We start from the raw sequence: 110,945 nt of genomic DNA, 5'->3' as shown, positions 1-110,945 counted from the left end.
CGCGGACGGCAGCAGGGCTGGGACCCAATGGGTGAGCTGCACTCGCTGCGGTCCGAGCTGAGCCGGCTGGTCGGCGGCGGCCGGTCCGGCCCGCCCGAGGTGGAGCTGGCGGAGACCGCCGAGGGTTGGGAGGCGATCGTACGGCTGCCCGGCGTCGCCCCGGAGGAGGTGGCCGTCGAGCTGGAGGAGCGTGAGCTGTGCGTCCGGGCCCGCTCGGAGGCGGAGGTCAACGCGGACCAGGGCATCCCCGGCGGCTTCACCACCCGCGGCTTCGAGTACCGGATCGACCTGCCGTCGCGGGTGGACCCCGAGCGCGTCGACGCGGTGATGGACCACGGACTGCTCCGCGTCTGGCTGCCCCGGGCGGCCCGCCCCGCGCCCCGCACCATCACCATCGGCCGCGCCGGCCACCGGACGGCGGCCGGCACCACCAGCCCCGCCGATCCCGCCGCCGACCGGGAACTGCACCGCCCGGACACGGCCGCCGGCGAGATCGACCGGCCGTAGCGCGTGGCCGTCGCGTCCCCGCTCGGCCCGGTCGGCGAACGCGTGCCCGAGGTCGCGCGCATCGCCGTGCTGCGCGCCAACGCGCTCGGCGACTTCATCTTCGTCCTGCCCGCGCTGGACGCGCTGCGCGCCGCGTACCCGGGGGCGGAGATCGTGCTGCTCGGCGCGCCGTGGCACGCGAAGCTCTGGCGCGACCGGCCCGGCCCGGTGGACCGCGTGCTGGTGGTGCCGCCGGCGCCCGGCATCCGGGGGCCCGACCCGGGGGAGCCGGAGCGACCGATGGTGGCGTTCCTGTCGGCCGCCCGCGAGGAACGCTTCGACGTGGCGCTGCAACTGCACGGCGGCGGCGGCAACTCCAACCCCCTCGTGGCGCGCCTGGGCGCCCGCGTCACCGCCGGGCTGCGGGCCGAGGACGCGCCACCGCTGGACCGCTGGACCCGGTACGTCTACTACCAGCACGAGGTGCTGCGCTACCTGGAGGTGGCCGGCCTGATCGGGGCGCCCGCCACCACGATCGTCCCCACGCTGGCGGTCACCGACGCCGACCGGGCCGAGGCGGCGCGGGTGCTCGGCGAGCCGGCGCGGCCCCGGGTGGCGCTGCACCCCGGGGCCACCGACACCCGGCGGCGCTGGCCGGCCGAGCGCTTCGCCGAGGTCGCCCGCGCCCTGGTCGGCGACGGGTACGAGGTGCTGGTCACCGGCACCCCGGCCGAGCGGGAGGTGGTGGACCGGGTGGTCGCGGCGGCCGGGGTGCCGGTCCGGCCGCAGGTCGGCACGCTCAGCCTCGGCGGGCTGGCCGCCTGCTACGCGGGCTGCGCGCTGGTGGTCTCCAACGACACCGGCCCGCTGCACCTGGCCGCCGCCGTCGGCGCGGCCACCGTGGGGATCTTCTGGGTCGGCAACATGATCAACACGGGGCACCCGCTGCGCGGCCGGCACCGCCCGATCGCCTCCTGGACGGTGCACTGCCCGGTCTGCGGGGTCGACTGCACCCCGGGGATCTATCCGCACCGCCCCGGCGACGGCGAGTGCCCGCACCGCGACTCGTTCGTCGGGGACGTGCCGGTGGTCGAGGTGGTCGAGGCGGCCCGCGAGCTGCTGGCCTGACGCGCGGCCACGGCGCGTCCGACCGGGCTCACGCCGGCTGCGGCGCGTCCGAGCCGGACAGCACGACCTCCCACGCCTCCACGCCGCGGTCGGTGACCGTGGTCGGCGACTCCAGGTGGTACGCCCCGCTGGGCAGGACCCCCGCGCCGCCGTGGCGCTCCAACACGGCGAGCTGGGCGGCCACGTCCTCGCCCTGGTGGTCCACCTGCACCCGCCGCCAGAAGCCGAAGCCGCCCGAGTCGACCAGGGCCGCGCGGTCGTAGAGCACGCACCCGCCCACCCAGGAGACCTTGTACGCCCGCCACGCCCCGGGCGGCAGGCGCAGCTTCTCGGTGACGTGCAGCAGGTTCGCCGCCGGATGGATGGCCGACCGGTGCCACTCCCGGGTGCCGGGGCGGACCCGCTCCGGCACGGGCCGGCCCACCCACTCCTCGTAGTGCCGGTGCGTCTCCGGCCGGACGTCGTCGACGTACGACAGGCCGTGCACCGCGTTGCCGACGAAGCCGCAGCCCAGCTCGCCGATCGCGGTGACCAGCCGGCGCAGCGTGCCCGGCTCCAGCCAGACGTCGTCGTCGAGGCAGAGCACGTACCGGGCCGCCGACAGGTCGAGCAGGTACGCCCGGTGCTCCGCCAGCCCGCGCCGGGGCAGCCGCCGGGTGAGCAGGACCGGGTGGCCCCGGTGGCGCAGCGCGCGCACCATCGTCGCCGCCGCCGGATGGGCGTACGCGGGCAGGTCGTCGGACTGGTCGCTGACCGCGACCCCGAACCCGGGTACGCCCTCCTGGGCGGCCAGCCCGGAGAGCGTGACCGCCAGTTCGGCCGGGCGGTTGCGGGTCGGGATCAGCACGTCGAGCTGCCGTTCCCGGCGGAACCGCGCAACGGTGCCGAGGTCCAGCGGCCGGTTCACGCCGGCCTGCCCGGCACCGGCGTCGTGGCGCCCCGGCCGCCGGAGCCCCGCCCGGCGTCGCGCGGCCCGCCGTTCCGGCCCGCGGCGGCGCCCCGCCCGTCGACCGGGTCGCGGCCGGCGCCCCGGTTCCGGCCCCGGGCCGGGTCCCCGGCGTCGAGCCGGTTGCGCGCGTCGGCCCGGTTCCGACCGTACGGCCTGTCCCGGCCGGTGGCGCGGATCCGCTCGATGATCGCCGAGGTGGAGCGGTCCGGCACGTACCCGAGGGTGCGGACCTGACCGCCGAGGCGGCGCACCAACGGCGCCTCCGGGACCATGTCCGGCGGGTAGTCGCCGCCCTTGACGTACACGTCGGGGCGGACGACCTCGATCAGCCCCGCCGGCGAGTCCTCCTCGAAGACCACCACGTGGTCGACGCACGCCAGCGCGGCGAGCAGGGTGACCCGGTCCTCCGCCGGGTTGACCGGGCGGTCCGGCCCCTTCAGCCGGCGGACGCTGCCGTCGGAGTTCACCGCGACCACCAGCAGGTCGCCGAGCGCCCGCGCCTGCTCCAGGTAGCGCACGTGTCCCGGGTGCAGCACGTCGAAGCAGCCGTTGGTGAAGACCACCGAGCGGCCCTCGCCCCGGTGGGCGGCCACGACGGCGGCCAGCTCGTCGGGGTACACCAGCACCCGGTTCCCGACGGACGCGCCGCCGACGCCGAGGGCCTCCAGCAGGTCCTCGCGCCGGCACACGCAGGTGCCCGTGTCCGACACGGTGATGGTGGCCGCGAGCTGGGCGAGCTGGGCGGCGGTCGGCAGCGGCGCGTCGGCGGCCAGGGCCAGCGTCATCGCCGCCAGGTACGCGTCCCCCGCCCCCACCGCGTGGCTGGCCGGTACGGGGGTGCTGTGGCTGCGCCGCGGCTCGCCGTCCGTGCCGCCGACCACCGCCCCGTCGGTGTCCAGGGTCACCGCGACGACGTCCGCGCCGGTGTGCGCCCGCAGTTCGGCGAGGCGCGCCTCGGCCAGCAGGGCCCGGTCCACCCGGTCGCCGGCCGTCGGGTCCACGGCGATCCCGGTCACACTGAGCCCGTCACCGGTCAGCGTCACCCGCTCCTCGCCGGGCGTCGGCTCGCCGGTCAGGCCCGTCGGACGTCCCAGGCCGCCCGGCGCGGTGCCCACGCTCAGCTCCGACGGCCCGTCCGCCGGGTCGGTCTCCGGGTGGTCGAGGTGCAGGTGGGAGTCGGTACGGGAGGCGGCCCGCGCCAGCAGCCGGGTCGCCTCGGCGAAGCTCGGGGTGACCACGGTCGGCGCGAGGCCCCGCCAGTCCGCGAGGTCGTGCGCGTCCAGCGCGACGGTGGCGTACCGGTCGCGGGCGGCGACCAGCCAGGCGCGTACCGGGGCGGGGAGCGCGCCGAGCCCGTAGTCGCAGACCACCAGGGTGGGCGGCTCGCCGCCGGCGGCGGCCCGCAGCTCCTCGGTGGCGCACTCCAGCGCCGTCAGCAGCCGGGCCACGCCGTCGTCGTCCAGCACGTCGTCCGGGTCGCCGGAGTCCTCGCGCAGCAGGATCTGGTTGCCGGCCAGCATCCGCCGCTTCACCGGCGTCGGCCGGCCGGGATGGTTGACCGTACGATCCCAGACGCCGGCCCGGTCCAGGCAGTCGTGCAGTTCGTCCCCGGCGGCGTCGGCGCCGACCGGGGCGACCAGCACCGCCCGCCCGCCGAGGGCGGCGACGTTGACCGCGGTGTTCGCCGCGCCGCCGGCCGCCGAGATCCGGCGGCGCAGGGTGAGCACGGGCGCCGGCGCCTCCCGGCAGAGCCGGTCCGACTCGGCGAACCGCCACTCGTCGAGCATGGCGTCGCCGATCACCAGCACGGGACGTCCCAGCCAGCTCTCCACGACGGTGGCGAGCCGGCGCTCCTCCGCTGCTGCTCCTGCCATGCCCGTCGGGGTCCCCCCGGCGTCCCGGGTCAAACCTGGGACGCCGGTGCCGCGGCGGCGACCCAGGCGACGTCCTCGGCCTGCTTGCGGGCCAGGCCGTCGCGGCCGTCGTAGCGGAGGAACGCCGGCAGCGCGGCGGCCAACGCCACCGTGCCGAGCACGCACAGCACGCCGCCGGAGACGATCGACCCGCCGACGCCCAGCGGCGTACGGGCCACCAGGCCGGAGCGGAGCTGGCCGAGCAGCGGCCCGGTCGAGTACGACAGCATCTCGATGCCGGCGAGCCGGCCGCGCAGGTGGTCGGGGATGGTCTGGTTCCAGATGATCATGCGGAACAGGCCGGAGACCATGTCCGCCGCGCCGGCCAGGGCCAGGAAAGCCAGGGCCACCCACAGCGAGCCGACCAGGCCGAAGCCGACGATCGCCAGGCCCCAGGCCCCGGCCGCGAGCACCACCATCAGGCCGTGCCGGTGCACCCGGGACGTCCAGCCGGATTGACCAGCAGGGCCGCGCAGAGCAGCGTGAACCCGATCTCGCCGCCGAGCACCAGCAGCCGCCGGTCCAGGTAGTCGGCGAGGGCGCCGCCGACGAAGGCCATCACGAGCAGGGGTACGAGCTCGCAGACCCCGAGCAGGCCGACGAGCAGCGGATCCGGGGTCAGCTCGTACACCTGGTACGGCACCGTCACGTACGTGAAGAACGACCCGAAGCCGGACACTCCCGCCGCCGAGAAGACCAGCCGGAAGTCCCGGGAGGTGCGCAGCGGCGTGACGTCCAGCGCCAGGCGGCGCAGCGGTTTCACCAGCGGATGGTGGCGGGCTGGCAGGGCCCTGTCGGTTTCCCGCTCGCTGCCGTCGCCCGGCACGACGGCCCGGGCATGTTCCGCGCCAGACGGGAAAGAACGCCGGGTGACCGCCGGAACCCAGAGCCGACCCGTGCTGACCGCCCGCCAGCTCCGCCTGCTCATGTTCGGCCTGATGACCGGCATGCTGCTGGCCGCGCTGGACCAGACCATCGTCGGTACGGCGCTGCCCACCATCGTCGGTCAGCTGGGCGGGATCAACCACTACTCCTGGGTGGTGACGGCGTACCTGCTCGCCTCCACGGCCTCGACGCCGCTGTACGGCAAGATGGCCGACCTGTACGGCCGCCGCCCGGTCTTCCTCTTCTCGATCGGGACGTTCCTGCTCGGCTCGCTGCTGGCCGGGCTGTCACAGAACATGACCCAGCTCATCGTCACCCGGGGCGTGCAGGGGCTCGGCGCCGGCGGCCTGATGACGCTCGCGTTCACGATCATCTCGGACGTCGTGTCGCCCCGGGAGCGCGGCCGGTACCAGGGGTTGTTCGGGGCGGTGTTCGGCCTCTCCTCGGTGGCCGGCCCGCTCGTCGGCGGCTACTTCGCCGAGACGAACTGGCGGTGGATCTTCTACATCAACGTGCCGCTGGCCATCCTCGCCATCGTCGTCTGCTACCACGTCATGCGGCTGATCCCGTTCCAGCGGCGGGAGCACGCGATCGACTGGATCGGGGCGGCGGTGCTGGTCACCGGGGTGAGCTGCCTGCTGCTCGCGCTGAGCTGGGGCGGCACCACGTACGCCTGGCGCTCCGGCGTCATCATCGGGCTGTTCGCGGCCGGGGCGGTGCTGGCCGCGCTCTTCCTGCTCCAGGAGGCCCGGGTCGCCGAGCCGATCCTGCCGCTGCGGCTGTTCCGCAGCGCCACGTTCGCGCTGGCCAACGCCGCCGGCTTCGTGCTCGGCCTGGTGATGTTCGGGTCGATCATCTTCATCCCGCTGTACCTGCAGATCGTCAAGGGCGCCTCGCCGACCCGCAGCGGCCTGCTGATGCTGCCGATGATGGCCGGCATCATCGTCACCTCGATCCTCACCGGCCGGGCGATGAGTCGGATGGGCCGGTACAAGTGGTTCCCGGTGGCCGGCACGGTCGTGCTGCTCGCCGGCATGCTGCTGTTCACCCGCCTGGCGGTGGACACCTCCCTCTGGGTGGCGTTCGGCTACATGGTGGTGATCGGCGTCGGCCTGGGCCTGTGCATGCAGTCGCTGATCCTCGCGGTGCAGAACGCGGTGGACCCCCGGGACCTGGGTGCGGGCACCTCCTCGGCCACGTTCTTCCGGTCGCTCGGCGGGTCGTTCGGCGTGGCGATCCTCGGGGCGGTGCTCTCGTCGCAGCTCACCCACCAGCTCGCCGACCGGCTGCCGGGCGCGATCGCCCAGCTTCCGCCGGACCAGCGGGCGGCGGTGGCGGCCCGGGGCGGGACGAACATCTCGATCAACGAGCCCTCGACCATCCTGGCCCTGCCCGGCCCGGTCCGCGCCGCCGTCCAGGCCGCCTTCGTCGACTCGCTGCACCTGGTCTTCCTCACCACCGGCCTGATCGCCGTCGTGGCGGTGCTGGTCACCCTGGCGCTGCCGAACGAGAGGCTGCGCGGCGCCGGGCCGCAGGGCGCCACGGGCGGGGCCGATCCGCTGGGCGGGAAGGCCCCCGCCCCGGGCGGCAAGCCGCTGACGAAGGAGTCGAAGGACGAGGCCGCCGCCGACATGCAGGCCAAGAGCCAAACCATGCTGTGACGGAGCGCGTTGATCACGTAACAGAATCACGGGTGTCGACGCCCAGTACAGGTGGAGCCGTCGTCGAGCGGCTGCCCGCCGGATGCCTTTCAACGGGGGAGGCCACCCGGCGGTGCCGGTCCGTCCCGCGTCCGTGGGGCGGACCGGCCTACTTGAGGATCAGCGCGGTGCCCTTGGCCGGGGCCTACTTGAGGATCAGCCCGGTGCCCTTGGCCGGGGCCTACTTGAGGATCAGCCCGGTGCCCTCGGCCGGGCCTACTTGAGGATCAGCCGGTTCGTCTGCTCGAAGACGTCCAAATCGGCGAGGGTCTCGGTGACCGAGGTCGACAGCGGGGCGGGGAGCCTGTCGCGGGGGAAGAAGCCGGCGTCCGTGGTCTCGTCGGTGACCCGGGCCAGGTCCCCGTCCCAGTCCTCGACCCGGAAGGCGACGGTGAAGACCTGGTACGTGTGGCCGTACATGTTGGTGTGGGTCCGGTCCGGGCCGGTGTAGAGGGCGAACGCCCCGACCCGCAGGGCCCGCAGCCCGGTCTCCTCGCGTACCTCGCGCACCGCGCAGTCGGCGATCGACTCGCCCAGCTCCATCGCGCCCGCCGGCATCGCCCACTGGCCGTTGTCCGAGCGCCGGATCAGCAGCAGGCGGCCGGCGTTGTCGCGCACCACGGCGCGGGCGCCGACGAACATCAGGGTGCGGTCACCGGCCAGGGCGCGCAGTTGACCGACGTACGAGTCGGCCCAGGAGATGCTCACCCGAACAATTTACGGGGGGTTCCCAACGTGTGACCCACGACACTAGCTTGTTACCCATGCGTAGCACGATGATGGACGCCCCCCTCCAGGTCGCCCGGATCCTCGAACACGGCGCCACCGTGCACCACGCCGCCGAGGTGGTCACGTGGACCGGCGGCGAGCCCCACCGCATGTCGTACGCCGAGGTGGGACGCACGGCGGCCCGGCTCGCCCACGCGCTGCGCGACGAGTGCGGGGTGACGGGCGACGAGCGGGTCGCCACGTTCATGTGGAACAACGCCGAGCACCTGGTGGCGTACTTCGCCGTGCCGAGCATGGGCGCGGTGCTGCACACGCTGAACATCAGGCTCTTCCCCGACCAGGTCGCCTACATCGCCAACCACGCCGAGGACCGGGTGGTGCTGGTCGACACGACGCTCGTCCCGCTGCTGGCGAAGTCGATCGGCCAGATGACCACGGTGCGGCACGTGGTGGTGGTCGGCGGGGGCGACCCGGCCCCGCTGGTGGCGGCGGCCGGCGACCGGATCGCCGTACACCACTGGGACGCCCTGCTGGCCGGCCGGCCGGAGGTCTACGACTGGCCGGAGCTGGACGAGCGCGATGCGGCAGCCCTCTGCTACACGTCCGGGACCACCGGCAACCCCAAGGGCGTCGCGTACTCGCACCGGTCCATCTACCTGCACTCGCTCCAGGTCTGCCTGCCGGAGGGGTTCGGCCTCGGGCCGACCACGCGCGAGCTGATCATCGTGCCGATGTTCCACGCCATGTCGTGGGGGCTGCCGTACGCGGCGTTCATGTCCGGCGCGTCGGTGATCCTGCCGGACCGGTTCCTCCAGGCCGCCCCGATCGCCGAGATGATCGCCGCCGAGCGGCCCACGCTGGCCGGCGCGGTGCCGACCATCTGGACCGACCTGCTGGCATACCTGGACGGCCGCGACGTGGACACCTCCTCCCTCAAGGAGGTGATCGTCGGCGGCTCGGCCTGCCCGCCCGCGCTGATGCACGCCTTCCACGAGCGGCACGGCATCGAGATCGTCCACGCCTGGGGGATGACCGAGATGTCCCCGCTCGGCTCGGTCGCCCGACCGCCGGCCGGCGCGACCGGCGCGGACGCCTGGCGCTACCGGTACACCCAGGGCCGCGTCCCCGCCGGGGTCGAGGCGCGCATCGTCGGCCCGCTCGGCGAGCCGCTGCCCGCCGACGGGACGTCCGTCGGCGAGCTGGAGGTCCGCGGCCCGTGGGTCACCGCCCGGTACGTCGGGGACGACGCCCCGGACCCGGACAAGTTCCACGACGGCTGGCTGCGCACCGGCGACGTGGGCATGCTCTCGCCGGACGGGTACATCACCCTCACCGACCGGGCGAAGGACGTGATCAAGTCCGGCGGGGAGTGGATCTCCTCGGTCGACCTGGAGAACGCCCTGATGGCCCACCCGGCCGTGCTGGAGGCATGCGTGGTGGGCGTGCCGGACACGAGCTGGGACGAGCGGCCGTTGGCGACCGTGGTGCTCCGCGAGGGCGCCGAGGCGACCGCCGAGGACCTGCGCGACTTCCTCGCGAGGTCGGTGGCGCGCTGGCAGTTGCCCGAGCGGTGGGCGTTCGTCGACGCGGTCCCGAAGACCAGCGTCGGCAAGTTCGACAAGAAGGTGGTCCGCTCCCGGTACGCCGAAGGCGGCCTGGCGGTCCTGGAGTTGACGGCGCCGTAACGCCATCAGGCGGTTCGTCGCCTGATAGGGCAGGGGGACACTCCTGAGCCTCCCTCCCCAAGGGGCGGCCCCGGCGTTCGCACCGCGCCGGGGCCGCCCGTCTCGTGCGGGATCGTCCCGCTGGACCATTGTCGCGAAACTTGTTCGCCTCTGTCCCGCAGTCGGGGAAAACACCCGGTGAACGCGGCTCATTCGGTGGTGCTGACCAGCACCTTCCCGACCACCGAGCGCTCCACCTCCTGGTGCGCGGTCGCCGTCGCGGCCAGCGGCCAGTGGTGCAGCGGCAGGCCCGCGTCCTGGCCGGCCCGGATTCCGTTCTGGGCCGCTGCCGCCGCGACGTCCAGCACCCCCTGCGCCTTGGCCGCCGCCGGAGCGGTGTAGATCAGCACGAACTGCCAGCGGGCGTTCGGCACCATCAGCGCACGGACCGGCAGGGTCACCTCGCCCCCACCGTCGTCGGCGTACGCGCACACGGCCCCGCCCCGGCGCAGCACCTGCACGTCGACCGCCGCGTTGCGCGCCGGGGAGACCTCGACGACGGTGTGCACCCCGTCGGGAGCGATCTTGCGGACCTCCTCGACGACGTCCTGCTCCCGATAGTTGATCACGTGGGAGGCGCCGGCCGCCGCCGCGAGGTTCGCCTTCTCCGCGCTGCTCACCGTGGCGATCACGCAGGCGTCGGCCCAGCGGGCGAGCTGGATCGCCGCGTTGCCGACCGCGCCCGCCCCGCCCTGCACCAGCACGGTGTGGTCGCTCAGCGCGCCCGCGTGCAGCCTGTCCGGCATGAACTCCCCGGCCGTCAGGCACCGGTGCGCGGTCAGGAACGGGATGCCGAGGCACGCCCCCAGGTCGAAGGAGGCGTCGCCGAGCGGCACCGCGTGCCGGACCGGTACCACCGTGTACTCGGCGGCGGTGCCCCAGGGCCGCTGCCAGGCGGCCTCCCACAGCCACACCCGCTCGCCGATCAGCCCCTGGTCCACGCCCGCGCCGACCGCCTCCACGACCCCGGCGCCGTCCTGGCCGGGGGTCTGCCAGCCGGCCGGCAGGGGCCACTGCCGGCGGGCCTTCCAGTCGGTCGGGTTCACCCCGGAGACGGCCACCCGCACCAGGACCTCACCCGCCCCCGGCTCGGGCACTGGCCGGTCCACGAGCTGGAGCACCGAAGCGTCGCCGTTGGTCTCGTACACGATCGCCTTCATCGCCGCCTCCTCAGCCTCGACGCCCGGGCCGCGCGCCCGCGTCCCCGCTACCCGGACGGTACGGGATCATTCCGACCCCGGTAGGCACGGTTGCGGCGGATCAGCCGAGCCCGGCGACGACCTCCGGGGTCGGCCGGCCGCCGTCGGAGGCGCCGGGGAGGGCCCTGGCGTTGCCGGTCGTGGATGTCGGGTTCCGGCCGTGCGAGTGTCCGAAATCCGTCCCCAGCCACGGAGAGTGATGCTCTAGTGATAGATTTAACTAGATCGATTAAATCTGCGATGGGCCGAAAGGACGAAAAATGGGCAAACCCGGTCGGGTGACAAGAAGGGCGATGTTCTCCGTCGTCGCCATGGTGGTGGCCGTCGGGCTCGTGCCCGCACAATCGGCTAGCGCAGCTTCGCCATTCCAGTACGCCATCAAGGGCGGCGCACCCGAGTGGCGCGCGCTTGCCACGCACGACGCGATGGTGGACGCCGTACAGATCCCACGTGCGACCATCGCGAAGATGAGCACCGAGCAGCTCACCACGGCGGTACTGGACTATCCGCTGCTGCCCGACGCGCTGGCATTCAACGACGTCCAGCACGGTCTCGAGGTCGTGGCCTCCCGATTCACCGGGCTCCGTGAGCTGCTGCGGCGTCCGGACGCGCCCGCGGTGCTGCTCGACCGCTACCAGAAGCTGGACGTTCGCATCCCGTCGACGGACACCGAACTGCAGGCCGGTAACCGGACGCTCGACGTCTGGAAGCTGGAGAGCGTGCTCGCGCAGCCTCAGGTTCTCGACGCCATGACGGCGGGTCAACTCGAATCGCTGATGCGCGTCGGGCAGGAGAAGTTCGCCGTCAAGCAGAGCCACGCGGCGGTGTACGGCGACGCGGGGCTGGAGCCCACCGCCGTCCTGCTCGGTCGGGCGCTCGCCGTGCGGGAAGGCTGGGACTGGAAGCAGTCCCAGCTGCTGCGGGAGGGCATCCAACTCGTCCCCGGCGCCACGACCGCCACCCTGGACGCCGTCCGCCAGCACATGACCCAACCGCTCGTCCGGCACGAGGTGACCGACGGGTTCACCACGCAGGACTACTACAGCACGGTCTACACCCCGAGGGGCAGCGCGGTCACGGTCATCACGATGACCACCGAACTGACCAGTGCCCAGATCACGGCCAACAACAACTACGTGTACACCTACTACCCTTCGGCGACGCTCGAGCGGAGCTCCACCCGTAAGTACAACTGCCACTCCTACGCCTGGTACACCACGTCCACCGCGAACGACCGCTGGATGAACACCCCCGGCGACGACACGTACTGGAACGACGGCAGCTACACGAGGTGGCAGGTGCCGTACATCTGGTTCTCCAGCATGAAGTTGTCCTACGCCAGTGACGACCACTCGGGGATCTGGGTGGGCACCAGCAACTACGTCCGGTCCAAGTGGGGGCAGCTCGGCCAGGTGTACCACTACTGGAACTACGCGCCGTACAACAGCTCGACCACCTACTCCTACTTCCTGAGCTGATCGGAGCCCCGGAGGCGGTATCCGCCGCGTGCCAAGACAGCCGGATCGATGAGCAGGCCCGTGACGGGTCTGCTCATCGCCGCGTCGCTCAGCGGGCGGGTAGCGGGCTGACGTCGGCCTCCGGCCCGACGGCCGGCAGGCCGATCGGGCTCTGCGCCGGAATGATCGTGTGGCAGCGGCGGGCGATCGGCGCCAGCAACTCCCGCAGCCGGGCGGACCGGTCCGCCCCGAGCGCCAGCCACGGCCCGGCCGCGGCCCGGTCGGTGGCCTCCTCGACGGCGCGGAACTCGGCCGTGGCCCGCGCGGTCGCCTCGCCCTCGGGAGTCAGCCAGCCCCGCTCGACCAGCCGCTCCTCCGCCGCCGCCCACTCCTCGTCCGTCCAGCCCCGGGCCATCTGGTGGAACTCGCGGGACATGTCCACCCGGCAGCGCCAGGCCACCACCTCCGCCGGGTCGAGGCCGGCGGCGACCAGCGCGGCGACGTGCCCGTCGCCGCGGTGCTCGCGCAGCGTGGTGGCGGCCTGCCAGAGCCGGGCCAACGGGTACTCGCCGGCGGGCAGGGCCGCGTTCGCCGCGCCCAGCACCCGACCGGCGACCTGCACCGCGCCGGCCGCCTCCGCCAGCAGGTCGGCCGCCTCCGCGAGGTGCGCCTCGGGCAGCTCGTACGTCATCTCAGCCAGGGCCTGCACCGCTCCCGTGAGCCGGGCGCGTAGCGCCTCCTGCGGAGGGGCCAGTTTCCACACCGACGGCAGCGCCCGGGCCACCATCGACGGGGCGAAGCTGTAGAACGCGGCGACCACCGGGGCCGCCTCGACGGTGCCGAGCGGGGCGGCCCGGCCGGCGAAGTAGCCCCGCCAGTAGCCGCGCAGCCCGACCGCCTCGTAGGCGGCGCGGGCGCGCGGGTGGAAGTAGGTGACCGCGTGGACAGGCTCGAAGTGCGTCCACATCAGCCGGGCGAGCCCGGGGTCGTCCAGCGCCGCCACGTGCACCTCCGCGTCGGTCGGGTCACCGTGGAGCGGGGCCACAGCCCACGGTGACCCTGAACCTACTGGTGGTGCGCAAGGGGAGGAAGACTCCTGTGAACTAGCGCACCGCGCTACTACTGCGCCGCCAGCACGTCGACGACGAACCGCAGTGGGCCCTGGGGGCCGTCGAGGTTGGCGAAGGCCAGCTCGGCGGGGATGTCGAGCTGCACCCGGCTGCCCACGGTCACCCCGACCAGCCCCTGGTCCCAGCCCTTGATGACCTGCCCTACGCCGATCCCGAAGGTGGCCGGCTCGCCGTGCTTCCAGGAGGAGTCAAACTCCTTGCCGTCCTTGTAGTAGACCCCCACGTAGTTGGTGGTGATCTGCTGACCGGACTTCACCGCCGGGCCCTTGCCCTTGATCAGCGTGGTCACGGTGAGCTTCTTCAGCTCGCCCTTGCCCGCCTCGACCTTCGGCCTGGTGCCCAGCGCCGGATCCGCCCCCTCGGGCAGTTGCGGGGTGGGCGGCGCGGTGGGCCCAGCGGCCGAGGCGCTAGCCGACGGCGCGGAAGCCGCCTGGTCCTTGTCGTCGTCCCCGCTGTTCACGGCGACGAAGACCCCGATCAGCACGCCGACGACCGCGACGCCGGCGACCGCGCCGAGGATCGACTGCCGGCGGCGTTTCGCCTCGGCGGCCTTCTTCGCCGCCAGCTGGGCAGCCAGCCGCCGCTCCGCCTTGCCGCCCGGACCCTGGCCCGCCGGCCGGTTCTGCACACGCTCGCTCACGTCGACTCCCTGTCAAGAGATGGGGGCCCGGCGGCCGCTGCCGAGGCCAGCGCACACGGTACCCGGAGGGCCCCGCCGGGTGTCCCCCTCGGCCGGCCTCCTTTTGTGCCCCGGTGCGCCGTCTTTCCGATGCGCGGGCTCAGGTGCGAGTAGCTTTCGACCATGGCGATCCTCACCGAAGTAGACCTGGCCCTGCTGGCCGAGCCCCAACTCGCCCACATTGCCACCGTCGAGCCCGACGGAACCCCGCACGTCACGCCCGTCTGGATCGACACCGACGGGGAGCACATCGTGTTCAACACGGCCAAGGGGCGGCGCAAGTACGAGAACATCCGGCGCAACCCGGCCGTCGGGATCTCGATCGTCGACAAGGCGAACGACTTCCGCGCCCTGTGGGTGAAGGGCACCGCCGAGTTCGTCGAGGAGGGCGCCGACGAGCACATCGACAAGCTGGCGAAGAAGTACCTCGGGCAGGACACCTACCCGTTCCGCAAGCCCGGCGAGGAGCGGGTGATCGTCCGCGTCACCCCCACCCAGAAGCTCAACCAGGGCTGAGGCGAGAGGCTGGCCCCTTTTCCGTGTACGGCGGAGGAGGGGCCGGTACTCGTTCTGGACGCTGTGGAGCTGCCCCATCCGCGCTACCGCGTCCGGGCGGCCCCACCGGCGCGCCAATGGTCGTCCCGCCCGGCACGAGTCGCTGCCGGTGCGCGGGGGCCACAGGGCAGCAATAGCTCACCGGGCATGCCCCCAGTCGTGGCTGGCGCCGGTCAGGCCCGCTGTCGCTCTTCCGCCGTCGGCGCCGCTGCCGTGTTCACCGCTGGCGCGGCTGCCGGGTTTCGCCGTCGGCGCCGCCGCCGTGTTCACCGCTGGCGCGGCTGCCGGGTTTCGCCGTCGGCGCCGCTGCCGGCACTTCAGCCGCCAGCGGCGGCGTGGTCGCGGGGGTCGTCCGGCCGTCCGCGCCCGGCTGCCCCGTCGGTGCGGGCAGCTCCACAGGCGGCCGAAGAGAGTGTCGGACCGGCCGGCACGCTGTGCTCTCGCCGTCTCGTGGCCAAGCCGTCTCGCGTCCAGGCGATCCCGCGTCTAGGGGCTCGCGCCCAGGCCATTCCCGGCTCAGGCCGTCTTGCGGGCCGCCTTCTTCGGGGCCGCCTTCTTGGCGGCCTTCTTCTCCGGCGCCGCCTTCTCGGCTGCCTTCTTCGGGGCCGCCTTCTTCGCGCCCCCGCCAGCACCCGCACCGGTGGCCTTCTTGGCGGTCGCCTTCTTCTCGGCGGCCTTCTTCGCCGGCGCCTTCGCCGCCTTCTGCGCCGACCGGGCCGACGTGATCGGGGTCGGCTCGCCGCCGCCGGCCCGCTCCGGCTCCTCACCGCGCGCCGCCTTGGCCCGCTCGACGGACGCCTTCAGCGCCGCCATCAGGTCCACCGCCGCGGCCGGGGCCTCCTCGACCTCCTCCGGCTGGACGACCTCCCGGCCCTCCACCTTCGCGTCGATGACCTCCTGCAACGCCGCCCGGTAGTCGTCGGTGAACGCGTCCGGGGCGAACTCGCCGGCCATCGAGTCGATCAGCGAGCTGGCCATCGCCAGCTCCGGCGGGCGGATCTTCAGGTCCTCGTCCAGGAAGCCGAAATCCGGGGTACGCACCTCGTCCGGCCAGAGCATCGTGTTCAGCAGCAGTACGCCCTCGCGTACGCGCAGGGTGGCGAGCTGCTCCCGCTGGCGCAGCGCCACCTTGACGATCGCCACCCGCTCCGAGTCGGCCAGCGCGTCGCGCAGCAGCACGTACGGCTTGGTGGCCGCGCCCTCCGGCTCCAGGAAGTACGCCTTGTTGTAGAGGATCGGGTCGACCTGCTCGGCCGGGACGAACTCCAGCACGTCGATCGCGTGCGAGGTGGTCAGCGGCAGCTCGGCGAAGTCGGAGTCGGTGAGGATGACCATCTCGCCGCCGCCGATGTCGTACCCCTTGGCGATGTCGTCGTAGCTGACCTCCTCGCCGCAGACCTGGCAGGTGCGCTTGTAGCGGATCCGGCCGCCGTCGTCCCGGTGCACCTGGTGGAAGCGGATGTCCTTCTCCTCGGTGGCGGAGTACAGCTTCACCGCGATCGAGACCAGCCCGAACGAGACCGCCCCCTTCCAGATCGCCCGCATGGCCCCGCTCCTCTCACCGGTACAGCTCAGGATCGCAAAGGATCGAAGCGGGCGCGAGCGCTTCCGCAGGCAACTACAGTCAGGAGGTGCCCGGCGCGCCGCTGAAGCCGATGCTCGCGATGACCGGCCCGCTGCCCGCCGGCGCCGACTGGGCGTACGAGTTCAAGTGGGACGGGGTCCGCGCGCTGGCCGACATCGTCAACGGCCGCCAACATCTGTACGCGCGTTCCGGCGTGCAGATCACCGTCGCGTACCCCGAGTTGATCACCCTGGCCGAGCAGGTCGGCGACGCGCTGCTCGACGGCGAGGTGGTCTCGCTCAACGCCACCGGTCAGCCCTCGTTCACCGCGCTGGCCGCGCGGATGCACGTGCGGGACCCGGCCAAGGCGGCCCGGCTGGCGGCCAGCGCTCCGGTGACGTACATGATCTTCGACCTGCTCCGGCTCGGCGGCGAGGACCTGACCGGCCGCCCGTACCGGGAGCGGCGCGCGGCCCTGGAGGGGCTCGGCCTGGGCGGGGCGCGGTGGGCCGTACCCCCGGCTTTCTCGGACGGCCCGGCCACCTACGACGCGGCGGGCGAGAACGGCCTGGAGGGGGTGATGGCCAAGCGGCTCGGCTCCGCCTACCGGCCTGGCGTGCGCTCCCCGGACTGGGTCAAGGTCAAGCTGGAGGTGACCGGCGACTTCGTCGTCGGCGGCTGGCGGCCCGGCGCGCGCAAGATCGGCGGGCTGCTGGTCGGTGTGCCCCGCCCGGACGGGCGGCTCGCCTACCGTGGGCGGGTCGGCGGCGGCATCGGCGCGGCCATCGAGCGCGAGCTGCTGCGCGAGCTGGAGCCGCTGCGTACGGGCACCGCCCCGTTCGCCGGGGACGTGCCGCGCGAGGATGCGCGGGGCGCCATCTGGGTAGACCCTCGGGTGGTGGTGGAGGTGAAGTACGGCCAGCGCACCCCCGACGGCCGGCTGCGCTTCCCCCGGCTGCTGCGGCTGCGCCCCGACAAGCCGCCCGAGGAGGTCGACGATGCAGGCTGAACGGCTGCGGGTGACCGTCGAGGGCCGGGCGCTGGAGCTGTCCAACCTCGACAAGGTGCTCTACCCGGAGGCGGGCTTCACCAAGGGCGAGGTCATCGACTACTACACGCGGATCGCCCCGGTGCTGCTGCCGCACCTGGCCGACCGGGCGCTGACCCGCATCCGGTACCCGAACGGGGTGGCGGAGAAGTCGTTCTTCGAGAAGAACGCGCCGGCGGCCACGCCCGACTGGGTGCGTACGGAGACGCTGCCCGCGCCGGGATCGAGCAAGGGGCGGGAGACGATCGACTACGTCGTCGCCGAGGACCTGCCGACCCTGGTCTGGCTTGCCAACCTCGCCGCCCTGGAGCTGCACACGCCGCAGTGGAAGATCGGCGAACATCCGGACATGATGGTCGTCGACCTGGACCCGGGCACCCCGGCCGGGCTGCGGGAGTGCTGCCGGGTGGCCCTGCTGATGCGCGACCGGCTCGCTTCCGACGGGGTGGACTCGTACCCGAAGACGTCGGGGAAGAAGGGCATGCAGCTCTGCTGCCCGATCGCGGGCACCCAGTCCTCCGACGACGTGTCGGCGTACGCCCGGCGGATCGCCCAGGAGTTGGAGAAGATGCACCCGAAGCTGATCGTGTCGAAGATGGCGAAGAACCTGCGCCCCGGGAAGATCTTCATCGACTGGAGTCAGAACAACGCGGCGAAGACGACCGTGGCCCCGTATTCGCTGCGCGCCCAGTCCGTGCCGTCGGTCTCCACCCCGCTGACCTGGGACGAGGTCTCCGCCGGTGCCGCCGGCAAGCGCCCGGCGACGAAGCCGTACACGGCGGGGGAGGCGCTGAAACGGGTGGACAAGCACGGCGACCTGCTGGCCCCGCTCCTGAACGGCGGCCCGCCACTCCCCCTGTAAGCACCCACTCCCACCCCTGCCGCGCCTTGGCGATCTTGGACAGTTGTCGTTCGGTATGAACGCGAACTGTCCAACATTGCCGTGCGGCGGTGGGTGGGGCGCCACACGACGGTCGATAGGGTGAGGCGATCCGGAGTGAGGAGAGCCCGATGGCCGGACTGCCCACCGCCGCTGCGCCGGTGGCGCCCACCGACGCCGTCCTAGTCGCGGCGACCGACGCCGTCCCAGTCGCGGCGACCGACGCCGTCCCAGTCGCGGCGACCGAGGGCGGGTCGCCGCTGCTGACGTACCAGGATGAGGCCACGGGGGAGCGGGTCGAGCTGAGCGCGGGCCAGCTCGGCGGCTGGGCGGCGCGCACGGCGGGTCTGCTCCGGGACGGCTGCGGGCTCGGCCCCGGCAGCCGGGTGGCCGTGCTGCTGCCGCCGCACTGGCGTACCGCCGCGGTGCTGCTCGGCGCCTGGTCGGTGGGGATGGCAGTCTCGTTCCGGCCCCGGGCCACCGCTGGGCTGCCGGTCCTCGAACCGGGCGGCGACCGGCCGTACGACGCGGTGTTCGTGACTCCGCAACGCCTCGACGACTGGCTGGAGGACGTACCCGAGGGGGTGCACCGGTACCTCGTCGCCACCGGGGCGGGACCGCTGGCCGACGTACCCGTGAGCTGGCTCGACTGGTCGACCGAGGTGCTGCGGCACGCCGACACCCCGCCCGACTACGCCGCCGTCCGCCCGTCGGACGCGGCCACCCCGGACGGCACCAGCATCGGCGCGTACGGCAGCGTCGCGCGCGAACTGGCGGGGCGCCTCGACCTGCGGGCCGGCGACCGACTCCTGGTCGATGCGGCCGAGCACGACCAGCCGCTGAAGTGGCTGCTCGCCCCGCTCTCCGTCGGTGCGTCCGTGGTCATCTGCGCCAACCTCGACCCGGCCCGCCGGGACGCCCGCATCGCCGCCGAGCATCCCACCCACATTCTCTGACGCCAACTGCGTGGCCCGGAACGCACTTGACGCCCACCGGGCCGCGCCTGCCTACTTGCTCTCGCGCCGCCGCCCTGCCGGGACCCGGTGATCATGAGGTTGGCGGCACCATCGGCGATCAACTTTGCCGCCAACTCCATGATCATCGAGGCGGGGCAGGCCGGGGTGGGGCAGGCCGGGGTGGGGCAGGCCGGGGTGGGGCAGGGGTGGGGCGGGGCGACATCGGCGGGCGCGCCGTGGGAGGGAAGCAGGGGTGGAACGGGTGGGAGCCGGTGTGGGTGCGGTCAGCTGGGGCGAGGTCGGCGAGGGGGACCTCGGGGCGTTGGGTGAGCTGGCTCAGGCGTGCCTCAGCGCCGACGGCGGGCTGCCGCTGTTCGGGCGTACTCCGTTGTTGCGGGCGCGGCTGCTGCAGGGACGTACCCTCGGGGTCTGGCACGATGGCGGGCTGATCGCGGCCGTGAGCGTCGGGGCCGGCCGGGAGCCCGCGACCAGCACCGGCCTGGTGCATCCGGCCTGGCGGGGGCGGGGACTCGGCGGACGGCTCCTCGACTGGGCGGGCGAGCAGGCCGAGGACGCGGACCTGCTGCTCACCACCGAGTCGTGGAGCCCCGGCGCGGAGGCGCTGTTCGCGGCGCGCGGCTTCGAGCGGACGTTCGCCGAGTGGGTGCTGCGGCACGACCTCACCGACCTGCCGGCGGTCGCGCGCCCCGAGGGCGTGCGGATTGAGCCGGTGACGTGGGACAACGGGCCGGAGCTGTTCGAGACGTACCGTGCGTCGTTCGCCGACCGGCCCGGCTTCAGCGAGCCCACCGCCGAGGAGTGGCTGGGCGAGCTGCGGGAGGACGACGAGTACCGGCCGGAGCTGTCGATGATCGCGCGCGGCCCCGACGGCGCGGCGGTCGGCTTCCTCAACGTGATCGACAACTGGATCGACCAGGTGGGCGTCGTGCCCGGCTGGCGGGGCCGGCGCGTCGGGGCGTACCTGGTGGGGAGCGCGCTGCGGTCGTTGGCCGGGGATCAGGCGGGGGCCGCGTGGCTCTGCGTCAACGACAACAACCCGGCCGCCGCGCTGTACCGGCGGCTCGGGTTCCGCGACGCCGGCCGCCGCGCCCGCTACCTGCGCCGTCGACCGTGAAACTTTCGCCTCGGGGGGCCGTGCTCGCGGCCCTGGCCGACCTCTGGGACGAGGGATGTCCCGTGGTGGCCCCCGATCCGATCAGGAATCGAGAAGCCCCCGGGTGTCGTGGGCCTAGCCTTGCTGGAGACGGCCGGCATCGCGCCGAGCCCTGAACGTCGAAAGGCAGCCCGGAAATGCCCGCAGAGAACTCCCAGACCGAGTCCGACGGCTTCAGCGCCGAGGAGCGTGCCGCGATGAAGGAGCGCGCCGCCGAGCTGCGCGCCGAGGGCAAGAAGGGCGCCAAGAAGGCCGACGGGTTGCAGGCGGTCCTCGACAGCATCGCGAAGATGGACCCGGAGGACCGTGCGCTCGCCGAGCGCGTGCACGTGGCGGTGACCGCCACCGCTCCGGAGCTGTCGCCGAAGACCTGGTACGGGATGCCCGCCTACGCGAACGAGGACGGCAAGGTCCTGGTCGCCTTCAAGAACTCGGGCAAGTTCAACACCCGCTACTCGACCCTGGAGTTCCAGGACGCGGCCAACCTCGACGACGGAGACATGTGGCCGGTGTCGTACGCGCTCCAGAAGTGGAGTCCCGCCGTGGAGCAGAAGGTCATCGAGCTGGTGAAGACCGCGGTCTCCTGACCGTCGCCGCCTACTGCTGCCGGCCCTGCCGGGCGAGGACTCCCGCCACGTCGGGCGGCTGGAACGCGTCGCCCTTCTGCACCTTGCCGTCGCGGATCACCGGCAGCCCGTCGGCCCCGAGCTTGCTCATGTTCGCCCTGTGCACCTCGGCGATGACCGCGTCAAGGTCGACCCCGTAGCTCACCGCCGTCCCGTACGCGACGTAGACCACGTCGGCCAGTTCGCGTGCGATCTCGTCGAGCCGTCCACCCTGAGTGGCCTCCGCGAGCTCCCGGACCTCCTCGTCCAGTAGCCGCTGCCGGCGCTCGGCGAGATCGGCCGGCACCGCCGTCGGCCGGTCGGCACGAGCCAGCCCGAACACCTCATGGAACTCGCGCACAAGGCGCATCGGAGAGTCGTTCACCCGGCGACGATACTGAGCCGTCCCGCGGCCCGAGTGGCGATCCTGTCACCCCGGCGGTCCTCACCTGCGGTCCTCATCGGCGGTTGAGCAGGCGTGAGCAGGGCGCGGTGTGGTCGACCGGCAGGGCACACCGCGCGCCGCCGGGCAGCAGCCGGTCGCAGAAGACCCAATGGCGTACGTGCTGCTCGTCCTCGGCCGACACGGTCACCCCGCCCGGCTCGACGCGGGCGCTGAGCCGGGCCAGCACCCGGGCGGCCGTACGGGCGAAGATCCGCGCCCGGAGCAGGTCGGGCGCGGTGATCGGCAGGTGGATGATCCAACGGTCCGTCATCGGTACCGGTGGTTCGCCGCCTGGGCGCTCTGCCACGCGCGCAGGGCACTCTTGATCCGTACGTTCTCCTCCTGCACCGCGACCAGGGCCTTCTGCGCGACGGCGAGTTCGTCGGCCACCTCGTGCAGGAACGATCGGATCTCGACGGGGTCGAGGCCGCGCCGGCGTTCGTTGAAGTGCCGGTGGCGGATCTGCGAGGGCCGCAGGGGCAGGCGTGTCTGCGGTGGCCTGGTGTTCTGCGTCATCGGTCGTGGTGTGTCGCGCCGGTTCGTGAGCCGCCGGATCAGGTTGCGCACGGGGTGACCGCCCTTCGTCGGATCGCGTCGGTGGTGGTGGAGGGGGCGGTCTCCGCCGCTTGCCGGTCGGCGGAGACCGCCCCGGCCTGCCACCGCAGCCTCGTTCGGCGAGTACGGCAGCAGGGCCGCGCCGGGGGGCGCGGAGGAGTGAGGTCTCGTCGGCGATGCGAGACCGGTACGAGAGGCGCCAACCGACCGCAACGGCACCGCATCACCGACAGCGACGCTATTGCCACCGAGTCACCTATGTCAAGCATGTCTCCGAGTCAGCTACCCACCTATGTCAGTCGTGCTACGTACGTTGCCTGTGGCGAAGCGACTGATCGATACTGAGCGGGCCAACCGACTGCAAGGGGCCCGCTGTGCCTATTCCGCCCACCATGAACGAGCTACTCGCCGATCTAGAGAAGAAGATCAAGGATGGGACATACCCGCCTGGCTCTCAGTTGCCCTCTGGGCGGGCACTGGCGGCGTCGTACGACGTGTCGCAGTCCACGATCAGCCGGGCGGTGGCGCGGCTGCGGGACGAGGGTGTGCTGGTTGGCCGCCCGGGTCGCGGCGTCTTCGTCGCAGAGTCTCCACGGCGCTGACCAGCACCTAGCGACAGTTTGCGCCCGCCATCCTGTCGACTCCAGTTGCTTGGCCTTGGCGGCCAGGGGTTGCCGGTGGCAGGCCTGGCTAGACGCGCATCTGAACGCGCGGAGTTTTAGATCGCCCCATCCGGGGAGGATTGCACCAGCGAGCAGCGAAGGCCCCAGGTCGGCTACAATCTTCAAGTTTTGCTCAGCGAGCCTCTACCGCCGTGGTTCGATCGGAGCCATACTGACCTTGACGTACACACCCCTTCCCAGGCCTAGCTACGTAGATGATCTAGAAAACTTGGGGGCGCGCAACGGCGTTCGCCGCTGGCGAGATCGAGATGGTCGTATCTACACCTATGATGGCCAGCACTGTGAGTTGGAGGTGTTCAACTCCCGTGGCCGCCACATAGGCGTCGCGGACGTATATACTGGAGAGTTCACGAAGCCTGCGGTCAGAGGAAGGAAGATCGATGTTTAAGCTCCTTCAGCGTAAGCGACCCGATGATCGGTCAACCTTCATCGACGATGTGCTGGATGGTAAGGCAACGCTCGATGAGATTGACGACTATATCGAGCGCTGGCATGAGGCACCCGAACACTCTCGAGCTGCGTCCATGGAACTTCATGACTTCCTTGGTATGACCTGGGAAGAGTATCGTCTCTGGGGTGAGCGGCCCGAATCTCTTCGCTTTACCGTAGCGGCCCGCAGGGCGAAGCGGCCGGTTGCGGAGGTGCTTCGCGCCAATCTGATGATGGGTGCGGCCGCGCGGTCGAGTGACGCCACGGATGCGGAGCAGGTGCTCGCGTGGCTGCAGGCAAAGGGGCGCATCGCGGACAATCCAGCTCGCTAATGACTGATGCTGAACTCGGTCTTTGGTGCACTCGATGCCCTGAAGAGCCTGCAATGGCTCTCGCCGCGACAATAGTTGACCGGTACGACTTGCACCCTCCGGTCAATGTCGAGAAGTTGGTGCAGGACTGTGCGGACCTCTTCTTCGAAGACTGGCCCTTTGTTGGGTGTGACGCGTTAGTTTATGGCCTTCATCTGCAGCGACCACAGGTCTTTGTGCGGACTGGACTGCATCGGAGGCGCCAACGTCTTACGTTGGCGCACGAGTATGGCCATATCAAGATGGGTTGGCATTACGGAACGGTGGGCTGCCAGGCCATTGCGAGCGAGGTAGGCGTCAGATCAGACGAGTTGGGCCCAGGTCACGATAGTGGCGAGCAGGAGCGCGAGGCTACGCGTTTTGCAGGATGCCTACTTATCCCCGAGAGGTTCGTAAGGCCACTGATCCGCAGCGCCGACATGGAGGTCATTCTTGGCGGCCTGAATCGCGCGGAAGTTTCGGCGGATGCTGCGTTTATGCGGTTACGGTACCTTCTTCAGCCTGGGTTCGTATTTACCTTCAAGGTTGGGGCGGAGCGGCGGATGTACACCACCCCTGGCACTGTTGTCCCGACGGGCTTCAGTCAGCTCGATACGCGGACGCGGAGAAGGTTATCGGTGGACTCAGGGGTTGCCACTGTCAGCGATAGGCGAGTCGAATGGTTTCGGCTCACCGATTTTGAAGTGTTTGAGCCTGTGCCGGGCTCGCCGTCGGCGACTAATCTCTTGCGCTCGGCGATTGCGTCATACGAACTCGACCCGATGCAGCGACAGAAGGTGCTGCTCAGCATTAACGGCGTGGTTGGAGGTAGTCTTTCTGCAGAAAGAGCGCACACCCCCCAACAGGCACTAGCAATCCTGCGTCACAAGTTTGACGGCAAGCCAGAATATCGAGACGTCGTACGCCACCCCGACTTCGACCTGTACTTGCGGCGCAAAGTTGAAGAATGGGCCCAGAGGCGGAGACTGCTTTAAAGGCATCGTGACGCTGCTCGTTATGGCGACACCGCCCTGCTGGAACCATGCCGGGACAGTCAGTCGAACGACGGCAGGGACGGCCCCAGGACGTCGTCTACGTCCGATTGTTACGCGTACCCCGCTCGGCCAGGAGGTCACGTGATGCAGCCCGGCGCTCGTCCCGAGATCACCCATTACACCTACCGCGTCACCTGGTCCGCCGAGGACCAGGAGTTCGTCGCCACCTGCGCCGAGTTTCCGTCCCTCTCCTGGCTGGCGTCGTCCCAGATCGAAGCCTTGCAGGGGGTCCAGGACCTGCTGCGTGACGTGATCGCCGACATGGAGGAGCAGGGTGAACAGGTGCCGCAGCCGTTCGCGGACCGCCACTACTCGGGAAAGTTCAACCTGAGGGTCGGCGAGAGCCTGCACCGAGAGCTCGTTATTCAGGCCGCCGAAGATGGCATGAGCCTCAACCAGTACGTCCTGCGTAAGCTCCGAGCCGCCTGAGCAAGGCCGTTCAGTCGACGGCCGGACACAGTTGCTCGTCTCGTCGGACTCCAGCAGCTTTCCGTCTCACCACCGAATCCGACGATTGGTCGTACGCCGAGCCAAATGGCTTTGCTCGACTGCCCAGGCAGACATGCTTTCGTTGGTGACTACTTTTCGGGGCGGAATCCATCGGCCACGCCGTTACGCTCTTGTGCGGCTGTGATGCCATCACAGCACTCAGCCGGCGACGGGGGTATGCCGGCGGCCTCCACCATCGAATCAGGGGAACCACTTGAAGAAGAGGCTGATCGGGTTCGTCTCCGCTCTCGCTACCGCCCTCGGCGGGTCGCTGGCCGTCGCGGCCCCCGCGCAGGCCGCCACTCCGGCCGTCATGATCACCAAGGTCTACTACAACTCGCCGGGCAGCGACACCGGGTCGAACACCAGCCTGAACGCCGAGTACGTGCGGCTGACCAACAAGCGCAGCACCACCATCAACCTGAAGTACTGGACTCTGCGCGACAAGGCCAACCACGTCTACAAGTTCAGCGGCGACTTTAACCTGAAGGCCGGCTACAGCGTGGTGATCCACACCGGCAAGGGCACCAACACCAGCAGCAACCGCTACTGGGGCTCGGGCAGCTACATCTGGAACAACACCGGCGACGCCGCCTACCTGCGCAACTCCGCCGGCACGGCGATCGACAGTTGTTCCTGGGGCAGCAGCGGCAGCTACACCAACTGCTGACGACCTTCGAATGCCGGCCCACCTTTCATGAGTGGGCCGGCATTCGGCGTAGTGCATCTAGAGGCGGGCGGCCTTCTCGCCGTGTACGGCTGTGTATTCTGCCGCGAGCCAGGGCCCCAGGTCGTCGATGAGTTCGCGGAGCACAGCCGGATCTGGCGAGGGTGCGCGGCCCGTGATGGCGGCCCTGCGCATCTGCTCGGCACGGTCCGGATAGTAGAGCCCGAACACCTCGGCGGGCTCGGTGAGGTCGCTGGTCCAGCCTCCCCAACGGGGCATGACCAGGGTGAATCCGGTCCTGACGATGCGCCGGGCGACGAGCCGGCTGAGGGCTTTTCGTTGGCTGTCGGTCTTCGCTTCGGCCGCTCGGCTGCGCCAACGCGGAAGCGCAAGCGACAGGTCGCCGTTTGTCTCCCGGGCGAGCAGAGGAGTGGGCCGGTAGCGGGGGAGATGGTCGGCGAGGTCGTCGCCCAGCAGCGGAGTGCACAGGCAGGCGACGAAGAAGCCGAGATCGTGGCGTTCACGCTCGCTGAGCAGGGTCCGTGCGCTGAACAGCAGGATGCCCACGCCGTCAATCTGGGCGAAGGACCGATCGAGGTCCTGCTCGATTCTCTTGACATCCGCCCGGTCGGTCTCGGTCGGCTCGGCGTGCAGGGCGAGCAGCAGGTCGAGATCGGAGGCCCGGGGGATGGCGGTGCCGCGAGGGATGCTGCCGTAGATGTAGGCACTGTGCAGTCGGTCGCCACCGAAAGATTCGGCTATCCGGGCGCGTGCCGCGTCGACGACAGCGGCGAATGCGCCTGGCACCCGGCTCAGCGCGCCTTCACGCGCAATCGATCCCTCGGCGTCCAGCCCTCTTCCGGCCACCGGCTGGCCCTCCCTATGTCGGCGATATGGCGGTATCGGAGCGCCGTGGACACCGCCATATCGCCGACATGGCGGTTACCCGCCGACCCGGCGTGCCCCGACCGGCCTCAGTCGACGGTCGGCAGCTTCGGCCCGAGGACGTCGTCCGCGTCCACGATCGTGTACGCGTAGCCCTGCTCCGCCAGGAACCGCTGCCGGTGTGCCGCGTACTCCGTGTCGATCGTGTCCCGGGACACCACCGTGTAGAAGTGCGCCTGCCGCCTGTCCGCCTTTGGCCGGAGCACCCGCCCCAGCCGCTGCGCCTCCTCCTGCCGCGACCCGAACGTCCCCGACACCTGGATCGCCACCGCCGCCTCGGGCAGGTCGATGGAGAAATTGCCGACCTTCGAGATGACCAGCGTGCGGATCTCGCCCGACCGGAACGCGTCGAACAGGCGCTCCCGTTCCTTGTTCGTCGTCGACCCCTGCACGATCGGCGCGTCCAGGTACTCGCCGAGCTGGTGCAACTGGTCGATGTACCCGCCGATCACGAGCACCTGGTCGTCCGGGTGCCGGTCGACCAGCGCCCGGACCACGGGCAGCTTGGTGCGGGCGGTCGCCGCCATCCGGTACCGCTCTTCGGACTCCGCCGTCGCGTACGACATCCGCTCCGCGTCGGTGAGCGTCACCCGTACCTCGGTGCATTCTGCCGGGGCGATCCAGCCCTGCGCCTCGATGTCCTTCCACGGCGCGTCGTACCGCTTGGGGCCGATCAGGCTGAACACGTCGCCCTCCCGGCCGTCCTCGCGTACCAGGGTCGCCGTGAGCCCCAGCCGGCGGCGGGCCTGGAGGTCCGCGGTGAACCGGAAGATGGGAGCGGGCAGCAGGTGGACCTCGTCGTAGACGACCAGGCCCCAGTCGCGCGCCGAGAACAGGTCCAGGTGGGTGAAGGCGCCGCCGCGCCGCGAGGTGAGCACCTGGTACGTCGCGATGGTGACCGGCCGGATCTCCTTGCGCTCGCCCGAGTACTCGCCGATCTCGTCCTCGGTCAGCGACGTGCGGGCGACCAGCTCGCGCTTCCACTGCCGCCCGGCGACCGTGTTGGTGACCAGGATCAGCGTGGTCGCCTTCGCCTCGGCCATCGCCGCCGCCCCGACCAGCGTCTTGCCCGCGCCGCAGGGCAGCACGATGACGCCGGACCCGCCGGCCCAGAACGACTCGACGGCCTCCCGCTGGTACGACCGCAGGGTCCACGCCGGGCGGCCGTCCTTGCCCTGCTCGGCCAGCTCGATGGGGTGCGCCTCGCCGTCGACGTACCCGGCCAGGTCCTCCGCCGGCCAGCCCAGCTTGAGCAGCGCCTGCTTCAGCCTGCCCCGCTCGGACGGGTGCACCGCGATCGTGTCGTCGTCGATTCTCGCGCCGAGCATCCCGGCGAGCTTCTTGCTCTTGGCGACCTCGATCAGCACGACCCGGTCCAGGGCGCGCAGGACGAGGCCGTGCACCGGGTCGTTGGCGAGCTGGAGCCGGCCGTACCGGTCCATCGTCTCGGCCACGTCGACCAGCAGCGCGTGCGGCACCGGGTAGCGGGAGTACTTGATCAGGGAGTCGACCACGCCCTCGGCGTCGTGCCCGGCGGCGCGGGCGTTCCACAGGCCGAGCGGCGTGAGCCGGTACGTGTGCACGTGCTCGGGGGAGCGCTCCAGCTCGGCGAACGGCGCGATGGACATCCGGCAGGCCTGGGCGTCGGGGTGGTCGATCTCCAGCAGCAGGGTCTTGTCCGACTGCACGATCAGTGGTCCACCGCTCACGCCAGCGTCCTCTCCTGAGCCTCGTTACCGGCCCCGCTGAGTAACCCCGGGCCGACCATCCAGTCTTGCACAGAGCCGGATAGGGGCAGAAAATCCGGACACTGGGTGCAACCATTCCGGTATCTCCAGCGTCTATCAGAGGGACGATCGCCCCGGGAGGCCGCATGAAGCGCGTCAGGTTCAGGATCGGGGTCGTCGGCCTGGCTGTGGTCACGCTGGTCGGCGCCGCTGCGTGCACGCCCGATCCGCAGGCCGACCCGGGTGGCCGTGGAGGGGGGCTGGCCCAGGCCGGCTCGGTGGAGCAGGCAACGGGGGCGGGCGGCGCGTCCGGCTCCGACCAGGTGACCCGGCCCGTCAACAAGCCGACACCGGCACCCACGAAGACGACCGCGAAGCCGAAGCCCGCGCCGACCCGCACGACGGCCAAGGAGACGACGGCCCCCGCCGCCACGTCCTGCCCGCAGGGCGAGCACCAGCGCGAGGTGGAGACGTACCTGGCCAAGCTGGGCGGGTTCGGAAAGGTGATCGTGGACGGCAGGCAGTCCGCCACCGACTGCGCCGCGATCAAGAAGTTCCAGCAGCGGTACGACATCCGCCCGCCGGCCGGCCGCGCCGGCCCGCTGACGTACGACGTGGCGAAGCGGCTGGCCACGACCGACGTGCGCCGCTGCAACGCGGGGACGGGGTCGGCCACCACGTTCTGCATCGACCTCACCCGGCAGACCACCTGGGCGATGCGCAGCGGGAAGGTCGTCTGGGGGCCGACGGTGACGCGTACCGGGATGCCGGGCTACCGCACTCCCGCCGGGACGTTCAAGATCAATTATCGGAACATCAAGGAGTGGTCCAACCCGTACGAGGTGTGGCTGCCGTACTGGCAGCACTTCACCCAGGGCATGGGCTACCACCAGACCACGACCTACCTGCACAACAAGTCGATCGGCTCGCACGGCTGCATCAACCTGCTCCCGTCCGACGCCCGCCGCGCCTGGGAGCTCGGCAAGATCGGCAGCCGGGTGATCGTCTTCGGCCGCCGCCCCGGCACCTGACGCCGTCCGGCGACCGGTCCGGTCTCGACGCCGAGGCCGGCCCCGGCGCCCCGGGGATTGTTCCCTCACCCCTCCAGGAGGTGGGCGATGAGCGTCGACCACGACCTGACCACCGAGGACGAACCAGGCCGGGCCGCCGAGGTCACGGCGGCGGCCCTGCTCGGGTACGCCACCGCCGCCGTCGTCCTCGTCGCCTGGTTCCTCTACGGCTGGCTGGTCCAGCGGCAGGGCCTCGTCGCCTCGGTCGGCGAGTCCGCCGGGGCCGGGTTCGGCCTGCTGCTGGCCATCGCCGTCGTGGGCACGTTCCGCCGAGACCGCCGCTGACCTGTGCCCCGTCGACCGGGGACGCGGCGTCGACCGGGCACGCCCGTCAGGTCTCCCGGACGGCTGCCGTGATGCGGTGCAGGGCGAACGTGTGCAGCATCTCCGTGCGCTCGTCCTCCGCCCGCAGGTAGCCCGCCCCGATCGACACCGGCCGGACCAGCCGCGACGCGGTCGCCCCGTGCGCGTCGACGTACCCCACCCAGACCAGCGCCTTGTCGCGCACCGCCTGCTGGAGCACCGCCAGGGCGTCCACGTGCGTGTGCGCGGGCATCGGGCCGGTGCGCGCCGCGCCGCCGCGTACCACCGCCGGGGCCCGCCGTGCCGCCCGGGCCGCCGCGTCGCCGCGCCGGATCTGCTCCACCACCCCGAGCAGCCGGGGCAGGGCCAGCTTCGGGGACGCCAACGGGTCCAGCGTGCGGGACAGCGGCGCCCGGCCCGGCGCGCGCCGGGTCTTCGGGCGGGCCAGCACCGCCGCGCCGGAGGCGTCCTCCGGCACCGGCGCGTACCCGGCGTCGCGCAGCGCGGTCAGCATCCGGTTCATCTGGTACGGGGTGACCAGCACCGTCGGGGCCAGCCGGCGGAACGCCAGCGCCTCCAGCCGCCGGTCGGCCAGCACCTCGGCCAGCAGCGCCTCGTCGTCGCTGCGCACGTACCCGCCGGCCGAGCCCAGCCGCAGCCCGCCGTGCTTGCGCGCCACGTCGTCCACCAGATAGGTGAGCCCCTGCGGCACCGGGGTGCGGGACCGGCGGCGGAACAGGGCGTGCAGGTCGTCGGCCGAGTACCCGGCGTCCAGGGCCCGGCGCACGCTCGCCGTGGTGACCCGGTGCACGCTGGCCCCGCCCGCCGACTCGTGCTCGGCCACCACCTCCAACTCCCCGGCCAGGGCCGGGTGGGGCGGGCCGGGCACCACCACGGTCAGGTCCGCCTGCACCAGGAAGTGGTCGACCGGGGCGGGCAGCAGGGCGTCCAGCGCCCGTACGGCGGTCGGCGCGCCGTCGCCGTCGGCGTCCGCGCGCAGGCCCAGCGGGTCGTCCGCGCCCCGCTCGTCGGCCTCGGTCACGTCGGCCAGCAGCAGCCGCCCGTACGAGGTGAGCGCCCCCAGCCCGGTCACCCCGAGCTGGGCGGCCTCCGCCAGCACCTCCCGGTGCGCCTTCTCCCGGCCCCGGCTGCGCCGGGGCGCCCGCCAGTCGAGCAGTTCGAGGACCTCGTCGGGGGTGGGGGCGGCGGCCGGCTCCAGGGCGGCCAGCACCCCGAGGACGGAACGTCGGGCGGCCGGCGCCCCGGCCCGTTCCGCCTCGGCCGAGAGCACGCTGATCGGCCGGTCCCGGTCGTCCCGCTGCCCGACCAGGCCCACCTGGCGGGTCATCAGCAGCCACGCCCGGGCCAGCTGCTCCCAGCGCTGGGCCAGCGACATGGCGCGCCACACCTCGTACCCGCCCGTGGGCAGGATCTGTTGGTCGGCGCCGTACCGGGTGGTGGTGGCCCCGGGCAGCTCCAGCTCGCCGGCCAGCCCGGCCGCGTACGCGACCTCCAGCAGCAGGGCGGTCGTCGGATCGTCCAGCCCCAGCGCCTTGGCCAGCCGGCGCAGGTCGCGCACCCCGACCCCGCCCGAGCGCAGCACCGGCACCGGCTCGGCGGACAGCAGCTCCAGCAGCGCCTCGGTCTGCCGTACCACCTCCATGGTCTGCCCGGCCCCGGCCGAGTCGACGGCCTTCGCCTCGCGCGACGCGGCGGCCACCGGCGGCGGGCTGGCGCGCAGCGGGCCGAGCGGGCCGCTGTCGCGGCGCAGCAGCAGGCCGACCTCCCGGGGCAGCTCCACCGTCCCGGCGGACACCTGCACCAGCAGCCGGTTGTCGACCAGCCAGCGCACCGGCGAGCCGGTCGGCGCGCCGCCGTTGACCGGGTCCGGGGGCACGGCGTCCTCCGCCCCGAGCGGCGGGGCGGACAGTGCCCCCGGGGGCACGCTGCCCACCGGGGGCCCGGCCGCGAGCCGGTCCAGGATCGCCCGCGCCGGCGGGGGAGCCGCCAGCAGCGTGCGCCGCAGCTTCGCCGGGTCCGCGCAGAGGGCCGCCGTCCGCGGGTCCAGCTCCGCCGCCGGCCGGCCCAACCCCGCCGGGTACGGAGACACCTCGTCGACGCCGTCGGCCACGCGCAGGGCGTGCTCGGGGCCGTACAGCAGGAACAGCGCGCGCAGCCGGTTCACCGTGCCGCGGATGGTGGCCGGGGCGGGCGGGTGCGCCCCGGCGGTCGCCATGGCGAGGACCGCCTCGGTGGAGGTCACGCCGTCGGCCGGGTCCCGGGTCAGCCGGGCCGCGTCGAGGATCTGGAGGGTGAACTGGTCGAGCCCGTCCAGCGCCCGCGCCACGGAGACCCGGGACGCGGCCCGGACGGCGAGCGCGGAGACGTCGGCCGGCACCGGTACGACGAGGTCGGGCCGCAACTGGAGCAGGGCGGCCAGGGACTCGTCGGGCAGCGTCCGCAGATGGTCGGCGAGTGAGGTGGTCATCGTCGTTCCACGCTAGCCCGCCTCGGGCCGGTCGCGCCTCTCGGACGTCCGGCTCGGGTCGACGACGTGGCAGGTACGGTTCCGGCATGCCCCCACTGACGGTCGGTTTCGACCTCGACATGACCCTGGTCGACTCGCGTCCCGGCATCGCCGCGGCGTTCCGGGCGCTGACCGCGCGCACCGGCGTGCCCGTGGACGCCGACGCGGCGGTGTCCCGGCTCGGGCCGCCGCTGCGGGTGGAGATCGCCCGCTGGTTCCCGCCCGAGCAGGTCGAGTCGGCCGTCGAGGCGTACCGGGAGCTCTACCCGGCGTACGCGATCACCCCCAGCCTGCCGATGCCCGGCGCGGCGGCGGCGATCGAGGCCGTGCACGCCCACGGCGGCCGGGTAGTGGTGGTCACCGCGAAGGCCGGTCGGCTGGCCCGGCTGCACCTGGACCACCTCGGGCTGGCGGTCGACGAGCTGGCCGGCGACCTGTTCGCCGAGGAGAAGGCGACGGCGCTGCGCGCCTGGAACGCCACCCTGTACGTCGGCGACCACGTGGCCGACATGACGGCCGCCGGGGCGGCCGGAGTTCCCGGAGTCGGGGTGGCGACCGGCCCATGCTCGATCGACGAACTGGAGTCCGCGGGTGCCCGAGTGGTGCTCGACGATCTCACCGGATTCCCGGCGGCGCTCGACCGCATGATCCGGCTAGCCTTTACGCAGTAGACGTCTCAAACGAAGCAGAGGTTCTCACGTGCCTACGGGTCGAGTGAAGTGGTACGACGCGGCCAAGGGATACGGGTTCGTCACCAGCGACGAGGGTGGCGACGTGTTCCTTCCGAAGGGCGCGCTGCCGACAGGTGTCACCGACCTCAAGGGCGGTCAGCGGATCGACTTCAGCGTGGTGGACAGTCGCCGGGGCGCCCAGGCGATGGGGGTCAAGCTGCTGGAGGCCCCGCCGTCCGTGGCGGAGTTGCGCCGCCGGCCGGCCGAGGAGTTGCACGGCCTCGTCGAGGACATGATCAAGGTGCTGGAGGCGAAGGTCCAGCCGGACCTGCGGCGGGGCCGCTTCCCCGACCGTAAGACGGCGCAGAAGATCGCTCAGCTCGTCCACGCGGTGGCGCGCGAGCTGGAGGTCTGAGGAATCAGCCCGGCGTCGGCGGCCCGGCCCAGCAGCGCTTCCACGGCGGCGAACCCCGCGTCCCCCAGGTTCGCGGTGAACTCGTTGACGTAGAGCGCGATGTGCCGGTCCACGACGTCGGGCTCCATCTCCTGGGCGTGCGCGAGCACGTACTCCCGGCTGGCCTCCGGGTCGGCCCACGCCTGCCGCACCGACTCCCGGACCCACTCGGACGCCGCCACGGGGTCGACCGCACCCCTGCGGGCCAGGATCGCCCCGAGCGGGATCGGCAGCCCGGTGTCGCCCTCCCACCACTCGCCGAGGTCGACCAGGGCGGTCAGCCCGTGCCGGGGGTACGTGAACCGTGCCTCGTGGATGACCAGCCCGGCGTCGTACCGGCCGGCCGCCACGGCCGGCATGATCTCGTGGAACGGGACCACCTCGATGCGCGCCGGCGGCCGGTCCGCCGACCAGAGCCGGAACAGCAGGTACGCGGTGGTCCGGTCCCCGGGCACCGCCACCGTCGCACCGGTCAGGTCCGTGCGGTCCCCCCGGGTCAGCACCAGCGGACCGCAGCCCCGGCCGAGCGCACCCCCGCAGGGCAGCAGGTGGTAGTCGTCCAGCAGCCACGGCAGCGCCGCGTAGCTCACCTTCACCAGGTCGAACGCGCCGCGCTCCGCGGCCGTGTTGGTGACGTCCACGTCGGCGTACGTCACCTCGACCGGCGGGGCGCCGGGCACCCGGCCGTGCACGAGGGCGTGGAAGACGAACGTGTCGTTGGGGCAGGGCGAGATCGCCAGGGAGAGCGCCACGCCCCCACCGTATCCCCGCCCCTTACCGCCCCAGCGCGGGCACCGCCGGCTGTGACCGGCCTCCGCGCCCGGCGTGGCCCTCTCGCGCCCGGCGTGGCCCTCTCGCGCCCGGCGTGGCCCCCGCGTCTGTTGTGGGCGCTCGCGCCTGATGTGCTTGCCCGGGCCCGTGGTGACCCGGCAGCACCGGCTTGTGGCGCCGCCGGGACTGGGCGAGCGTGTGCTGTTCGCCGCCGGGGGCTGGGTGCCATGGTGCTGTTCGCCGCCTGTGGAGCTGCCCGCACGGATGGGGCAACCGGAACAGGGTGAGCGATCCTGCTAGGGCTGCCCGGACCGCCCGGAGCCGCCTGGGTCGCCCGGAGCCGCCTGGGTCGCCCGGAGCCGCCTGGGTCGCCCGGGTCAGCCCAGACCCTCTGGGTCGCCCGGTCGCCTGGTCCGCCCGGGTCGCCTGGATCGTCCGGAACCACCTGGGCCGCTCGGAACCGCCTGGGCCGCCGGCCGGGCCTTCTGGGCCGTTGGACCGTCTGGGTCCTCTGGGCCGTTGGACCGTCTGGGCCTTCTGGGCCGTTGGGTTGCCGGGCCACCTCTGGACTGTTGGACCGCTGGGCTGCCTGGGCCGTTGGCATTGGGCGCACCGGCGGGGCAGCTCCACAGGGGGTTGGAGGATGCCCACCCGGCGGGGCGGACCCCTTGCCTCGGGCGCGCCCCCGCATTCCGGCGCCCCCGCATTCCGGCGCCCCCGCATTCCGGCGCCCCCGCATTCCGGCGCCCCCGCATTCCGACGCGCACGCGCCGGCACCCCACCTGCGGCCACTTCCCGGCGAAGGTGCCGTGCTCACTGGGAGCACAGGTATGGCCGGACAGGACGGGACTGTGGGCGCACAGGTGGGGCAGCTCCACAGCGGCCGGAGGAGGTGCCAGCCATCGGGACGGAGCGGGTTTTCCACAGGGTTGTCCACAGGTTCGGGGCGGGTGTTGAAAGACCGTTCGGCGCCGCGGACCATCGATGCGTGACGGAGTCGACGAGTCTGTTCGAGGTCGGGGACCTGCTTCGGGCCCTGCGCAGGCGGGCGGACCTGAGCCAGCGGGAGCTGGCGGCGAGGGCCGGGGTCCCGAAGAGCACCGTGGCGCGGATCGAGGCGGGGCGGGGTGGGGATCCCCGGTTCCGGACGGTGGAGCGGCTGGTCGAGGCGGCCGGCGGTCGGCTGGTGATCGGCTCGGACGACGCCGGGTCCGGTGTGCCGGCGGCGGACGTGACGCCTGTGCCGGGGGTGCCGCACGACGGCCTGCGGGACGAGGCGGGGCGGCGGTATCCGGCCCACCTGGACGTCTGGGAGGTCGAGCAGCCGAGGGACTGGCCGGGCGCGTGGTGGGCGCAGTGGTGGAACCTGCCGCCCGAGCGGTGGCCGCGCCCGCTGCCGCCGGCGACGTACGAGCTGAACCGGTCGTATCGCGACCGGCGGCGGTGGGCGGACCGGATCCGGCGCGACGTCACGGTGCGCCGCGTCACCGAGGGGCTGGCGGCCACGTCCTGGCGGTTCCTGGCGGAGCTGCCCGACGGGCAGTTGCTCGGGGAGCTGCGGGCTCACGAGCGCAGCCCCCACCTGCTGTACGGCGACCTGGTCGACGCGCGGGAGCGGGAGGTGGTGCTGGACGGCATCCTGGTCGCCGGGGCCTGCCGCCGGCTGGGTATCGGGCGGCGGCTGGTGGCGGCCCTGGAAGTCGAGATGGCCCGGAACGGGATCCGCGCCGCGCACGCCGTCGCCGAGGACGACGGCATCCACCTGCTGCTCGCGTGCGGGTACCAGTTGCAGGCCAACCGGCCGTGTGTGCTCCGGCTGGAGCGCCCGGACGAACGCCGCCCGGCCCGCCGTCGGTGAGCGGCCGGGCCCGACGCTCCTATGCCGCGTCAGACGAGCGCCGCGGCGGCGGCCGTGAGGGCTTCGAACGCCTCGCGCATGCGCCACGCGCCGCGGTCCCGCGGGCCGATCGGGTTGGAGACGGTACGCAGCTCGGCGAACGGCAGGCCGGCCTGCGCGGCGGCGACAGCCACCCCGTACCCCTCCATGGCCTCGGCCACGGCGTCCGGGTAGCGGTCGGCGAGCGCCCGGGTGCTCCCGGCCGTGCCGGTCACCGTGCTCACCGTGAGCACCGCGCCGACCGTCGCGGCCGGCAGGGCGGCGCGCAGCGTGGCGAGCAGTCCAGGGTCGACGGGTACGGCGGTGCCGCCGCCGAGCAGCTCGGGCGGCATGCCCAGCTCGTCGACCGGGATGAAACCGTCGGGGGACTCGGCGCCCAGGTCGGCCGCGACGCTCCGGGTCGCCAGGACGGTGCCGCCGACCGCGATGCGACCGGCGAATCCGCCGGCGATCCCGGCGCTGACCACCGCCCCGTACGGCCGGCCGGCGCCTTCGGCGAGCGCCAGCAGCCGGGCGGTGGCGGCGGCCGCGACCGCGGGACCCACCCCGACCGGCGCGACGGTCACCTCGCGGGACGGCGGCGCGGAGTCGGCCAGCGCCCCGGGCCCGGCCGGCACCTGCCCGGGCAGGCCGGCCGCGCGCTGCCGGGGGACGGTCAGTCCGGCGCGGATCGCGTCGGCCTCGGCGGGTACCGCCGTGACCACGAGCAGCCCGGTCACGACAGCGGGCCCTGGGGCTCGCGGCGGCTCTCGTCGTCCGCCCCGCCCGAGCCGGCGACGGCGGATGAGGGCCGGTAGATGTGGTACCCGGGCGGGGCCAGTCCGGGGTCGTCGGCCGGGTCGGCGGTGTGCCGGGCCGGGGCGGGCGAGGTGGGGGCGACCCCCGTCGCGTCGTCGGGCTCCGGCTCCTCGGCCGGGGCCGGGTCATCGGCGAGTTCGTCGTCGCCGAGCGGCCGGCCGGCGAGCCGTTCGCCGCGCAGCTTCCCGGCGACGTACACGCCGCGGGCGGCGGCGAGCACCGCGACCCCGGCGGCGACGGCGATGCCGACCCGGCCGGCGAACGGCACCAGGCCCAGGCCGCCGCCGGCCACGAACGCGAGCATCAGCACCGTCTCGGAGTGGGCGAACGAGCTGGCTCGTAGCCGCTCCGGGATGCGCTCCTGGATGGAGGCGTCGACCGCGAGCTTCGCCACGCCGCTGACCAGCGCGGCGACCACGCAGAGCAGAGCGACCATCGGCAGCGAGAAGCGGATCGTGGCGAGCACCGCCGTACCGGCCACGATGATCATGCTGGTGGACTGGATCGCGGTGGGCCGGTGGATGCGCAGCCGGGTGCCGATCGCGGTGGCCAGGAAGGTGCCGGTCGCCAGCGCCCCGCCGACCAGCCCGAGCGCCACCTCCGCGCCGAGGTCCCGGCCGAGGAAGACGGTGGTGAGGTCGCCCTTCTTCAGCGCGAAGGCGAGGAAGAGCAGCAGGAAGCCGTACACCGCGCGGAGCATGGCGGCGCCGACGAGGGTGGCGATCACCAGCCGGCCGGCGGGGCGGCCCCGGCCCAGCGGGCGGTCCCCGGCGCGCCGGCCGAGCGCCCGCAGCGCGCGCGGGACCCGCTCCGGCGGGTCGGAATCCGCCCGGGGCGGCAGCCGCAGGGCGATCACCATGCCGACCAGGAAGATCACCGAGGCCACCCGGAGCGGCCACTGCGGGCCGAACCAGAACGCGGCCAGCCCGATCGGGGCGACGAGCCCGCCGGTTATGGTGCCGTAGACGCTGGCCCGGGCGCCGACCTGGGAGAGCCCGAGGCCCGCCGGCAGCAGCCGGGGAACGGCCGCCGACCGGGCGACGCCGTACGCCCGGGACAGCGCCAGCACGCCGAAGGCGGCCGGGTAGAGGCCGAAGCCGTGGATGTAGTCGGAGATCAGCCAGGCCAGGAACGCCCGGCCGAGCATGGTGGCCGCGAGCGCGTACCGGCGGCCGTGTCGGAAGTGGTCCAGCAGCGGGCCGACCACCGGGGCGAGCATCGCGAACGGCACCATCGTGACCAGCAGGTACAGCGCCACCTTGCTGCGCGCCTCGCCGAGCGGCACGTTGAAGAAGATCGTCCCGGCCAGCCCGATCGCGATCAGGGTGTCGCCCGCGCAGGAGACCGCGTGCAGGTCGAACAGGCGCACCATGCCGGCCTCGCCGCCGGCCCCCCGCGCCCGGGCCAGCCCGGCGCGCCGGGTCATCCAGCGCCCGCCGCGCGCGGACCCGTGCAGCAGCAGGCGGACGGCCCGGATGCCGGTGCCGACGGTCCGCCCGAGTACCATGTGCACCATCCTCGCCCATCCGGGCCATGCCCGTGTCACCACCGTCGCAGAACACGCTCCGGGGAGTGCCTGTCGGTCGTCGCCGCGCATGGGGAACAATGGTGGGGTGACCAGGCCCACCTCCGCCCGCGCCGCCCGCCTCGACCAGGTCTGCGCCGCCGCCGTCGAGGTGGCCCGCGACGCCATCACCGAGGTGGATCCCTCCGACATCGGCGATCACGTCAAGGCCGTCGCCGAGGCCGACCGCCTCGTCACGCACTACTTCGAGTGCCGGCTCGCCGGCTACCGGGGCTGGCGGTGGGCGGTCACCGTGACCCGGGTGCCGCGCAGCCGCAAGGTCACGATCTGCGACACGGTCCTGCTGCCCGGCCCCGACGCGCTGCTCGCCCCGGGCTGGCTGCCGTGGCAGGAGCGGCTCAAGCCGGGCGACCTGGGCCCGGGCGACCTGCTGCCCACCCCGCCCGACGACGAGCGACTCGCCCCCGGTTACGTCCTCTCCGACGATGCCGCGGTGGAGGAGACCTCCTGGGAGCTCGGCCTCGGCCGGGCCCGGGTGCTCTCCCGCGAGGGGCGCAGCGAGGCGGCCCAGCGCTGGTACGACGGCGACCACGGCCCGTCCGCGCCGATCTCCACCGCCGCCCCGGCCGCGGCCCGCTGCGGCACCTGCGGCTTCTACCTGCCGCTCGCCGGCGCGCTGCGGCAGTGCTTCGGCGTCTGCGGCAACTTCTACGCCCCGGACGACGGGCGGGTGGTCAGCGCCGACCACGGCTGCGGCGCGCACTCGGAGACCCTGGCCGAGTCGGGCGGCACCCCGGTCGACGAGTCGCCCACGGTCTACGACGACAGCGCCGTGGAGGCGGTGTCGGTGAGCCGGGCCCCGGGTTCGGTGGAGTCGGCGGAGCCGGCCGAGCCGTACGGCCACTCCTGACTCCGCCGGCGCCGGCCCCGGTGGCCGGCGCGGCACCGAAGCCTGAGCGGCCGGCGCGGCCTCAGGGCGTCAGCGGCCGGCGCGGCGGCGACGCCGGTTGGCGTCGTGACGCATCATCACGGCGAGACCGGGAAAGCCCCAGAGGAAACCGGCCAGGCAGGTCCAGAGCCAGTTCTGGTGCCCGTGTGCGGTGAGCCAGCCACGGAAGAAGATCAACAGCACCAGGCCGGCCACCGCCCAGGCCACCAGCCCGGCGACCGCGAACGGCACCATCGGCGGGTCGAGCGGCTCGGGCCGCGGCGGTTGCTCCTGTCGCACGGGGGCAAGCGTACGCGATCGACTCTTGCCGCGTGGCCAGTGATCTGCGACGATGCGCGCGACCGACAGAAGATCACCTGCGAGGACCCTGATGGCCATTGCGCCGCCCGGCAAAGGCACTCCCCCCGATCCCGCCCACCCCCGCAACGGCTTCGACCGCTTCTTCGAGATCACCGCCCGCGGTTCGACGACGAGCCGTGAGGTGCGGGGTGGCCTGGCCACCTTCTTCACGATGGCGTACATCGTGGTGCTCAACCCGCTCATCCTCGGTGGAGCCGTCGACGGCGACGGCAAGAAGCTGGCCATCTCGGCGATCGCCGCCGCGACCGCGCTGGTGGCCGGCGTGATGACCATCATGATGGGGGTCGTCGCCCGGTTCCCGATCGCGCTGGCCGCCGGCCTCGGCGTGAACGCGCTGGTCGCGTACGAGATCGCCCCGCAGATGAGCTGGGCGGACGCGATGGGCCTCGTGGTGATCGAGGGTGTGATCATCGCGATCCTGGTGCTCACCGGCCTGCGTACCGCGGTGTTCCGCTCGGTGCCCACCCAGCTCAAGACCGCGATCGGCGTCGGCATCGGCCTCTTCCTGACGATCATCGGCCTGGTCGACGCCGGCTTCGTCCGCCGCATCCCGGACGTGGCGGGCACGACCGTCCCGGTGGGGCTCGGCGTCAACGGGAAGATCGTCAGCTGGCCGATGCTGGTCTTCGTGGTGGGCCTGCTGTTCACCATCGTTCTGGTGGTCCGCCGGATCCGGGGCGCGATCCTGATCGGCATCCTCGCCACGACTGTGCTGGCGATCGTCGTGGAGGCGGTGGCCAAGGTCGGCCCGCCCTTCGTCAACGGCAAGCCCAACCCGAAGGGCTGGTCGCTGAACGTGCCGGAGTTGCCGAAGAAGATCGTGGACATCCCCGACCTGTCCCTGCTCGGCCAGTTCAACGTGCTGAACTCGTGGAGCCGGGTCGGCTGGCTGATCCCGCTGATGTTCGTGTTCACGCTGCTGATCACGGACTTCTTCGACACGATGGGGACGATGGTCGCCATCGGCCAGGAGGGGAACATGCTCGACGAGCGGGGCACCCCGCCGCGGGCGAAGGAGATCCTGCTGGTCGACTCGATCGCCGCGGCGGCGGGCGGCGCGTCGAGCGTCTCCAGCAACACGTCGTACATCGAGAGCGCGGCCGGGGTCGCGGAGGGCGCGCGGACGGGCGTGGCCAACCTGGTCACCGGCGTCCTGTTCCTGCTGGCCATGTTCCTCGCGCCGTTGTCGCTGGTGGTGCCGTTCGAGGCGGCCTCGACGGCGCTGGTGGTGGTCGGCTTCCTGATGATGACCGCGGTGCGGACCATCGACTGGACCGACTACGAGATCGCCATCCCGGCGTTCCTCACCATCGCCCTGATGCCGTTCACGTACTCGATCTCCAACGGCATCGGTGCGGGCGTCATCACGTACGTGGTGGTCAAGCTGGCGAAGGGCAAGGCCCGGGAGGTCCACCCCCTGCTGTACGGGGTGGCGGCGCTCTTCGTCGTGTACTTCGCGCGCAGCCCGATCGAATCCCTGGTTTACTGACGGCCCACCGGGTCGTCCTGCTGGTTTACTGACGGCCCACCGGGTCGTCCTGCCGGTCTACCGACAACCTACGGTGGTCGGGTGGGGTCGGAGCGTCCGATTCGGACGCTCCGGCCCTGCGGGGCGGGAATTCCGCAGGTGAGCATGGTCATATCGCATGTCGTTAGCCAGGCTCATTAGTTATGCTAACTATCGTGACGGAGCGGACGGTGACGGCGAAACGCGTGCCACCGGCGCAGCTGGCCCCCCAGTTGCGTGATGCGATCACTCGGCTCAACCGGCGGGTCCGCCAGGCCCGACCGGTGGGCGACCTGACGGTCACCCAGCTCTCGGCGCTCACCAGCCTGATGCTGGCGGGCGCCCTGACGCCCCGGGAACTGGCCGACGTCGAGCGGGTGCAACCGCCGACGATGACGAAGATCGTCGCGAAGTTGGAGGAGCGCGGCCTCGTGCAGCGCACCCCCCATCCGACCGACGGCCGACAGGTCATCCTCGCGGCGACCGAGGGGGGGCGGGCCGTGCTCGACCAGTTCGAGCGGGCCCGCAACGAGTGGCTGGCCCACCGGCTGGCCGAGCTGAGCGAGTCCGACCGGGAGACCCTGCAGCGGGCTGCGGAGATCCTGCAGCAGCTCGCCCGCGCCTGACCGCGCCCACAGCCGGTCCGCGCCGTCCGTCGTGGATGACGCGTACGACCGAGGAGGCGCTACCAGGGTGCAGGCGAAGCTGAACACGATGTTCCAGTCACTGCGTGTCCGTAACTACCGGCTTTTCGCATCCGGGCAGCTGATCAAACTGATCGGCGTCTGGATGATGTTCATCGCCCAGGACTGGCTCGTCCTTCAGCTCTCGGACGACTCCGCCACCGCGCTCGGCGTGGTCACCGCGCTTCAGTTCACCCCGGTGCTGCTGCTCACCCTGATCTCCGGGCGGCTCGCCGACCGGTACGACAAGCGCCTGCTGCTGTTCGTCGCCAACGCGTTCTGGACCGTGCTCGCGTTCGGGATGAGCCTGCTGGTGCTCACCGGGCTGGTCCAGCTCTGGCACGTGTTCGTCTTCGCCGCCCTGCTCGGCGTCGCCAACGCGGTGGAGACCCCGGTCCGGCAGGCGTTCGTCTCCGAGCTGGTCGGCACCGCCCTGCTGCCCAACGCGCTCTCGCTGAACGCGGCGGTGTTCAACTGCGCGCGGATCGTCGGTCCCGCCTTCGCCGGCCTGGCCATCGCCGCGGTGGACGTCGGCCCGGTCTTCCTGTTCTCGGCGGTCAGCTCGCTGGGCCCGCTGGCCAACGTGGTCCGGATGCGCGCGTCCGAGCTGCACCGCCTGGACCTGCCGCCGCTCGCCGAGCGGGGCTCGGCCCGGGTGGTCGACGGGCTGCGTTACGTCGCCCGCCGCCCCGACCTGCTGCTGCCCATGGCGGTGATGTCGGTGATCGGGATGAGCCTGTTCAACTTCCAGCTCACCCTCGCCGCGCTGGCCAAGACCGTGTTCCACACCGGCGCCGCGTCGTTCGGCCTGTTCAGCACCGCCCTGGCGGTCGGCGCGCTGGGCGGGGCGCTGGCCGGCACCGGGCGGCGCGCGCGGCCCTCGGTCTGGCTGGTGCTCGGCACCGCGGTCTGCTGCGCCGTCTTCGGCACTCTGGTCGGGCTCGCCCCGTCGTACTGGATGGTGGTGGCGCTGCTGCTGCCCGCCGGCTTCTTCATGGTGTTCTTCGCCCAGGCCGCCAACCAGCGGGTCCAGCTCGGTACGGACGCCGCCTTCCGGGGCCGGGTGATGGCGCTGTGGGTGCTCGTCTTCCTGGGCACCAACCCGGTCGGCGCGCCGCTGATCGGCTGGGTCGCCGAGACGTTCGGCGCCGGGGCGAGCATCTGGATGGGCGGGCTGGTCTCCCTGGCCACCGCGCTGCTGGCGCTCACCTGGCAGCTGCGCCGCGCCGGGGCCCGGCTCCGGGTGCGGATGCTCCCCATGCCCCGTTTCTACGTCGTCTCGCCGGACTGAATATCCGCGAACCGCTGGCGGTAAGGCACGACCAGGCTTAGCGTCGATACGTGGAGGTGGGCCGCGCGATGCTGCTAGCTCTGGCGATCGTTGCCGTGGCGAGCCTGCCCGTTCTGTTCGCGCTGGTCTTCTGCGCCGACGAGATCATCGACCGGGTCGCCTGCGGGTACGCCGAGTGGCGCGAGCGACGCCGGGAACGCCGGACCATCGCCCGACTGGACCGGGCCGTCGAAGCCGACGCGCTCACCCGGGACGTGGACCTCAGCGAGTTCGACCGGCCCGATCGCCGCTCCCTCCAGCAGATCGCCGCCGACCTGCGTCGCTTTGCCGGACACCGGGTCAACCAGGGCGGCCGGGCGGTCATCTGGCACCCGGCCGTCCTCGACGCGTACGACCGGCACCTGCGGGCGGCCTGCCGCTGCCTGGGGCTGGTCGAGCACCTGGGGGAGCTGGAGGGCGTCGACCGGGAGATCGAGCGGGTGCGGGTCGAGGGGCTGCTGGACGAGGCCGGGCTGACCCTGCCGGCCGCCCGCGCCCCGCGCCGCCAGCGGCACCGCTGAGCGGCGTACCCAGGTGCGGCTCTTCGTCGCGGTCTACCCGCCGCGCCCGGCGGTCGACGACCTGTCCGCGCGGCTGGCCGGGCTCCGGGTCGGCCTGGCGGCGGCGGCCGGGACCAACGTACGGCTCGCCGACCCGGCGAACGCGCACCTCACGCTCGCCTTCCTCGGAGAGGTCGAGGCCGACCGGCTGGTCGACGTGGAGAGCGCCCTCGGGCTCGCGGCCGAGACGTTCCGGGGCGGACGGGACGCCTCGCCGGTGCTGCGGCTCGGCGGCGGCGGGAGCTTCGGGCGGGGCCGGTTCACGGTGCTCTGGGTGGACGTGCGCGGCGACGTCGAGGCGCTGGCGGTGCTCGCCCGGCTGGTCCGGCTCCGCCTGCGGCGCGGGCGGCTGCCGTACGACGAGAAGCCGTTCCGGCCGCACCTGACCATCGCCCGCCCCGGTGACCGGATCGACCGGGCGGACGTCCTCGCCGACCGGGAGGCGCTGCACGAGTACGTCGGGCCGGAGTGGCCGGCCGCCGAGCTGGTGCTGGTGCGCAGCCACCAGGGGCCCCGGCCGACGTACGACCGGCTGGCCGCCTGGCCGATCTAGAGCGGCCCGGCCGAGGCTCGGGCCGCCATGCCGGCGACATCGCGGTGACCGAGTCCGCAGGACCCCGCCATGTCGCCGACACGGGCCCGGGCGGCACCTGGAGTGCGGTGCTGGGTCAGGAGGACTCGCGGGCCGCCGGGCCGCTGCCGAAGAGGACGTCGTCCCAGCTCGGCAGCCGCTTACGCGGCTTGCCGGAGGCGTCGGCCGACTCGCCACCGGTCGCCGCCGCCGCGGCGCCCGTGCGCCGGGGCCGCAGCACCGCCAGCGACGGCACGGCCGGGACCTCCTTCGGCGCGTCCGAGTCGTCGTCGAACGCCGAGCCCTGGCCGCCGCCGAGCAGGGCCGCCGCCCCGCCGGCCACCGAGCGCTGCCGGGGCGCCTCGGGCCCGGCCAGCGCGGCCGGCGTACGCGGCTCCAGGCCGCGCCCCGAGGTGCTGCCGAGCGGCCGGTCGAGCGAGGCCAGCAGCGCGTCCCGCCCCGCCCGGATCGGGTCCCGGCCCGGACGGGCGGACTCACCGGCCGCCGCGGGCAGGCCGTGGCCGCCCCGGCTCGGCTCGCCGCGCGACGGGCCGGGCAGCGCGTGGCCGCCGCGCTCCGGCGCCGGCTCCTGGCCGAGGATCGGCGTTGGGCGCTCGGCGCACAGGTACTGCGCCATGTCGTCGTGCGGCGTGACGTGCTGCCGGGTCTTGTCCAGATCCCAGATCGCCTGCGCGGTGGCCTTGCCCGACGGCCAGGTGGCGATGATCCGCCAGGTGCCGTCCTCGCGCCGGTACGCGTCCCAGGAGATCTTCTCCGTGTCGATCCCGTGCTGGGCCAGCCGGCCGTTGACCACCTCGGCCAGCGGGGTCGGCTTCTCCGCGCCCTTGAGCCGGGTGCGGCGGGCGTGCTGGGCCAGCATCGCCCGCTCCTGGAGGACCGGGCCGGCGTAGCGCAGCACCCGGTCGACCGGCACGCCCGCGATGCGGGCCACGTCCTCGGCGGACTCGCCGGCGCGGATCCGGGCCTGGATGTCCCGTGGGGACAGTGACGGCACCGGGTCGGCGGTCGGCGCCACGACGGCGAGCGGAGTCGTGCCCGGCTCGGCGTGCAGCGCACCGGCGACGCGCTCGTCGATCGGCAGGGCGAGCAGACGCCCGACCTCGTCCGTGAGCACCAGGGCCTGGCCGTCCTCGGAGAGGGCGACGAAGCGTACTGGGCGCATCAGCTTGCCTCCGTCCCGCTTCGCTGGCCGCACGCCACGAGTCAGCCACCCGGGCGTCTAGAGCACCACGGTACGCCCCTCCGTACCCAGGTGGGGGATCCGACACCCGCATGTTGTGGATGACCTGGGCGGACGGTCACAGTGGGTGGCCAGGGGCGCACCCGTGGCCACCCACCGTGACGGCGCCTAGAGCCGCTCCACCACGTAGTCGATCGACGCCGTCAGCGCCTCGACGTCGGCCGGCTCGACCGCCGGGTAGAGCGCGATCCGCAGCTGGTTGCGGCCCAGCTTCCGGTACGGCTCGGTGTCGACGATGCCGTTGGCGCGCAGCGCCTTCGCGATCGCCGAGGCGTCCACCCCGTCGGCGAAGTCGATGGTGGCGACCACGTTGGAACGCAGCCCCGGGTCGGTGACGAACGGCGTGGCGACCGACGAGCGCTCGGCCCAGCCGTACACGACGCCGGCGCTCTCGGCCGTGCGCTTGGCCGCCCAGGCCAGGCCGCCCTGGGCGTTCATCCAGTCCGTCTGCTCGGCGGCCAGGAAGATGGTGGCCAGCGCCGGGGTGTTGTACGTCTGCTCCAGCCGCGAGTTGTCGATCGCGGTGACCAGGTCGAGGAAGGCCGGGATGTAGCGACCCGACGCCTTGATGTCGGCGGCCCGCTCCAGCGCGGCCGGCGACATCAGGGCCAGCCAGAGCCCGCCGTCGGAGGCGAAGCACTTCTGCGGGGCGAAGTAGTAGACGTCGGTCTCGGCCACGTCGACCGCGAGGCCGCCGGCGGCCGAGGTGGCGTCGACCAGCAGCAGCGAGCCCGGGTCGGCGCCGGCCACCCGGTTGATCGGCACGGCCACGCCGGTCGAGGTCTCGTTCTGCGGGATGGCGTACGCGTCCACCCCGGCCTCGGCGACCAGCGCCGGGGCGCTGCCCGGCTCGGACTTGCGGACGGTCGGCTCGCCCAGGAACGGCGCCTCCTTGACGGCCTTGGCGAACTTCGCGCCGAACTCGCCGAAGCTGGCGAACTGGGCCCGGTCCCGGATCAGACCGAACGTGGCCACCTCCCAGAACGCGGTCGTGCCGCCGTTGCCGAGGACCACCTCGTAGCCCTCGGGGAGGGAGTAGAACTCGGCGATGCCCCGCCGCAGCCGGGCGACCTGGTCGCGCACGGTCTTCTGCCGGTGCGAGGTGCCCAGGTAGCTCGTCGCCACGTCCGCGAGGGCGGACACGGCCGCCGGACGGATCTTGGACGGCCCGCAGCCGAACCGCCCGTCGGCGGGCTTGATGTCGTCGGGAATCCGGATGGTCGGTGCGTCAGCCACGGTTGTCGAGATCCTTCCGCGTGGGCGAGGGCGGGCCCGGTCGGCGAGCGGGCGGGGACCCAGGGCGGACGCGTGCGCGGGGCGCACGGCGCGGCCGGGATCTCCAGCCCGGTCCGGCGACACTGCCGAACCACCATCCTTGCACCCGGCTCACCCCGACCGCGTGCCGGTCCCGTACCTGGCCGTGAGGCGTGGAACACATTCGCCGCCGACACGGGCGCGGGGCCCCACCGACGGTGGAGCCCCGCGCTTTCGTGCAGGTGAGAACGCCTCAGACGCCGTGGGGGATGGCGTCCCAGCCCTCGACCTCCTGCGGCTTGCGGGGGGCGTGGCCGACGTACCGGGCCGACGGGCGGACCAGCCGCTGGAGCTCCTTCTGCTCCAGGATGTGCGCGCTCCAGCCGCCCATCCGGGCGCAGGTGAACATCGAGGTGAACATGTGCGCCGGCACCTCGGCGAAGTCCAGCACGACGGCCGACCAGAACTCGACGTTGGTGGCGAGCACCCGGTCGGGGCGGCGGGCCTGGAGCTCGGCCAGGGCGGCCTTCTCCAGCGCCTCGGCGACCTCGAAGCGCGGCGCGCCCAGCTCCTTCGCGGTGCGCCGCAGCACCCGGGCGCGCGGGTCCTCGGCCCGGTAGACCCGGTGGCCGAAGCCCATCAGCCGCTCGCCCCGGTCGAGGACGCCCTTGACGTAGCCCTCGGCGTCGCCGCTGCGCTCGACGGCCTCGAGCATGGTGAGCACCCGGGAGGGGGCGCCGCCGTGCAGCGGGCCCGAGAGCGCGCCGATGCCGGAGGAAATGCAGGCCGCCGCGTCCGCGCCGGTCGAGGCGACGATCCGGGCGGTGAAGGTGGAGGCGTTCAGGCCGTGCTCGGCCGCCGAGATGAAGTACGCGTCCACAGCCTTGACGTGCCGGGGGTCGGGCTCGCCGCGCCAGCGCTTCATGAAGCGCTCGACGATCGTCTCCGCCTTGTCGATCTCCTTCTGCGGCACCGCCGGCAGGCCCAGGCCGCGCGCGGACTGGGCGACGAAGGACAGCGCGGTCACGGAGACCCGGGCAAGATCCTCGCGGGCCTGCTCGTCGGAGATGTCCAGCAGCTGGTCGAGCCCCCAGTACGGGGCGAGCATGGCGACCGCGGACTGCACGTCGACGCGGATGTCGCCGGAGTGCACCGGCACCGGGAAGGGCTCGGCCGGCGGCAGGCCCGGGCCGAACCGACCGTCGACCAGCAGGGCCCAGACGTTGCCGAACGAGACCTGGCCGATCAGATCCTCGATGTCGACGCCGCGATAACGCAGCGCGCCACCCTCCTTGTCCGGTTCGGCGATCTCGGTCTCGAAGGCTACGACGCCCTCCAGTCCGGGTTTGAAGTCGGCCATCGCTCTCTCCTGGCTCAGCTCGGTGCGCCCGCCTGGGACTTCGGCCCCGTCGGCCGAGCGCCTTAGGCGATCCTCAGGGACGTGTTCGTGACATCTTGCCTGGCGAGTAACCAACCGCGCGACCCACTGCGACTGTGCTGCACGCGACACCCCCGCCGGTGGACATTTGGCCGCACTCGGTGAGACTGGGGCATACGGGCTGGCCAGCGCCGGAGGCGCGTCGCAGCCCGGCGAGGGGGAGAGCTAACTGTGACGGGTGACACACCGCAGTGGGCCGGCATGCGTAACGAGTACGCGGCCGAGCTGGGCCTCTCCGAGGCGGATCTGGCCGCCGACTGGCTCACCCAGTTCGCCCGCTGGTTCGCCGACGCGGCCGCGTCCGGCCTGCCCGAGCCGAACGCGATGGTGGTCGGCACCGCCGACGCCGCGGGCCGGCCCAGCGGCCGGACGGTCCTGCTGAAGGCGTACGACCGGGAGGGCTTCGTCTTCTTCACCAACCACGGCTCCCGCAAGGGCGTCGAGGCGCTGGCCAACCCGTACGCCAGCCTGGTGTTCCCCTGGTTCCCCCTGCAGCGGCAGGTGGTGGTCGCCGGCCGGATCGAACCGATCGACCGGGCCGAGACGGAGGCGTACTTCGCGAGCCGGCCGCGCGGGTCGCAGCTCGGCGCCTGGGCCAGCACCCAGTCGCGCGTGATCCCCGACCGGGCGGCCCTGGAGGCGAGCTACCGGGCGGCCGCCGAGCGGTTCGGCGAGACCGCGCCGATCCCCACCCCGCCGCACTGGGGCGGGCTGCGGGTGCGACCGGAGACCGTGGAGTTCTGGCAGGGCCGGGCCAACCGGCTGCACGACCGGCTGCGGTTCCGCCGCACGGCGGACCCGGGTGGCACGGCCGACGACGGCCACTGGACCGTGGAGCGGCTGGCCCCGTGACCGCCGTCAAGGAGACCCGGCCGCGCGGGGCGCGCCGCTGGGCGATCGACCTGCGCCCGCTCGGCGTGCCCGCGTACCGGCGGGTGTGGCTCGGCAACGGCGTGGCCATGTTCGGCTTCCAGTTCACCGCCGTCGCCGTGCCCGTGGAGATGTACGCGCTGACCGGCGGCTCGTTCTGGGTCGGGCTGCTCGGCGTCGCCGGCTTCCTGCCCCTGCTGGTCTTCGGGCTGTGGGGCGGGGCCGTCGCCGACGTCCGGGACCGCCGGCGGGTGCTGCTCGCCGCCGGGACGCTCCTCTGGGCGTCGACCCTGGCGCTGCTGGTGCAGGCGCTGCTCCGGGTGGGCAGCCCGGCGCTGCTGCTGGTCCTGGTGGCGGTGCAGTCCACGGCCTTCGCGATCACCTCGCCCGCCCGCAACGCGATCCTGCCCCGGCTGGTCCCCACCGAGCTGCTGCCGGCGGCGAGCACGCTGAACTTCACCACCTTCACCGCGACCTCGGTGTTCGGGCCGCTGGCCGCCGGCCTGATCTTCACCTTCTGGCGTCCCGACGTGGGGCTGCCCGTGGCGTACGCGGTGGACGCGCTGCTGTTCACCGTCTCGCTCTGGGCCACCTTCCGGCTACCCGCGATGCCTCCGGAACCCGACGCGGACGGCACCGCCACGCCCCGCCGGGCGGGGCTGGCCAGCATCGTCGACGGCCTCCGCTACCTGGCCACCACGCCGGTGCTGCTGCTCTCCTTCGCCATCGACCTCATCGCGATGGTGCTGGCGATGCCCCGGGCGCTCTTCCCGGAGACGGCCGAGCAGCGGTTCGGCGGCGGTGCCGCCGTCGGCTGGCTGTACGCCGCGATCTCGATCGGCGCGATGCTCGGCGGGCTCACCTCCGGCTGGATCGGCCGCATCCGCCGGCAGGGGCTGGTGCTGATCCTCGCCGTGGTGGCTTGGGGCGTGGCCGTGGCGGCGGCCGGGCTGGCCCACCAGCTCTGGCTGGTGGTCGGGCTCCTCGCCGTGGCCGGCGCGGCCGACCTGGTCAGCGCGGTCGTCCGGCAGACGATGCTGCTGGTGTACGCGCCGGACCGGATGCGCGGCCGGCTCCAGGGTGTCAACACCGTGGTCATCGCCGGCGGGCCCCGCCTCGGGGACCTGCGCGCCGGCGCGGTGGCCGCCGGGTTCGGCGCGGGGGCCGCCTGGGTCGGCGGCGGGCTCGCCGCCGCGGTGCTGGCGGTGCTGCTGGCGGCCGTCTTCCCTGCCCTGGCCCGCTACCGGCCGGCGACCGCGTCGGGCGGGGAGCGCGGGTGAGCCGATAGGGTCCCCGGCATGGAGAACGCCGCGCCCCACCCGCCGTCAGGCGCACAGTGGACCATCGCCGCCGCCGGCCACGAGGCCGTGATCGTCGAGGTGGGCGGCGGCCTGCGGGCGTACCGGCACGACGGCGTCGACTACCTCGACGGGTACGGCGCCGACGAGCTCTGCCCCGGCGGGGCCGGGCAGGTGCTGGCCCCCTGGCCGAACCGCATCCGGGACGGGGCGTACGAGTTCGGGGGGCGCTCGTTGCAGCTCACCCTGACCGAGCCGACCCGGCACAACGCCATCCACGGCCTGGTCAACTGGGTGCGGTGGCACCTCGTCGAGCGGTCCGAGGACTTTGTCACCGTCGGGTACGACCTGCCGCCGCACCCCGGCTACCCGTGGCCGCTGCGGCTGCGCACCCGGTGGAGCGTCGGGCCGGACGGCCTGCGCGTCGAGCCGGAGGCTACCAACGTCGGCGCCGAGCCCTGCCCGTTCGGCTGGTCCGTCCACCCGTACCTGCGGCTGCCCGGGGTGGCGGTGGACGATCTCGCCCTGCGCGTGCCGGGGCGCACCCGGGTGGTGGTCGACAACCGGCTGCTGCCGATCGGGGTCGCCCCGGTCGCCGGCACCGGGTACGACTTCACCACGCCCCGGCGCATCGGCCCGGCTGTGCTCGACACGGCGTTCGGCGACGTGTTCCGTGACGACGACGGCGGCTCGTCGGTCACCCTGACCGCCCCGGACGGCTCGGCGGCCGTGCGGCTCTGGGCCGACCGGGGGTTCGGCTGGTGGCAGGTCTTCACCGGCGACACCCTCGGCGGTGAGCGGCACCGCCGATCGGTGGCCGTCGAGCCGATGACCTGCCCGCCGGACGCGTTCCGCTCCGGCCGGGACGTGATCACGCTGGAGCCCGGGCAGACCTGGCGGGGTGCCTGGGGCATCCGGCCCGGCGCCTGAGCCGGAACGGGGGAAGCGGCATGGAGTTCGCCGAGGTGGTCCGGCGCCGCCGGATGGTGCGCAACTACGACCCGGACCGCCCGGTCCCGCCGGAGGTGGTGCGGCGACTGCTCGACCACGCCGTCCGGGCCCCGTCGGCCGGGTTCGCCCAGGGCTGGGGGTTCCTGGTGCTGGAGGAGCCGGACGACCGGGAGCGGTTCTGGGCGGCGGCCACGCCGGACGGCGGCGGGCGGGACCGCTGGCTGGCCGGGATGCGCCGGGCGCCGCTGATCGTCGTCCCGCACGCGAACCGGTCGGCGTACCTGGACCGGTACGCCGAGCCGGACAAGGGCTGGACGGACCGCGCGACGGAGCGTTGGCCGGTGCCGTACTGGCACATCGACACCGGGTTCGCCGCCCTGCTCATGCTCCTCACGGCCGTCGACGAGGGGCTGGGTGCCTGCTTCTTCGGCATCCCGCCGCAGCGCACCCGGGCGTACCGGGAGGCGTTCGGGGTGCCCGAGGAGTACGAGCCGATCGGCGCGCTGACCGTGGGCTACCGGGCGTCCGACCACCGTTCCCCGTCGCTGCGGCGGGGCCGCCGCCCGGTCGACGAGGTGGTCCGCCGGGGCCGGTGGAGCTGACGCGGGCGTGGGTCGATTGCCCCGGTTCGGGCCGGCGCGGCCGGGGGTACCGGCAGTAGCGAAGCCGACATGAGGGAGTGAATTACGGTGTCGCGCGGGGCGGCTACGCTGGCACCGTCATCGGTGCCGTGCCGCGCGGCGCCGCGATCCGACCCGGCGCGGTGAGTCGGCCCGGTAAGGGGGAGGGGAGCTGCCGTCGTGATCTTCAGAGCGGTCCGGGACGGGCGTCCCTACCCGGAGCACAACCTGACGCTCAAGCAGTGGGCCGAGATTCCGCCGCGCCCGCTGCGACTGGATCAGTTGATCACCACGAAGCGCGAGTTGGCGCTGGACAAGCTCCTCGCGGAGGACTCCACGTTCTACGGGGACCTGTTCCCGCACGTGGTGCAGTGGAACGGCGGGCTGTACCTGGAGGACGGGCTGCACCGCGCGCTGCGCGCCGCCCTCCAGCAGCGCAACCAGATCCACGCCCGGGTGCTGGTGCTCTCCGGCCAGCCCGAGTGACCCGCTCCTGAACCTTCGTTAACGTGGCGGCATGACTCCTCTCGACCTGCTGGACCTGGACTCCCTCCTCGACGACGAGGAACGGCAGATCCGCGACGTGGTGCGGCAGCTCCTCGACGACCGGGTCCGCCCGCACGTCGCCGACTGGTACGAGGAGGGCCGGGTGCCGGCCCGCGAACTGGCCCGGGAGTTCGGCAAGCTCGGCCTGCTCGGCATGCACCTGACCGGGTACGGCTGTGCCGGCTCCTCCGCGGTGGCGTACGGGCTGGCCTGCCTGGAGCTGGAGGCCGCCGACTCGGGCGTCCGCTCGCTGGTCTCGGTGCAGGGCTCGCTGGCGATGTACGCCATCTGGCGCTACGGCAGCGAGGAGCAGAAGCAGCGCTGGTTGCCGGCAATGGCCGCCGGCGAGGCGATCGGCTGCTTCGGCCTGACCGAGCCCGACCACGGCTCCGACCCCGCGTCGATGGCCACCCGGGCCCGCCGGGACGGCGACGACTGGGTGCTGCACGGCGGCAAGATGTGGATCACCAACGCGCCCGTGGCCGACGTCGCGGTGATCTGGGCCCGCGCGGAGGAGGGGATACGGGGCTTCGCCGTACCGATGGACACGCCCGGGGTGTCGGTGCGCGAGATCCGGCGCAAGCTGTCGCTGCGCGCCTCCGTCACCGGCGAGATCACGCTCGACGACGTCCGGCTCCCGGCCGCGGCCCGGCTGTCCGAGGCCGCCGGGCTCAAGGCCCCGCTGAGCTGCCTGACCGAGGCCCGGCACGGCATCGTCTGGGGCGCGCTCGGCGCAGCCCGCGACTGCCTGGAGACCACCCTGGCGTACGCGGCCGCGCGCACCCAGTTCGGCCGGCCGCTGGCCGGCTTCCAGCTCACCCAGGCCAAGCTCGCCGACATGGCGGTCGAGTGGCAGAAGGGCTTCCTGCTGGCGCTGCGGCTGGGCCGGCTCGCCGACGCGGGGCGGCTGCGCCCGGAGCAGGTCAGCGTGGGCAAGCTGAACAACGTCCGGGAGGCGCTGGACATCGCCCGGCAGTGCCGCACCATCCTGGGCGCGAACGGGATCTCCGGGGAGTACCCGGTCCTGCGGCACGCCAACAACCTGGAGAGTGTGCTCACCTACGAGGGCACCTCGGAGATCCACCAGTTGGTCATCGGGCAGCGGCTCACCGGGCTGTCCGCGTTCGCCTGACCAGGGCCTGCGCGTCCGGTCGGCGGCTCGTCGCGCGAGTGTCGCACGGGGGACGTACCGTCATCGACAGGGCGACGTGTCCGATCGAGGATGGTGAGCGCAATGTCCCCTGACGGCGAATTCCACGAGCCTGCCCGGCCGCCCTCCGGGCCGGCCCGCGGGCTCCTCCTGGCGCTGGGCGCCGCCGCCCTGGCGGTGGTGGTGCTGCTCGGCGCGCAGGCCACGGGGATCTTCCCCGAGTTCCGCAACCCGTTCGCCAAGGAGCAGACCGACCGGAGCCAGCCGCCGCTGCTGAAGTCGATCCAGGACCTCAGCCGCTACGTGGCCGCCGAGGGCAACTTCCAGGTCGTCGTCGACCTGCAGAACGACCGCAACAACATCCCGGAGTTCCTGCTCAACCAGCGCACGCTCTTCGTCGGGGCGGGCAGCGTCGAGGCGTACGTCGACTTCGCCAGGATCTCCGAGGGGGCGGTGGTCGAGTCGGCCGACGGGAAGTCCGTCGAGATCAAACTGCCGGCGCCGCAGCTCGGGCAGGTCAACCTCGACATGGAGAAGAGCTACGTCTTCGCCGAGGAGCGGGGGCTGCTCAACCGGATCAACGACCTGGTCAAGGGCGACCCGAACCGGCAGCAGCAGGTGTACCGGATGGCCGAGGAACGGATCGGCGCCGCCGCCCGGGACAGCGGGCTGGGCGCCCGCGCCGAGGAGAACACCCGCAAGATGCTGGAGGGCCTGCTCCGCTCCCTCGGCTACGAGAAGGTGACCGTCACGTACACCGCGCCCTGACGCCCCGAACGCGAAGCGCCCGCCCCGGCCGTCCGGGGCGGGCGCTTCCGGTCGGGGTCAGTAGCGAGCGGCGTGCCGGTCCTCGTTGGGCATCAGCACCCAGAGCACCAGGTAGACGATCACCTGGGTGCCCGGCAGCAGCAGCGACAGCAGGAACAGCAGCCGGACCAGGTTGGCGGAGGTGTTGAACCGGCGGGCCAGGCCGACGCACACGCCGGCGAGCATGCGCCCCTCGCGGGGCCGGACCAGTTTGCGACTCATCGTCGTACTCCCACTCTGCGGCGTTCCGCCGCTTCTGCCACCAACGGTAGAAACGCCCGACCAGTCCGCCCTCCGTCCCGAGGGGGATCTGGCCGCTGCCGACCCGTAGGTGCATACCCGCTGCCCGCGTCGGTGCCGGCCCCGGGTGGGCCGCCGGACCTGGGCGCGGCGACCGGTGGGGCGGGCGGCGGGGCGGGCGGCGCGGCGACCGGTGGGGCGGGCGGCGCGGCGACCGGTGGGGCGGGCGGCGGGGGCCGGAGCTTCTACGGTGTGGACGCTGTGGAGCTGCCCCGTGCGTGCTACCGCCCCCACAGGCCCACCGCCCCCACAGGCCCACCGCCGCCTGGTTACCTTGCTCCGCGCCGTCCTGGCTGGTGGTCCCGCCGAACGGAGACCGGGCCCGGTCAGCCCCGCTGCCCCATCCATGCGGGCGGCTGCACAGGGGCGGTGGCACCGTGCCCGGCCTGTGGAGTTGCCCCATCCATGCGGGCGGCTCCACAGAGGCGGTGGCACCGTGCCCGGCCTGTGGAGCTGCCCCATCCACGCGGGCAGTTCCACAGGACGGTCGGGCGGGTGTCGGATCCTGGCGGGGGAGGGAGAATGGGCTGGTCAGGCCGGGCGGCCACGGGCCGGGGCAGGTAGGCTCGCCGGTCGGCCGCCCACATCCGGGCGGCGATGGAACGGCCGCCCCGACCGGGTGGCAATGGAACGACCGCCCCGACCGGGTGGCCGCGACCGGGCCGGGCCCGCACCCGGGGCAACGACGGCGAGGAAGTGCACATGATCAGCGTTTTCGACCTCTTCAGCGTGGGCATCGGGCCGTCCAGCTCGCACACCGTGGGCCCGATGCGGGCCGCCCGGACGTTCGTCTCCGGGCTCAAGGCCGACGGGCTGGTCTCCTCGACGACCCGGGTGCAGGCCGAGCTGTTCGGGTCCCTCGGCGCCACGGGCCACGGCCACGGCAGCGACCGCGCGGTGCTGCTCGGGCTGGAGGGGGAGGCGCCGGAGGCGGTCGACACCGACTCCGTCGAGGCCAGGGTCGCCCGGATCCGCGCCGACCGGCGGCTGAGCCTGCTCGGCACCCATGAGATCGACTTCGACCCGGACCGGGATCTGGTACTGCACCGCCGCCGCTCGCTGCCGTACCACCCGAACGGGATGACCTTCGCCGCGTACGACGACACGGGCGCGGAGCTGCGGGCGCGCACCTACTACTCCGTCGGCGGCGGGTTCGTGATCGACGAGGCGGCGGCCGGGGCGGACCGGATCAAGCCCGACACGACCCCCGTCCGGTACCCGTTCCTGACCGGCGCGGACCTGCTGACGGTGAGCACCGGCAACGGGCTGTCGATCAGCGAGGTGATGCTCGCCAACGAGCGGTCCTGGCGCAGCGAGGCCGACGTGCGGGCCGGGCTGCTGGACATCTGGCGGGTGATGCGGGAGTGCGTCGAGCGGGGCTGCGAGCGCGACGGCGTACTCCCCGGCGGGCTGAAGGTCCGGCGGCGCGCGGCGGAGCTGCGGCGCAGCCTGGAGGCGGACGGCACCGGCGACCCGCTGCGGGTGATGGACTGGGTGACGCTGTTCGCGCTGGCGGTCAACGAGGAGAACGCGGCCGGCGGCCGGGTGGTCACCGCGCCGACGAACGGCGCGGCCGGCATCATCCCGGCGGTGCTGCACTACTACACCCGGTTCGTGCCAGAGGCATCGGACGAGGGCGTCGTCCGGTTCCTGCTGGCGGCGGGCGCGATCGGCGTGCTGTTCAAGGAGAACGCCTCGATCTCCGGGGCGGAGGTGGGCTGCCAGGGCGAGGTCGGCTCGGCCTGCTCGATGGCCGCCGCCGGGCTGGCCGAGGCGCTGGGCGGCACCCCCGCGCAGGTGGAGAACGCGGCGGAGATCGGCATGGAGCACAACCTCGGCCTGACCTGCGACCCCGTCGGCGGCCTCGTGCAGATCCCCTGCATCGAGCGGAACGCCGTGGCCAGCATCAAGGCGATCACCGCCGCCCGGCTCGCGCTGCGCGGCGACGGGGTGCACGCCGTCTCGTTGGACAAGGTGATCAAGACGATGCGCGAGACGGGCGCGGACATGAAGGTCAAGTACAAGGAGACGGCGCGGGGCGGCCTGGCCGTCAACGTGATCGAGTGTTGAGTCCGGCGGATCCGGGCGGGCCCGGCTGTTAACCTGTTGCGCGTCCAGCGAGGAGGCGACGGTGACGTCTGGCGTCGGGGCGTTGTGGTCGCACCGCAACTCGCTGCGCATCCTCGTCAGGCGCGACCTCGCGGTGAAGTACCAGCAGTCGCTGCTCGGGTACCTCTGGTCGCTGATCGAGCCGCTCGGCATGGGCGCGATCTACTTCTTCGTCTTCGGGGTGCTCTACTCCGGTGACACCAGCCGCCACCTCGGGCAGGCCGCCGGGTCGTACCCGCTGTACCTGATCACCGGCATCTTCGCCTGGATGTGGACCAGCTCCGCGCTGAGCGAGGCGACGAACGCGCTCACCGGCCAGGCCCGGCTGATCACCACGATGAACGTCCCGCGCCAGGTCTTCCCGATCGGCCGGATCGCCGGCCGGTTCGCCGAGTACGCCGCCGGCCTGCCGATCCTGGCCGCCATCGCCGCGGTGTACGCCGCGCAGGGGAGGATCCACCCCGGTTGGTCGCTGCTGGCCCTGCCGCTCGCCGTCGCCGTGCAGGGGATGCTGCTGGTCGGGCTCGCGCTGCTGCTGTCGGCGGCGAACGTGCTGATGCGCGACATCGAGCGGTTCATGCGGCTGGTGATCCGCCTGCTCTTCTACGCCACCCCGATCATCTACCCGCTCAGCCTCGTGCGGGAGTCGGCGGCGCCGGGCTGGGTGAAGGTCGCGTACGAGCTGAACCCGCTGGTCGGCATCTTCCAGCTGCACCACGCGATCTGGTACCCGGACCAGTTCCCGGGCGCCCGGCTGCTGGCCACCACGATCGCCGTGAGCCTGCTGGTGCTGGTCGCCGGCTGGTGGGCGTTCCGCCGGCTCGAACCAGCCGTGCTGAAGGAACTGTGATGGCGGAGCCGATCATCGAGGCGGAGGGCCTCGGCATCCGGTTCGTCCGCAACCGCCGCCGGCAGCTGCGGCTGCGGGAGTTCTTCATCCACCGCGGCGGCCGGTCCGCCTCGTCCGGCCAGTTCTGGCCGCTGCGGGACGTCTCGTTCCAGGTCGCGGCCGGCGAGACCGTCGGTGTGGTCGGCCGCAACGGCACCGGCAAGAGCACCCTGCTGCGGCTGATCGCCGGGGTGCTCATCGCCGACGAGGGGCGGATCCGGGTCCGGGGCCGGGTGGCCCCGCTGCTGGAGTTGTCCGCCGGCTTCTCCAACGACCTGACCGGCCGGGAGAACCTGTACCTCGTCGGCGGGCTGCACGGGCTGTCGTCGGGCTACCTGCGGCGACACTTCGACGAGATCGTGTCCTTCGCCGGCGAGCAGGTGGAGCGGGCCATCGACACGCCCGTGCGGCACTACTCGTCGGGCATGAAGGTCCGGCTGGGCTTCGCCATCATCTCCCACCTGCCGCACCCGATCCTGCTCATGGACGAGGTGACCGCGGTCGGGGACGCGGAGTTCCGGCGGAAGTGCTATGCGACGATCGACCGATTGCTCGGGGAGGGGCGCACACTGGTGCTGGTGTCACACAACGAAAAGGATCTGACCCGGTTCTGCCGTCGGGGGCTGTACCTCGACGCCGGGCGGCTGACCGTCGACGGGACGATCGCCGAGGCGCTGGACGCGTACCACACCGCGGTCCCGCGGTGACGCTCGCGATCGTGCTCGCCGCCGGTGCCCCGGCCGCGGGCCTGCCGACGGGTGACGGGCGCACACTCGCGGACCGGCTGGCCGACCAGTGGCGCCGGGCCGGGGCGACCCAGGTGCGGCAGGCCGCCGACCTGACGGAGTTGGCGGACCTCGTCGACGTCGCCGCCGGGCCGGTCATCGTCACGGGGGCGGACCTGGTGGCGCACACCGCCGTACTGCGGCACCTGGCCACCAGCCCGGTCGGGCCGACGGTGGCGCTGGTGCTGACCGACCCGCCGGCCCCCGGGCAGGCCGCCGTGCGCGAGGAGCGCGGCCAGGTGGTCGACGCCGGGCCGGCCGGGCGGCTCGACGGGGCGACCGGGGTGTTCGGGGGGGCGCTGCGGGTGGGCGTGGACGACCTGCCGGCGCTCGCCGCCGCCGCCCGGGCCGCGGCCGTCGCCGCCGACGCCGGCCCGTCGGCCGGGCCCGTCGTGGACCGGCTGTTCACCGGCCTCGCCGCGCTCGGCACCCTGACCTTCGCCCACCGGGTACGCCTGCTCGTCGCCCACCGGGTCGCCGACCCGGCCGGGCTGGCCGCCGCCGAGGCGGCGCTGCGCGGGGTGGACGAGGACCGGGCCGAGCTGAAGCTGTCGGTGAAGGAGAAGGACGACTTCTTCACGACCTTCTTCGTCAGCACCTGGTCCCCGTACGTCACGAAGGCCTCGGCCCGGCTCGGGCTCGGCCCGACGGCGGTCACCATGATCTCGGTGGCCTTCGCGGTGGCCGCCGCGGTGCTGTTCGCCGTCGGCGGCGGGCGGCCCGCGCTGGTCGCCGGCGCGGTCCTGCTCTACCTCGGCTTCGTACTGGACTGCGTGGACGGGCAGCTGGCCCGCTACACGCGGAACTTCAGCGCCTGGGGCGGCTGGCTGGACACCATGGCCGACCGGGCCAAGGAGTACGTGGCCTACGCGGGCCTCGGCTACGGGGCGACCCACGCCGGGTTCCGGTACGGCTGGGCGCTGGCGATCGCCGCGATGACGTTGCAGACCGTCCGGCACATGACCGACACCTGGTACGGGGTGCTGCACGACGAGGCGGCCCGGCGGCCGAAGACCGTCGGCGCCGGGGGCGGCGGCATCGGCGACAGGCTGAACGCCGCGTCGACCCGGGTGCAGGCGGACACCGGGTCGCTGTCGTACTGGCTGAAGCGGACGGTGGTGTTCCCGATCGGGGAGCGCTGGGCGCTGATCGCGCTGACCGTGGCACTGTTCGGCCCGCGGGTCGCCCTGATCGCGGTGCTGGTCTGGGGGGCGCTCGCGTTCGCGTACACCGGGGCCCTGCGTACCCTGCGGGCCCGCTGGATGTGGGTGCCGGTGCTGGACACGGTGGACGCCACCCTGCACCGCGACGACGGCCCGCTGGCCGCCCGGCTGCCGGCGCTGCGCCCGGTGGGCCCGCTGACCCTGGCGGTCGTCGCCGCCCTGGGCCCGGCGGCGCTGCTGGTCGCGGCCCTGCTGCGGGCGGGCGGCGACGGCGACCCGGCCGGACTGCGCTGGTGGCTGCCGGTGGCCCTGCTGGTGCTGCTGCTCGCCGGCCTCGGGGCCGGGGCGGCGCACAACGGGCCGCTGGACTGGCTGGTGCCGGCCGCGCTGCGGGCCGGGGAGTACCTGTTCGCGATCGCCGCCGGTGTGGTCGGCGGCGTCCCGGCCTGGCTGGTCTTCGGGTACGTCCTCGTGCTCACCCTGCACCACTACGACCTGACGGCGCGGCTGGAGAAGCGTCAGGCGGCCCCGCCGCTGCACGGCGCGACGCTCGGCTGGGACGGGCGTTCCGTGGTGCTGGGCGTGGCGGCGATCGCCGGTTTCGCGGGGATCGTCATGGCTACACTCGGTGCGTACCTGCTCGTGCTCTTTGTCGGGAGTGTGGTCCTGGCCTGGGTCGTCCTGCCCGCCCGCTCCCGGCGGGCCGCGGGCGCCCCGGCGGTCGGAGGTGTCCGCTCCCCGGGCTGACGGAGGGGCCGGTCGATGCCGCTGATCAGCTTCGTCGTACCGGCCTTCCGGGTGCAGGCGTACCTGCGGGAGTGCCTCGACTCGATCCTCGGCCAGCCGTTCGACGACGTCGAGGTGATCGGCGTCGACGACCACTCGCCGGACGGCAGCGGCGACATCCTGGCCGGGTACGCGGACCGCGACCACCGGGTCCGCGCCGTCCGGCTGCCGCGCAACGTCGGCCTGGGTCCGGCCCGCAACGCCGGGCTGGACCTGGCCGCCGGCGAGTACGTCTGGTTCGTCGACGGCGACGACTGGCTGGCCCCGGACTGCCTGCCCGAGCTGGCCGCCCGGCTCCGGGCCACCCGCCCCGACGTGCTGCTCGTCGACCACGTCCGGGTGCACTGGGACAACCGGGTCGTGGGCAGCGCGCTGGCCGAGGTGTTCCCGGCCCCGCCGGGGCCGGTCACGTTCCGGCTGCGTGAGCGGCCGGAGGCGATGCGGCTGTTGCACACGGCGTGGAACCGGCTGGTCCGCCGGCGGTTCCTGGTGGACCTGGGCCTGCGCTTCCCGCCCGGCTGGTACGAGGACGTCCCGTTCAGCTACCCCGTGCTGATGGCCGCCGAGCGGATCGGGGTGCTGGACCGGGTCTGCCTGAACTACCGGCAGCGCCGGGCGGGGGCGATCACCCGGACGCGCGGGGACCGGCACTTCGAGGTGTTCGCCCAGTGGCACCGGGTGTTCCGGCTGATGGACGAGTGGGGGATCGAGGACCTGCGCCCGGCGGTCTTCGAGCGGATGATCTGGCATTACCTCACGGTGCTCGGCAACGGCGACCGGATCGCCCCCGAGTTGCGGCCCGCGTTCTTCGCCCGGATCACCGCCGACCACGCCCGGTGGCGGCCGCCCGCCGGCGCTCCCGTCCCACCCGGGGTCGACGGGCTCAGGCACCGGCTGGTCGCCGCCGGCCGGTGGCGCACGTTCAGCGCGCTGCGGGCGGCCCACCAGGCCGGGGAGGCCGCCCGGCGGCAGGTCCGCCGGCTGGCGCCGGTGGCCCGCCGGGCCGCCCGGCTGGGCCGGGACGCGGCGCTGCGTGAGTACTACCGGGCCGAACTGACCCGGCCGATCGACCCGACGCTGGCCGTGTACGCCGCCTACTGGTACCGCGGCTACGCCTGCAACCCGGCCGCGATCTACGAGGCGGCCCGCCGGCTGGCCCCGCATGTGCGCGGGGTGTGGATCGTCCGGCGGGACCGGGTGGACTCGCTGCCGTCGGGCGTGGAGTACGTGGTGGCCGGCAGCCGGGAGTACCACCGGGCGCTGGCTCGGGCGAGGTGGCTGGTCAACAACGTCAACTTCCCGGACTTCGTCCGCAAGCGGCCGGGCTCGGTGCACGTGCAGACCCACCACGGCACCCCGGTCAAGGTGATGGGGCTGGACCAGCAGCGGTACCCGCTCGGCGCGGTCGGCATGGACTTCGGCGACCTGCTGCGGCGGGTGGACCGCTGGGACTACAGCGTCTCGGCGAACGCCTTCTCCACGCAGATGTGGGAGCGGGCGTACCCGGCCGCGTACACCACCCTGGAGGTCGGGTACCCGCGCAACGACCGGTTGGTCACCGCCGGCCCCGACGAGGTGCGCGAGGCGCGGTCCCGGCTCGGCCTCGCCCCCGGCGACCGGGTGGCGCTGTACGCCCCGACGCACCGCGAGCACCTGCCCGGCTACCGGCCGCCGTTCGACCCCGGGTTGCTGCTGGACTCGCTCGGCCCGGCCGGGCGGCTGCTGGTGCGCAGCCACTACTTCCACGACCGGGACCGGCGTCACCGGGCCACCGGGCCGGTGCTGAGCGCCGGTGGCAGCAGGGTGCTGGACGTCAGCGACCACGACCGGATCGAGGACCTCTACCTCGCCGCCGACGTGCTGGTCACCGACTACTCGTCCGCGATGTTCGACTACGCCGTGCTGGACCGGCCGATCGTCGTGTACGCGCCGGACTGGGAGGCGTACCGGCTGGCCCGGGGCGTCTACTTCGACCTGCTCACGGAGCCGCCCGGGGCGGTGGCGACCAGCTTCCCCGCCCTGCTCGACCTGTTCCGTTCGGGGGCGGTCGACGCCGCCGCCGCGACGGCCGCCCGGCGGCGGTTCCGGGCCAGGTTCTGCGCCCTGGACGACGGGCACGCCGCCGAGCGGGTGGTCCGCCGGGTCTTCCTCGGCGAGCCGGCCTGACCTGGCCCTCGTCGGGCCCTCCGGATCGGGCCGTAATAGGTCTGTTATTGGCCGAACATGGCACGTTCACCCGATGCGCATAATGGCATGATCCTGGTCACATTCTCTTTTGGGGTTCTGGCCGACGAGCTGTGGGAGGTGACGGTGACCACCGTCGCGCTCAAGGATGTGACCAAGGTGTTTCCGGACGGCACTGTCGCCGTGGACGCCATCAACCTGGACGTCAACGACGGTGAGTTCATGGTCCTGCTCGGCCCCTCCGGGTGCGGGAAGTCCACCGTGCTGCGGATGGTGGCGGGCCTGGAGGAACCCAGCTCCGGGGCGGTGCTGCTCGGTGGCGAGCTGGTGAACGACCTGCCGCCCCGGGACCGGAAGATCGCCATGGTCTTCCAGGACTTCGCGCTCTACCCGCACATGTCGGTGGGGGACAACATCGCCTTCCCGCTGCGGCTGGCCGGGGTCGATCCGGCGCCGCGCGACGAGCAGGTCGCCGGCGTGGCCAGCGCGCTGGGCATCGGCGACGTGCTGGCCCGCAAGCCCAGCCAGCTCTCCGGCGGACAGCGGCAGCGGGTCGCCATGGGCCGGGCCATCATCCGACGGCCGGGTCTGTTCCTGATGGACGAGCCGCTGTCCAACCTGGACAGCGGCCTGCGCGCGGAGCTGCGGGCGGAGATCTCCGGCTTGACCCGCGAGCTGGGCGTCACCACCATCTACGTCACGCACGACCAGGCCGAGGCGCTGACGATGGCCGACCGGGTGGCCATCATGCGCCGGGGCGTGCTCCAGGACGTCGGCACCCCCACCCAGGTGTACGGGCGCCCGGCCACCCTCTACGTCGCCGCGTTCCTCGGGAGCCCCCGGATGAACCTGCTGGAGGCGTCGGTCTACGTGCACCTCGACCGGTACGTCGCGCTTCATCTCGGCGACCAGGCCCTCTACCTGCCGTGGAACGACATCCGCACCCGCGCGGTCGCGCACTACCACGGCGAGCGGATCGTGGTCGGCATGCGGGCCGAGGCGCTCACCCCGGTCTCCCCGGACGCGCCGGGCGACGTGCTCCGGGGCCGCATCCGCTACCTGGAGCACCACGGGCACGAGTCGCTGGCCTTCCTCGACATCGGGGCCACCGCCGTCGTGGTGGACGAAATGGGCGGCCCCGCCGACTCCGGCTCCGCGGAGCAGCGCGGCCGGCGCCGGCTCGGCCAGGTCGTGCAGCGGCTCACCGGCCGGGTCGGCGAGCCGCCCGCCGAGCCCACCCCGCACGACCGGCGGACCAGCGTGCTCAGCGACCCGGGCCGGCACCACCGCCGCGCGGCGGAGCTGACGGTGCGGCTCGCGCCGTACCCGGCCGTCGCCGCGGGCCACCCGCTGGCCATCTCCGTACGCATGGACGCCCTGCACTTCTTCGATGAGCGCGGGGACCGGATCGACGTGGGCTGGCGCTGAGCCGCGCGGCGGGGCGGCGGCCCGGCCCCGGGGGCCTTGCCCGCGAAGTTACCGGGGAGTAGCGTGCGGGCATGACGATCGACTCCCGCCAGGTCGCGGCCGGCATGCTGGAGGCCGTGCCCTTCGCCCGTACGCTCGGCTTCGAGTTCGTCGAGGTGGCCCCGGAGGCCGAGGGCGGGGTGCGGGCCGTGGTCCGGCTGCCCGACTCGCCGGCCGTGCACAACCACGTCGGCGGCCCGCACGCCGGGGCGATGTTCACCCTCGGCGAGACGGCCTCCGGGACGGTGGTGATGGCCGCGTTCGGGCAGGTGCTCGACCGGGCCGTGCCGCTGGCGGTACGGGCGGACATCGCGTACCGGAAGCTGGCGATGGGGCCGGTGCGGGCCACCGCGCGCCTCGGCCGGCCGGCGCCCGAGGTGATCGCCGAGCTGGAGGCCGGCCAGCGGCCCGAGTTCCCGGTCGAGGTCGAGATCGCCACCGAGGACGGCACGCCGACGGGGGCGATGACCGTGGTCTGGACGCTGCGCCCCAACCGCTGAGCCCGTCGCCTCCGGGCGAGCCGAAACAGGTTTGCCGGGTCCGGCCGGTGGATAGATTCGTACCGTGCTGGGCCTGCCTGCTCACGTGACCGCCTGTCTCTTCGACCTGGACGGTGTGCTGACGCAGACCGCCCGGGTGCACAACGCCGCGTGGGCCGAGACGTTCGACGCGTTCCTCCGGCGGCGCGCGGCCGAGACGGGGGAGCCGTTCCGGCCGTACGACCCGGGGGCCGACTACAACCGGTACGTCGACGGCAGGCCCCGGGCCGACGGGGTGCGCTCCTTCCTCGCCTCCCGGGGGATCACCCTCCCCGAGGGCTCGCCGAACGACCCGCCGGACGCGGACACCGTCCACGGGGTCGGCAACCGGAAGAACGCCGTCCTGCTGCGGCGCATCCGCTCCGACGGGGTCGAGGTCTACCCCGGCTCGGTGGCGTACCTGCGGGTGGCGGCCGAGGCGGGGCTGCGCCGCGCGGTGGTGTCGGCGAGCGCCAACTGCCGGGAGGTGGTCGCGGCGGCCGGGCTGGAGCCGCTGCTGGAGGCCCGGGTGGACGGGCTGGTGGCCCGCGCCGAGGGGCTGCGCGGCAAGCCGCACCCGGACACCTTCCTGGCCGGGGCGAGGCTGCTGGGCGTCGAGCCCGCGCAGGCCGCCGTCTTCGAGGACGCACAGGCCGGGGTGGCCGCCGGCCGGGCGGGCGGGTTCGGCCACGTGATCGGCGTCGACCGGGTGGGCCAGGCCGACGAGCTGCGGACGCACGGCGCGGACGTCGTGGTGACCGACCTCGCCGAGCTGATGGACGGGAAGGCGCCGGCATGATCCGCGAGCGCGCCTATCCGGTGGAGCCCTGGCACGTCCGGGAGACCCGCCTCGACCTGGACGTGCTGGCCCAGTCCGAGTCGGTGTTCGCGCTGTCCAACGGGCACATCGGCCTGCGCGGCAACCTGGACGAGGGCGAGCCGCACGGCCTGCCCGGCACCTACCTGAACTCCTTCTACGAGCTGCGGCCGCTGCCGTACGCGGAGGCGGGCTTCGGCTTTCCCGAGTCGGGCCAGACCATCGTCAACGTCACCAACGGCAAGCTGATCCGGCTGCTGGTCGACGACGAGCCGCTCGACGTCCGGTACGGCGAACTGCTCTCCCACGAGCGGATCCTCGACCTGCGGGCCGGCACCCTGCACCGGAAGGTGCACTGGCGCTCCCCGGCCGGCCGGGAGGTGAAGATCCGCAGCATCCGGCTGGTGTCGTTCACCCAGCGGGCGCTGGCCGCGATCAACTACGAGGTCGAGGCCGTCGACGGGCCGCTGCGGTTGATCCTGCAGTCGGAGCTGGTGGCGAACGAGTCGCTGCCGGCGCAGAGCCGCGACCCCCGGGTGGCGGCCGTCCTGGAGTCGCCGTTGCAGTCCGAGGAGCAGCTGACCACCGACGACGGCGGGCTGCTCATCCACCGGACCAAGGTCAGCGGGCTGCGGGTCGCCGCCGCGATGGACCACGACGTGTACGGCCCGGAGCACACCACCCTTGAGACCGAGGGGCACGAGGACTGGGTGCGTACCACCGTCGGGTGCGTGCTCGCGCCGGGCCAGGCGCTGCGGGTGGTCAAGTATCTGACGTACGGCTGGTCGAGCAAACGGTCGCTGCCGGCGCTGCGCGACCAGGTGGGCGCGGCCGTCGCCGCGGCCCGGCTGGACGGCTGGGACGGGCTGCGCCGGGAGCAGCGCGAGTACCTCGACGAGTTCTGGGACGCCGCCGACGTGCGGGTCGAGGGCGACCCGGAGGTGCAGCAGGCGGTCCGGTTCGGGCTGTTCCACGTGCTCCAGGCGGGCGCCCGGGCCGAGCGCCGGCCGATCGCCGCCAAGGGCCTGACGGGCCCCGGGTACGACGGGCACGCGTTCTGGGACACCGAGATGTTCGTGCTGCCCGTGCTCACCTACACCCAGCCCTCGGCGGTGCGCGACGCCCTGCACTGGCGGCACTCGACGCTCGCGCAGGCGCGCGAGCGGGCCCGCACGCTGAACCTGCGGGGGGCGGCCTTCCCGTGGCGGACCATCGAGGGGCCGGAGTCGTCGGCGTACTGGCCGGCGGGGACGGCCGCGTTCCACATCGCCGCCGACGTGGCCGACGCCCTGCGCCGCTACGTGCAGGTCACCGGGGACGACCAGCTGGAGCGGGACATCGGCCTGGAGCTGTTCGTCGAGACGGCCCGGCTGTGGCGCTCGCTGGGGCACCACGACCGCATCGGCCGGTTCCACGTCGACGGGGTGACCGGGCCGGACGAGTACACGGCGGTGAAGAACGACAACATCTACACCAACCTGATGGCGCAGCGGAACCTGTTGACCGCGGCGGAGTGCACGATGCGCCACCGCGACGAGGCGTTCGACCTCGGGGTGACCGAGGAGGAGGCGGCCGCCTGGCGGGACGCGGCGCACGCCATGAACGTGCCGTACGACGACGAGATCGGCGTGCACGAGCAGGTGGAGGGCTTCACCCGGCTGCAGGAGTGGGAGTTCCCGCAGACCCCGGCCGAGAAGTACCCGCTGCTGCTGCACTACCCGTACTTCGACCTGTACCGCAAGCAGGTGGTCAAGCAGGCCGATCTGGTGCTGGCCATGCACTGGCGGGGGGACGCGTTCACGGAGGAGGAGAAGCGGCGCAACTTCCTCTACTACGAGCGGCGCACGGTGCGCGACTCGTCGCTGTCGGCGTGCACCCAGGCCGTGATCGCCGCCGAGGTCGGCTACCTGGAGTTGGCGCACCGGTACCTGCGCGAGGCCGCGCTGATGGACCTGCACGACCTCAACGAGAACACCCGCGACGGCGTGCACATGGCCTCGCTGGCCGGGGCGTGGATCGCCCTGGTCGCCGGCTTCGGCGGGCTGCGCGACCACGAGGGGCTGCTGACGTTCGCGCCCCGGCTGCCGAGCCGGCTCAGCCGGCTGGAGTTCTCGTTGCAGTGGCGGGGGAAACGACTGCGCGTCGACGTCCGGCCGCACCAGACGACGTACGCGCTGCGGCACGGCCACGAGGGCGACATGCTGGAACTGCGGCACCACGGCGAGAAGGTGCGGGTGACCTTCGCCGAGCCGGTCACCGTGCCGGTGCCGCCGGCCGGGCCGCCCGGCCCGGAGCCGGAGCAACCGCCCGGCCGCGCCCCGCTGCTGCACCTGCCCGAGGAGGGTAGCTGAGCCCCGTCCCGGGTGCCGTGGCGCTGCCGTCCCGCCGCAGCCTCGGGTGGCTTGGGCGCCGCAGCCTCGGGTGGCTTGGGCGCCGCAGCCTCGGGTGGCTTGGGCGCCGCCGCCTCGGGCGGGCGTCGGGCGCCCACCCGAGGCGGAGCGGTCAGAACTGCGGGCCGTTGGAGGGGCGCCCGGCCGCGTCGCGCGGCGCCATCGCGCGCGGATCGTCGCCGGTGCGGGCCTGCGCCGCCTCGTCCGCCCAGTCCCGGCCGCGCTCGTCCTCCTGTGCCCGCCGCTCCCGCTCGGCGGTCTGCTGCCTGGACCTGTCGTCCTGCTGTCGACCCATGACGATCCTCGCGATCCGTCGGGGCGCGCCTGCGCCGGTGCTGCGGTCACCCCGGGCCTTCCCGATCGGCCCGCCCGCAAACGGGCGGCGCGCCCGCCCGCCGCGCTCAGGGTTCGAGGTGGCGGGCGAAGCTCAGCCGCAGGTGGTTCTTCGGCCGGGCGCCGACGATCGAGCCAACCACCTCGCCGCCGGAGAACACCAGCAGGGTCGGCAGCGACATCACCCCGTACGCCCGGGTGGTCGCCGGGTTCGCGTCCGTGTCGACCGTGACCACGCTCAGCCGGTCGCCGAACTCGTCGGCCAGCTCGGCCAGGCTGCGCGACACCGGCCCGCAGGGCGGGCACCACTCGGCCCAGAAGTCGACCACCACGGGCCGGTCGGCGGCCAGCACCGCCTCGGCGAACGTGGCGTCGGCGACGGCGGTCAGCGGGCGGGCGCCCGATTCCTGAAGCATGTTTCCTCCCGGTGCGCGATGGCCTGGCCGAGCTGGTCGTGCAGTTGGCGCCGCACCGCGCCGAGCCGGTCGAGGTAGGCGTCCACCTCGGCGAGCCCTCCCAGCGCGGGCCTTCACCCCCGCCCTGAAGGGACGGAGCGCTGGCCCGCATTCCGGTAGCGCAGCGTCCGGGTGCTGGTTCCGGCGCGTTCGGCCAGCTCACCGATCAACATGGGACCTCCTTCGCCCGTCCCCGACCGCCACGCTAAACCTTGCCGCCGGTGTCAACGCAACGGGCGAGTCCGGGCCGCCGGTGTCGACGCGACGGCCGAATCCCGGCCGCCGGTGTCAACGCAACCGGCGAATCCCGGCCGCCGGGGCGGGTATGCGGGCAGGGACCGGAGGAGAGGGGGCGGGATGGCGACGCGCGGACGGGCGGGTACGACGACCCGCGGCGGCGAGATGACGATTCCGGCGGGGGGCGCGCGGCTGCCGGCCGACGTGCACGTCCCGGACGAGGCGACGGGGGTGGTCCTCTTCGCGCACGGCAGCGGCAGTTCGCGGCACAGCCCGCGCAACGTCGCCGTCGCCCGCGTGCTGCACCGGCGGGCGCTGGCCACCGTGCTGGTCGACCTGCTCACCCCCGAGGAGGAGCGGGTCGACGTCCGGACCGCCGAGCTGCGGTTCGACATCGGGATGCTCGCTGACCGGCTGGCCGCGATCGTGGACTGGATGGCCGACGAGCCGACCCTGGGCCGGCTGCCGGCGGGCCTGTTCGGGGCCAGCACGGGGGCGGCGGCGGCCCTGGTCGCGGCGGCGGCCCGCCCCGAGCGGGTGAGCGCGGTGGTGTCCCGCGGCGGACGCCCGGACCTGGCGGGCGAGGCCCTGTCCCGGGTGCACGCCCCGACGCTGCTGCTGGTCGGCGGCCTGGACGAGCAGGTGATCACCCTCAACGAGCAGGCCATGGTCGAGCTGGGCTCGGTGGGCGAGCTGCGGATCGTGCCCGGCGCGACCCACCTGTTCGAGGAGCCGGGCACCCTGGAACAGGTCGCCGACGCCGCGGCCGACTGGTTCGCGACCCACCTGCGCCCGTCGGGCTGACCCGCCGTCCCGGGCCCGCCGCGCCGGTCACCCGGGCGACTCCTCGACGGCGGCCCGCCGGTGCCGCTGCACGGTGTCGACCACCCGGTACGCCACCGCGGTGATCGGCACCGCGACGAACGCCCCGGCGATGCCGGCGATCAGCGTGCCGGCGGTCACCGCGATCAGGATCACCGCGGGGTGCAGCCGCACCTGGCGCTTCATCACCAGCGGCTCCAGCAGGTTCCCCTCGATCTGCTGCACCGCGATCACTGCGGCCAGGGTGAGCAGCGCCACCCCCGGCCCCTTGGCGGCCAGCGCCACCAGGACGGCCACCGCCCCGGCCAGGGTGGCGCCGATGATCGGCACGAACCCGCCGAGGAAGGTGATCAGGGCCAGCGGCAGCGCGAGCGGCACCCGGAGCAGCGCCAGGGACACGCCGATGCCGATGGCGTCGATCGCCGCGATGATCATCGTGCCCCGGCTGTACGCGCCGAGCGTTCGCCAGCCCACCCGCCCGGCCTCGGCGACGACCTGCCGGTTCGGCCCGGTCATCCGGCGCAGCGTCCACCGCCACATCGACCGGCCGTCCTTGAGCAGGAAGAACAGCAGCACCAGGGCGAACAGGGCGAAGCCGGCCACCTCGGCGGCCGTCCGGACCCCGCCGACCGGGTCGCTTCCGCCGAACGCCTGGCGGGCCTGCCGGACCAACTGGTCCAACTGCTCGTCGCTGACCGGAAGCGTCGACGTGACGAAGTCCCGGGCGCGTTCGAGCCCCTGGCCGAGTTCCCCGCTCAGCTCCCCGAACTGGCTGGCCGTCAGGTTCCACACCAGCACACCGACCCCGACGAGGACGCCGAGCAGCAACAGCACGGTGAGCAGGGCGGCCGGCGCCGGCGGCAGCCGCAGCCGGCGCAGCAGGAGCAGCGCCGGGTCGAGCAGCGCGGTGAGGAACAGGGCCGCGGCCAGGGCGACGGCCAGCGGGGCCAGCAGCGCGGCGATCTTTCCGAGCAGGTAGAGCCCGGCGACGACCACCACCAGGCAGGCGCTCCACACCACCGCCGAGCGGACCAGCCAGGGCAGCGCCGGCCACGTCTGCCGGGGCCCGGCCGCCGCCCGGCGGCCGGGTCGGTTCTGCCCGGGCGTCCCCTCGGGCGTCGGGGGTGCCGGGCCGCCCTCCGCGCCGGGCGTCCCGTCGGGCGTCGGGGGTGCCGGGCCGCCCTCCGCGGCGGGCGTCCCGTCCGGTGTCGGGCGTGCCGGGGTGCTCTCCCCGCCCGGCGTCGTCTCGGGCGTCCGCCCGGCACCGTCCTCGACCATTTCGGCCCTCCTCGATCCGCCACGTCCGTACCCGGTCGGCGGCTCTCCGACACCCCCGCCGGCGGCGCCCTCGTCCGCGCGGGGGACGGCGGACGAGTTCGCCGGAAGCGCCTCGGAGCGGCCCGGTTCGCAACCGGAGGGGCAGCCCGGTACGCCCGGGAGCTGCGGTCCGTTCGCAACCGGAGGGGCGGCCGGTTCGCCTGGAGGGGCGGCCCGGTTTGGCCGGTGGGACTCAGGGAACGCTGCCGGACGGACCGAGTGGAGGAGGCCGCGATGAGGGACTTCATGGACAAGGCCGAGGACTTCGTCGACAAGCACGAAAAGCAGGTGGACGAGGGCCTCGCCAAGGCCGGCAGGGAGGCCGACAAGCGCACGGGCGGCAGGTACCGCGAGCAGATCGACAAGGGCGTCGAGGCGGCCCAGCGGCGTACCGGTGGCGGGGACGCCCCGCCCCGCTGACCCCGTACGCCCCTCCCGGGTCGCCGGAACGCGGTGGCCCGGGAGTCGCGCGTCCGGCCACGGTGCCCGCCGGACGCCTTTTCCCGCGTCGCACGAAATCCAGCCCCGTCACTGGCCCGGCATCGATTTCGTGACTACCATCCGCATTCGGGGCATGACTCACCGTCCGAGTCGTGCGTGCGGATGAGCACGCGCCGGAGTGGACGGAGGGAGGAGGCTCGGGTGAGCACGGACGGCGAGAAGACCGGCGTCGGGTGGCGGCTGCACGTCGACCCGGCCAGGTGCATCGGCACGGGAATCTGCGCCGGTGCGGCGCCCGGGCACTTCGAGTTGGTGGACGGGCTGTCCCGCCCGCTGGCCGAACGGGTGGCCCCGGCCCAGCCGGTGCTGGACGCCGCCGATTCCTGCCCGATGGCGGCGATCGTCGTCTCCGACCTGGAGAGCCAGCGGCGGATCGCGCCCGAGGAGTAAGGGGGGCCCTTCCTGACGCCCGCCGTGGAGAAGGATGCCCTCTCACGCGGGCGGCGCGTGCCCGGGAGGCAGACCGTCACTCCAGGACGGCGGCGAGCGTGCGGCGGGCCGTGTCGGCCATGACGGGATTGGTGTCCACGTAGTACGGCAGCGCCATCGCCGCCTGGAGGATCGCCCAGCCGCGCCCGCGTTCCCAGGTCGCGTCGTCGACGCCGAGCGCCCGCCGGTACGTCTCACGGGCGGCCGGGGACAGCAGGTTCCAGGCCGGCATGAGGTCCACGGCCGGGTCGCCGACGCAGACCCCGCCCAGGTCGATGACGGCGGCGAGCCGGCCGTCGCGGACCAGCAGGTTGCCGGGCATGAGGTCGGCGTGCAACCACACGTCGGCCCCGGCGTGCGGTGGCGCGTCGAGGCAGCGCCGCCACGCCCGGGCGACGCCGGCGGTGTCGGTCAGCCCGGCGAGCCCGCCAACGATTTGTTGCGGCGGTCGCGCCGCCAACGATTCACCACGCGATGGTCGCGCCGCCAACGATTCACCACGCGATGGTCGCGCCGCCAACGATTCACCACGCGATGGTCGCGCCGCCAACGACCACGCGATGGTCGCGCCGCCAACGAGATACCGCGCGGACGGCGTGCGGGCACCGTGCCGCACTCCGCGGAGGGACGACGCGAGGGCCGGCCCCCCGTCGGGGACCGGCCTTCGTGGCCGTCGCCGGATCAGGAGCTGTAACCGCGGCTCGCGATCCAGTTGGCCAGCGCGTTCACGTCCATCCAGTACTCCTGGACGGCCGGGTCGGCCGGGTCGGCGATCTTCACCGTGTTGCCGTCGTCCTTGTACTCGACGACGGTCAGGTAGTGGCCCGGGTAGCTGTGCCCGACGCCGTCGGCGTCGACCGCGCTGCCCAGGACGTTGGCGATCACGGGCCTACCCGCGTCCACGGCGGTCCGCACGTCTGCCCGCAGCCGCTCGACCTGCTCCTTCGAGGCCACGTCCGAGCCGATCTCGGTGGTCTTGTACCTGCCGGGCGCGTACTCGTTCAGCACCCGCGTGATGTCGAAGGCCGAGTCCGTACCGTTCTCGGTCGTGCCCAGCTTCGCGGCCAGCTCGTCCTGGCTCACGATCTTGCCCTCGGCGGACAGGGCGATGCGGGTCGAGGCCGGGCCGCAGTAGTAGTAGTTCGGCTGGGCCTGGTACTCGTAGCCCGCCCGGTGCCCGCCCGGGTGGTCGGTCGTCTCGGCGCCGGCCGCGTTCCTGGTCTCGGCTGGGGCGGCGTGCGCGGCCACGGCCGGCCCCGCCAGGGCGCCACCGGTCATCAGCAGGCCGGCGACGGACAGCACGCTCTTGCGCAGGATGGGATTCATGTCGAGGCTCCGTTCGGGGGTTTGCCGCCTCCGCGGCGCGGAGGCGCAAGCACCGGGAATGGCGCTCGGCTGGCGGATTCCGGGAGCACACCCGGTCGGCGTTCCGACGGGCGTCGCGCCCGTGCGGGCGGCCCGGTTTCGGTCGTACGGGGATTTCAACCGCCCGCCCCGCGTCGGCCCATCCCGGCCCCGGGGCGACCCTCGTCACGGGCCGACCCGGCCGACCCGGACCTGCCGGGCGAGCGGGTGGCGCGGGCGACGAACCGGTCGACCGGGCACGGACCGCCCGACCGGTCCGATCAGGGCACGGGGCGGCGGGGCGGCTCCGCCGGCGTGCCGGGCCGCCCGGGCAGCTGTCGGTCGGCGTCGGGCGGCTGCTGGCCGGCGTCGGGCAGCTGTCGGTCGGCGGCGCGGCGCCGCTGGGCCAGCCGCCCGAGATAGAACAGCGCGCCCGCCAGTACGCCGATGTCGTCCAGGTAGATCGGGTCCGGCAGCACGTCCACCGGGAAGACCGTGTACGCCAGGGCGCCCCAGAAGGCGACCTTGCCGCCGAGGCCCAGCGTGCCGAGCAGCCGGCGGGCGCGTACCACCCGCACGGCGAGCAGGACGGCGCCGACCAGCGTGGCCAGCGCGACCACGCCGGCCAGCCCCACGAGGATCCACTGCTCCTGCGACATGCCCGCCACGTTAGTCGACGGAAGGGAATGGCCCTTGTCAACGCCTGCGGTGGAGAAGGATTCCCCTCTCACCGGGTTCGGGGCCGCGCGCGACGGCTACGCGGGGACGGCCGCGCGGCCCCGGGCCGCCGTCGACTGGCCGCGGCTGACGGCCGGGATCTCCCGGGTGACGGCCGCCGTCTCCCGGCTCCGTTCGGCGGCCGGCGACCGGCCGTCGGTCACCCCGGACCGGCCGTCGGTCACCCCGGGCAGCAACGATTGCTCATGCGGTGCCGGCGTGGTCGCGGCCAGCGCCTCGTCGCGCAGGCTGCGCGCGGCGACGGCGGCCCGCTCGGCGGCACGCCAGGCGGCCTGCTCCCGCTCCCGGGCCGCCCGCTGCCGGGCGCGCAGGTGGTCCCGGACGGCGCGGCGCAGCACCAGCTCCTGCTCGACCGGGTGCAGCCGCGGGTCCCAGCCGTTGCGGTGCGCGAGGGCGTCCGCGAGCTGCTCCGCGGACAGTTCCCGGCGGCCGTGCGCCTCCCGCGCGGCCCGGTGCAGGTAGCGCTCGCGGTCGGCGTACTCGGCGGGGGTGCGCTCGGTGTTCGGCCGGGGCAGGGCGGCGGCGGTGACCAGCCGGTGGACGTCGGCCTCCGCGGCCTCGTACGCCTGCCAGGCGCTGTCGGCCTCCTCCTGGGCGGCCAGCCACTCGTCGCGCAGCCGTCGGGCCGCGGTCGCCGCCCGGTCGGCCGCGGTCGCCACCTCGCCGGCGTACCGTCGTCGTTCCCGTTCCTCCGCCGCCTCCTTGAGGAGGCTGGGCATGGCGGCCTCGCGGATCCGCCCGCCGGCGACCGAGCGGAACAGGTCGGGCCGGACGACCAGCGCCGCCACGGCGACGGCGGCGACACCCAGGAGGGCCAGCCAGATCGCGGCGGCCTGGGGCACATCGAGCAGGACGGTGGAGAGCGCGGTCTGCATCAGGGGCACCTCGGTTGGTACGACGTGGACTGAGGTTCGTGGCCCGGGTGACGGGCGATGGGGTGCGGTGCGGGAACCGGGGTGACGCCGAGCCGTCAGCGGGCGGACGGCTTTCCGTACGCGTCGATCGCGACGCGGTACGGCTCGTAGCGAGCCGTACGGTGCCGGAAGGAACCCGGGATCAGCGCCGGGGCGGCCCGCGCCGGGCGACGGCGTCCCGTGTCAGGCCGGCGGCCGGGCGATCGGCCGCGGCGGTCGGCGGCATCGCGACGGACGCCGGCTGCGGGGCGCGGAGGGCGGGCCGGGCCGGTGGAACCGTCGCGTCGGCGGGCAGTTCGGCGGCGGGGCGGGGGCCGCGGCGCAGCTCGTCGACCCGGCTGGCCACGACGACGGGATGGGCCGGCTCGGCGGCGGGCGAGGCGGCGGCCGGCACCGCGGTCGTGGCGCCGAGGCCGACCGCGAGGACCAGGGCGGTCACCGCGAGGCGACCCAGCTCCCGAACCCGGCGCAGGCGCGCCGACCAGGACGGATCAGCGTCGCGCAGCGTCGCCTGCCAGGACGGATCAGCGTCGCGCAGCGTCGCCGGCCAGGACGGATCAGCGTCGCGCAGCGTCGCCGGCCAGGACGGATCAGCGTCGCGCAGCGTCGCCGGCCGGACGGCGCGGGCGGACGCTACGGACTGCACCCCACCAACCTAGCTGCGTCACGGGAGACCCGCAGCCTCAACGGCGTGTCGCCCTGGTGAGCCCGGCCACGACCGGTGTGGACGATCGCGAAACGGCGCGGCACCCTCCACAGGTGGAGGATGCCGCGCCGTGCGGGTGAGGGGCGGTTCAGCTCGCGCCGAGGACCGGCGGGGCGGCGGTGTTCCCGTCGCTCCAGACCATCTCGTCCTCGGTCAGCCAGGTCAGCCGCTCGGCGGAGTCGTCCTCGTCGCGGCCGCCGTGCCCACCGAGCACGCCACCCCGGCCGCCGGCCGCGCCGGCCTTGCCGAGCTGGGCCCGGCCAACGCCCGTCGCCGCGCGGTTCTCGGCGCTCGGCACGGGACCGGCCGGCCGCGCCGCCGGCGCGGTCGTGCTGCTGCCCGACCCGGCCAGCACACCGGTGCCACCGGCGATCAGGCCACCCGGCGCGGCGCCGACGGACGTATTGAAGAGCAGCCCCGATCCGGTCGTGCCGGTGCCGCCTCCGGCCAGGCCCGTGGTCGGCCCGCCCGCGACCGGAAGCGGACCGCCGAGCGACGGGTCCGCGCTGGCGAGGGAGGTGCCGGTGCCCAGGTCGACGCTGGTGCCGCCGCCGACCGTGCCGTCTCCGGTGCCGTCGCTCCCGCCGGTCAGCCCCGAACCGCCGGTCGGGCCGTGCGCCGGGCTGTCCGGCGCGGTGATCGTCTTGTGGCCGGCGGTCGGGGTGCCGTTGGTGCCCCCGACGGACCCCGGCGTGGTGGCCCCGGGGCCGGCGGACGGGTTGGTCGGGGTCGTCTCGGGGTGGTACGGCAGCTCCTCGTGCGGGTCGGGCGGGGAGACCATCCGGCCGTACGCGGACAGGTCGTAGCCGGCGGCGAGCTCGGAGACGACCTGCACCATCCGCTGGTGCGCCTTCTCCTGCTCCTCCTTGTCCTGCTGGTGCCCCATGATCCCGCCGACGATCGCGCCGGGCAGGCCGAACATCGCGCCGCCCTTCACCGCGCCCGAGACGGCCTTGTCGTGGTCGTCGGTCTCCTCCGGGCTCTCGGCCTCCTTCTGCGCCGTGCGCAGATGGGTGGCCATCAGGGTCAGACCCTGCCGGACGTCGGCCATCCCCTCCGAGAGGGTGGTCGAGTAGTCGACGATCAGCGACAGCCGGCGCTGGAACTCCCGGCCGGCGTCGCCCGTCCAGGTGTTGGCCAGCTTCTCCAGGTCGCCCTTCAGGTCACGGGCGAGATCGTCGAGGGTGCCCTTCATCGAGTCCCACCCCGTGGCCAGCCCGTCGATCTGGGCCGGGTCGCCGGCGTTCACGCCGTTGTAGAGCTCCTGGTGGCTGACGTGCTGGTAACGCGCCGTGTACTCAGACACGCGGGTCCTCCTGCCTGCCCAGCGCGTCGTCGACGCCGCTCAGGGCAGCGGCGATGTCGGCCGCGTTGGCCGCGTTGCGCGCCTCGGTGGTCCGGTAGTTGGTCAGGATCGTGCTGGTCGCGCTCTGCGCGGCCTTGACCGCGTCACGGAGCCGTTTGACCTGCTGGGCGTAGCTCAGGTGGAGTTCGGTGTAACGCCGGGCGTTGCTCGTTCCGTCGGCGAACGCGCCCAGCGCCGGCGGCCGGCACTGCAGCTCGGTGTTGAGCTTCTTCAGCACGGCCTCGGCCTCGCTGAGCCGACCGGCCAACCGCTGCTGGAAGTCCTCTAGGGACAGTACGTCGACTGTCGTGCGCCCGGTCATGGCAGCATCCCCGTAGTCCTCGTTGATACCTGTTGGCGTGGATCAGGTTAGACGACGCCCACCCGCCCGGGCGACCCGACGAGGCGCGGACGCCCGACCAATGTGATCACCCGCCGGTGGCGGGGCTCTGGCTCGGCTCGGTCGACCCGCCGTCCGACGGGGTGCGGCTGGCCCCGCCCGTCGGCGTCCGGCCCGCCTGGTCGTCCGGCGTGGTGCTCGGCCCGGCGCTCGACGTACGGCTCGGCTCCGGGGACGCGCTGCGGCTCGGGCTCTCCGTCGGCGTGCGGCTCGGCTCGGCCGTCGCGCGACCGGTCGTGGGGGCGAAGTGGGCGAAGGCGTCCTCCCGATCGAGGGTGGGACCGGTCGGGATCAACGCCAGCAGCGACGCGGGCACGGCCAGCGGGGTCACCCCCTCGTACCCGAGCGCCTGCTGCGCCCCGGCGCCGAGCGGGTAGCGCACGCCCTGGGCGCTGATCAGATAGACCGTGGCACCCGCCGCGCCCGTGCCGCTCTCACCGGCGCCCGGGGCGGCCTGCGCCAGTACGCCCTTGCCGCCGGGCAGCAGCACCTGCTCGGCGGTGCGGACCGCGTCCCGGGTGCCCTGCCGCACGGGCACGGCGGGGCCGTTCAGCTCGGGCGGCAGCCGGTCGTAGAGCTCCACGGTGGTGACGGGCGGCCCGCCGGGGGTGCCCCTGCGGTACGTCGCGCAGAGCACCGTCTGGCCCGCCCGGACCGGCTGCAGCGCCGGCAGCGTCTGCGGCGTGCCCTCCGGATCCAACCGCTCCTCGACGAGCAGCCGGCCGGCCTGGTCCGGGGTGATCTCGGTGATCTCGCCGCCGCGGCGCAGCAGCAGCAGGGCCGTGACCTCGCCGATCTGCGCCAGCCCCTCCCGGGTCAGCACGTAGTGCAGGCCGGCGGCGCGGAAGACCTGGCCGACGCGGGCCGGCCCGTCGCCCAGGGTGAACCGGCTGACCTCCCCCTCGCCGGGGATGTCGGGCTCCCGCAGCATCGGCCCGGCCGGCACCGCGTTGAGTAGTTGCTCGCCGACGTTCAGCGTGGGCGAGCCGGCCATCTTCAGCGCCGCGATCGCCGGGTCGCCGCCGACGATGCGCAGCCGGGCGTCGCGGGTGAGCAGGTACCGCTCCCCGTCGACGGTCACCAGCACCCCGCGCTCACCCAGCCGCGTGCCGCCGGAGAGCGGCCGGTCGATGGCGACCCGGGTGGTGGAGCGGCGCGGGTCGGCCGGGTCCGGCACGTCGCAGACCGACCAGGGCAGCTCGACCAGCGACTTGCGGTCGGGCAGCGCGTCCGGCGCGCCGACGATCCCGACCGTGCGGCCGCGCGGCCGGCCGGCGATCGACGCCTGCGACATTGTCCGCACCGTCGGCTGCGCCTCGTTGAGGATCAGCCGCGCCGAGGTGTAGTTCAGGGTGGGGTTCAGCAGCCCCGCCGCGTAGACGTACGTCGCCCCGGTCTCCCGCTCGATCACCAGGGTGTTCTCCTCGAGCGGGGCGGCGTTGCCAGTGAGCTGCCCGTACGCTCCGACGCCGCCGAGCACGACGGCCGCGGCCACCACGCTGCCGACGACCGCCAGGCCGAGCCGCCGCATCGGCAGGTTGGTGGTCTCCGGGTCGCCGGAGAGCAGTGCGGAGACGATCCGGCGGGTGACGAAGCGGTACGCCTGCACCTGGTCGCGGCGGGTCCGCATGACTTACCTCCGGCGGGGTGGGTCCGGCGGCGATCAGGTCGGAGCTCCGCCGCGGGCTTCCCTACGATAAGGGGCCGCCGGTCGCGGATCGGGACCACCGCCCGCCCCGGCGCCGCCGGAGGGAAGCCCGCAGTCGAGAAAGGGACGCCACCGATGACGCAGGTCCAGGCGCCACCCGGCCCCCCAGCCGCCGGCCCGGCCGGCCCGCCCGCCCGGTCGGCGTCGCTCGCCCCGTCGGCGCCGCCCGACCGTACGGTGCGCGTGGCCGACCGGCGCAGCCGTGGCCGGCTCGGCCCGGTCGTGGTCGGGCAACTCGTCGTGGTGGAACTCTGCGCCGTGGCCGTGTACGCCGCGCTCGGCGGCCCGGCCTGGCTGGTCGGTGCCGTGGCCGTGCCGGCGGTGGCGCTGGTCGCCGCCGCCTTCGCCCGCCGCGGGGGCCGCTGGTGGTACGAGGACCTGCTGCTGCGCCGCCGGCTGCGGCGTCGCCGGGGGCGGGCCCGCGTGGCCGTGCACGACGGCGGCCCGAACGACCCCCGGCTGGCCGCCCTGGCGCCGGAGCTGACCGTCATCGAGCTGACCGAGCGGGGCACCCGGCTCGGCATCGGCCAGGACGGCCAGGGCTGGTTCGCGGCGGTGGCGCTGGACCCCCGTCCCGGCGCACCCGCCGGCTCGGTCGACGCGGCGGCGGTGGACCGGGCGCTGGCCGTGCTGGCCGACTTCGCCGCGCCGGTCTCCCTCGTCCAGGTGGTCTCGCACACCCTGGTCTGGTACCCGGCACCCGGCGCGCCCCCGGCCGCGCACCGCACTGTCTGGGCGGCGGTACGACTCTCCGTCCGGGACGCCCGGACCGAGGCGGTGACCCGGGGCGGCGGGATGCTCGGCGTGCACAGGACGGTGGCGACCGCCGTGGGCCGGCTCGGCAAGGCGCTCAACGCGGCCGGCCTGAGCCACCGCGTCCTCGGCCGGGACGAGCTGCGCGCCGCCGTCGTCTCGGCGTCCGGCGTGGACCTCGCGTCCGCGCCGCAGGCGGAGACCTGGACGGGGCTGCGCGGCGGCGGTTGGACGCAGCGCTGCCTGGCCTTGCGGGCCCGGCCCGGGGTGCCCTGGGGCGCCCTGGTGGACGCCGTCACCGCGACCTCGGCCCCCTCGCACACCCTCGCCGCCGTGGTGCGCCCCGGCGCCCGGCCGGCCCCGCTGCTGCGCGTGGCGGCCCCGGCCGACCACATCGAGGCGCTGGTCAAGGTGGTGCGGGACGTGGCCCGGCGTGGCGGCGTGCCGACCCGCCCGCTGGACGGCGAGCACGGCCCCGGCGTGTACGCCACCGCCCCGGTCGCCCTCCGGCTGGCCGACCTCCCCACGGACTGACCCCGCCCGGGGCGGGTGGGGTCAGGTCAGGGGCGGAGGTTGACGATCCAGCCGTACAGACCGCAGACCCAGACGGCGAGCGGGACCAGGGCGATGATCAGCAGGATCTCGACGATGTCCAGCAGCCGGCCCCAGACCGGCGAGATCGGCTTGCCGGCCACGGTCAGCCCGTAGACGAGGCTGACCACGGCGGCCAGCACCAGGCCGCCGAGGACCAGCCCGAGCTTCACCGCGGTCGAGGCGCCGGCGAAGGTGGCCGCCGCCGCCAGGCCCAGCCCGAGGGTGCCGGCGAACAGCACGGGTACCCGCAGGGCGCGGCCGAGGAACGGGCGGGCGCGCAGCAGCGACAGCAGGGCCAGCACCAGGCAGAGCAGCACGGCCGGCAGCCGGCCGTCCAGGGCGAGGATCACCTCGCCGCCGAGCACCAGCAGCGCCACGGCCCAGAGCAGGCCGGTGAGGAACCCGTCGGCCCGCTCGCTCAGCCGCAGCACCCGGCGGCCGTCGACGCTCTCGGTGTCGTTCTTCAGGTCGTCGGGGCCGGTGGGGATCGACGGTACGGGGAGCCGGGCCAGCCGGTAGGCCGCCATCGGCAGGGCCGGCACGGTGGCGAACGCCACGGTGGCCACCACCGCCGCGCCGGCCGGCGCGCCCACCCCGAACGCCAGGGTGACCGCCGCGCCGAGGCCGACCGCACCGGCGACCGCCGTCGCGCCGAAGAACAGCGGGACCCGGTCCCCGACGGCGAGCACCGACACCGCCCCGAACACCACCACCGCGGTCGCGGCCAGGAGCAGGTGCGGGCCGCCCAGCTCGGTCAGCGTCCGGTCCCCCGCCAGCACCAGCAGGCCGCCGACCCCGGCGTACCCGAGGCCGGCCAGGGCGAGCACGGAACCCGTGCGGCTGTCGCCGGCCGCGCGGGACAGCACGGCGGCGCTGACCACCAGGGCGAGCGCCACCAGCAGGGCGGCGACCGCCCCGGGCAGCTGCGGCGGGCCGGCGAACAGCGCCGCCAGCGCGCCGGCCCCCAGCGCCGCCGCCGCGAACAACACCGCGAAGGACCGCGTCGTGCCCACCTGCCAGGCGCCCGGCCGCTGGTTGGTGGCGGTCGCCACGGCGTCGACCACGTCGTCGAAGACGATCTCCGGGGCCGCCGCCGAGCGGGGGTTGAAGTACAGCACCTCGCCGTCGCGGACGCCCAGCTGCGCGGCGGTACGGCCGCCGTCGAGCGGCTGCCCGCCGAGCCGGGACAGGCTCCAGCCGCCGTGCCGTACCCCCTCGTCGGCGAGGTCCTCGCCGGCGTACCGCAGCAGGGTCGGCAGCAGGTCGGCCAGCGGGACGTCCGATGGCAGGGCGAGGTCCATCCGGGTCCGGGGGGCCACGATGGTGATCCGGCTCAGACCACCCGTCGCCGTCTTCGTCGCCACTGATGGCCTCCTCGCGCTCGCCTACGATCCATCCGCCGGACGGCACCATCCCCCGTGGGGTCCACGACGCCCACGGGAGATTACCTAGGATGACGTCCGCGTACGATGCCCACCCGACGGCCCGCGCTCGGGCGGGGCAGCACCGCGGAGCTCGCCGCGTCGAACAGCGTCGTCGTGCCACCCCGGTCGCACGCCACGCCGCGCCGGTCGGCGTCCGGGCCGCTTCTGGGGGAGGAGACAGCCGTGAGCACCGTCGTGTTCCGCCGGCTTCCGCGCCAACCGGGTCCCGCCCTGCCGCGCGGCGAGGTACTGCTGGAGTCCCCGCCGGAGCTGCCCGAGCAGACCCCCCGGGGCATGGGGCAGCTGCTGATGATCCTGCCGATGGTCTGCGGCGTGGGCGCGATGGCGTTCCTCTACGCCGGCCGGGGCGGCGGCGTGATGACGTACGTCGCGGGCGGCCTCTTCGGCGTCTCGATGCTCGGCATGGCGATCGGCTCGCTGAGCCACGGCAGTGGCGACAGCAAGGCCGAGCTGAACGCCGAGCGCCGCGACTACATGCGCTACCTCGCGCAGATGCGCAAGCGCACCCGGCGGGCGGCGGAGCAGCAGCGAACCGCGATGACCTGGCGGCACCCGGAGCCGGACGCGCTCTGGTCGATCGCCGCGTCGCGCCGGCTGTGGGAGCGGCGGATCACCGAGGACGACTTCGGCGAGGCCCGCATAGCGATCGGCCCGCAGCGGCTGGCGGTGGAGATCGTGCCCCCGGAGACGAAGCCGGTCGAGGACCTGGAGCCGATGAGCGCGATCGCGCTGCGCCGGTTCGTCCGCGCCCACTCCACCGTGCCGGACCTGCCCACCGCGCTGTCGGTGCGGGCGTTCTCCCGGGTGGTGCTGCGCGGCGACCGGGAGCCGGTGCTCGACCTCGCCCGGGCGGTGCTCGGCCAGCTGGTCACGTTCCACGCCCCGGACGACCTGATCGTCGCGGTGGTCGCCGCGCCGGACCGGCAGCCGGTCTGGGACTGGGTGAAGTGGCTGCCGCACGCCCAGCACCCGGGCAGCACCGACGCGGCGGGCCCCCGCCGGCTCGTCTTCGCCACCCTCGCCGAGGCCGAGGAGGCCCTCGCCGACGAGCTCGCCGGCCGGCCCCGGTTCGCCCCGGAGGCCAAGCCGCTGACCACCGCGCCGCACCTGGTGGTGCTGATCGACGGCGGCGAGGTCGCCGCGACCTGTCACCTGAACGGTCCGAGCCTGCTCGGCACCACGGTCGTCGACCTCTCCGGCACCGTGTCCCGGGACGCCGGGCGCTGGCTGCTCTGCCTGGACGCCGGCGACGGCAGCTCGCTCGACCTCGTCCGCGGCGCGTCCTCGTCCCGCCTGGGCACGCCGGACCGGCTCAGCGCGGCGGCGGCCGAGGGGCTGGCCCGGCAGATCGCCCCCTACCGGCTGTCGCAGCAGCAGGCCGCCACCGACGAGCCGCTGGCCCGCAGCATGGAGCTGCCGGACCTGCTCGGCGTCGGCGACGCCGCCACGGTGGACGTGCAGCAGACGTGGCGGCCGCGCAGCCAGCGGGACCGGCTGCGCATCCCGCTCGGCCTGGGGCCCGACGGCAACGTGGTGGAACTGGACTTCAAGGAGTCCGCGCACGAGGGCATGGGCCCGCACGGCCTGGTGATCGGCGCGACCGGCTCCGGCAAGAGCGAGCTGCTGCGTACGGTGGTGGCCGCGCTCGCGGTGACGCACTCGTCGGAGGAGCTGAACTTCGTCCTGGTCGACTTCAAGGGCGGCGCCACCTTCGCCTCGCTGGACGCGCTGCCGCACACCAGCGCGGTGATCACCAACCTGTCCGACGAGCTGCCGTTGGTCGACCGGATGCGCGACGCGCTGGCCGGCGAGATGAACCGCCGGCAGGAGGTGCTGCGGGCGGCCGGCAACTACGTCTCCCGGTACGACTACGAGAAGGCGCGGGCCGCCGGCGAGCGGTTGGAGCCGATGCCGAGCCTGCTCATCATCTGCGACGAGTTCAGTGAGCTGCTCGCGGCGAAGCCGGACTTCATCGACCTGTTCGTGATGATCGGCCGGCTGGGTCGGTCGCTCGGCGTGCACCTGCTCCTGGCCAGCCAGCGGCTGGAGGAGGGCAAGCTGCGCGGCCTCGACACCCACCTGTCGTACCGGATCGGTCTGCGTACCTTCTCGGCCGTGGAGAGCCGGATCGTGCTCGGCGTGCCGGACGCGTACGAGCTGCCCAGCGCGCCCGGCCACGGGTACCTGAAGACCGACACCGCCACCATGCTGCGGTTCCGGGCGGCGTACGTGTCGGGGCCGTACCGGACGCCGGGCCAGCAGGCGAAGTCGTCCCAGGCGCTGGTGCAGCGCCGGATCGTGCACTACGGCACCGAGTTCGTGCCGATGCGTGCCCCGGAGCTGCCGGTGGAGCCGGTGGCCGAGCCGGAGCAGCCCGTCGACGGCAAGGCCGTGGCGATGCTCGACGTGCTGATCGACCGGCTCAAGGGCAAGGGCAAGCCGGCCCACCAGGTGTGGCTGCCGCCGCTGTCGGAGCCGCCGAGCCTGCTCGACCTGCTCGCCCCGTTGAAGGTCGACCCCAACCACGGCCTGACCACCGACGGCTGGCAGGGGCGCGGCCGGCTCACCGTCCCGGTGGGCGTCGTCGACCGCCCGTACGAGCAGCGGCGCGACCCGATGATGGTGGAGCTGGACGGCGCGGGCGGCAACGTGGTCATCGTCGGCAGCTCGCTGAGCGGCAAGAGCACGATGCTGCGCTCGTTGCTCGCCTCGCTGGCGCTTACCCACACCCCGCGTGAGGTGCAGTTCTTCTGTCTGGACTTCGGCGGTGGCGCGCTGCGCAGCCTGGAGGGGCTGCCGCACGTCTCCGGCGTGGCCGGGCGGCGGGACACGGAGGCGGTCCGCCGTACCGTGGCCGAGGTCGTCGCCGTCATCGAGGAGCGGGAGCAGCGGTTCGCCCAGCACGGGATCGACTCGGTGGCCGCGTACCGCCGGCGGCGGGCGGCCGGCGAGTTCGCCGACGACCCGTTCGGCGACGTCTTCCTCGTGGTCGACGGCTGGAACACGCTGCGCCAGGAGTACGAGGAACTGGAGCAGACGGTCACCAACCTCGCCGCCCGGGGGCTGGGCTTCGGCGTGCACGTGGTGATCACGGCGGTGCGCTGGGCGGAGATCCGGATCAACATGCGGGACCTGCTCGGCACCAAGCTGGAGCTGCGGCTCGGCGACCCGGCCGAGTCGGAGATCGACCGCCGGACCGCGCAGAACGTGCCCGAGAAGACCCCGGGCCGCGGCCTGACCCGCGACAAGCTGCACTTCCTGGCGGCGGTCTCCCGTATCGACGGCAGCCGTAAGGTCGAGGACCTGACCGAGGCGTCGGTCGCCCTGGCCACGCACGTGGCCCGGGCGTGGCGGGGCCGGCCGGCCCCCAAGGTACGGCTGCTGCCACGCAAGCTGCCGCTGCACGAGCTGGTCCGGGTCGCCGACCGGTCGGTGCCCGGCCTGCCGATCGGCGTCAACGAGTCGGCGCTCGCCCCGGTCTACCTGGACCTGGCCAACGAGCCGCACCTGACCGTGTTCGGCGACGCCGAGTGCGGCAAGACGAACCTGCTGCGGGTCGTCGCCAGAGGCATCGTCGAGCGGTACACCCCGGCGCAGGCCCGGCTGGTCATCGCCGACTACCGGCGCGGCCTGCTGGGCGCGGTGGAGGGCGAGCACCTGCTCGACTACGCCCCGTCCAACCAGGTGTTCGCCCAGGGGCTCGGCTCCATCCGCAGCGCCCTGCAGAACCGGCTGCCCGGGCCCGACGTCACCACCGCCCAGCTGCGCGACCGGAGCTGGTGGAAGGGGCCGGACCTGTACATCCTGGTGGACGACTACGACCTGGTCGCCTCGGGCGGCAACAACCCGCTCAGCGCGCTGCACGAGCTGCTGCCGCAGGCCCGCGACATCGGCCTGCACCTGATCATCACCCGGCGGGTCGGCGGCGTCGCGCGGGCGCTCTACGAGCCGGTGCTGCAACGCCTGCGCGAGCTGGACTCGCCCGGGCTGCTGATGTCCGGCAGCCGGGAGGAGGGCCCCGTCTTCGGCACGCTGCGGCCGAGCCCGCAGCCGCCGGGCCGGGGCACGCTGGTGCGCCGCCGCGACGGTCAGCAGCTGATTCAGACCGCCTGGTCGGACCAGGCGTGACAGGCTCCTCACCGGCTGTGGAGCCACAGTGGAGAGTTGGCAGGGAATGCCGGGGGAGGGCTGCGCCGGTTAGACCCGGTCGGTTACCGTCTCTTCCGGAGTGTCCGTCGGTGGGGTTGGTTGCCTTGCCGCGGGGGAGGGCGCGGCGGTGCCGCCGCCACAACGATGACGGAAGGGTGTGAAGCATGGCGTTCGAGGTCGAAGCATCGACTCTGCATACCGCGGCGAATGACGTGCGGTCCACGCGCAGCGACGTCGACGGCGAGCTGAAGAAGCTGTGGAACGTCGTCGACGACCTGGCCATGGCCTGGAAGGGTTCGGCGTCCACGGGCTTCCAGCAGCTCATGCTGCGCTGGAACGAGGACACCGCGAAGCTGCTGACGGCGATGGACAACATCGCCGACCTGCTGGACAAGTCCGGTACGACCCACCAGGTCAACGACGAAGAGCAGCAGCAGATGCTGGACAAGTTCCACGCTGCTCTGAACCCGTGACCGGCAGCCAGGCGCAGAGGAGGAAATCGTGACGATCAAGGTTGACTACGCGGTCCTCGAGAGCAGCAACCAGCAGATGCAGGCCATCTCGCGGACCATCGACGAGAAGCTCGACACGCTGCGGTCCATGCTGACGAAGCTCCAGTGGGACGGCCAGGACCGGGCCGCCTACGAGCAGCACCAGGCCCAGTGGGACGCGGCCGTTCGGGACATCAACAAGGTCCTGAACGAGATCGGTGGCGCGGTCGGCATCGCCCGCGAGAACTACGTCACCACCGAGATGAGCAACTCCAAGGTCTGGGGCTGAGAATATCGCCGGCGCGGCTCCGGTCCGGCTCTCACCGGACCGGAGCCGTTCTGCGTGACGGGGTCGAGCCTCGGGGGGAAGCGATGCGTACGGGCAAGCACCGCCGGCCGTTGCTGCGGTCCGCCGCCGCCGTGCTGGCGCTGGTCGCCGCCGCCGGCACCGGCCCGCTGGCCGCGCCCGAACCGGCCCGGGCCGACACCGTACGCGGCCTCCAGTGGTATCTCGACGCGCTGCGCATCCCCGAGGCGCACAAGCTCACCAAGGGCCGGGGCGTCACCGTCGCGGTGGTCGACGGGGGCGTGCACGCCGCGCACCCCGACCTCAAGGGTCAGGTGCTGCCGGGGCGCGCGTTCTCGCCGGACGTCGCGCGCGACGGCCGGAGCGACCCGGATCCCGAGAGCGGGCACGGCACCGCGATGGCGGGCATCATCGCCGGGCGGGGCGGCGGCGCCATGCGGGAGCTGGGCATCGCCCCGGAGGCGAAGATCCTGCCGGTCGCCCTCGGCCCCGAGGGGCCGGGCCGGGATCTGCCGAGCGCCCTGCGCTACGCGGTCGACGCCGGCGCGGACGTGATCAACCTTTCCGTCGGCGCCCCGGGCAGCGATCCGAAGATCACCGAGGCCGTGCGGTACGCGCTCGACAAGGGCGCCGTGGTGGTGGCCGCGGCCGGCAACCGCCGGGTCGACCGGGCCGTGCCCGTGCCGGCCAACATCCCGGGCGTCCTCGCGGTGGGCGCCACCGGGAAGGGCGGCTCGCTCTGGAGCGGCTCGGTGACCGGCCCGGAGGTGGGGCTGACCGCTCCCGGCGAGCAGATCATCGCGCCGGTGCCCCCGCCGGTCTCGCCCAACGGCTACGGCGTCTCCGACGGCACCAGCCAGGCCACCGCCATCGTCTCCGGGGTCGCCGCGCTGGTGCGCGCGCGCCACCCGAAGCTGAACGCCGCCAACGTGGTGAACCGGCTGATCCGCACCGCCGAGGACCGGGGCGCGCGCGGCCGCGACCCGGAGTACGGCTTCGGGGCGGTGGACGTGCTGGCCGCGCTCACCCGCTCGGTGCCCCAGGTCGACGGCAATCCGCTGTTGACCGGCGCGTCGCCGACCACGAAGCCGGCCGAGGGGGACGACGACGGCGACGACGGCCCGGCCATCTCCTTCGGCCTGGCCGACAACGCCGGGCTCCAGCTCGGGTTCTGCCTGCTCGCGGTGCTCCTGATCGGCGCGGTGGCCGTGGTGCTGGTCGTGGCGAACCGCCGGGCGGTCCGCCGCCGCGCCGCGGCGGCCTCGGCCGGCGGCCCGCCGCCCCCGCCCGGCGTTGCGCACCCGGGGTTCGGGCCACCGCCGGGGCACGGTCCCGGCCCGCATCCGTACCCGCCGCGCCCGGCCGCGCAGCCGGCGCCCCCGCATCCGTACGGCCCGGGGGGTCAACAGGCCCCGCAGCCGTACGGCCCGGGGAATCCGCAGGCCCCGCAGCCGTACGGGCCGCAGGGCGCGCAGCCGTACGGGCCGCCCGGGTGGCAGGGGCCGCCGCCGCGCGGGCCGGTGGGACCGCCGCCGGGCGTTCCCGGCGCGCCGCCCCCGCCCGGGTCGACGCGGGGCGGCCATCCCGCCGGGGCGCCCCCGGCGGATCCACAGCCGCGTTGACACCGAGACCTGAGACACGGGGCCAGGGGAGGGCACCATGACTGACGAGCACAACGACCCGGACCGGGTGGACGTCCGGTTCAACGTTCCGATGCCGGTCAACCCGATGTACCCCGGGATGGGGAACATCCGGGGAATCAGCTTCGACAAGACCGGCACGGAGCAGGCCCAGACGCCGAGCGGGCTGGTCGCCGGGAGCGGCGAGAAGGGCGTCGAGACGGAGTGGAACGCCGGCAGCCTCGACTCGGCCATCACCTGGCTGGAGACCCACGCGAGCTACCTGCACCGGCTGTCGTACGACATGGCGGACATCAAGGAGCAGCTCGGCGGTGACCAGGCCGCCGCCGGCAAGGGGGCGCTCGGCGGCTTCCAGTACGCCACGCAGCTCGCCCAGCAGCACCAGCAGGTGTACACGGGCACGGAGAACGGGCTGCGCACCCTCTCCGACAACCTCTACACGGCCGCCGAGGCGTTGCGCACGGTCAAGCGGAACTACGAGACCGCCGAGGGCGCCAACAAGATGACCGCCCAGCAGATGCAGCAGGCTTTCAACGACGCCGCCAGCGGCGGCGACAGCTAGATCGGGGGAGCGGGACGTGGGCGACAAGAGCTGGGAGGACATGGCCCGTGAGGTGCTCGTCGAGGGCCGTCCGGACAAGGTGCAGAGCGCCGCGCTGGGCTGGAAGGAACTGATCAAGAACCTGGGTCAGGTCAAGGAGAGCCTGGAGACGAACGTCAAGGACCTCGGCGTGGCCTGGAAGGGCCCGGCGTACGAGTCGTTCAAGACGCACATCGAGGGGCTCGCCAAGAGCGCCGGCACGATCATCGACGACGTCGACAAGCCGGGCCGGGGCCGGGTCAGCATCGTGACCACGCTGGAGACCGCCGCCACCCAGCTGCAGGAGGCGCAGAGCAAGATGCCGATCCCGGCCGCCTGCGTCGGCGACGTGCTGGCCGCGCGCAACGGCGAGCTCACCCTCGGGGTCGGCCTCTTCGAGACCAAGGTCAAGGCGGACCTGCTGGGCAGTTGGCCGGCCGAGCAGATCGGCAAGCTCAGCGACTGGGTCACCGGCTGGTTCTCCGACAAGGAGGGCGAGGCCCGGGAGATCTACAACGAGGTCAACAACAACTTCAAGCAGCGGAGCATGGAGGCGCCGGGCAACGTGAGCCCGACCGGCCGCAGCAACACCAAGCCGGAGATCCCCGAGTTGGAGACCGGCGGCGGTGGCGGGGGCGGCAACATCAAGCCGCCGTCGCTCGGCGGCGGCGGTGGGGGCGGTGGCCTCGGCGGCGATCCGTCGGTCAACACCGGCAAGGTGCCTGACCTTCCGACCGGCCCCAAGCCGGGCGATCGCCCCGACATCCCCTCCACCGACTACCCGGGCCGGGACGACATCCCCGGCCCCGGTGGCTACGACTACCCGGGATCCGACTCAGACGGGTACGGCACCGGCCTGGCCGGCGCCACCCCGCCCAGCACGACCGGCCTCGGTTCGGGTCCCGGTCTGGGTAGCGGCCCGGGCCTTGGCAGCGGTCCGGGCCTGTCCGGCGGGTCGGGCGGCTCGCTTCCTCCCGGTCTCGGCAAGGCGGTCAGCCCCGGCCTGCCCCCGATGCTCGGCGGCGGCATGGGCGCCGGCGCCGGTGGCCGGGGAGGCGCGGGTGGCAAGCTCGGCGGTGCCCGCCCCGGCATGGGCGGCATGATGGCGCCCGGCGGGGCGGCCGGCCGGGGCGCCGGTGGCAAGGCAGCGGCCGGGGCCGCCGGCCGGCCGGGCGCCGCGATGGCCGGCCGGGGCGGCGCCGGGGGGCAGGGCGGCGCCGGGTACGCCGAGGAGGACGAGCTTTCGCGTAACACCTGGCTGGAGGAGGACGAGGACATCTGGGGTGCGGGCGGCGGTACCGGCGCGCCCGGCGTTCTGCGCTGAAACCCTCGACGGGGCGTCGCCCGCCGCTTCTTCCGCGGCCGGCGGCGCCCCGTCGCCGTGCCGGGGCTCAGCGCCCCGTCGCCGTGTCGGGGCTCAGCGCCCCGTCGCCGTGTCGGGGCTCAGCCGGTCGGGCCGGTCTCGGCGGGGCGTCGTCCCGGCCGCCAGCCCCGGCTGCGGCCCCGTGCCAGGATCGGCCGGGTGGCCAGCAACAGCCCGGCCAGCGCCGCGCCGATCACGGCCGCCCAGACCGCGACGGTGCGCTGCCAGGCCAGCGGGTCCTGCTGCGGGGGCGGCGCGGGCATCGCCCCGGGCGGCGGGTCGTCGCGCGTGCCGAGCAGGCTGGTCACCGCCCGGTACGGGTTCACCACCCCGTACCCGAGCTCGGCGTTGCGCCCGTCCGGCGGGTTGTCCGCCGTCCGGGTGAGCCGGTACGCGACCTGCGCCGGGCTGAGGTCCGGGTACGCGGCGCGGACCAGCGCCGCCGCGCCGGAGACGTACGCGGCGGCGAAGCTGGTGCCGCCCTGCGGCTCGGCGCGGTACCCCTGCCCCCGGGGGGCCGGGCCGACGATGTTCAGCCCCGGCGCGGCGATGTCCACGTAGTCGCCGACGACCGAGCTGTCGACGTGCCCGCCCTGCTCGTCGACACCGGCGACGGCGATGACGCCCGGGTAGGCCGCCGGGTACGCTGGCAGGTTCTGCTGCTGCTCCTGCCGGTTGCCGGCGGCGGCCACCACCACGACGTCCTTGTCCAGCGCGTACTCGATGGCGGACTCCAGCTCGGGGCGGGGCAGCGTCACCAGCGACAGGTTGAGCACGTCGGCGCCCTGGTCGACCGCCCAGATGATGGCCTGCGCGATCTGCGCCGGCAGGCCCTCGTCCGTCCTGGTCTTGGCGTCCGGCAGCACCCGCACGGGAAGGATCTCGGCGGCCGGGGCGATCCCGGTGAACGCCTTGCCGGTGCCCTCCTTGCCGGCGATGATGCCCGCGACGATCGTGCCGTGCCCGGCCAGGTCGCACTGGCCCTGGATCGAGGGCAGGTTGTTGAAGTCCGCCCCGGGGAGCACCTGCCCGCGCAGCAGCGGATGGGTGGCCGACACGCCGGAGTCGATGACGGCCACGGTGACGCCCTCGCCGCGGGTGATCCGCCAGGCCGCCGACGGCTCCAGCCGGGACAGCGCCCAGGGCGTCCCGGGCGGCAGGGTCTCTCCCGTGGGGCCGCAGACGGGGGCGGCGGTCGCCGGCGTGGGCGGCACGACGACGGCGCCGACCAGCAGCGCCGCGAGTCCACACAGGAGGGCCAGGCGGCCCCGCCCGCCACGCCCGCTCACTGCCATCCGCTCCGGCCGGAAGCTCTCGCGCACCCGGAGAGACTACCGCTCCCGCCCCCGGTCAGAAGGCGGCGCTCTCTTCCTCCGGGTTGCCGGCGAAGAGGGCGAGCAGGTCGCCGATCTGGCGGTACGACTCCGCCGGGTGGCGGAAGTGGCCGCTGGGGTTCACCGTGTACTCGTTGCGCCGGCCCACCCGCGTGCGGCGCAGGTACCCGCCGGCCTCCAGGTCCGCCACGATCGCCTGGGCCGCCCGCTCCGTCACGCCCACCTCGTCGGCCACGTCGCGCAGCCGGGCGGTGGGGTTGCGGGCGATGACGAGCAGCACGTGCGCGTGGTTGGTGAGGAACGTCCAGTTCCGGGTGCTCCCGTTCCCGCCTGTCGTCGCCATGTCCGACATGGTATGGCCCCGGCGGCCCCGGTAAGCGCCTGCCGCCGTCCGCGACCGACCTCAACACATGAAATGCATATCACGTAATTCTTGACGTACGTCCCCCTGCGTGTGACCGTGGGTCGACGGCGCGCGTGCCGCGAGTGGCGCCGCTGCCGACGGGCGAATGGCGAGGTGGTAGGGCATGAACAATTCGAAGTCTTCAATGAATAAGTTGGGCCCCCGGCCGATCGGCCGTGCGGCGGCCGCTGGTTTCCCGCCCACCCCGGAGCAGGCCTTCGCCGAGCTGCTCGCCGGCAACCGCCGGTTCGTCGCCGGCACGCCCCACCATCCGAACCAGGACGCCGACCACCGGGCGGCCGTGGCCGAGGGGCAGCACCCGTTCGCGGTGATCGTCGGCTGCTCCGACTCCCGGCTGGCCGCCGAGATCATCTTCGACCGGGGCCTGGGCGACCTCTTCGTGGTCCGCACGGCCGGGCACACCGTCGGCCCGGAGGTGCTGGGCAGCGTCGAGTACGCGGTGACGGTGCTGGGCACCCCCCTGGTGGTGGTGCTCGGGCACGACTCCTGCGGCGCCGTGCAGGCGGCCAGGGCGGCGGCCAGCACCGGCGTCGCGCCGGCCGGCCACCTGCGGGCGGTGGTGGACGCCGTGCTGCCCAGTCTCGGCCTGGCCGCCGAGCGGGGGGTCGAGGACCCCGACGAGATCGTCGACATCCACATCGCGCACACCGTCGAGGCGATCCTGGCCAACTCGTCCGTGTTGGCCGCCGAGGTGGCCGACGGACGGTGCGCGGTGGTCGGCCTGTCGTACCGGCTCAGCGCGGGCGAGACACGGGCGGTGGCCGCGGTGCCGGTCGGCCTGACCGAGCCGCCGGCCGCCGCCTGACCCGCCCGGCCGCCGCCCGGTCTGCCCGGCCGCCGTCTGCCGCACCCGGCCGCTGTCTGTTCTGCCCGGCCGCCGCCCGGTCTGCCCGGCCGCCGCCCGGTCTGCCCGGCCGCCGCCCGGTCTGCCCGGCCGCGCCGGAGGCCGCCGGCCTCCCCCGCGTCCGCGTCGCCGGCACCCGAACGCGAACGAGGGTCGCCCCGCCCGGGACGGCCCTCGTTCGCGGGTCGGCGTCAGAGCAGCGACATGTGCACGTGGTCGGTGTGGTTGGACGGGCCGCTGTAGGACTTCCAGCCGGTGGCCGGGAACCAGATCTGCCGGTTCCAGATGACGTAGTAGATGCCCAGCCGGTCGGCGTTGCGGATGAGGAACGCGGCGAGGTTGTTGCCGTACATCCGGGTGTCGTTGTTGTGCCACGGGCTGAAGCCGCTGTTCTGCAGCGACCAGTCGCAGGCGCGGCCCTTCGGGTGCTCCCACGGCCCGCCGGGCCGGTAGCAGCCCACGAAGCGGTTGAAACCGGCCCGCTTGACCTCCTTGTACGCGTGCAGCGTGCGGGGGGTGATGCAGCCGGAGGTCGTCGGGTCGTTTTCGCTGCACGACTCCGGTCGCCAGCCGCCGTCCGCGGTCCGGCCGGGCGCGATCCGGGCCACCGGGGACGTGGCGGAGACCAGGCCGCCGGTGAAGCCCCGGCCGCCGACCAGCGCGAGGGCCTTCTCCGCGTCGTGCTTCTTCTTGGCCATGATCGCCGTTTGCTTCTGCTGCTCGCGCACCTCGGCGTCGAGCGCCAGCTTGGCCTGCTCGGCGCGGGTCTTGGCCTCGTTGACCCGGGCCAGTTTCTGCGCGTTGATCATGTTCAGCTCGTCGAGGGCGGACGCGCGCTGCACGAACGAGTCCGGGTTCCCGCTCTCCAGCAGCGCCGCCATGGCGCCGATCCGCCCCGTCCGGTACGACTGGGCGGCCAACTCGCTGACCTGCGGGGCGAGGGCGTCCAGCTCGAACTGGGCCCGCTGCACCTCGAGGGCGAGCTGCTGCTGGCGCTGCTTGGACTTCGTCAGCTTCGCCTTGGCCTGGCTGTAGTCGCGGTTGGCGGCCTCGATGACGTCGGTGATCAGCTGGGGCTCGTCGTCCTCCTCGTGCCCGGACGGGGTGGGGCCGGAGGGCTCGGCCATCGCCGGGGCGGCCGGTCCGGCGAGGATCGCCAGGGCCGCGAACACGGCCACCACGGGCGTCAACCAGCGGCGTAGGGGTGCCGTCACAGTGTTCCCTTCCGTCGTCCGCCGACCGGGTTAGCTGACGGGTTCGGGGCGGAAGTGGCCCCTACCGCGGTCGCGGATTCACCCCGGGTACCTGGTTCCCCGGCTCGCCTCGCGGCGATTGGGCGGTGGCCCCGCAGGCGCCGCTGCGCGCCTTCGGCGGTGACCGGCAGCGAGGTTACCTGAGAGCACTCCTGCGGATCTACGCCCAGAAGCCCGCCAAATGCGTCATTTCGTAATTGCTTTCGGTAATGGGTGACGCGTTTCGCAGGTCGCACAGTGGCGATCGTCGCGCTGAGTAGTCTCACCATGCGGCGTCCGTGCTCCCTTCTCGATCTCCGGGCCGGGACGGGGGGTGGATCGGCCCGGCCCGGAAGCCGTCGTGGGCCCCTCCTTTGCTCAACGCCTCCAGCGCGATTTCCCGTTCATTGAAACGGTGACCGGTGGTGGGCGTGCGCGGGGTGGGCACGCCGGCGGGGGAATCGCCGTCGGCGGCGGACCGGCCCGGGCTGGTGCGGCCGGCCGCGGTGACCACGGCGGCCAGGCCGGTGGTCAGCGGTACGGCGGCGATCAGGCCCAGCGTGGCGACCGCGCTGCGGACGATCTCCTGCGCCAGGAACTCGCTCGTCAGGAGCTCGGACACCGGGCGGGAGTCGGCGGTGAGCAGGAGCAGCAGCGGCAGGGACGCGCCGGCGTACGCCAGCACGATGGTGTTCACGGTGGAGGCGATGTGCGCCCGCCCGACCCGGGTGGCCGCCCGGTAGAGCTGCAACCGGGACAGCCCTGGGTTGGCGTGCGCCAGCTCGGTCACCGTGGCCGCCTGGGTCACCGTGACGTCGTCGAGCACCCCGAGCGAGCCGATGATGATGCCGGCGAGCAGCAGGCCGTGCAGGTCCACGTCGGCCTGGAACATCGACAGCGTGGTGGCGTCCTCGGTGCCGTACCCGGTGAGGTGGGTGGCGGCGGTCGCCAGGGTGCCGAGGACGCCGGTGAGCACCAGGCTGCCCAGGGTGCCGAGGACGGCCACCGACGTCTGCGCGGTGATCCCGTGGGTGAGGTAGAGCACCACGAACATGATCAACGCGGAGCCGACGACCGCGATCGGCAGCGGCGACCCGCCGCCGCCGATCCCGGGCAGCACGAACGTCAACAGGATGGCGAAGCTGGCGGCGAGGCCGGCCAGCGCGGCCAGCCCCCGCCAGCGGCCGAACGCGACGATCGCGAGCGCGAACACCAGCGCGAGCCAGAGCAGCGGCTTGCCGCGCTGGTGCTCGGCGATGTTGTAACTGGTCGCCGCCGGGTCCGCCGGGTCGGTCAGCCGGACCAGGACGATCCGGTCGTCGACGGCGACCGTGGGGGCGCCCGGGCCGGTCGGGATGGGCGTCTCGACCTGTTGCCCGGCGTCGGGCCCCTGCTCGACCCGTACGGTGACCGTGCCGCACGGGCCCGCCGCGGCGGCGGGCCCGCCCTCCGGCGCGTCCGGCTGCGGGGGACAGGGCTCCGTCACCACCCGGGTCACCGTGCCGTGGTACCGCGGGACGGCCGCCGCGTCGTCGGCCTGCGGACCGCCGCCGCGCGGCCAGAGAAGGATCGCGGCGACCACCGTGAGGGCGAAGAGCGGCAGCACGGTCGCGACGAGGATCCGCCGCACCCCGGGCGGGGTGGGCGGAGCAGCTCGGCTGTGGTCGGCGCCCATCGACGATCTCCAAACGGTGTCAGGCTGGGACGCGGGCCGGCGGCCCGGACGGCGCGGACGGACGGAGCGGATTCCGGATGACCATCGCCCCGGAATCGTAGCCAGGCCCACCTGCGGGCGCAGGGTGCGCGCCGGACTCCGTCGGTGGTTCGGCGCACGGCGGGCCGTGCGGGGCGGCATGTTGGAGACATGGGTCACGACGCGCACGCGGGGCACGGGAGCCGGGACGCGCCCGGGCGAACCGGCGGCCCCGGGCCACAGGAGGGAGACGCCGGGCACGACAGGCACGCGGGGCACGACCCGGAGATGTTCCGTCGCCGGTTCTGGCTGTGCCTGGCGCTGACCCTGCCGATCGTGGCCACCAGCGAGGTGGTGACGGACTGGCTCGGCCGCGTCCCGGAGTTTCCCGGCCGGTCCCTGGTCGGCCCGGTGCTCGGCTCGGTGGTCTTCTGGTGGGGCGGCTGGCCGTTCCTGGTCGGCGCGCTCCGCGAGCTGCGCGACCGGGCGCCGGGGATGATGCTGCTCATCGGGATGGCGATCAGCGTGGCGTACGCGGCCTCGCTGGCGACCAGCGTCGGCGCGTTCCGGCTCGACTTCTGGTGGGAGCTGGCCGCGCTGGTCACCATCATGCTGCTCGGGCACTGGCAGGAGATGAGGGCGATCGGGCAGGCCCGCGGGGCGCTCGCCGCGCTGGCCGCCCTGCTGCCGGACGAGGCGGAGCGGGTCCGGCCGGACGGCGGCACCGAGCGGGTGCCGGTGGCGGGGCTGCGCGTCGGCGACGTGCTGCTGGTCCGGCCGGGCGGCCGGGTGCCGGCCGACGGTCAGGTGGTCGAGGGCGCGGCCGAGTTGGACGAATCCATGATCACCGGGGAGTCCCGCCCGGTCGTCCGGTCGGCCGGGGACCGGGTCGTCGCCGGCACGGTCGCCACCGATTCGGCGGTCCGGGTGGAGGTGGGGGCGGTCGGCGAGGAGACCACCCTCGCCGGCATCCAGCGGATGGTCGCCGAGGCGCAGCGCTCCAGCGGCCGGGCCCAGGTGCTCGCCGACCGCTTCGCGGCCTGGCTGTTCTACGTCGCCGCCGCCACCGCCGTCGTGACGGTGCTGGTCTGGACCGTCATCGGCCGTCCCGACGAGGCCGTCGTGCGGACCGTCACCGTGCTGGTGATCGCCTGCCCGCACGCGCTCGGCCTGGCGATCCCGCTGGTCGTCGCGCTCTCCACGGCGGTCGCGGCGCGCTCCGGCATCCTCGTGAAGAACCGGCTCGCGCTGGAGCGGATGCGCGGAGTCGACGCGGTGCTGTTCGACAAGACCGGCACCCTGACCCGGGGCGAGCACGTGCTCACCGGCGTCGCGACCGCCGCCGGGACCGGGGAGGACGACGCGCTGCGGCTGGCCGCCGGGGTCGAGGCGGACAGCGAGCACCCGCTGGCCCGGGCGGTCGTGGCGGCCGCCGGGCCCCACGGCGGGGCGGCGCGCGCGGCCGGCTTCCGCTCGTTGCCGGGCCGGGGGGTCCAGGCCACGATCGACGGTACGGAGTACGCGGTGGGCGGCCCGGCCCTGCTGCGGGAGTTGGGCGCGGACCTCCCCGCCGAACTGGAGACGACCGCCGGGGACTGGGCGGCCCACGGCGCCGCCGTGCTGCACCTGGTCCGCCTGCCCCGCACGGTGCTCGCCGCGTTCGCCCTCGCCGACGAGGTACGCCCCGAGGCCCGGGAGGCGATCGCCGAGCTGCGCGCCCAGGGCGTCCGGACGATCGCCATGATCACCGGGGACGCCGGTCCGGTGGCCCGGGCGGTCGCCGCCGACCTCGGCTTCCGGCCCGGGGTGGACGAGGTGTTCGCCGAGGTGCTGCCGGCGGACAAGGACGAGAAGGTCGCCGAACTCCAGCGCCGGGGGCTGACCGTGGCGATGGTGGGCGACGGGGTGAACGACGCCCCGGCGCTGGCCCGGGCCGACGTGGGGCTCGCGATCGGGGCCGGCACCGACGTGGCGATCGAGTCCGCGGGCGTGGTGCTCGCCTCGTCCGACCCGCGCGGGGTGGCCGCCGTCGTCCGGCTCTCCCGGGCGTCGTACCGGAAGATGGTGCAGAACCTCGCCTGGGCGGCCGGCTACAACGTGGTCGCGTTGCCGCTGGCCGCCGGCGTGCTGGCCCAGGCCGGGGTGACGTTGAGCCCGGCGGCCGCCGCGGTCCTGATGTCGGCGTCCACCATCGTGGTGGCCCTGAACGCCCAGCTGCTGCGCCGGGTGCGCCTCGGCCCGGGGTGACCGGATTCCGGCTCCGGGCGTCCGCCGGTGCGGCGCCGGCCGGGCAGGCTAGCGTGGGTGCGTGCGGGCGGCGGCGCAGACGACGACCGGGCGGTGGGCCCGGCTGGCCCTGCTGCTCTGCACCCTGGTCGGGCTGACCGCGATGCACACGCTCGGCCACGGCGGGCACGCCGCCGGCGGGGCCCACGAGGGTCACCACCCCGCCGGGCCGCCGGAACCGCGGCCGGTGCTCGTCGCCCACGCCGCCGCGCCGGCCCCAGCCACTCGAGCGGAGCTGTCGGCGTGGTCGGGCGCGAGTCACGGCGACTGCCCGGAAGGCGGGTGCGCCCTCGCCCGGCCGCTGCCCGGCGACGGAAGCGGCGGGAGCCTGCCCGGGTGGAGCGTCTGCCTGGCGGTCCTCGGCGCGTTCGGGCTGGCCGTGCTGGTGGCCGTGCTGCTGCTGGCGGGGGCGCGGGCCGTCGGGGTGGCCGGCGGCGCGAGCGCCGGAGGTTCGCCCGGCCCGCGCGCCCCGCCGCCCCGTCCGGTCGGCCTGCGGCTGGCCGAGATCTCGGTGTCGCGTACGTAGGACGCCCCGCGCGGGTGCCCGGCCCCTGGCCGGTTGCCCGGCGCTCCGTGCTGCCCTCGTACGTTCCGACCCGGAAGGATTTGAAGACGATGAGAACCCGTACGACCGCCCGCCGCGCCGCCCTGGCCGGGATGGGGCTCACCGCCGCCCTGGCCCTGGCCGCCTGCGGCTCCGCCGACTACTCCGGCCACCCCTCGTCCGGTCAGGGAACGCCGGCCGCGACGGTGAGCAGCGGTGCCCCGGCCAGCGAGCCGGCCACGTTCAACGACGCCGATGTGATGTTCGCCCAGATGATGGTCCCGCACCACCAGCAGGCGGTGGAGATGGCGGAGCTCGCGGAGACCCGGGCCGCCGACGCGGAGGTCAAGGGCCTGGCTGCCCAGATCAAGGGCGCCCAGGACCCGGAGATCGCCACGCTGACCGGCTGGCTCGCCGCGTGGGGCCGGCCGCTCCCGGCCGCCGGCTCCGGGCACGGGCACGGGCACGGGGCGGCTCCGTCCCCGACCGCGCACGACATGCCGGGGATGATGTCCGAGGCGGACATGACGAGCCTGGCGAGCGCGACGGGTACCGATTTCGACCGTCGGTTCCTGACGATGATGATCGCCCATCACGAAGGGGCGATCAGCATGGCGAAGGACGAGTTGGCGAAGGGCGCCAACGCCGACGCCAAGGCGCTGGCGCAGCGGATCGCCACGAGCCAGCAGGCCGAGATCGACGCGATGAACAAGATCCTCGCCCGGCTGTGACCCCGGTCCGCCCCGCGTCGGAGGTTGCCGGCGCGGGGCGGACCGCCGGGGCGGTGGGTCGTCAGCCGCGCTTCATCAGGCGGCCGACGGCGGCCATCATCTCGGTGGCCATCTCGTCCGCCCGCCCCTCGGCGGCACCCTCGTGCATGCAGTGCCGGGCGTGCCCGTCGAGCAGGCCGAGGGCGACCTTGTCCAGGGCGGCCTGGATCGCCGAGATCTGGGTGAGCACGTCGATGCAGTAACGGTCCTCGTCGACCATCTTCTCGATGCCGCGGACCTGGCCCTCGACGCGGCGGAGCCGCGCGAGCAGCTGGTCCTTGCTGGCGGTGTACCCGCGGATGGGGGTGGGCGTCGGTCCGGTCATGCGATCGAGGATAGCGTACCCCGGGGGGGTATGGTACGGTCCTCCTTGGTACCGATACCCCCACCCGGTATCGGTAACCCGAACAGGCAGTCGTGCGTCCCGCTCTTACCCCCCGGGGGTATTATGGGGCGCGGTGAGAGGAGAGCTCCGATGGTCACCACGACGTACCAGGTGCAGGGCATGACCTGCGGGCACTGCGTCAACGCCGTCAGCGCCGAGGTCGGCGCGCTCGAGGGTGTCAGCGAGGTCCAGGTGGACCTGGCCTCCGGTCAGGTCACCGTCACCAGCGAGCGCCCGCTGGACACCGACGCCGTGCGCGCCGCCGTCGACGAGGCCGGGTACGACCTCGTCGGCGCGTGACGCCGGCCCACCGAGAAACCGAGGTGTCACGATGAACACGGCGACGAAGCTGAGCGGTTTCGCCCTCGGCCTCGCGGCGGTGTTCGGCGCGGCGTACGGGGTCGGCCAGGTCGCCGGCCCCGTCGCCCCGGCCGCCGAGACCCGCCACGACGCCGGCGACGCCGCCCACGACCGCCCCGGCGGGGCGAGCCCCGACCACGCCGACTCCCACGCGCCGGCCGGCGCCGACGAGCCCGCCCACCTGCCGCGTGGGCTGCTCGTCTCCGACCGGGGCTACACCCTCACCCCGCTGGCCGCCCCGGCCGGCGACTTCGCCTTCCGGATCACCGGCCCGGACGGGCAGCCGGCCACCCGGTACGACGTCGCGCACGACAGGCGCATGCACCTGATCGTCGCCCGCCGGGACCTGTCCGGTTTCCGCCACGTGCACCCCGAGATGGCCCCGGACGGCACCTGGCGGGTCGCCTCCCCGCTCGCCGGCCCCGGCGTCTGGCGGGTGTTCGCCGACTTCACGCCCGCCGGCGGCCCGGCGTTGACCCTCGGCGTCGACGTCACCGTGCCCGGCCCGCTCGCCGCCCGACCGTTGCCCGCCCCGGCGGCCGGCGCCACCGTCGACGGCTACACCGTCACGCTGGCCGGCACCCCACGGCCCGGCCACGCCAGCGAGCTGACCCTGACCGTGACCCGGGACGGCGTGTCGGTCACCGACCTCCAGCCCTACCTCGGCGCGTACGGCCACCTGGTCGCGTTGCGCCAGGGGGACCTGGCGTACCTGCACGTGCACCCGGAGGGGGCGCCCGGCGACGGGCGGACCCCCGCCGGGCCCGCGGTGACGTTCTCCGCGGAGTTCCCCACGGCCGGCGCCTACCGGCTCTACCTCGACTTCCGCCACGGCGACGCGGTGCGGACGGCCGAGTTCACCGTCGTCGCCGGCGCGGGGGACGCGACGGCGGCCGGTACCCCGACGGCCGCCCCGACCGCCACCTCGACCGCCACTGCCACCCCGACCGCCGACGCCGGCCACGGCGCCCCCGGTCACGGCCACGACTGACAGGAGGCAGCGATGACCTCGCCCGCGAAGCCGTTGCGGGTCGCGCCGAACCAGATCGAGTTGGCGATCGGCGGGATGACCTGCGCGTCGTGCGCCGCCCGGATCGAGAAGAAGCTCAACCGGATGGACGGCGTGACGGCCACGGTCAACTACGCCACCGAGAAGGCCAGCGTCTCCTACCCCGACGACGTCACCCCGGACGACCTGATCGCCACCGTCGAGAAGACCGGCTACACCGCCGCCGTGCCGCCGCCCCCGGCGCCCGCCGGCGCCGAGCCGTCCGCGGCCGAGCCGGCGGACGAGCTGCGCGGGCTGCGCACCCGGCTGTGGGTGTCGGTCGCGCTGGCCGTGCCGGTGATCGTGCTCGCCATGGTCCCGGCCTGGCAGTTCGACTACTGGCAGTGGCTGTCGCTGACGCTGGCCGCACCCGTGGTGGCGTACGGGGGCCTGCCCTTCCACCGGGCCGCGTGGATCAACCTGCGGCACGGCGCGGCGACGATGGACACCCTCGTCTCGATCGGCACCCTCGCCGCGTTCGGCTGGTCGCTGTGGGCGCTGTTCCTCGGCGACGCCGGCATGCCGGGGATGACCCACCCGTTCCGGCTCGACATCACCCGCACGGACGGGGCCGGCAACATCTACCTGGAGGCGGCCGCCGGGGTGACCGCGTTCATCCTCGCCGGCCGGTACTTCGAGGCCCGGTCGAAGCGCACCGCCGGTGCGGCGCTGCGTGCCCTGCTGGAGCTGGGCGCCAAGGACGTCGCCGTGCTGCGCGGCGGGGTGGAGACCCGGATCCCGGTGGACCAGCTCGCCGTGGGCGACCGGTTCGTGGTCCGCCCCGGCGAGAAGATCGCCACCGACGGGGTGGTGGACGAGGGCACCTCGGCCGTCGACGCCAGCATGCTCACCGGCGAGTCCGTGCCGGTCGAGGTGGGCCCCGGGGACGCCGTGGTCGGCGCGACCGTGAACGCCGGCGGCCGGCTGGTGGTGACCGCGACCCGGGTCGGCGGCGACACCCAGCTCGCCCAGATGTCGCGGCTCGTGGAGCAGGCGCAGACCGGCAAGGCCGCCGTGCAGCGGCTGGCCGACCGGATCTCCGGGGTGTTCGTGCCGATCGTGATCGCCCTCGCCGTCGGCACGCTCGGCTGGTGGCTGGGCACCGGGGCCGGGGCGACGGCCGCGTTCACCGCCGCCGTCGCGGTGCTGATCATCGCCTGCCCGTGCGCGCTCGGCCTGGCCACCCCGACCGCGCTGCTCGTCGGCACCGGGCGGGGCGCCCAGCTCGGCATCCTGATCAAGGGCCCGGAGGTGCTGGAGTCCACCCGACAGGTGGACACCGTGGTGCTGGACAAGACCGGCACCGTCACCACCGGCCGGATGACCCTGGTCGACGTGCTGCCCGCCGACGGCGAGGACGCCGCCGAACTGCTGCGGCTGGCCGGGGCGTTGGAGGCCGCCAGCGAGCACCCGATCGCCCGCGCCGTCGCCGCCGGTGCGGCCGAGGCGGGCCCGCTCGCCCCGGTGACCGGCTTCGCCAACGCCGAGGGGCTCGGCGTCGCCGGGACGGTGGACGGCCGCGAGGTGACCGTCGGTCGGCTGCGGCTGCTGCGCGAGCGCGGACTCGACGTACCGGAGGGGGTCGCGCGGGCCGTGACCGACGCGGAGGCCGCCGGCCGGACGGCGGTGCTGGCCGGCTGGGACGGGCGCGCCCGGGGCGTGCTCGCGGTGGCCGATGTGGTCAAGCCGACCAGCGCGGCGGCCGTCGCCGGGCTGCGCGCGCTCGGCCTGACCCCGGTCCTGCTCACCGGCGACAACGCCACCGTGGCCCGGGCGGTGGCCGCCGAGGTCGGCATCGACGAGGTGATCGCCGAGGTGCTGCCGGCCGACAAGGTGGACGTGGTCCGGCGGCTCCAGGCCGAGGGGCGGGCCGTGGCGATGGCCGGCGACGGGATCAACGACGCCGCCGCGCTCGCCCAGGCCGACCTGGGGCTGGCCATGGGCACCGGCACCGACGTGGCGATCGAGGCGAGCGACCTGACCCTGGTCCGGGGCGACCTGGCCGCCGCGGTCGACGCGATCCGGCTGTCCCGCCGGACGCTGGCGGTCATCAAGGGCAACCTGTTCTGGGCCTTCGCCTACAACGTGGCCGCCCTGCCCCTGGCCGCCGCCGGCCTGCTCAACCCGATGATCGCGGGCGCCGCGATGGCCTTCTCCTCGGTCTTCGTGGTGGCCAACAGCCTCCGCCTGCGCCGCTTCCGCGTCGCCGGGTGACCCCCGATGATCATGGAGTTGGCGGCCGGTTCGGGCACCGGAACCGCCGCCAACTCCATGATCGACGCGGTTCGGCGGGGGCCGCAACGACCAGGCCGCCGCCAACCTCAAGCAGGCCGGCGAGAAGATCAAGGACGCGTTCAGGAGCTGAGTGCCGCACTCCGCGCCGGGCCGGCCCGCGTCGGCCCGGCGCGGGTGCGCCCGGCCCCGTGCCTGGCCGCGCATGTCGCCCGGCGGACCGGCTCTCGGCACGCTTTCTGTTCGGAGGCTGGCCGGGTCGCACATGTCGCCCGGCGGGCCGTCGGCGGTCGACCGGCTTCGGCGTACGTCGTCGCCCCGCTTCGGCGTACGCCTCGGAGCGCGGCACTGCCGCGTGCCGCCGTCGGACCCGACAGGCATGCTGGGACCGTCCACGATCGAACGGGGAGAACATGACTCGTCACGCCGCGACCGCCTTCCGTGCCGCCGTTCTGGTGGCCCTGGCGACGGTTACCGCCGGCTGCCAGTCGGCCGAGGACGGCGCCGGAGCGCCCGCCGCCGCGCCGACCCGCACCGCCACGACCGTGCCGACCGCCGGTCCGACGCCGTCCGGGTCCCCGACCGCCGTCACGGCCGCGAACACCGCGCAGGTGTGCCAGGCGGTCGACAAGCTGATCCTCGCCGGCAGCAAGAAGATCGCCGCGGACTCGGCCGCCGCGACCCGCGACGAGACGACCCCCGAGGAGTTGAACGCACGGCTCAAGCGGACCCTCGCCGGGCTCGCCGACGACGTACGTGAGCAGGCGGCCCGGGCCGAGGATCCGAGGATCGAGACCCTGCTCGCGGACACCGCGCGGCGGCTCGACGGGGGCGCCCGCGCCACCAGCCCCGCCAAGTGGATGGGCGAGACGTTCGTCGACATCCCGCCGAGGCTGGCCCGGGACTGCCGCGCCTGACCACCCGGCGGCGCGCTGCCTCCGCCCGGCGTACCGTCGGCTCATCGCCGGTCGGTCAGCCGGGCGGCCCGCACCTCCAGGTAGCGCCGCTCGGGCAGGCTGGTCGTGGCCCGGGCCGCGGCCAGGTACGCCTCCCGGGCGGCGCCCGGCTCGCCGGCCAGCTCCAGCAGGTGGGCCCGGACGGCGGCGAGCCGGTGGTGCCCGGCCGTGCGCTCGTCGTCGTCCAGCGGGGCGAGCAGGGCCAGCCCGGCCCGCGGACCGTCCACCATGGCCACCGCGGCGGCCTGGTTGAGGGTGACCATCGGGTTCGGCGCGATCCGGCCCAGCAGCCGGTACAGGGCCACGATCTGCCGCCAGTCGGTCTCGGCGGCGCTCGGCGCCTCCGCGTGCACCGCCGCGATGGCCGCCTGGAGCTGGTACGGCCCCGGCGGCGACCACGTCAGCGCCTCGGTGACCAGCGCGGTCCCCTCCTCGATCTCGGCCCGGTTCCACCGGCCGCGATCCTGCTCGGCGAGCGGGACCAGCTCGCCGTCCGGCCCGGTCCGCGCCGCCCGGTGCGCGTCGGTGAGCAGCATCAGCGCCAGCAGCCCGGCCACCTCGCCGTCGTCGGGCAGCAGCCGGTGCAGCTCCCGGGCCAGCCGGACCGCCTCCCCGGTCAGCTCCGCGCGCCGCAGGTCCGGCCCGCTGGACGCCGTGTACCCCTCGTTGAACACCAGGTAGAGCACCTGGAGCACGGCCCGCAACCGCTCGTCCCGCTCGGCGGGCGACGGCATGGCGAACCGGGCGCCGGCCGCCTCGATCCGCTGCTTGGCCCGCCGGATGCGCTGGCTCATAGTCGCCTCGGGCACCAGGTACGCGCGGGCGATCTGCGCGGTGGTCAGCCCGCCGACCGCGCGCAGCGTCAGGGCGACCTGCGCCGGCCGATTCAGCGCCGGGTGGCAGCACAGGAACAGCAGCCGCAGCGTGTCGTCGCCGGCCGGCGGCTCCTCGTCGGGCGGCGGGGCGATCCCCGCGTACGCCGGTTCGCGGACGGCCACCGCGACCTCGCGGTCCCGGCGGGCGCGCTCGCTGCGCCAGGCGTCGGTGAGCCGGCGGGTCGCCACGGTGACCAGCCACGACCGGGGGTGCTCCGGCACGCCGTCGGCGGGCCACTGGAGCGCGGCGGCCAGCAGGGCCTCCTGCACGGCGTCCTCGCAGGCGTCGAACTGCCCGTGCCGGCGGACGAGCAGGCCGAGGACCTGCGGCGCGAGCGTACGCAGCAGGTCCTCGACGGCCGGGCCCGGACCGGTCACATCTCCGACCCGGCGTCGTCCATCAGCGGCCGGACCTCCAGCACGCCGAACCCCATCCGGACGTCCGGCCAGCGGGCGGCGATCTCGACGGCCCGCTCCGGCGACTCGCAGTCCACCGTCAGGTACCCCGCGAACTGTTCCTTGCTCTCCATGAACGGCCCGTCGGTGACCTCCGTCCGGTCGCCGGCCAGCCGCACCGTCCGGGTCTGCGACGGGTCGGCCAGCGCCTGGCCGCCGACCAGCTCACCGGACTCGGTCAGCTCCTTCATGATCTCGTCGACCCCGCCGAAGATGGCGTTGCGGTCCTGCTCCGAGAGCCCCTCGACGAACCCCGGGCGGTTCCAGATCAGCAGCATGTACTTCACGGTGGCACTCCTCGTGTCTCGGCCGCGCCCCGTCGGCGCGTCCCGGTGAGGGGTCGGAGCGGGCGCTGCGGATCCGACACCCCGGCCGGAGAAAGTTCAACCGAAATCCTGCCGGCCGCCGCGCGCGCCGGCGCCACCGACACGCGCGCCAGCCGGCGGGAGCGACACGCGCAGGGCAGGACCGGCGCCGGGCGGGCGGGTCAGCGGCCCCGGGGGCGGCCGCCGCCTACTCGGCGGGGCGGGCGTACGCCGGGGGTCAGCGAGGCCCGGTCGGCGGCCGAGGTGCCCGACGACCAGCCCTCCTCGTCGGAGACGGTGAGCCGCTTGCGGGTGACCCCGGGAAAGAGGTCGTCGAGGCGTTCCCGCACCGCGTCCGCGCGGGCGGCCAGCACCGGCAGCAGCCGGTCGGAGCCCTGCTCCCGGGCCGCCTCCCGGCTGACCTCCTCGGTGGCCGCGCGCAGCCGCTCGCCGATCCGCAGCGCGAACGCGTTCAGGAACGACTCGTCGTACGCCTTCGTACGCCGGCCGCCGCCCCGCCGCGCGGTCCGGCCGCGCAGCATGGCGGCGGTGGCCTGCACCAGCAGCGAGGTGTAGAGCAGTTCGACGGAGGCGAGGTCGGCCGGGAAGCCGAGCACGGTGGCGAAGCCGAGGTCGTCGGACCAGACCGACTCGCACCGGTTCGCCGCCGCCACCTCCTGCACCAGCAGCGCCTTCGCCCCCGGGCACGGCGGCTCGGTGCCGAGCCGTACCCCGCCGGGCAGGTCGGGCCGCTCGGCGGTCGCCGCCACCAGCGCGGCGTCGATGCTGTGCCGGCTCATCAGCTCCTGCGCCTTGCCGGTCAGCGCCTCGGCCTCGGCGGGGAAGGTGGTCGACTCGGCCTTGGCCAGCAGGGCGCGTACCCGGTCGAGCATCCGCGAGCCGGCGCCGCCGGCCGGGGTCGCGGCCAGGGGCCCCGCCGCGCCGGGTGGCGGGCGCAGCACCGCGATCGGGGGCAGGCTCTCCACCAGCGCCAGCACGTCGACCGCGTCGCGCAGGGCCGCGATCCGGTCCGTGCCCTGCCGGGCGGCCCAGGCGGTCAGGTATCCGGCGTCGTCGTCCCACCACACGGTCGCGTCGAGGCCCGCGAGCTGGTCGTCCCACCAGCCCGGCACCGGGCCCGGCTGACTGCGGCGCTGGGCCGCGGCCAGGTCCACCACGAGCCGCGCGCCGGGCGGGCCGAGCCGTCGGGTCGCGATCCGGGCGAGGTCCGCCGGCTGCCAGCCCCGGGGCCAGAGCCGGGCCACGCCGCGGACCAGCCGCGCCACCAGGGCGGCGTCCACCGCCGCCGGGCCGCCGGGGACCCCGGCGCCGACGACCAGCCGGTCCAGCTGTCGCTCCGCCGCGCGTACGTCGGTGCCGCGCGCCGCCGCGAGGGCGTCGGCGATCAGCTCGTCGGCCTCCGGCACGGGCGTCCCTCCGTCGTTCCTGCTCGCTGCCCGGTGCCGGCGTCTCCGGCCTGGCCGGTGCGGCTCCGCCGGGAAACCGTACCGTCGCCGCGGCCCGCGGCGGGCGTGAGCGCCGCCACGGCCGGCCGGTGCCCGCACCTACCGTCGCGGCGCGACCCGACTCACCTGGCGGGCTCGGCCTCACGGGGAAAGGACGCCCAGATGTGCTTGGCGTGCGGGGTGGCGTACCAGCCGACGTCGAGAGAGAACGCGTGGGCGAGCTGGAGGCCCCGGCCGCCGGCGCCGAGCGGATCGGTGTCGCCGAATTCGGGTACGGTGCTCAGGTCGTGGTCGGCGACGTCGAGGATGAAGACGTCGTCCGCGCAGAGCAGCCGTACGGTGGTCGGCGGAAGCCCGTGCTTCAGGGCGTTCGTGGCCAGCTCGGTGGCGACCAGCACCACCCGCTCCGGGATGTCGTCGAGCTGCTCGCCGGCCCCGAGGGCATGGCCGGTCAGCGCCTCGTGCAGGGAGGCGCGGAGCCCGCGCAGCTCGGCTCCGGTGCCGAGCTCCCAGCGCTGGAGTTCGGTGGCGTGGGGCGGTGGCGGCGAGGTACGCAACGATCCCATGATCTCGGTTTACCCTCGGTAGTCGCGACTCACACGGGTCGGGCCGGGTCGATGCCACCGTCTTTCCGCCGGGCCGCAACGCCGGCGGCGGTGGAAACGTCTACGCCGGGGGCGGCGGGTGACCGGGGTGGGAACGGGACGGTACCCGTAACGCCACCGATACGGACCCGACTGCTGGAGGCGCGTTCCGCGGGTCACCATCTACAGTGAGCCGTTCATGGGTTCGTCAGACTCGACGGGGAAGAAGCATGACTGGTCCGAAGGTCAGTGTGGTGGTGCCGGCGTACAACTCCGGACCGCACATGGAAAAACTGATCGACTCGCTGCTGCGCCAGTCGTTGCCGCCCGAGCAGTTCGAGGCGGTCTTCGTCGACGACGGCTCCACCGACGGCACGGGGGCCCGGCTGGACGAGCTGGCCGCCGCCCACCCACACCTGCGGGTGGTGCACATCGACAACTCCGGCTGGCCGTCCCGGCCCCGCAACATCGGGGTCGCCCACGCCCGCGGCGAGTACGTCTTCTTCGCGGACGACGACGACTGGTTCGGTGCGGAGGCGCTGGAGCGCCTGTACGCCTACGCCGCCGAACACGACGCCGACATCGTGATCGGCAAGATGGCCGGGTACGGGCGTTCGGTGCCGCGTGAGCTGTTCCGGAAGAACCGGCCCGACGCCACGCTGGCCAACGCGCCGCTGATCGACAGCCTGACCTCGCACAAGCTGTTCCGGCGGTCCTTCCTCAACGAGCACGAGATCCGCTTCCCGGAGGGGCGCCGCCGGCTGGAGGACCACGCCATGGTGGTCCGGGCGCTGCTGCTGTCGAAGCGCACCTGCGTGCTGGCGGACTACGTCTGCTACCACCACATCCGGCGGCAGGACGCGGGGAACCTGACCGCGGGCAGGCTCGAGCCTGTCGGCTACTTCACCAATCTGCGCGAGGTGCTGGACATCGTCGACGCGCACCTCGAGCCGGGTCCGCTGCGCGACCGGCTGCACCGCCGCTGGCTGCGTAACGAGATCACCAGCCGGCTGCGCGGCAAGCGCCTGCTGGAGGCTCCGGAGGACTGGGCCGCGGCGGTGGCGGCGGAGTGCGGGAGGGTGATCCGGGACCGCTTCGCGCCGGGTGTCGCCGCCGGCCTGCCGGCGCTGCAACGGGCGATCACCGCCCTCACCGCGCAGGACCGGCTGTCCGACCTGCGCCGGCTGGCCGAGTGGGAGGCGGGCATCCAGGTCCGGGCCCGCCTCGACCGGTACCGCGCCAAGCGGGGCACCCTCACGCTGGCCGTCACCGCCATGCTGGAGTCCGGCGACCAGCCGCTCACGCTCGACGTCGCGGGCGACCGCCGCCGGCTGGTGCTTCCCGTGGACGGCGTCGACCCGGAGATGCTCGACGTGACCGGCCAGTTGGCCGGGGCGCGCGTCGACGTCGTCGTCGGGCGCAAGGGGGGCGGCGAGGAGTTCTTCCTGCCCGTCGAGCGCAGTACGGAGGAGCTGCCCGTCCCCGGCGCCGGGCCCGGCGGGGTGCGTCTCGTCCACCACGCCACCGCCCAGCTGGACCTCGCCACCCTGAACTCGGGGCGCACCGAGGGCACCTGGCTGCTCAAGGCGCGGGTCAGCGAGAACGGCTGGACGATGGACAAGCGGCTGCCGCTGACGCTGCACTACGCCGCCGACGGGGCCGTACCGGTCCTGCGGAAGGCCCCGAGCGGCCCGCGCGCCCGGCTCCACCGGGCCGTGCGGCGCCTGCTCGGGCGCTGACCCCGGCCTCCGGCACCCGCCGGTGCGCCCTGGCCCCGACCGGCGGCTCGGACGTGAGCGGGAACCATTTCTCCACCGGAGGCGTTGAGAAGGCCGTTACGCGAACACCCCCCTCGGCAAAACCGCCGAGGGGGGTGTTCGCGTTGGAGCGCTGGCGTGCTACCTGACTGCGGGCCAGTGCTCCGGCCTTCAGGCCGGGGGTGAAGGTCCGCGCTGGGAGGGCCGCTAGGCCCGAGCAGTGCCTTGACCGGGACGGTTCTGCTGCTCGATGTACTGCTTGATGACGCTCAGCGGTGCCCCGCCGACGGACCCGGCGAAGTACGAGCCCGACCAGAGCTTGTTGGCCCGGTAGTAGTGGCGTATCAGGTCGGGGAACTCCTGCCGCAGGCGGCGCGAGGATACGCCCTTGAGGCTGTTGACCAGCCGGGCCACGGCCACCTTGGGTGGGAAGTTGACCAGCAGGTGCACGTGGTTGTTCTCGCCGTTGAACTCGACCAGCTCCGCCTCGAAGTCGGTGCACACGTCTCGCATGATCGCTTCCATCCGGGTCAGGTGCCGGTCGGCGAACACCTTGTGCCGGAATTTCGTCACGAAAACCAAGTGAACGTGCATCGCGAAAACACAGTGTCTGCCAGTGCGGATGTGTTGAACCTCAGCCATAAACCAACATGATACAGTGATGATCGTGCAGCTCCGTTACCAGTTCCGCGTTTACCCGACGCCCAGCCAGCAGGTCGAGCTGGCGAAGGCGTTCGGGTGCGCGCGGGTGGTGTTCAACGACGGGCTGCGTGTGCGTCAGCAGGCCCGCGAGCAGGGCGAGAAGTACGTCTCGGATGCCGAACTGTCCAAGCGGGTCATCACGCAGGCCAAGCTGACGCCGCAACGGGCGTGGCTGGGCGAGGTGTCCGCCGTGGTGTTGCAGCAGGCCCTCGCGGATCTGAACACCGCGTACCGCAACTTTTTCGCCTCGGTCACCGGCAAGCGCAAGGGCCGCAAGGTCGCCCCGCCCCGGTTCCGGTCGCGCAAGGACAACCGGCAGGCCATCCGGTTCACCAAGAATTCCCGGTTCAAGGTCTGCGACAACGGCCGTCTGCGGCTGCCGAAGATCGGCGACCTGGACGTGCGGTGGTCGCGCGAGCTGCCCTCGGACCCGTCA

109 protein-coding genes, 1 pseudogene and 1 riboswitch (1 of these 111 running past the window's edge) are annotated in these 110,945 nt (G+C 73.9%); of the genes and pseudogenes, 65 read left to right on the top strand and 45 right to left on the bottom strand.

Annotated elements, in window-relative coordinates; all coding sequences use genetic code 11:
- Both ACGFIZ_RS19345 and ACGFIZ_RS19340 read left to right on the top strand, forming a co-directional pair.
- Positions 1-507, top strand: the 3' portion of a protein-coding gene (locus ACGFIZ_RS19345) for an Hsp20/alpha crystallin family protein (protein WP_393421015.1). 45 nt of this gene lie to the left of the window's left edge; only the last 507 of its 552 coding nucleotides appear in the window; the start codon falls outside the window, past its left edge; the stop codon is at positions 505-507.
- Positions 508-510: 3 nt separating this feature from the next.
- Positions 511-1,614, top strand: a complete 1,104-nt coding sequence (locus tag ACGFIZ_RS19340; RefSeq protein ID WP_393421013.1) for a glycosyltransferase family 9 protein — start codon at positions 511-513, stop codon at positions 1,612-1,614.
- Positions 1,615-1,642: 28 nt separating this feature from the next.
- Here the strand turns inward: ACGFIZ_RS19340 and ACGFIZ_RS19335 are convergent, their stop codons facing one another.
- The 4 genes from ACGFIZ_RS19335 to ACGFIZ_RS19320 are packed head-to-tail and all read right to left on the bottom strand — an operon-like array spanning position 1,643 to position 5,239.
- Entirely contained in the window at positions 1,643-2,521 is an 879-nt protein-coding gene (locus tag ACGFIZ_RS19335) for a glycosyltransferase (RefSeq protein ID WP_393421011.1), read from the bottom strand.
- Positions 2,518-4,437 (bottom strand): D-glycero-beta-D-manno-heptose 1-phosphate adenylyltransferase, encoded by a 1,920-nt coding sequence (gene rfaE2 / locus ACGFIZ_RS19330; protein ID WP_393421009.1) that lies wholly within the window; start codon positions 4,435-4,437, stop codon positions 2,518-2,520. Before rfaE2 ends, ACGFIZ_RS19335 begins: the two co-directional genes overlap by 4 nt.
- Positions 4,438-4,466: 29 nt before the next feature.
- Positions 4,467-4,913 carry a hypothetical protein gene (locus tag ACGFIZ_RS19325; RefSeq protein WP_393421007.1) on the bottom strand — a complete coding sequence of 149 codons (447 nt, stop codon included), beginning with the start codon at positions 4,911-4,913 and terminating at the stop codon, positions 4,467-4,469.
- Positions 4,895-5,239: an MFS transporter gene (locus ACGFIZ_RS19320; RefSeq protein ID WP_393421005.1), complete on the bottom strand. Its 345-nt coding sequence runs from the start codon at positions 5,237-5,239 to the stop codon at positions 4,895-4,897. Before ACGFIZ_RS19320 ends, ACGFIZ_RS19325 begins: the two co-directional genes overlap by 19 nt.
- Before the next feature lie 106 nt (positions 5,240-5,345).
- On the opposite strand from ACGFIZ_RS19320, the gene ACGFIZ_RS19315 reads away from it, so the two are divergent.
- Entirely contained in the window at positions 5,346-7,022 is a 1,677-nt protein-coding gene (locus tag ACGFIZ_RS19315) for an MDR family MFS transporter (protein ID WP_393421003.1), read from the top strand.
- A gap of 255 nt (positions 7,023-7,277) precedes the next feature.
- On the opposite strand, the gene ACGFIZ_RS19310 is transcribed toward ACGFIZ_RS19315, so the two are convergent.
- The gene (locus tag ACGFIZ_RS19310; protein ID WP_347671853.1) at positions 7,278-7,769 is read right to left on the bottom strand and encodes an NUDIX domain-containing protein; all 492 of its coding nucleotides are present in this window, start codon (positions 7,767-7,769) and stop codon (positions 7,278-7,280) included.
- A 56-nt stretch (positions 7,770-7,825) separates the two neighbouring features.
- Here ACGFIZ_RS19310 and ACGFIZ_RS19305 point away from each other — a divergent pair, with 56 nt between their 5' ends.
- The gene (locus tag ACGFIZ_RS19305) at positions 7,826-9,475 is read left to right on the top strand and encodes a fatty acid--CoA ligase (protein ID WP_393421000.1); all 1,650 of its coding nucleotides are present in this window, start codon (positions 7,826-7,828) and stop codon (positions 9,473-9,475) included.
- Positions 9,476-9,663: 188 nt separating this feature from the next.
- Here ACGFIZ_RS19305 and ACGFIZ_RS19300 read toward each other — a convergent pair whose 3' ends face one another.
- Entirely contained in the window at positions 9,664-10,674 is a 1,011-nt protein-coding gene (locus tag ACGFIZ_RS19300) for an NADPH:quinone reductase (protein ID WP_393420998.1), read from the bottom strand.
- 332 nt (positions 10,675-11,006) lie between these two features.
- Here ACGFIZ_RS19300 and ACGFIZ_RS19295 point away from each other — a divergent pair, with 332 nt between their 5' ends.
- Positions 11,007-12,191: a hypothetical protein gene (locus tag ACGFIZ_RS19295; RefSeq protein WP_393420996.1), complete on the top strand. Its 1,185-nt coding sequence runs from the start codon at positions 11,007-11,009 to the stop codon at positions 12,189-12,191.
- Between the two features lie 88 nt (positions 12,192-12,279).
- Here ACGFIZ_RS19295 and ACGFIZ_RS19290 read toward each other — a convergent pair whose 3' ends face one another.
- Both ACGFIZ_RS19290 and ACGFIZ_RS19285 read right to left on the bottom strand, forming a co-directional pair.
- On the bottom strand, positions 12,280-13,137 hold the full coding sequence (locus ACGFIZ_RS19290; protein WP_393421035.1) for a hypothetical protein: 858 nt from the start codon (positions 13,135-13,137) through the stop codon (positions 12,280-12,282).
- Positions 13,138-13,289: 152 nt separating this feature from the next.
- Positions 13,290-13,940 (bottom strand): FKBP-type peptidyl-prolyl cis-trans isomerase, encoded by a 651-nt coding sequence (locus ACGFIZ_RS19285; protein ID WP_393420994.1) that lies wholly within the window; start codon positions 13,938-13,940, stop codon positions 13,290-13,292.
- 162 nt (positions 13,941-14,102) lie between these two features.
- On the opposite strand from ACGFIZ_RS19285, the gene ACGFIZ_RS19280 reads away from it, so the two are divergent.
- The gene (locus ACGFIZ_RS19280) at positions 14,103-14,495 is read left to right on the top strand and encodes a PPOX class F420-dependent oxidoreductase (protein WP_393420992.1); all 393 of its coding nucleotides are present in this window, start codon (positions 14,103-14,105) and stop codon (positions 14,493-14,495) included.
- Positions 14,496-15,050: 555 nt separating this feature from the next.
- On the opposite strand, the gene ACGFIZ_RS19275 is transcribed toward ACGFIZ_RS19280, so the two are convergent.
- Entirely contained in the window at positions 15,051-16,079 is a 1,029-nt protein-coding gene (locus ACGFIZ_RS19275) for a Ku protein (RefSeq protein WP_393420990.1), read from the bottom strand.
- A gap of 86 nt (positions 16,080-16,165) precedes the next feature.
- Here ACGFIZ_RS19275 and ligD (ACGFIZ_RS19270) point away from each other — a divergent pair, with 86 nt between their 5' ends.
- The 5 genes from ligD (ACGFIZ_RS19270) to ACGFIZ_RS19250 all read left to right on the top strand — a co-directional run bounded on the left by ligD (ACGFIZ_RS19270) (position 16,166) and on the right by ACGFIZ_RS19250 (position 20,743).
- The gene (ligD, locus tag ACGFIZ_RS19270) at positions 16,166-17,107 is read left to right on the top strand and encodes a non-homologous end-joining DNA ligase (RefSeq protein ID WP_393420988.1); all 942 of its coding nucleotides are present in this window, start codon (positions 16,166-16,168) and stop codon (positions 17,105-17,107) included.
- The gene (gene ligD, locus ACGFIZ_RS19265) at positions 17,097-18,008 is read left to right on the top strand and encodes a non-homologous end-joining DNA ligase (RefSeq protein ID WP_393420986.1); all 912 of its coding nucleotides are present in this window, start codon (positions 17,097-17,099) and stop codon (positions 18,006-18,008) included. The genes ligD (ACGFIZ_RS19270) and ligD (ACGFIZ_RS19265) overlap by 11 nt, the downstream gene beginning before the upstream one ends.
- A 149-nt stretch (positions 18,009-18,157) precedes the next feature.
- On the top strand, positions 18,158-18,982 hold the full coding sequence (locus ACGFIZ_RS19260) for a TIGR03089 family protein (RefSeq protein ID WP_393420984.1): 825 nt from the start codon (positions 18,158-18,160) through the stop codon (positions 18,980-18,982).
- Between the two features lie 253 nt (positions 18,983-19,235).
- Entirely contained in the window at positions 19,236-20,117 is an 882-nt protein-coding gene (locus ACGFIZ_RS19255) for a GNAT family N-acetyltransferase (protein ID WP_393420982.1), read from the top strand.
- A 176-nt stretch (positions 20,118-20,293) separates the two neighbouring features.
- Positions 20,294-20,743, top strand: a complete 450-nt coding sequence (locus ACGFIZ_RS19250; RefSeq protein ID WP_393420980.1) for an iron chaperone — start codon at positions 20,294-20,296, stop codon at positions 20,741-20,743.
- Between the two features lie 10 nt (positions 20,744-20,753).
- On the opposite strand, the gene ACGFIZ_RS19245 is transcribed toward ACGFIZ_RS19250, so the two are convergent.
- The 3 genes from ACGFIZ_RS19245 to ACGFIZ_RS19235 form a co-directional block, all read right to left on the bottom strand.
- Positions 20,754-21,146 (bottom strand): MazG nucleotide pyrophosphohydrolase domain-containing protein, encoded by a 393-nt coding sequence (locus ACGFIZ_RS19245; RefSeq protein ID WP_393420978.1) that lies wholly within the window; start codon positions 21,144-21,146, stop codon positions 20,754-20,756.
- A gap of 73 nt (positions 21,147-21,219) precedes the next feature.
- Positions 21,220-21,477 (bottom strand): hypothetical protein, encoded by a 258-nt coding sequence (locus ACGFIZ_RS19240; RefSeq protein WP_393420976.1) that lies wholly within the window; start codon positions 21,475-21,477, stop codon positions 21,220-21,222.
- A complete protein-coding gene (locus tag ACGFIZ_RS19235) occupies positions 21,474-21,722 on the bottom strand; it encodes a DivIVA domain-containing protein (RefSeq protein ID WP_393420974.1) in 249 nt (82 codons plus the stop codon). The genes ACGFIZ_RS19240 and ACGFIZ_RS19235 overlap by 4 nt, the downstream gene beginning before the upstream one ends.
- 431 nt (positions 21,723-22,153) lie before the next feature.
- Here ACGFIZ_RS19235 and ACGFIZ_RS19230 point away from each other — a divergent pair, with 431 nt between their 5' ends.
- From ACGFIZ_RS19230 to ACGFIZ_RS19200, 7 genes and pseudogenes are all read left to right on the top strand, one after another.
- A complete protein-coding gene (locus ACGFIZ_RS19230) occupies positions 22,154-22,363 on the top strand; it encodes a GntR family transcriptional regulator (RefSeq protein ID WP_393420972.1) in 210 nt (69 codons plus the stop codon).
- The gene (locus ACGFIZ_RS19225) at positions 22,305-22,832 is read left to right on the top strand and encodes a colicin E3/pyocin S6 family cytotoxin (protein ID WP_393420970.1); all 528 of its coding nucleotides are present in this window, start codon (positions 22,305-22,307) and stop codon (positions 22,830-22,832) included. Before ACGFIZ_RS19230 ends, ACGFIZ_RS19225 begins: the two co-directional genes overlap by 59 nt.
- Entirely contained in the window at positions 22,825-23,205 is a 381-nt protein-coding gene (locus ACGFIZ_RS19220; RefSeq protein ID WP_393420968.1) for a hypothetical protein, read from the top strand. Before ACGFIZ_RS19225 ends, ACGFIZ_RS19220 begins: the two co-directional genes overlap by 8 nt.
- Positions 23,205-23,636 (top strand): annotated as a pseudogene (locus tag ACGFIZ_RS19215) (ImmA/IrrE family metallo-endopeptidase); the annotation flags it as partial. The gene ACGFIZ_RS19220 and the pseudogene ACGFIZ_RS19215, both read left to right, overlap by 1 nt.
- Positions 23,637-23,663: 27 nt before the next feature.
- Entirely contained in the window at positions 23,664-24,218 is a 555-nt protein-coding gene (locus ACGFIZ_RS19210; protein ID WP_393421037.1) for a hypothetical protein, read from the top strand.
- A gap of 144 nt (positions 24,219-24,362) precedes the next feature.
- Complete coding sequence (locus ACGFIZ_RS19205) at positions 24,363-24,707, top strand: type II toxin-antitoxin system HicB family antitoxin (RefSeq protein WP_393421033.1); 345 nt, start codon at positions 24,363-24,365, stop codon at positions 24,705-24,707.
- Positions 24,708-24,981: 274 nt separating this feature from the next.
- Positions 24,982-25,437 carry a lamin tail domain-containing protein gene (locus ACGFIZ_RS19200; RefSeq protein ID WP_393420966.1) on the top strand — a complete coding sequence of 152 codons (456 nt, stop codon included), beginning with the start codon at positions 24,982-24,984 and terminating at the stop codon, positions 25,435-25,437.
- A 57-nt stretch (positions 25,438-25,494) separates the two neighbouring features.
- On the opposite strand, the gene ACGFIZ_RS19195 is transcribed toward ACGFIZ_RS19200, so the two are convergent.
- Together ACGFIZ_RS19195 and ACGFIZ_RS19190 are read right to left on the bottom strand one after the other, a co-directional pair.
- Positions 25,495-26,301, bottom strand: coding sequence for a hypothetical protein (locus tag ACGFIZ_RS19195; protein WP_393420964.1), 807 nt, complete (start codon positions 26,299-26,301; stop codon positions 25,495-25,497).
- Positions 26,302-26,408: 107 nt separating this feature from the next.
- A complete protein-coding gene (locus ACGFIZ_RS19190) occupies positions 26,409-28,088 on the bottom strand; it encodes a DNA repair helicase XPB (protein WP_393420962.1) in 1,680 nt (559 codons plus the stop codon).
- Between the two features lie 164 nt (positions 28,089-28,252).
- Here ACGFIZ_RS19190 and ACGFIZ_RS19185 point away from each other — a divergent pair, with 164 nt between their 5' ends.
- Together ACGFIZ_RS19185 and ACGFIZ_RS19180 are read left to right on the top strand one after the other, a co-directional pair.
- The gene (locus ACGFIZ_RS19185; protein ID WP_393420960.1) at positions 28,253-29,137 is read left to right on the top strand and encodes a L,D-transpeptidase family protein; all 885 of its coding nucleotides are present in this window, start codon (positions 28,253-28,255) and stop codon (positions 29,135-29,137) included.
- Between the two features lie 87 nt (positions 29,138-29,224).
- Positions 29,225-29,461 (top strand): hypothetical protein, encoded by a 237-nt coding sequence (locus ACGFIZ_RS19180; protein ID WP_393420958.1) that lies wholly within the window; start codon positions 29,225-29,227, stop codon positions 29,459-29,461.
- 46 nt (positions 29,462-29,507) lie between these two features.
- Here ACGFIZ_RS19180 and ACGFIZ_RS19175 read toward each other — a convergent pair whose 3' ends face one another.
- On the bottom strand, positions 29,508-31,967 hold the full coding sequence (locus ACGFIZ_RS19175) for a helicase-associated domain-containing protein (protein WP_393420956.1): 2,460 nt from the start codon (positions 31,965-31,967) through the stop codon (positions 29,508-29,510).
- Positions 31,968-32,053: 86 nt separating this feature from the next.
- Between ACGFIZ_RS19175 and ACGFIZ_RS19170 the strand changes: the two genes are divergently transcribed.
- Entirely contained in the window at positions 32,054-32,677 is a 624-nt protein-coding gene (locus ACGFIZ_RS19170; RefSeq protein WP_393420954.1) for an HAD family hydrolase, read from the top strand.
- 28 nt (positions 32,678-32,705) lie between these two features.
- Entirely contained in the window at positions 32,706-33,092 is a 387-nt protein-coding gene (locus ACGFIZ_RS19165) for a cold shock domain-containing protein (RefSeq protein WP_347667170.1), read from the top strand.
- On the opposite strand, the gene ACGFIZ_RS19160 is transcribed toward ACGFIZ_RS19165, so the two are convergent.
- Complete coding sequence (locus tag ACGFIZ_RS19160) at positions 33,053-33,883, bottom strand: 1,4-dihydroxy-6-naphthoate synthase (protein ID WP_393420952.1); 831 nt, start codon at positions 33,881-33,883, stop codon at positions 33,053-33,055. The two genes, ACGFIZ_RS19165 and ACGFIZ_RS19160, sit on opposite strands and share 40 nt — an antisense overlap.
- Positions 33,884-34,890: 1,007 nt before the next feature.
- On the opposite strand from ACGFIZ_RS19160, the gene ACGFIZ_RS19155 reads away from it, so the two are divergent.
- Positions 34,891-35,760, top strand: coding sequence for a GNAT family N-acetyltransferase (locus ACGFIZ_RS19155; protein ID WP_393420950.1), 870 nt, complete (start codon positions 34,891-34,893; stop codon positions 35,758-35,760).
- Between the two features lie 29 nt (positions 35,761-35,789).
- Here ACGFIZ_RS19155 and ACGFIZ_RS19150 read toward each other — a convergent pair whose 3' ends face one another.
- Positions 35,790-36,518 (bottom strand): futalosine hydrolase, encoded by a 729-nt coding sequence (locus ACGFIZ_RS19150; protein WP_393420948.1) that lies wholly within the window; start codon positions 36,516-36,518, stop codon positions 35,790-35,792.
- On the bottom strand, positions 36,515-38,113 hold the full coding sequence (locus ACGFIZ_RS19145; RefSeq protein WP_393420946.1) for an MFS transporter: 1,599 nt from the start codon (positions 38,111-38,113) through the stop codon (positions 36,515-36,517). The genes ACGFIZ_RS19150 and ACGFIZ_RS19145 overlap by 4 nt, the downstream gene beginning before the upstream one ends.
- Between ACGFIZ_RS19145 and ACGFIZ_RS19140 the strand changes: the two genes are divergently transcribed.
- Positions 38,103-39,032 (top strand): DUF3027 domain-containing protein, encoded by a 930-nt coding sequence (locus ACGFIZ_RS19140; protein ID WP_393420944.1) that lies wholly within the window; start codon positions 38,103-38,105, stop codon positions 39,030-39,032. The two genes, ACGFIZ_RS19145 and ACGFIZ_RS19140, sit on opposite strands and share 11 nt — an antisense overlap.
- A gap of 69 nt (positions 39,033-39,101) precedes the next feature.
- Here ACGFIZ_RS19140 and ACGFIZ_RS19135 read toward each other — a convergent pair whose 3' ends face one another.
- The gene (locus tag ACGFIZ_RS19135; protein WP_393420942.1) at positions 39,102-39,350 is read right to left on the bottom strand and encodes a DUF2530 domain-containing protein; all 249 of its coding nucleotides are present in this window, start codon (positions 39,348-39,350) and stop codon (positions 39,102-39,104) included.
- A 91-nt stretch (positions 39,351-39,441) separates the two neighbouring features.
- Between ACGFIZ_RS19135 and ACGFIZ_RS19130 the strand changes: the two genes are divergently transcribed.
- The 5 genes from ACGFIZ_RS19130 (at position 39,442) to thpR (ending at position 44,064) form a co-directional block, all read left to right on the top strand.
- Positions 39,442-40,920 carry an NCS2 family permease gene (locus ACGFIZ_RS19130; protein WP_393420940.1) on the top strand — a complete coding sequence of 493 codons (1,479 nt, stop codon included), beginning with the start codon at positions 39,442-39,444 and terminating at the stop codon, positions 40,918-40,920.
- A 194-nt stretch (positions 40,921-41,114) separates the two neighbouring features.
- On the top strand, positions 41,115-41,564 hold the full coding sequence (locus ACGFIZ_RS19125; RefSeq protein WP_393420938.1) for a MarR family winged helix-turn-helix transcriptional regulator: 450 nt from the start codon (positions 41,115-41,117) through the stop codon (positions 41,562-41,564).
- A gap of 67 nt (positions 41,565-41,631) precedes the next feature.
- On the top strand, positions 41,632-42,912 hold the full coding sequence (locus ACGFIZ_RS19120) for an MFS transporter (protein WP_393420936.1): 1,281 nt from the start codon (positions 41,632-41,634) through the stop codon (positions 42,910-42,912).
- Positions 42,913-42,962: 50 nt separating this feature from the next.
- Entirely contained in the window at positions 42,963-43,472 is a 510-nt protein-coding gene (locus tag ACGFIZ_RS19115) for a hypothetical protein (protein WP_393420934.1), read from the top strand.
- A 13-nt stretch (positions 43,473-43,485) separates the two neighbouring features.
- Positions 43,486-44,064: an RNA 2',3'-cyclic phosphodiesterase gene (gene thpR / locus ACGFIZ_RS19110; protein WP_393420932.1), complete on the top strand. Its 579-nt coding sequence runs from the start codon at positions 43,486-43,488 to the stop codon at positions 44,062-44,064.
- A gap of 115 nt (positions 44,065-44,179) precedes the next feature.
- Here thpR and sepH read toward each other — a convergent pair whose 3' ends face one another.
- From sepH to ACGFIZ_RS19095, 3 genes are all read right to left on the bottom strand, one after another.
- Positions 44,180-45,265, bottom strand: coding sequence for a septation protein SepH (gene sepH / locus ACGFIZ_RS19105; RefSeq protein ID WP_393420930.1), 1,086 nt, complete (start codon positions 45,263-45,265; stop codon positions 44,180-44,182).
- 186 nt (positions 45,266-45,451) lie between these two features.
- On the bottom strand, positions 45,452-46,579 hold the full coding sequence (gene serC, locus ACGFIZ_RS19100) for a phosphoserine transaminase (RefSeq protein ID WP_393420928.1): 1,128 nt from the start codon (positions 46,577-46,579) through the stop codon (positions 45,452-45,454).
- 271 nt (positions 46,580-46,850) lie between these two features.
- On the bottom strand, positions 46,851-47,957 hold the full coding sequence (locus tag ACGFIZ_RS19095) for a citrate synthase 2 (RefSeq protein WP_393420926.1): 1,107 nt from the start codon (positions 47,955-47,957) through the stop codon (positions 46,851-46,853).
- A 279-nt stretch (positions 47,958-48,236) separates the two neighbouring features.
- Between ACGFIZ_RS19095 and pdxH the strand changes: the two genes are divergently transcribed.
- The 7 genes from pdxH (at position 48,237) to ACGFIZ_RS19060 (ending at position 54,238) form a co-directional block, all read left to right on the top strand.
- Entirely contained in the window at positions 48,237-48,887 is a 651-nt protein-coding gene (gene pdxH, locus ACGFIZ_RS19090) for a pyridoxamine 5'-phosphate oxidase (RefSeq protein ID WP_393421031.1), read from the top strand.
- Entirely contained in the window at positions 48,884-50,185 is a 1,302-nt protein-coding gene (locus ACGFIZ_RS19085; protein ID WP_393420924.1) for an MFS transporter, read from the top strand. Before pdxH ends, ACGFIZ_RS19085 begins: the two co-directional genes overlap by 4 nt.
- An 18-nt stretch (positions 50,186-50,203) precedes the next feature.
- Complete coding sequence (locus tag ACGFIZ_RS19080) at positions 50,204-51,133, top strand: aldose 1-epimerase family protein (protein ID WP_393420922.1); 930 nt, start codon at positions 50,204-50,206, stop codon at positions 51,131-51,133.
- A 20-nt stretch (positions 51,134-51,153) separates the two neighbouring features.
- Positions 51,154-51,756: a nitroreductase family protein gene (locus ACGFIZ_RS19075; RefSeq protein WP_393420920.1), complete on the top strand. Its 603-nt coding sequence runs from the start codon at positions 51,154-51,156 to the stop codon at positions 51,754-51,756.
- A 198-nt stretch (positions 51,757-51,954) separates the two neighbouring features.
- Positions 51,955-52,260, top strand: a complete 306-nt coding sequence (locus ACGFIZ_RS19070) for a type II toxin-antitoxin system VapB family antitoxin (protein ID WP_073839113.1) — start codon at positions 51,955-51,957, stop codon at positions 52,258-52,260.
- A 31-nt stretch (positions 52,261-52,291) separates the two neighbouring features.
- Positions 52,292-53,452, top strand: coding sequence for an acyl-CoA dehydrogenase family protein (locus tag ACGFIZ_RS19065; RefSeq protein WP_393420918.1), 1,161 nt, complete (start codon positions 52,292-52,294; stop codon positions 53,450-53,452).
- Positions 53,453-53,554: 102 nt separating this feature from the next.
- Positions 53,555-54,238, top strand: a complete 684-nt coding sequence (locus ACGFIZ_RS19060) for a DUF4230 domain-containing protein (RefSeq protein WP_347667189.1) — start codon at positions 53,555-53,557, stop codon at positions 54,236-54,238.
- Positions 54,239-54,295: 57 nt separating this feature from the next.
- Here ACGFIZ_RS19060 and ACGFIZ_RS19055 read toward each other — a convergent pair whose 3' ends face one another.
- Positions 54,296-54,499 carry a PspC domain-containing protein gene (locus tag ACGFIZ_RS19055; protein WP_347667190.1) on the bottom strand — a complete coding sequence of 68 codons (204 nt, stop codon included), beginning with the start codon at positions 54,497-54,499 and terminating at the stop codon, positions 54,296-54,298.
- A 780-nt stretch (positions 54,500-55,279) separates the two neighbouring features.
- Between ACGFIZ_RS19055 and ACGFIZ_RS19050 the strand changes: the two genes are divergently transcribed.
- From ACGFIZ_RS19050 to ACGFIZ_RS19010, 9 genes are all read left to right on the top strand, one after another.
- Positions 55,280-56,647, top strand: coding sequence for an L-serine ammonia-lyase (locus ACGFIZ_RS19050; RefSeq protein WP_393420915.1), 1,368 nt, complete (start codon positions 55,280-55,282; stop codon positions 56,645-56,647).
- 61 nt (positions 56,648-56,708) lie between these two features.
- A complete protein-coding gene (locus ACGFIZ_RS19045) occupies positions 56,709-57,536 on the top strand; it encodes an ABC transporter permease (protein WP_393420913.1) in 828 nt (275 codons plus the stop codon).
- Complete coding sequence (locus ACGFIZ_RS19040) at positions 57,536-58,282, top strand: ABC transporter ATP-binding protein (protein WP_393420911.1); 747 nt, start codon at positions 57,536-57,538, stop codon at positions 58,280-58,282. The genes ACGFIZ_RS19045 and ACGFIZ_RS19040 overlap by 1 nt, the downstream gene beginning before the upstream one ends.
- Positions 58,279-60,270: a DUF5941 domain-containing protein gene (locus ACGFIZ_RS19035; protein ID WP_393420909.1), complete on the top strand. Its 1,992-nt coding sequence runs from the start codon at positions 58,279-58,281 to the stop codon at positions 60,268-60,270. Before ACGFIZ_RS19040 ends, ACGFIZ_RS19035 begins: the two co-directional genes overlap by 4 nt.
- A 15-nt stretch (positions 60,271-60,285) precedes the next feature.
- Positions 60,286-62,475 (top strand): CDP-glycerol glycerophosphotransferase family protein, encoded by a 2,190-nt coding sequence (locus ACGFIZ_RS19030; protein WP_393420907.1) that lies wholly within the window; start codon positions 60,286-60,288, stop codon positions 62,473-62,475.
- Between the two features lie 87 nt (positions 62,476-62,562).
- A complete protein-coding gene (locus tag ACGFIZ_RS19025) occupies positions 62,563-63,921 on the top strand; it encodes an ABC transporter ATP-binding protein (protein ID WP_393420905.1) in 1,359 nt (452 codons plus the stop codon).
- Between the two features lie 71 nt (positions 63,922-63,992).
- Positions 63,993-64,460 carry a DUF4442 domain-containing protein gene (locus ACGFIZ_RS19020; protein WP_347667195.1) on the top strand — a complete coding sequence of 156 codons (468 nt, stop codon included), beginning with the start codon at positions 63,993-63,995 and terminating at the stop codon, positions 64,458-64,460.
- Between the two features lie 64 nt (positions 64,461-64,524).
- Entirely contained in the window at positions 64,525-65,277 is a 753-nt protein-coding gene (locus tag ACGFIZ_RS19015; protein ID WP_393420903.1) for a beta-phosphoglucomutase family hydrolase, read from the top strand.
- The gene (locus tag ACGFIZ_RS19010) at positions 65,274-67,646 is read left to right on the top strand and encodes a glycoside hydrolase family 65 protein (protein WP_393420901.1); all 2,373 of its coding nucleotides are present in this window, start codon (positions 65,274-65,276) and stop codon (positions 67,644-67,646) included. Before ACGFIZ_RS19015 ends, ACGFIZ_RS19010 begins: the two co-directional genes overlap by 4 nt.
- Before the next feature lie 151 nt (positions 67,647-67,797).
- Here ACGFIZ_RS19010 and ACGFIZ_RS19005 read toward each other — a convergent pair whose 3' ends face one another.
- Both ACGFIZ_RS19005 and ACGFIZ_RS19000 read right to left on the bottom strand, forming a co-directional pair.
- Positions 67,798-67,980, bottom strand: a complete 183-nt coding sequence (locus tag ACGFIZ_RS19005) for a hypothetical protein (RefSeq protein ID WP_347667198.1) — start codon at positions 67,978-67,980, stop codon at positions 67,798-67,800.
- A gap of 106 nt (positions 67,981-68,086) precedes the next feature.
- On the bottom strand, positions 68,087-68,434 hold the full coding sequence (locus ACGFIZ_RS19000; RefSeq protein ID WP_393420899.1) for a thioredoxin family protein: 348 nt from the start codon (positions 68,432-68,434) through the stop codon (positions 68,087-68,089).
- 396 nt (positions 68,435-68,830) lie between these two features.
- Between ACGFIZ_RS19000 and ACGFIZ_RS18995 the strand changes: the two genes are divergently transcribed.
- Positions 68,831-69,514: a dienelactone hydrolase family protein gene (locus ACGFIZ_RS18995; RefSeq protein ID WP_393420897.1), complete on the top strand. Its 684-nt coding sequence runs from the start codon at positions 68,831-68,833 to the stop codon at positions 69,512-69,514.
- Positions 69,515-69,541: 27 nt separating this feature from the next.
- On the opposite strand, the gene ACGFIZ_RS18990 is transcribed toward ACGFIZ_RS18995, so the two are convergent.
- The gene (locus ACGFIZ_RS18990) at positions 69,542-70,810 is read right to left on the bottom strand and encodes an AI-2E family transporter (RefSeq protein WP_393420895.1); all 1,269 of its coding nucleotides are present in this window, start codon (positions 70,808-70,810) and stop codon (positions 69,542-69,544) included.
- Between the two features lie 273 nt (positions 70,811-71,083).
- On the opposite strand from ACGFIZ_RS18990, the gene ACGFIZ_RS18985 reads away from it, so the two are divergent.
- Positions 71,084-71,269: an antitoxin gene (locus ACGFIZ_RS18985; protein WP_393420893.1), complete on the top strand. Its 186-nt coding sequence runs from the start codon at positions 71,084-71,086 to the stop codon at positions 71,267-71,269.
- 222 nt (positions 71,270-71,491) lie between these two features.
- Positions 71,492-71,740 carry a ferredoxin gene (locus ACGFIZ_RS18980; protein ID WP_393420891.1) on the top strand — a complete coding sequence of 83 codons (249 nt, stop codon included), beginning with the start codon at positions 71,492-71,494 and terminating at the stop codon, positions 71,738-71,740.
- 76 nt (positions 71,741-71,816) lie between these two features.
- Here ACGFIZ_RS18980 and ACGFIZ_RS18975 read toward each other — a convergent pair whose 3' ends face one another.
- From ACGFIZ_RS18975 to eccB, 8 genes are all read right to left on the bottom strand, one after another.
- Positions 71,817-72,239, bottom strand: coding sequence for a phosphotransferase (locus ACGFIZ_RS18975; protein WP_393420889.1), 423 nt, complete (start codon positions 72,237-72,239; stop codon positions 71,817-71,819).
- A gap of 221 nt (positions 72,240-72,460) precedes the next feature.
- Complete coding sequence (locus ACGFIZ_RS18970) at positions 72,461-73,105, bottom strand: C39 family peptidase (protein ID WP_393420887.1); 645 nt, start codon at positions 73,103-73,105, stop codon at positions 72,461-72,463.
- A gap of 299 nt (positions 73,106-73,404) precedes the next feature.
- The gene (locus ACGFIZ_RS18965) at positions 73,405-73,782 is read right to left on the bottom strand and encodes a YkvA family protein (RefSeq protein ID WP_393420885.1); all 378 of its coding nucleotides are present in this window, start codon (positions 73,780-73,782) and stop codon (positions 73,405-73,407) included.
- Positions 73,783-73,878: 96 nt separating this feature from the next.
- On the bottom strand, positions 73,879-74,736 hold the full coding sequence (locus ACGFIZ_RS18960; RefSeq protein ID WP_393420883.1) for a hypothetical protein: 858 nt from the start codon (positions 74,734-74,736) through the stop codon (positions 73,879-73,881).
- A gap of 181 nt (positions 74,737-74,917) precedes the next feature.
- Entirely contained in the window at positions 74,918-75,421 is a 504-nt protein-coding gene (locus tag ACGFIZ_RS18955) for a hypothetical protein (RefSeq protein ID WP_393420881.1), read from the bottom strand.
- A 148-nt stretch (positions 75,422-75,569) separates the two neighbouring features.
- Positions 75,570-76,787 (bottom strand): WXG100 family type VII secretion target, encoded by a 1,218-nt coding sequence (locus tag ACGFIZ_RS18950; protein ID WP_393420880.1) that lies wholly within the window; start codon positions 76,785-76,787, stop codon positions 75,570-75,572.
- Positions 76,780-77,148 (bottom strand): hypothetical protein, encoded by a 369-nt coding sequence (locus ACGFIZ_RS18945; protein WP_393420879.1) that lies wholly within the window; start codon positions 77,146-77,148, stop codon positions 76,780-76,782. Before ACGFIZ_RS18945 ends, ACGFIZ_RS18950 begins: the two co-directional genes overlap by 8 nt.
- 106 nt (positions 77,149-77,254) lie before the next feature.
- Positions 77,255-78,856 carry a type VII secretion protein EccB gene (eccB, locus tag ACGFIZ_RS18940; RefSeq protein WP_393420877.1) on the bottom strand — a complete coding sequence of 534 codons (1,602 nt, stop codon included), beginning with the start codon at positions 78,854-78,856 and terminating at the stop codon, positions 77,255-77,257.
- A 153-nt stretch (positions 78,857-79,009) separates the two neighbouring features.
- Between eccB and ACGFIZ_RS18935 the strand changes: the two genes are divergently transcribed.
- Positions 79,010-80,221, top strand: a complete 1,212-nt coding sequence (locus tag ACGFIZ_RS18935) for a type VII secretion protein EccE (protein WP_393420875.1) — start codon at positions 79,010-79,012, stop codon at positions 80,219-80,221.
- A 26-nt stretch (positions 80,222-80,247) separates the two neighbouring features.
- Here ACGFIZ_RS18935 and eccD read toward each other — a convergent pair whose 3' ends face one another.
- Entirely contained in the window at positions 80,248-81,645 is a 1,398-nt protein-coding gene (gene eccD, locus ACGFIZ_RS18930; RefSeq protein WP_393420873.1) for a type VII secretion integral membrane protein EccD, read from the bottom strand.
- A gap of 243 nt (positions 81,646-81,888) precedes the next feature.
- Here eccD and eccCa point away from each other — a divergent pair, with 243 nt between their 5' ends.
- The 6 genes from eccCa (at position 81,889) to ACGFIZ_RS18900 (ending at position 90,217) form a co-directional block, all read left to right on the top strand.
- Positions 81,889-85,854 (top strand): type VII secretion protein EccCa, encoded by a 3,966-nt coding sequence (gene eccCa / locus ACGFIZ_RS18925; protein ID WP_393420871.1) that lies wholly within the window; start codon positions 81,889-81,891, stop codon positions 85,852-85,854.
- Positions 85,855-86,039: 185 nt separating this feature from the next.
- Positions 86,040-86,348 carry a WXG100 family type VII secretion target gene (locus ACGFIZ_RS18920; protein ID WP_347667219.1) on the top strand — a complete coding sequence of 103 codons (309 nt, stop codon included), beginning with the start codon at positions 86,040-86,042 and terminating at the stop codon, positions 86,346-86,348.
- 28 nt (positions 86,349-86,376) lie between these two features.
- Positions 86,377-86,655 carry a WXG100 family type VII secretion target gene (locus tag ACGFIZ_RS18915; protein WP_393420868.1) on the top strand — a complete coding sequence of 93 codons (279 nt, stop codon included), beginning with the start codon at positions 86,377-86,379 and terminating at the stop codon, positions 86,653-86,655.
- 83 nt (positions 86,656-86,738) lie between these two features.
- Complete coding sequence (locus ACGFIZ_RS18910; RefSeq protein WP_393420866.1) at positions 86,739-88,295, top strand: S8 family serine peptidase; 1,557 nt, start codon at positions 86,739-86,741, stop codon at positions 88,293-88,295.
- Between the two features lie 37 nt (positions 88,296-88,332).
- On the top strand, positions 88,333-88,875 hold the full coding sequence (locus ACGFIZ_RS18905; RefSeq protein ID WP_347667222.1) for a hypothetical protein: 543 nt from the start codon (positions 88,333-88,335) through the stop codon (positions 88,873-88,875).
- A gap of 16 nt (positions 88,876-88,891) precedes the next feature.
- Entirely contained in the window at positions 88,892-90,217 is a 1,326-nt protein-coding gene (locus ACGFIZ_RS18900; protein WP_393420864.1) for a WXG100 family type VII secretion target, read from the top strand.
- Between the two features lie 119 nt (positions 90,218-90,336).
- Here ACGFIZ_RS18900 and mycP read toward each other — a convergent pair whose 3' ends face one another.
- On the bottom strand, positions 90,337-91,578 hold the full coding sequence (gene mycP, locus ACGFIZ_RS18895) for a type VII secretion-associated serine protease mycosin (RefSeq protein ID WP_393420862.1): 1,242 nt from the start codon (positions 91,576-91,578) through the stop codon (positions 90,337-90,339).
- 28 nt (positions 91,579-91,606) lie between these two features.
- The gene (locus ACGFIZ_RS18890) at positions 91,607-91,942 is read right to left on the bottom strand and encodes a helix-turn-helix transcriptional regulator (protein WP_393420860.1); all 336 of its coding nucleotides are present in this window, start codon (positions 91,940-91,942) and stop codon (positions 91,607-91,609) included.
- Positions 91,943-92,138: 196 nt separating this feature from the next.
- Here ACGFIZ_RS18890 and ACGFIZ_RS18885 point away from each other — a divergent pair, with 196 nt between their 5' ends.
- Positions 92,139-92,819: a carbonic anhydrase gene (locus ACGFIZ_RS18885; protein WP_393420858.1), complete on the top strand. Its 681-nt coding sequence runs from the start codon at positions 92,139-92,141 to the stop codon at positions 92,817-92,819.
- A gap of 230 nt (positions 92,820-93,049) precedes the next feature.
- Here ACGFIZ_RS18885 and ACGFIZ_RS18880 read toward each other — a convergent pair whose 3' ends face one another.
- Entirely contained in the window at positions 93,050-94,072 is a 1,023-nt protein-coding gene (locus tag ACGFIZ_RS18880; protein ID WP_393420856.1) for a coiled-coil domain-containing protein, read from the bottom strand.
- A 4-nt stretch (positions 94,073-94,076) separates the two neighbouring features.
- Positions 94,077-94,207: riboswitch (cyclic di-AMP (ydaO/yuaA leader) on the bottom strand.
- Positions 94,208-94,373: 166 nt separating this feature from the next.
- Entirely contained in the window at positions 94,374-95,765 is a 1,392-nt protein-coding gene (locus ACGFIZ_RS18875; RefSeq protein WP_393420854.1) for a YibE/F family protein, read from the bottom strand.
- A 189-nt stretch (positions 95,766-95,954) separates the two neighbouring features.
- Between ACGFIZ_RS18875 and ACGFIZ_RS18870 the strand changes: the two genes are divergently transcribed.
- From ACGFIZ_RS18870 to ACGFIZ_RS18860, 3 genes are all read left to right on the top strand, one after another.
- Positions 95,955-98,030, top strand: coding sequence for a copper-translocating P-type ATPase (locus ACGFIZ_RS18870; RefSeq protein WP_393420852.1), 2,076 nt, complete (start codon positions 95,955-95,957; stop codon positions 98,028-98,030).
- Between the two features lie 61 nt (positions 98,031-98,091).
- Positions 98,092-98,595 (top strand): hypothetical protein, encoded by a 504-nt coding sequence (locus tag ACGFIZ_RS18865; RefSeq protein WP_393420850.1) that lies wholly within the window; start codon positions 98,092-98,094, stop codon positions 98,593-98,595.
- A gap of 89 nt (positions 98,596-98,684) precedes the next feature.
- The gene (locus ACGFIZ_RS18860) at positions 98,685-99,344 is read left to right on the top strand and encodes a DUF305 domain-containing protein (protein ID WP_393420848.1); all 660 of its coding nucleotides are present in this window, start codon (positions 98,685-98,687) and stop codon (positions 99,342-99,344) included.
- A gap of 61 nt (positions 99,345-99,405) precedes the next feature.
- Here the strand turns inward: ACGFIZ_RS18860 and ACGFIZ_RS18855 are convergent, their stop codons facing one another.
- Positions 99,406-99,708: a metal-sensitive transcriptional regulator gene (locus tag ACGFIZ_RS18855; protein ID WP_347667230.1), complete on the bottom strand. Its 303-nt coding sequence runs from the start codon at positions 99,706-99,708 to the stop codon at positions 99,406-99,408.
- 150 nt (positions 99,709-99,858) lie between these two features.
- Here ACGFIZ_RS18855 and ACGFIZ_RS18850 point away from each other — a divergent pair, with 150 nt between their 5' ends.
- From ACGFIZ_RS18850 to ACGFIZ_RS18835, 4 genes are all read left to right on the top strand, one after another.
- A complete protein-coding gene (locus ACGFIZ_RS18850; protein ID WP_393420846.1) occupies positions 99,859-100,068 on the top strand; it encodes a heavy-metal-associated domain-containing protein in 210 nt (69 codons plus the stop codon).
- Between the two features lie 31 nt (positions 100,069-100,099).
- A complete protein-coding gene (locus ACGFIZ_RS18845) occupies positions 100,100-101,119 on the top strand; it encodes a hypothetical protein (protein ID WP_393420844.1) in 1,020 nt (339 codons plus the stop codon).
- 12 nt (positions 101,120-101,131) lie between these two features.
- Positions 101,132-103,390, top strand: a complete 2,259-nt coding sequence (locus ACGFIZ_RS18840) for a heavy metal translocating P-type ATPase (RefSeq protein ID WP_393420842.1) — start codon at positions 101,132-101,134, stop codon at positions 103,388-103,390.
- A gap of 431 nt (positions 103,391-103,821) precedes the next feature.
- Positions 103,822-104,325, top strand: coding sequence for a hypothetical protein (locus ACGFIZ_RS18835; RefSeq protein ID WP_393420840.1), 504 nt, complete (start codon positions 103,822-103,824; stop codon positions 104,323-104,325).
- Between the two features lie 41 nt (positions 104,326-104,366).
- Here ACGFIZ_RS18835 and ACGFIZ_RS18830 read toward each other — a convergent pair whose 3' ends face one another.
- From ACGFIZ_RS18830 to ACGFIZ_RS18815, 4 genes are all read right to left on the bottom strand, one after another.
- The gene (locus tag ACGFIZ_RS18830; RefSeq protein WP_393420838.1) at positions 104,367-105,617 is read right to left on the bottom strand and encodes an RNA polymerase sigma factor; all 1,251 of its coding nucleotides are present in this window, start codon (positions 105,615-105,617) and stop codon (positions 104,367-104,369) included.
- Entirely contained in the window at positions 105,614-105,973 is a 360-nt protein-coding gene (locus ACGFIZ_RS18825; protein WP_393421029.1) for a YciI family protein, read from the bottom strand. The genes ACGFIZ_RS18830 and ACGFIZ_RS18825 overlap by 4 nt, the downstream gene beginning before the upstream one ends.
- A gap of 209 nt (positions 105,974-106,182) precedes the next feature.
- Positions 106,183-107,427, bottom strand: a complete 1,245-nt coding sequence (locus ACGFIZ_RS18820; RefSeq protein WP_393420836.1) for a DUF2786 domain-containing protein — start codon at positions 107,425-107,427, stop codon at positions 106,183-106,185.
- 161 nt (positions 107,428-107,588) lie between these two features.
- Positions 107,589-108,032, bottom strand: coding sequence for an ATP-binding protein (locus ACGFIZ_RS18815; RefSeq protein ID WP_393420834.1), 444 nt, complete (start codon positions 108,030-108,032; stop codon positions 107,589-107,591).
- 248 nt (positions 108,033-108,280) lie between these two features.
- On the opposite strand from ACGFIZ_RS18815, the gene ACGFIZ_RS18810 reads away from it, so the two are divergent.
- A complete protein-coding gene (locus tag ACGFIZ_RS18810; RefSeq protein WP_393420833.1) occupies positions 108,281-109,789 on the top strand; it encodes a glycosyltransferase family 2 protein in 1,509 nt (502 codons plus the stop codon).
- Positions 109,790-110,014: 225 nt separating this feature from the next.
- On the opposite strand, the gene tnpA is transcribed toward ACGFIZ_RS18810, so the two are convergent.
- Positions 110,015-110,449 carry an IS200/IS605 family transposase gene (tnpA, locus tag ACGFIZ_RS18805; RefSeq protein ID WP_393420831.1) on the bottom strand — a complete coding sequence of 145 codons (435 nt, stop codon included), beginning with the start codon at positions 110,447-110,449 and terminating at the stop codon, positions 110,015-110,017.
- A gap of 19 nt (positions 110,450-110,468) precedes the next feature.
- Here tnpA and ACGFIZ_RS18800 point away from each other — a divergent pair.
- A partial coding sequence (locus ACGFIZ_RS18800; protein ID WP_393420829.1) for an RNA-guided endonuclease InsQ/TnpB family protein occupies positions 110,469-110,945 on the top strand: 477 nt, incomplete at its 3' end.

It is taken from the genome of Micromonospora sp. NPDC048830 (assembly GCF_043198215.1).
Lineage (GTDB): Bacteria > Actinomycetota > Actinomycetes > Mycobacteriales > Micromonosporaceae > Micromonospora.
Note: the sequence above shows the minus strand (reverse complement) of the source record. Positions and strands in the feature narration are given on the sequence as shown.

Excerpts from the sequence above, each read along its gene's own strand:
- ACGFIZ_RS19145 (WP_393420946.1), bottom strand. The coding sequence starts at position 38,113 with ATGGTGCACATGGTACTCGGGCGGACCGTCGGCACCGGCATCCGGGCC.
- ACGFIZ_RS18945 (WP_393420879.1), bottom strand. The coding sequence starts at position 77,148 with ATGACCGGGCGCACGACAGTCGACGTACTGTCCCTAGAGGACTTCCAG.
- ACGFIZ_RS18860 (WP_393420848.1), top strand. The coding sequence starts at position 98,685 with ATGAGAACCCGTACGACCGCCCGCCGCGCCGCCCTGGCCGGGATGGGG.
- ACGFIZ_RS19275 (WP_393420990.1), bottom strand. The coding sequence starts at position 16,079 with ATGCGGGCGATCTGGAAGGGGGCGGTCTCGTTCGGGCTGGTCTCGATC.
- ACGFIZ_RS19305 (WP_393421000.1), top strand. The coding sequence starts at position 7,826 with ATGCGTAGCACGATGATGGACGCCCCCCTCCAGGTCGCCCGGATCCTC.
- ACGFIZ_RS19025 (WP_393420905.1), top strand. The coding sequence starts at position 62,563 with ATGATCCTGGTCACATTCTCTTTTGGGGTTCTGGCCGACGAGCTGTGG.
- ACGFIZ_RS18920 (WP_347667219.1), top strand. The coding sequence starts at position 86,040 with ATGGCGTTCGAGGTCGAAGCATCGACTCTGCATACCGCGGCGAATGAC.
- ACGFIZ_RS18890 (WP_393420860.1), bottom strand. The coding sequence starts at position 91,942 with ATGTCGGACATGGCGACGACAGGCGGGAACGGGAGCACCCGGAACTGG.
- ACGFIZ_RS18960 (WP_393420883.1), bottom strand. The coding sequence starts at position 74,736 with ATGCAGACCGCGCTCTCCACCGTCCTGCTCGATGTGCCCCAGGCCGCC.
- ACGFIZ_RS18965 (WP_393420885.1), bottom strand. The coding sequence starts at position 73,782 with ATGTCGCAGGAGCAGTGGATCCTCGTGGGGCTGGCCGGCGTGGTCGCG.
- ACGFIZ_RS19205 (WP_393421033.1), top strand. The coding sequence starts at position 24,363 with ATGCAGCCCGGCGCTCGTCCCGAGATCACCCATTACACCTACCGCGTC.
- ACGFIZ_RS19005 (WP_347667198.1), bottom strand. The coding sequence starts at position 67,980 with ATGGGTCGACAGCAGGACGACAGGTCCAGGCAGCAGACCGCCGAGCGG.
- ACGFIZ_RS19235 (WP_393420974.1), bottom strand. The coding sequence starts at position 21,722 with ATGACGCAGAACACCAGGCCACCGCAGACACGCCTGCCCCTGCGGCCC.
- ligD (WP_393420986.1), top strand. The coding sequence starts at position 17,097 with ATGCAGGCTGAACGGCTGCGGGTGACCGTCGAGGGCCGGGCGCTGGAG.
- ACGFIZ_RS18810 (WP_393420833.1), top strand. The coding sequence starts at position 108,281 with ATGACTGGTCCGAAGGTCAGTGTGGTGGTGCCGGCGTACAACTCCGGA.
- ACGFIZ_RS19220 (WP_393420968.1), top strand. The coding sequence starts at position 22,825 with ATGTTTAAGCTCCTTCAGCGTAAGCGACCCGATGATCGGTCAACCTTC.
- ACGFIZ_RS19065 (WP_393420918.1), top strand. The coding sequence starts at position 52,292 with ATGACTCCTCTCGACCTGCTGGACCTGGACTCCCTCCTCGACGACGAG.
- tnpA (WP_393420831.1), bottom strand. The coding sequence starts at position 110,449 with ATGGCTGAGGTTCAACACATCCGCACTGGCAGACACTGTGTTTTCGCG.
- ACGFIZ_RS19000 (WP_393420899.1), bottom strand. The coding sequence starts at position 68,434 with ATGCTTCAGGAATCGGGCGCCCGCCCGCTGACCGCCGTCGCCGACGCC.
- ACGFIZ_RS19180 (WP_393420958.1), top strand. The coding sequence starts at position 29,225 with ATGAGCGTCGACCACGACCTGACCACCGAGGACGAACCAGGCCGGGCC.
- ACGFIZ_RS19050 (WP_393420915.1), top strand. The coding sequence starts at position 55,280 with ATGATCAGCGTTTTCGACCTCTTCAGCGTGGGCATCGGGCCGTCCAGC.
- ACGFIZ_RS18825 (WP_393421029.1), bottom strand. The coding sequence starts at position 105,973 with ATGCTGCTGATCTGGAACCGCCCGGGGTTCGTCGAGGGGCTCTCGGAG.
- ACGFIZ_RS18815 (WP_393420834.1), bottom strand. The coding sequence starts at position 108,032 with ATGGGATCGTTGCGTACCTCGCCGCCACCGCCCCACGCCACCGAACTC.
- rfaE2 (WP_393421009.1), bottom strand. The coding sequence starts at position 4,437 with ATGGCAGGAGCAGCAGCGGAGGAGCGCCGGCTCGCCACCGTCGTGGAG.
- ACGFIZ_RS18840 (WP_393420842.1), top strand. The coding sequence starts at position 101,132 with ATGACCTCGCCCGCGAAGCCGTTGCGGGTCGCGCCGAACCAGATCGAG.
- ACGFIZ_RS18990 (WP_393420895.1), bottom strand. The coding sequence starts at position 70,810 with ATGGTCGAGGACGGTGCCGGGCGGACGCCCGAGACGACGCCGGGCGGG.
- ACGFIZ_RS19170 (WP_393420954.1), top strand. The coding sequence starts at position 32,054 with ATGCCCCCACTGACGGTCGGTTTCGACCTCGACATGACCCTGGTCGAC.
- ACGFIZ_RS19295 (WP_393420996.1), top strand. The coding sequence starts at position 11,007 with ATGTTCTCCGTCGTCGCCATGGTGGTGGCCGTCGGGCTCGTGCCCGCA.
- ACGFIZ_RS19185 (WP_393420960.1), top strand. The coding sequence starts at position 28,253 with ATGAAGCGCGTCAGGTTCAGGATCGGGGTCGTCGGCCTGGCTGTGGTC.
- ACGFIZ_RS18835 (WP_393420840.1), top strand. The coding sequence starts at position 103,822 with ATGACTCGTCACGCCGCGACCGCCTTCCGTGCCGCCGTTCTGGTGGCC.
- ACGFIZ_RS19280 (WP_393420992.1), top strand. The coding sequence starts at position 14,103 with ATGGCGATCCTCACCGAAGTAGACCTGGCCCTGCTGGCCGAGCCCCAA.
- sepH (WP_393420930.1), bottom strand. The coding sequence starts at position 45,265 with ATGCGCCCAGTACGCTTCGTCGCCCTCTCCGAGGACGGCCAGGCCCTG.
- ACGFIZ_RS19040 (WP_393420911.1), top strand. The coding sequence starts at position 57,536 with ATGGCGGAGCCGATCATCGAGGCGGAGGGCCTCGGCATCCGGTTCGTC.
- ACGFIZ_RS19095 (WP_393420926.1), bottom strand. The coding sequence starts at position 47,957 with ATGGCCGACTTCAAACCCGGACTGGAGGGCGTCGTAGCCTTCGAGACC.
- ACGFIZ_RS19130 (WP_393420940.1), top strand. The coding sequence starts at position 39,442 with ATGGCCATTGCGCCGCCCGGCAAAGGCACTCCCCCCGATCCCGCCCAC.
- ACGFIZ_RS18845 (WP_393420844.1), top strand. The coding sequence starts at position 100,100 with ATGAACACGGCGACGAAGCTGAGCGGTTTCGCCCTCGGCCTCGCGGCG.
- ACGFIZ_RS19055 (WP_347667190.1), bottom strand. The coding sequence starts at position 54,499 with ATGAGTCGCAAACTGGTCCGGCCCCGCGAGGGGCGCATGCTCGCCGGC.
- ACGFIZ_RS18850 (WP_393420846.1), top strand. The coding sequence starts at position 99,859 with ATGGTCACCACGACGTACCAGGTGCAGGGCATGACCTGCGGGCACTGC.
- ACGFIZ_RS18885 (WP_393420858.1), top strand. The coding sequence starts at position 92,139 with ATGAATAAGTTGGGCCCCCGGCCGATCGGCCGTGCGGCGGCCGCTGGT.
- ACGFIZ_RS19260 (WP_393420984.1), top strand. The coding sequence starts at position 18,158 with ATGGCCGGACTGCCCACCGCCGCTGCGCCGGTGGCGCCCACCGACGCC.
- ACGFIZ_RS19300 (WP_393420998.1), bottom strand. The coding sequence starts at position 10,674 with ATGAAGGCGATCGTGTACGAGACCAACGGCGACGCTTCGGTGCTCCAG.
- ACGFIZ_RS19080 (WP_393420922.1), top strand. The coding sequence starts at position 50,204 with ATGGAGAACGCCGCGCCCCACCCGCCGTCAGGCGCACAGTGGACCATC.
- ACGFIZ_RS18995 (WP_393420897.1), top strand. The coding sequence starts at position 68,831 with ATGGCGACGCGCGGACGGGCGGGTACGACGACCCGCGGCGGCGAGATG.
- ACGFIZ_RS19230 (WP_393420972.1), top strand. The coding sequence starts at position 22,154 with ATGAACGAGCTACTCGCCGATCTAGAGAAGAAGATCAAGGATGGGACA.
- ACGFIZ_RS19140 (WP_393420944.1), top strand. The coding sequence starts at position 38,103 with ATGTGCACCATCCTCGCCCATCCGGGCCATGCCCGTGTCACCACCGTC.
- ACGFIZ_RS18985 (WP_393420893.1), top strand. The coding sequence starts at position 71,084 with ATGAGGGACTTCATGGACAAGGCCGAGGACTTCGTCGACAAGCACGAA.
- ACGFIZ_RS19020 (WP_347667195.1), top strand. The coding sequence starts at position 63,993 with ATGACGATCGACTCCCGCCAGGTCGCGGCCGGCATGCTGGAGGCCGTG.
- ACGFIZ_RS18970 (WP_393420887.1), bottom strand. The coding sequence starts at position 73,105 with ATGAATCCCATCCTGCGCAAGAGCGTGCTGTCCGTCGCCGGCCTGCTG.
- ACGFIZ_RS19175 (WP_393420956.1), bottom strand. The coding sequence starts at position 31,967 with ATGACCACCTCACTCGCCGACCATCTGCGGACGCTGCCCGACGAGTCC.
- ACGFIZ_RS18870 (WP_393420852.1), top strand. The coding sequence starts at position 95,955 with ATGGGTCACGACGCGCACGCGGGGCACGGGAGCCGGGACGCGCCCGGG.
- ACGFIZ_RS19210 (WP_393421037.1), top strand. The coding sequence starts at position 23,664 with ATGGAGGTCATTCTTGGCGGCCTGAATCGCGCGGAAGTTTCGGCGGAT.
- ACGFIZ_RS19250 (WP_393420980.1), top strand. The coding sequence starts at position 20,294 with ATGCCCGCAGAGAACTCCCAGACCGAGTCCGACGGCTTCAGCGCCGAG.
- eccB (WP_393420877.1), bottom strand. The coding sequence starts at position 78,856 with ATGCGGACCCGCCGCGACCAGGTGCAGGCGTACCGCTTCGTCACCCGC.
- pdxH (WP_393421031.1), top strand. The coding sequence starts at position 48,237 with ATGCGTAACGAGTACGCGGCCGAGCTGGGCCTCTCCGAGGCGGATCTG.
- ACGFIZ_RS18935 (WP_393420875.1), top strand. The coding sequence starts at position 79,010 with ATGACGCAGGTCCAGGCGCCACCCGGCCCCCCAGCCGCCGGCCCGGCC.
- ACGFIZ_RS19075 (WP_393420920.1), top strand. The coding sequence starts at position 51,154 with ATGGAGTTCGCCGAGGTGGTCCGGCGCCGCCGGATGGTGCGCAACTAC.
- ACGFIZ_RS18855 (WP_347667230.1), bottom strand. The coding sequence starts at position 99,708 with ATGACCGGACCGACGCCCACCCCCATCCGCGGGTACACCGCCAGCAAG.
- ACGFIZ_RS19060 (WP_347667189.1), top strand. The coding sequence starts at position 53,555 with ATGTCCCCTGACGGCGAATTCCACGAGCCTGCCCGGCCGCCCTCCGGG.
- ACGFIZ_RS18905 (WP_347667222.1), top strand. The coding sequence starts at position 88,333 with ATGACTGACGAGCACAACGACCCGGACCGGGTGGACGTCCGGTTCAAC.
- ACGFIZ_RS18875 (WP_393420854.1), bottom strand. The coding sequence starts at position 95,765 with ATGGGCGCCGACCACAGCCGAGCTGCTCCGCCCACCCCGCCCGGGGTG.
- ACGFIZ_RS19010 (WP_393420901.1), top strand. The coding sequence starts at position 65,274 with ATGATCCGCGAGCGCGCCTATCCGGTGGAGCCCTGGCACGTCCGGGAG.
- ACGFIZ_RS19290 (WP_393421035.1), bottom strand. The coding sequence starts at position 13,137 with ATGTGGACGCACTTCGAGCCTGTCCACGCGGTCACCTACTTCCACCCG.
- ACGFIZ_RS19240 (WP_393420976.1), bottom strand. The coding sequence starts at position 21,477 with ATGACGGACCGTTGGATCATCCACCTGCCGATCACCGCGCCCGACCTG.
- ACGFIZ_RS18910 (WP_393420866.1), top strand. The coding sequence starts at position 86,739 with ATGCGTACGGGCAAGCACCGCCGGCCGTTGCTGCGGTCCGCCGCCGCC.
- ACGFIZ_RS19030 (WP_393420907.1), top strand. The coding sequence starts at position 60,286 with ATGCCGCTGATCAGCTTCGTCGTACCGGCCTTCCGGGTGCAGGCGTAC.